Annotated in this window: 104 protein-coding genes and 3 pseudogenes (1 of these 107 cut by a window edge); 51 read left to right on the plus strand and 56 right to left on the minus strand. The window is 71.1% G+C overall.

The window, feature by feature from the left end; translation table 11 throughout:
* Positions 1-868, minus strand: the 5' end (the start) of a protein-coding gene (locus FHX80_RS18685) for a YfhO family protein (protein ID WP_145765215.1). It extends 1,649 nt beyond the left edge of the window; 868 of the gene's 2,517 nt are visible here — the first part of the coding sequence; its start codon is at positions 866-868; its stop codon lies beyond the left edge, outside the window.
* A gap of 300 nt (positions 869-1,168) precedes the next feature.
* Between FHX80_RS18685 and FHX80_RS18690 the strand changes: the two genes are divergently transcribed.
* A complete protein-coding gene (locus tag FHX80_RS18690; RefSeq protein WP_145765216.1) occupies positions 1,169-2,713 on the plus strand; it encodes a helix-turn-helix transcriptional regulator in 1,545 nt (514 codons plus the stop codon).
* Positions 2,710-5,058 carry a glycosyltransferase gene (locus tag FHX80_RS18695; RefSeq protein WP_145765217.1) on the plus strand — a complete coding sequence of 783 codons (2,349 nt, stop codon included), beginning with the start codon at positions 2,710-2,712 and terminating at the stop codon, positions 5,056-5,058. Before FHX80_RS18690 ends, FHX80_RS18695 begins: the two co-directional genes overlap by 4 nt.
* 75 nt (positions 5,059-5,133) lie before the next feature.
* On the opposite strand, the gene FHX80_RS18700 is transcribed toward FHX80_RS18695, so the two are convergent.
* Positions 5,134-6,507 (minus strand): polysialyltransferase family glycosyltransferase, encoded by a 1,374-nt coding sequence (locus FHX80_RS18700; RefSeq protein WP_145765218.1) that lies wholly within the window; start codon positions 6,505-6,507, stop codon positions 5,134-5,136.
* The gene (locus FHX80_RS18705) at positions 6,504-7,484 is read right to left on the minus strand and encodes a glycosyltransferase family 2 protein (RefSeq protein WP_145765219.1); all 981 of its coding nucleotides are present in this window, start codon (positions 7,482-7,484) and stop codon (positions 6,504-6,506) included. The genes FHX80_RS18700 and FHX80_RS18705 overlap by 4 nt, the downstream gene beginning before the upstream one ends.
* A gap of 220 nt (positions 7,485-7,704) precedes the next feature.
* Between FHX80_RS18705 and FHX80_RS18710 the strand changes: the two genes are divergently transcribed.
* The 4 genes from FHX80_RS18710 to FHX80_RS18725 are packed head-to-tail and all read left to right on the plus strand — an operon-like array spanning position 7,705 to position 12,380.
* Positions 7,705-9,093: a DUF6716 putative glycosyltransferase gene (locus FHX80_RS18710; RefSeq protein ID WP_167523571.1), complete on the plus strand. Its 1,389-nt coding sequence runs from the start codon at positions 7,705-7,707 to the stop codon at positions 9,091-9,093.
* A gap of 32 nt (positions 9,094-9,125) precedes the next feature.
* Complete coding sequence (locus tag FHX80_RS18715) at positions 9,126-10,364, plus strand: acylneuraminate cytidylyltransferase (RefSeq protein WP_145767375.1); 1,239 nt, start codon at positions 9,126-9,128, stop codon at positions 10,362-10,364.
* Positions 10,365-10,374: 10 nt separating this feature from the next.
* Complete coding sequence (locus tag FHX80_RS18720) at positions 10,375-11,310, plus strand: N-acetylneuraminate synthase family protein (protein ID WP_145765220.1); 936 nt, start codon at positions 10,375-10,377, stop codon at positions 11,308-11,310.
* Positions 11,311-11,321: 11 nt separating this feature from the next.
* Entirely contained in the window at positions 11,322-12,380 is a 1,059-nt protein-coding gene (locus FHX80_RS18725) for a polysialyltransferase family glycosyltransferase (RefSeq protein WP_145765221.1), read from the plus strand.
* A gap of 269 nt (positions 12,381-12,649) precedes the next feature.
* Here the strand turns inward: FHX80_RS18725 and FHX80_RS36795 are convergent.
* Positions 12,650-12,724: pseudogene (locus FHX80_RS36795) on the minus strand (M48 family metalloprotease); the annotation flags it as partial.
* A gap of 195 nt (positions 12,725-12,919) precedes the next feature.
* Between FHX80_RS36795 and FHX80_RS18735 the strand changes: the two are divergent.
* The 8 genes from FHX80_RS18735 to FHX80_RS18770 all read left to right on the plus strand — a co-directional run bounded on the left by FHX80_RS18735 (position 12,920) and on the right by FHX80_RS18770 (position 22,511).
* Complete coding sequence (locus FHX80_RS18735) at positions 12,920-13,528, plus strand: hypothetical protein (protein ID WP_145765222.1); 609 nt, start codon at positions 12,920-12,922, stop codon at positions 13,526-13,528.
* Positions 13,529-14,021: 493 nt separating this feature from the next.
* Positions 14,022-15,260, plus strand: a complete 1,239-nt coding sequence (locus FHX80_RS18740) for an amidohydrolase (protein WP_244318326.1) — start codon at positions 14,022-14,024, stop codon at positions 15,258-15,260.
* A 138-nt stretch (positions 15,261-15,398) separates the two neighbouring features.
* Positions 15,399-16,442: a BMP family lipoprotein gene (locus tag FHX80_RS18745; protein WP_145765223.1), complete on the plus strand. Its 1,044-nt coding sequence runs from the start codon at positions 15,399-15,401 to the stop codon at positions 16,440-16,442.
* Between the two features lie 258 nt (positions 16,443-16,700).
* Positions 16,701-18,287 carry an ABC transporter ATP-binding protein gene (locus tag FHX80_RS18750; RefSeq protein ID WP_145765224.1) on the plus strand — a complete coding sequence of 529 codons (1,587 nt, stop codon included), beginning with the start codon at positions 16,701-16,703 and terminating at the stop codon, positions 18,285-18,287.
* Positions 18,284-19,399 (plus strand): ABC transporter permease, encoded by a 1,116-nt coding sequence (locus tag FHX80_RS18755; protein WP_145765225.1) that lies wholly within the window; start codon positions 18,284-18,286, stop codon positions 19,397-19,399. Before FHX80_RS18750 ends, FHX80_RS18755 begins: the two co-directional genes overlap by 4 nt.
* Entirely contained in the window at positions 19,396-20,685 is a 1,290-nt protein-coding gene (locus tag FHX80_RS18760) for an ABC transporter permease (RefSeq protein ID WP_145765226.1), read from the plus strand. The genes FHX80_RS18755 and FHX80_RS18760 overlap by 4 nt, the downstream gene beginning before the upstream one ends.
* On the plus strand, positions 20,682-21,104 hold the full coding sequence (locus FHX80_RS18765) for a cytidine deaminase (RefSeq protein WP_145765227.1): 423 nt from the start codon (positions 20,682-20,684) through the stop codon (positions 21,102-21,104). The genes FHX80_RS18760 and FHX80_RS18765 overlap by 4 nt, the downstream gene beginning before the upstream one ends.
* 129 nt (positions 21,105-21,233) lie before the next feature.
* A complete protein-coding gene (locus FHX80_RS18770; RefSeq protein WP_145765228.1) occupies positions 21,234-22,511 on the plus strand; it encodes a thymidine phosphorylase in 1,278 nt (425 codons plus the stop codon).
* Between the two features lie 91 nt (positions 22,512-22,602).
* Here FHX80_RS18770 and FHX80_RS18775 read toward each other — a convergent pair whose 3' ends face one another.
* Positions 22,603-25,902: a S8 family peptidase gene (locus FHX80_RS18775; RefSeq protein ID WP_425281691.1), complete on the minus strand. Its 3,300-nt coding sequence runs from the start codon at positions 25,900-25,902 to the stop codon at positions 22,603-22,605.
* A gap of 403 nt (positions 25,903-26,305) precedes the next feature.
* On the opposite strand from FHX80_RS18775, the gene FHX80_RS36620 reads away from it, so the two are divergent.
* Positions 26,306-26,758, plus strand: coding sequence for an STAS domain-containing protein (locus tag FHX80_RS36620; protein ID WP_326592002.1), 453 nt, complete (start codon positions 26,306-26,308; stop codon positions 26,756-26,758).
* Here the strand turns inward: FHX80_RS36620 and FHX80_RS18785 are convergent.
* From FHX80_RS18785 to FHX80_RS18800, 4 genes are all read right to left on the minus strand, one after another.
* Entirely contained in the window at positions 26,730-27,029 is a 300-nt protein-coding gene (locus FHX80_RS18785) for a hypothetical protein (protein ID WP_145765229.1), read from the minus strand. The genes FHX80_RS36620 and FHX80_RS18785 overlap by 29 nt on opposite strands.
* Positions 27,030-27,072: 43 nt before the next feature.
* The gene (locus FHX80_RS18790; protein ID WP_145765230.1) at positions 27,073-28,065 is read right to left on the minus strand and encodes a sigma-70 family RNA polymerase sigma factor; all 993 of its coding nucleotides are present in this window, start codon (positions 28,063-28,065) and stop codon (positions 27,073-27,075) included.
* A 99-nt stretch (positions 28,066-28,164) separates the two neighbouring features.
* Positions 28,165-28,881, minus strand: coding sequence for a L,D-transpeptidase family protein (locus FHX80_RS18795; RefSeq protein ID WP_145765231.1), 717 nt, complete (start codon positions 28,879-28,881; stop codon positions 28,165-28,167).
* Positions 28,882-28,965: 84 nt separating this feature from the next.
* A complete protein-coding gene (locus tag FHX80_RS18800) occupies positions 28,966-30,276 on the minus strand; it encodes an MFS transporter (RefSeq protein ID WP_145765232.1) in 1,311 nt (436 codons plus the stop codon).
* A 63-nt stretch (positions 30,277-30,339) separates the two neighbouring features.
* Between FHX80_RS18800 and FHX80_RS18805 the strand changes: the two genes are divergently transcribed.
* Positions 30,340-31,293 carry a LysR family transcriptional regulator gene (locus FHX80_RS18805; protein WP_145765233.1) on the plus strand — a complete coding sequence of 318 codons (954 nt, stop codon included), beginning with the start codon at positions 30,340-30,342 and terminating at the stop codon, positions 31,291-31,293.
* A 16-nt stretch (positions 31,294-31,309) separates the two neighbouring features.
* Here FHX80_RS18805 and FHX80_RS18810 read toward each other — a convergent pair whose 3' ends face one another.
* Entirely contained in the window at positions 31,310-31,501 is a 192-nt protein-coding gene (locus tag FHX80_RS18810) for a DUF397 domain-containing protein (protein ID WP_145765234.1), read from the minus strand.
* Positions 31,498-32,346: a helix-turn-helix domain-containing protein gene (locus FHX80_RS18815; RefSeq protein WP_145765235.1), complete on the minus strand. Its 849-nt coding sequence runs from the start codon at positions 32,344-32,346 to the stop codon at positions 31,498-31,500. Before FHX80_RS18815 ends, FHX80_RS18810 begins: the two co-directional genes overlap by 4 nt.
* A gap of 183 nt (positions 32,347-32,529) precedes the next feature.
* On the opposite strand from FHX80_RS18815, the gene FHX80_RS18820 reads away from it, so the two are divergent.
* Positions 32,530-32,952 (plus strand): ATP-binding protein, encoded by a 423-nt coding sequence (locus tag FHX80_RS18820; protein WP_145765236.1) that lies wholly within the window; start codon positions 32,530-32,532, stop codon positions 32,950-32,952.
* Positions 32,953-33,078: 126 nt separating this feature from the next.
* On the opposite strand, the gene FHX80_RS18825 is transcribed toward FHX80_RS18820, so the two are convergent.
* From FHX80_RS18825 to FHX80_RS18835, 3 genes are all read right to left on the minus strand, one after another.
* Positions 33,079-34,737 carry a hypothetical protein gene (locus FHX80_RS18825; protein WP_145765237.1) on the minus strand — a complete coding sequence of 553 codons (1,659 nt, stop codon included), beginning with the start codon at positions 34,735-34,737 and terminating at the stop codon, positions 33,079-33,081.
* A 148-nt stretch (positions 34,738-34,885) separates the two neighbouring features.
* Positions 34,886-35,353 (minus strand): NUDIX hydrolase, encoded by a 468-nt coding sequence (locus FHX80_RS18830; RefSeq protein ID WP_145765238.1) that lies wholly within the window; start codon positions 35,351-35,353, stop codon positions 34,886-34,888.
* 40 nt (positions 35,354-35,393) lie between these two features.
* Positions 35,394-36,071, minus strand: coding sequence for an alpha/beta hydrolase (locus FHX80_RS18835; RefSeq protein ID WP_145765239.1), 678 nt, complete (start codon positions 36,069-36,071; stop codon positions 35,394-35,396).
* A 187-nt stretch (positions 36,072-36,258) separates the two neighbouring features.
* On the opposite strand from FHX80_RS18835, the gene FHX80_RS18840 reads away from it, so the two are divergent.
* Positions 36,259-37,413, plus strand: coding sequence for an adenosine deaminase (locus FHX80_RS18840; protein WP_145765240.1), 1,155 nt, complete (start codon positions 36,259-36,261; stop codon positions 37,411-37,413).
* A 135-nt stretch (positions 37,414-37,548) separates the two neighbouring features.
* The gene (locus tag FHX80_RS18845) at positions 37,549-37,863 is read left to right on the plus strand and encodes a hypothetical protein (protein WP_145765241.1); all 315 of its coding nucleotides are present in this window, start codon (positions 37,549-37,551) and stop codon (positions 37,861-37,863) included.
* 77 nt (positions 37,864-37,940) lie between these two features.
* Here the strand turns inward: FHX80_RS18845 and FHX80_RS18850 are convergent, their stop codons facing one another.
* The 5 genes from FHX80_RS18850 to afsQ1 all read right to left on the minus strand — a co-directional run bounded on the left by FHX80_RS18850 (position 37,941) and on the right by afsQ1 (position 41,901).
* The gene (locus FHX80_RS18850) at positions 37,941-38,147 is read right to left on the minus strand and encodes a PspC domain-containing protein (protein WP_145765242.1); all 207 of its coding nucleotides are present in this window, start codon (positions 38,145-38,147) and stop codon (positions 37,941-37,943) included.
* Between the two features lie 93 nt (positions 38,148-38,240).
* Entirely contained in the window at positions 38,241-38,789 is a 549-nt protein-coding gene (locus tag FHX80_RS18855; protein WP_145765243.1) for a VanZ family protein, read from the minus strand.
* A 285-nt stretch (positions 38,790-39,074) separates the two neighbouring features.
* Entirely contained in the window at positions 39,075-39,689 is a 615-nt protein-coding gene (locus FHX80_RS18860; protein ID WP_425281704.1) for a hypothetical protein, read from the minus strand.
* Entirely contained in the window at positions 39,689-41,227 is a 1,539-nt protein-coding gene (locus FHX80_RS18865) for a sensor histidine kinase (protein WP_145765245.1), read from the minus strand. The genes FHX80_RS18860 and FHX80_RS18865 overlap by 1 nt, the downstream gene beginning before the upstream one ends.
* Complete coding sequence (gene afsQ1, locus FHX80_RS18870; RefSeq protein ID WP_026249390.1) at positions 41,224-41,901, minus strand: two-component system response regulator AfsQ1; 678 nt, start codon at positions 41,899-41,901, stop codon at positions 41,224-41,226. Before afsQ1 ends, FHX80_RS18865 begins: the two co-directional genes overlap by 4 nt.
* Positions 41,902-42,093: 192 nt before the next feature.
* On the opposite strand from afsQ1, the gene FHX80_RS18875 reads away from it, so the two are divergent.
* Complete coding sequence (locus FHX80_RS18875; RefSeq protein ID WP_145765247.1) at positions 42,094-42,855, plus strand: SigE family RNA polymerase sigma factor; 762 nt, start codon at positions 42,094-42,096, stop codon at positions 42,853-42,855.
* A 407-nt stretch (positions 42,856-43,262) separates the two neighbouring features.
* Here the strand turns inward: FHX80_RS18875 and FHX80_RS18880 are convergent, their stop codons facing one another.
* Complete coding sequence (locus FHX80_RS18880; RefSeq protein WP_145765248.1) at positions 43,263-43,970, minus strand: uridine kinase family protein; 708 nt, start codon at positions 43,968-43,970, stop codon at positions 43,263-43,265.
* Positions 43,971-44,045: 75 nt separating this feature from the next.
* Here FHX80_RS18880 and FHX80_RS18885 point away from each other — a divergent pair, with 75 nt between their 5' ends.
* Positions 44,046-44,462: a hypothetical protein gene (locus tag FHX80_RS18885; protein WP_145765249.1), complete on the plus strand. Its 417-nt coding sequence runs from the start codon at positions 44,046-44,048 to the stop codon at positions 44,460-44,462.
* Positions 44,463-44,521: 59 nt separating this feature from the next.
* Here FHX80_RS18885 and FHX80_RS18890 read toward each other — a convergent pair whose 3' ends face one another.
* From FHX80_RS18890 to deoC, 3 genes are read right to left on the minus strand one after another with little or no spacing between them, the layout of a single operon-like run.
* Positions 44,522-45,469: an aldehyde dehydrogenase family protein gene (locus tag FHX80_RS18890; RefSeq protein WP_145765250.1), complete on the minus strand. Its 948-nt coding sequence runs from the start codon at positions 45,467-45,469 to the stop codon at positions 44,522-44,524.
* A complete protein-coding gene (locus FHX80_RS18895; protein ID WP_145765251.1) occupies positions 45,462-46,898 on the minus strand; it encodes an aldehyde dehydrogenase family protein in 1,437 nt (478 codons plus the stop codon). Before FHX80_RS18895 ends, FHX80_RS18890 begins: the two co-directional genes overlap by 8 nt.
* 5 nt (positions 46,899-46,903) lie before the next feature.
* Positions 46,904-47,851, minus strand: a complete 948-nt coding sequence (deoC, locus tag FHX80_RS18900) for a deoxyribose-phosphate aldolase (protein ID WP_145767378.1) — start codon at positions 47,849-47,851, stop codon at positions 46,904-46,906.
* A gap of 146 nt (positions 47,852-47,997) precedes the next feature.
* Between deoC and FHX80_RS18905 the strand changes: the two genes are divergently transcribed.
* On the plus strand, positions 47,998-48,636 hold the full coding sequence (locus FHX80_RS18905; RefSeq protein ID WP_145765252.1) for a PH domain-containing protein: 639 nt from the start codon (positions 47,998-48,000) through the stop codon (positions 48,634-48,636).
* Between the two features lie 259 nt (positions 48,637-48,895).
* On the opposite strand, the gene FHX80_RS18910 is transcribed toward FHX80_RS18905, so the two are convergent.
* Positions 48,896-49,879, minus strand: coding sequence for a helix-turn-helix domain-containing protein (locus FHX80_RS18910; protein WP_145765253.1), 984 nt, complete (start codon positions 49,877-49,879; stop codon positions 48,896-48,898).
* Between the two features lie 215 nt (positions 49,880-50,094).
* Here FHX80_RS18910 and FHX80_RS18915 point away from each other — a divergent pair, with 215 nt between their 5' ends.
* Positions 50,095-51,504, plus strand: a complete 1,410-nt coding sequence (locus tag FHX80_RS18915) for an aminopeptidase P family protein (protein WP_145765254.1) — start codon at positions 50,095-50,097, stop codon at positions 51,502-51,504.
* Positions 51,505-51,581: 77 nt separating this feature from the next.
* Here FHX80_RS18915 and FHX80_RS18920 read toward each other — a convergent pair whose 3' ends face one another.
* From FHX80_RS18920 to FHX80_RS18930, 3 genes are all read right to left on the minus strand, one after another.
* Positions 51,582-53,222: a phospho-sugar mutase gene (locus FHX80_RS18920; RefSeq protein WP_145765255.1), complete on the minus strand. Its 1,641-nt coding sequence runs from the start codon at positions 53,220-53,222 to the stop codon at positions 51,582-51,584.
* Between the two features lie 71 nt (positions 53,223-53,293).
* Complete coding sequence (locus FHX80_RS18925; RefSeq protein WP_145765256.1) at positions 53,294-54,118, minus strand: purine-nucleoside phosphorylase; 825 nt, start codon at positions 54,116-54,118, stop codon at positions 53,294-53,296.
* 146 nt (positions 54,119-54,264) lie between these two features.
* On the minus strand, positions 54,265-54,702 hold the full coding sequence (locus FHX80_RS18930; RefSeq protein ID WP_145765257.1) for a gamma-glutamylcyclotransferase family protein: 438 nt from the start codon (positions 54,700-54,702) through the stop codon (positions 54,265-54,267).
* 319 nt (positions 54,703-55,021) lie between these two features.
* On the opposite strand from FHX80_RS18930, the gene FHX80_RS18935 reads away from it, so the two are divergent.
* Both FHX80_RS18935 and FHX80_RS18940 read left to right on the plus strand, forming a co-directional pair.
* Positions 55,022-56,461: an NAD(P)H-quinone dehydrogenase gene (locus FHX80_RS18935; protein WP_145765258.1), complete on the plus strand. Its 1,440-nt coding sequence runs from the start codon at positions 55,022-55,024 to the stop codon at positions 56,459-56,461.
* A 187-nt stretch (positions 56,462-56,648) separates the two neighbouring features.
* Positions 56,649-57,611 carry a DeoR/GlpR family DNA-binding transcription regulator gene (locus FHX80_RS18940; RefSeq protein ID WP_145765259.1) on the plus strand — a complete coding sequence of 321 codons (963 nt, stop codon included), beginning with the start codon at positions 56,649-56,651 and terminating at the stop codon, positions 57,609-57,611.
* A 48-nt stretch (positions 57,612-57,659) separates the two neighbouring features.
* Here FHX80_RS18940 and FHX80_RS18945 read toward each other — a convergent pair whose 3' ends face one another.
* Together FHX80_RS18945 and FHX80_RS18950 are read right to left on the minus strand one after the other, a co-directional pair.
* Positions 57,660-58,247: a TetR/AcrR family transcriptional regulator gene (locus FHX80_RS18945; RefSeq protein WP_145767379.1), complete on the minus strand. Its 588-nt coding sequence runs from the start codon at positions 58,245-58,247 to the stop codon at positions 57,660-57,662.
* A 154-nt stretch (positions 58,248-58,401) separates the two neighbouring features.
* The gene (locus FHX80_RS18950) at positions 58,402-60,156 is read right to left on the minus strand and encodes an ATP-binding protein (protein ID WP_145765260.1); all 1,755 of its coding nucleotides are present in this window, start codon (positions 60,154-60,156) and stop codon (positions 58,402-58,404) included.
* A 396-nt stretch (positions 60,157-60,552) separates the two neighbouring features.
* On the opposite strand from FHX80_RS18950, the gene FHX80_RS18955 reads away from it, so the two are divergent.
* On the plus strand, positions 60,553-61,002 hold the full coding sequence (locus FHX80_RS18955; protein ID WP_145765261.1) for a hypothetical protein: 450 nt from the start codon (positions 60,553-60,555) through the stop codon (positions 61,000-61,002).
* Between the two features lie 93 nt (positions 61,003-61,095).
* On the opposite strand, the gene FHX80_RS18960 is transcribed toward FHX80_RS18955, so the two are convergent.
* From FHX80_RS18960 to FHX80_RS18970, 4 genes are all read right to left on the minus strand, one after another.
* Positions 61,096-61,713 carry a Maf family protein gene (locus FHX80_RS18960; RefSeq protein ID WP_145765262.1) on the minus strand — a complete coding sequence of 206 codons (618 nt, stop codon included), beginning with the start codon at positions 61,711-61,713 and terminating at the stop codon, positions 61,096-61,098.
* A gap of 47 nt (positions 61,714-61,760) precedes the next feature.
* The gene (gene mmpB / locus FHX80_RS36405) at positions 61,761-61,889 is read right to left on the minus strand and encodes a morphogenic membrane protein MmpB (RefSeq protein WP_280118751.1); all 129 of its coding nucleotides are present in this window, start codon (positions 61,887-61,889) and stop codon (positions 61,761-61,763) included.
* Positions 61,890-62,040: 151 nt separating this feature from the next.
* A complete protein-coding gene (locus FHX80_RS18965) occupies positions 62,041-62,247 on the minus strand; it encodes an acyl-CoA carboxylase subunit epsilon (protein WP_145765263.1) in 207 nt (68 codons plus the stop codon).
* Between the two features lie 14 nt (positions 62,248-62,261).
* Complete coding sequence (locus tag FHX80_RS18970) at positions 62,262-63,845, minus strand: acyl-CoA carboxylase subunit beta (protein WP_145765264.1); 1,584 nt, start codon at positions 63,843-63,845, stop codon at positions 62,262-62,264.
* Between the two features lie 133 nt (positions 63,846-63,978).
* On the opposite strand from FHX80_RS18970, the gene FHX80_RS18975 reads away from it, so the two are divergent.
* The 5 genes from FHX80_RS18975 (at position 63,979) to hutH (ending at position 70,086) form a co-directional block, all read left to right on the plus strand.
* On the plus strand, positions 63,979-64,842 hold the full coding sequence (locus FHX80_RS18975; RefSeq protein WP_145765265.1) for a biotin--[acetyl-CoA-carboxylase] ligase: 864 nt from the start codon (positions 63,979-63,981) through the stop codon (positions 64,840-64,842).
* Positions 64,843-65,045: 203 nt separating this feature from the next.
* Positions 65,046-66,230 carry an adenylate/guanylate cyclase domain-containing protein gene (locus FHX80_RS18980; protein WP_145765266.1) on the plus strand — a complete coding sequence of 395 codons (1,185 nt, stop codon included), beginning with the start codon at positions 65,046-65,048 and terminating at the stop codon, positions 66,228-66,230.
* 86 nt (positions 66,231-66,316) lie between these two features.
* The gene (locus FHX80_RS18985; RefSeq protein ID WP_145765267.1) at positions 66,317-67,129 is read left to right on the plus strand and encodes an enoyl-CoA hydratase/isomerase family protein; all 813 of its coding nucleotides are present in this window, start codon (positions 66,317-66,319) and stop codon (positions 67,127-67,129) included.
* Between the two features lie 95 nt (positions 67,130-67,224).
* Entirely contained in the window at positions 67,225-68,412 is a 1,188-nt protein-coding gene (locus FHX80_RS18990; RefSeq protein ID WP_145765268.1) for a GGDEF domain-containing protein, read from the plus strand.
* 123 nt (positions 68,413-68,535) lie between these two features.
* Positions 68,536-70,086, plus strand: coding sequence for a histidine ammonia-lyase (gene hutH / locus FHX80_RS18995; RefSeq protein WP_145765269.1), 1,551 nt, complete (start codon positions 68,536-68,538; stop codon positions 70,084-70,086).
* 141 nt (positions 70,087-70,227) lie between these two features.
* Here hutH and FHX80_RS19000 read toward each other — a convergent pair whose 3' ends face one another.
* The gene (locus FHX80_RS19000) at positions 70,228-70,524 is read right to left on the minus strand and encodes a hypothetical protein (protein ID WP_145765270.1); all 297 of its coding nucleotides are present in this window, start codon (positions 70,522-70,524) and stop codon (positions 70,228-70,230) included.
* Between the two features lie 107 nt (positions 70,525-70,631).
* Between FHX80_RS19000 and FHX80_RS19005 the strand changes: the two genes are divergently transcribed.
* The 4 genes from FHX80_RS19005 to FHX80_RS19020 all read left to right on the plus strand — a co-directional run bounded on the left by FHX80_RS19005 (position 70,632) and on the right by FHX80_RS19020 (position 75,034).
* Entirely contained in the window at positions 70,632-71,045 is a 414-nt protein-coding gene (locus FHX80_RS19005; protein WP_244318328.1) for a hypothetical protein, read from the plus strand.
* A gap of 284 nt (positions 71,046-71,329) precedes the next feature.
* Positions 71,330-72,598, plus strand: a complete 1,269-nt coding sequence (locus tag FHX80_RS19010) for a L,D-transpeptidase (protein WP_145765272.1) — start codon at positions 71,330-71,332, stop codon at positions 72,596-72,598.
* Between the two features lie 176 nt (positions 72,599-72,774).
* The gene (locus FHX80_RS19015) at positions 72,775-74,235 is read left to right on the plus strand and encodes an ABC transporter permease (RefSeq protein WP_145765273.1); all 1,461 of its coding nucleotides are present in this window, start codon (positions 72,775-72,777) and stop codon (positions 74,233-74,235) included.
* Positions 74,236-74,350: 115 nt separating this feature from the next.
* Entirely contained in the window at positions 74,351-75,034 is a 684-nt protein-coding gene (locus FHX80_RS19020) for an ABC transporter ATP-binding protein (protein WP_145765274.1), read from the plus strand.
* A gap of 248 nt (positions 75,035-75,282) precedes the next feature.
* On the opposite strand, the gene FHX80_RS19025 is transcribed toward FHX80_RS19020, so the two are convergent.
* Positions 75,283-75,756 (minus strand): RDD family protein, encoded by a 474-nt coding sequence (locus FHX80_RS19025; protein WP_145765275.1) that lies wholly within the window; start codon positions 75,754-75,756, stop codon positions 75,283-75,285.
* A 316-nt stretch (positions 75,757-76,072) separates the two neighbouring features.
* On the opposite strand from FHX80_RS19025, the gene FHX80_RS19030 reads away from it, so the two are divergent.
* Positions 76,073-76,426: a DUF1330 domain-containing protein gene (locus FHX80_RS19030; RefSeq protein WP_145765276.1), complete on the plus strand. Its 354-nt coding sequence runs from the start codon at positions 76,073-76,075 to the stop codon at positions 76,424-76,426.
* Positions 76,427-76,862: 436 nt separating this feature from the next.
* The gene (gene gdhA / locus FHX80_RS19035) at positions 76,863-78,239 is read left to right on the plus strand and encodes an NADP-specific glutamate dehydrogenase (RefSeq protein ID WP_145765277.1); all 1,377 of its coding nucleotides are present in this window, start codon (positions 76,863-76,865) and stop codon (positions 78,237-78,239) included.
* A gap of 115 nt (positions 78,240-78,354) precedes the next feature.
* Here the strand turns inward: gdhA and FHX80_RS19040 are convergent, their stop codons facing one another.
* The 4 genes from FHX80_RS19040 to FHX80_RS19050 form a co-directional block, all read right to left on the minus strand.
* Positions 78,355-78,717 (minus strand): YrdB family protein, encoded by a 363-nt coding sequence (locus FHX80_RS19040; RefSeq protein WP_145767380.1) that lies wholly within the window; start codon positions 78,715-78,717, stop codon positions 78,355-78,357.
* Between the two features lie 71 nt (positions 78,718-78,788).
* Positions 78,789-79,454, minus strand: coding sequence for a peptide-methionine (S)-S-oxide reductase MsrA (gene msrA / locus FHX80_RS19045; RefSeq protein ID WP_145765278.1), 666 nt, complete (start codon positions 79,452-79,454; stop codon positions 78,789-78,791).
* A gap of 73 nt (positions 79,455-79,527) precedes the next feature.
* Entirely contained in the window at positions 79,528-79,650 is a 123-nt protein-coding gene (locus FHX80_RS36410; protein ID WP_280118752.1) for a hypothetical protein, read from the minus strand.
* Between the two features lie 103 nt (positions 79,651-79,753).
* Positions 79,754-80,857 (minus strand): hypothetical protein, encoded by a 1,104-nt coding sequence (locus tag FHX80_RS19050; RefSeq protein ID WP_145765279.1) that lies wholly within the window; start codon positions 80,855-80,857, stop codon positions 79,754-79,756.
* Positions 80,858-80,925: 68 nt separating this feature from the next.
* Here FHX80_RS19050 and FHX80_RS19055 point away from each other — a divergent pair, with 68 nt between their 5' ends.
* Positions 80,926-82,071: a cystathionine gamma-synthase gene (locus tag FHX80_RS19055; RefSeq protein ID WP_145765280.1), complete on the plus strand. Its 1,146-nt coding sequence runs from the start codon at positions 80,926-80,928 to the stop codon at positions 82,069-82,071.
* A 164-nt stretch (positions 82,072-82,235) separates the two neighbouring features.
* Here FHX80_RS19055 and FHX80_RS19060 read toward each other — a convergent pair whose 3' ends face one another.
* The 4 genes from FHX80_RS19060 to FHX80_RS19075 form a co-directional block, all read right to left on the minus strand.
* Entirely contained in the window at positions 82,236-82,427 is a 192-nt protein-coding gene (locus FHX80_RS19060) for a DUF1059 domain-containing protein (RefSeq protein WP_145765281.1), read from the minus strand.
* A 79-nt stretch (positions 82,428-82,506) separates the two neighbouring features.
* Positions 82,507-82,758 carry a hypothetical protein gene (locus tag FHX80_RS19065; protein WP_145765282.1) on the minus strand — a complete coding sequence of 84 codons (252 nt, stop codon included), beginning with the start codon at positions 82,756-82,758 and terminating at the stop codon, positions 82,507-82,509.
* Complete coding sequence (locus tag FHX80_RS19070; RefSeq protein WP_145765283.1) at positions 82,755-83,249, minus strand: sigma factor-like helix-turn-helix DNA-binding protein; 495 nt, start codon at positions 83,247-83,249, stop codon at positions 82,755-82,757. The genes FHX80_RS19065 and FHX80_RS19070 overlap by 4 nt, the downstream gene beginning before the upstream one ends.
* A 69-nt stretch (positions 83,250-83,318) precedes the next feature.
* The gene (locus FHX80_RS19075; RefSeq protein ID WP_145765284.1) at positions 83,319-83,849 is read right to left on the minus strand and encodes a MarR family winged helix-turn-helix transcriptional regulator; all 531 of its coding nucleotides are present in this window, start codon (positions 83,847-83,849) and stop codon (positions 83,319-83,321) included.
* Positions 83,850-84,005: 156 nt separating this feature from the next.
* Between FHX80_RS19075 and ilvA the strand changes: the two genes are divergently transcribed.
* From ilvA to FHX80_RS19090, 3 genes are all read left to right on the plus strand, one after another.
* Complete coding sequence (gene ilvA, locus FHX80_RS19080) at positions 84,006-85,235, plus strand: threonine ammonia-lyase (protein WP_145765285.1); 1,230 nt, start codon at positions 84,006-84,008, stop codon at positions 85,233-85,235.
* A 274-nt stretch (positions 85,236-85,509) separates the two neighbouring features.
* Positions 85,510-86,520 carry an ATP-binding cassette domain-containing protein gene (locus tag FHX80_RS19085; RefSeq protein ID WP_145765286.1) on the plus strand — a complete coding sequence of 337 codons (1,011 nt, stop codon included), beginning with the start codon at positions 85,510-85,512 and terminating at the stop codon, positions 86,518-86,520.
* Positions 86,517-87,374, plus strand: a complete 858-nt coding sequence (locus FHX80_RS19090) for an ABC transporter permease (protein ID WP_145765287.1) — start codon at positions 86,517-86,519, stop codon at positions 87,372-87,374. Before FHX80_RS19085 ends, FHX80_RS19090 begins: the two co-directional genes overlap by 4 nt.
* A 60-nt stretch (positions 87,375-87,434) precedes the next feature.
* Here FHX80_RS19090 and greA read toward each other — a convergent pair whose 3' ends face one another.
* Both greA and FHX80_RS19100 read right to left on the minus strand, forming a co-directional pair.
* The gene (greA, locus tag FHX80_RS19095; RefSeq protein WP_145765288.1) at positions 87,435-87,932 is read right to left on the minus strand and encodes a transcription elongation factor GreA; all 498 of its coding nucleotides are present in this window, start codon (positions 87,930-87,932) and stop codon (positions 87,435-87,437) included.
* Positions 87,933-88,115: 183 nt separating this feature from the next.
* Positions 88,116-88,532: a DUF4307 domain-containing protein gene (locus tag FHX80_RS19100; RefSeq protein WP_145765289.1), complete on the minus strand. Its 417-nt coding sequence runs from the start codon at positions 88,530-88,532 to the stop codon at positions 88,116-88,118.
* Positions 88,533-88,681: 149 nt separating this feature from the next.
* On the opposite strand from FHX80_RS19100, the gene mca reads away from it, so the two are divergent.
* Both mca and FHX80_RS19110 read left to right on the plus strand, forming a co-directional pair.
* A complete protein-coding gene (gene mca / locus FHX80_RS19105; RefSeq protein WP_145765290.1) occupies positions 88,682-89,563 on the plus strand; it encodes a mycothiol conjugate amidase Mca in 882 nt (293 codons plus the stop codon).
* Between the two features lies 1 nt (position 89,564).
* Entirely contained in the window at positions 89,565-89,834 is a 270-nt protein-coding gene (locus tag FHX80_RS19110; RefSeq protein WP_145765291.1) for a hypothetical protein, read from the plus strand.
* 229 nt (positions 89,835-90,063) lie between these two features.
* Here the strand turns inward: FHX80_RS19110 and FHX80_RS19115 are convergent, their stop codons facing one another.
* Positions 90,064-93,312 carry a tetratricopeptide repeat protein gene (locus tag FHX80_RS19115; RefSeq protein WP_208764685.1) on the minus strand — a complete coding sequence of 1,083 codons (3,249 nt, stop codon included), beginning with the start codon at positions 93,310-93,312 and terminating at the stop codon, positions 90,064-90,066.
* A 307-nt stretch (positions 93,313-93,619) separates the two neighbouring features.
* Positions 93,620-93,844: pseudogene (locus FHX80_RS19120) on the minus strand (Uma2 family endonuclease); the annotation flags it as partial.
* A gap of 153 nt (positions 93,845-93,997) precedes the next feature.
* On the opposite strand from FHX80_RS19120, the gene FHX80_RS19125 reads away from it, so the two are divergent.
* The gene (locus tag FHX80_RS19125; protein WP_145765293.1) at positions 93,998-96,043 is read left to right on the plus strand and encodes a thioredoxin domain-containing protein; all 2,046 of its coding nucleotides are present in this window, start codon (positions 93,998-94,000) and stop codon (positions 96,041-96,043) included.
* 6 nt (positions 96,044-96,049) lie between these two features.
* Here FHX80_RS19125 and FHX80_RS19130 read toward each other — a convergent pair whose 3' ends face one another.
* The gene (locus FHX80_RS19130; protein WP_145765294.1) at positions 96,050-96,682 is read right to left on the minus strand and encodes a TetR/AcrR family transcriptional regulator; all 633 of its coding nucleotides are present in this window, start codon (positions 96,680-96,682) and stop codon (positions 96,050-96,052) included.
* Between the two features lie 86 nt (positions 96,683-96,768).
* Positions 96,769-97,464: a PAQR family membrane homeostasis protein TrhA gene (gene trhA, locus FHX80_RS19135; RefSeq protein WP_145765295.1), complete on the minus strand. Its 696-nt coding sequence runs from the start codon at positions 97,462-97,464 to the stop codon at positions 96,769-96,771.
* Between the two features lie 213 nt (positions 97,465-97,677).
* On the opposite strand from trhA, the gene FHX80_RS19140 reads away from it, so the two are divergent.
* Complete coding sequence (locus tag FHX80_RS19140; protein ID WP_145765296.1) at positions 97,678-99,504, plus strand: phosphoenolpyruvate carboxykinase (GTP); 1,827 nt, start codon at positions 97,678-97,680, stop codon at positions 99,502-99,504.
* Between the two features lie 85 nt (positions 99,505-99,589).
* On the opposite strand, the gene FHX80_RS19145 is transcribed toward FHX80_RS19140, so the two are convergent.
* Together FHX80_RS19145 and FHX80_RS19150 are read right to left on the minus strand one after the other, a co-directional pair.
* Entirely contained in the window at positions 99,590-100,009 is a 420-nt protein-coding gene (locus tag FHX80_RS19145) for an SCO4983 family protein (RefSeq protein ID WP_145765297.1), read from the minus strand.
* Between the two features lie 101 nt (positions 100,010-100,110).
* Entirely contained in the window at positions 100,111-101,322 is a 1,212-nt protein-coding gene (locus FHX80_RS19150; protein ID WP_145765298.1) for a pyridoxal phosphate-dependent aminotransferase, read from the minus strand.
* Positions 101,323-101,675: 353 nt separating this feature from the next.
* Here FHX80_RS19150 and FHX80_RS19155 point away from each other — a divergent pair, with 353 nt between their 5' ends.
* Complete coding sequence (locus FHX80_RS19155) at positions 101,676-102,569, plus strand: S1 family peptidase (protein ID WP_145765299.1); 894 nt, start codon at positions 101,676-101,678, stop codon at positions 102,567-102,569.
* A 73-nt stretch (positions 102,570-102,642) separates the two neighbouring features.
* Here the strand turns inward: FHX80_RS19155 and FHX80_RS19160 are convergent, their stop codons facing one another.
* Entirely contained in the window at positions 102,643-103,500 is an 858-nt protein-coding gene (locus FHX80_RS19160; RefSeq protein WP_167523574.1) for a DUF1206 domain-containing protein, read from the minus strand.
* A 120-nt stretch (positions 103,501-103,620) separates the two neighbouring features.
* On the opposite strand from FHX80_RS19160, the gene FHX80_RS35790 reads away from it, so the two are divergent.
* On the plus strand, positions 103,621-103,788 hold the full coding sequence (locus FHX80_RS35790; protein WP_145765301.1) for a hydrophobic protein: 168 nt from the start codon (positions 103,621-103,623) through the stop codon (positions 103,786-103,788).
* A 222-nt stretch (positions 103,789-104,010) separates the two neighbouring features.
* On the opposite strand, the pseudogene FHX80_RS36625 reads toward FHX80_RS35790, so the two are convergent.
* From FHX80_RS36625 to FHX80_RS19180, 3 genes and pseudogenes are all read right to left on the minus strand, one after another.
* Positions 104,011-104,334 (minus strand): annotated as a pseudogene (locus tag FHX80_RS36625) (TetR/AcrR family transcriptional regulator C-terminal domain-containing protein); the annotation flags it as partial.
* On the minus strand, positions 104,331-105,950 hold the full coding sequence (locus FHX80_RS19175) for an N-acyl-D-amino-acid deacylase family protein (RefSeq protein WP_145765302.1): 1,620 nt from the start codon (positions 105,948-105,950) through the stop codon (positions 104,331-104,333). The pseudogene FHX80_RS36625 and the gene FHX80_RS19175, both read right to left, overlap by 4 nt.
* A 90-nt stretch (positions 105,951-106,040) precedes the next feature.
* Positions 106,041-107,339, minus strand: coding sequence for an alanine racemase (locus FHX80_RS19180; protein WP_145765303.1), 1,299 nt, complete (start codon positions 107,337-107,339; stop codon positions 106,041-106,043).
* Positions 107,340-107,569: 230 nt separating this feature from the next.
* On the opposite strand from FHX80_RS19180, the gene FHX80_RS19185 reads away from it, so the two are divergent.
* The 4 genes from FHX80_RS19185 to FHX80_RS19200 all read left to right on the plus strand — a co-directional run bounded on the left by FHX80_RS19185 (position 107,570) and on the right by FHX80_RS19200 (position 111,420).
* Positions 107,570-108,655: a sugar kinase gene (locus FHX80_RS19185; protein ID WP_145765304.1), complete on the plus strand. Its 1,086-nt coding sequence runs from the start codon at positions 107,570-107,572 to the stop codon at positions 108,653-108,655.
* Positions 108,652-109,410 (plus strand): IclR family transcriptional regulator, encoded by a 759-nt coding sequence (locus FHX80_RS19190; RefSeq protein ID WP_145765305.1) that lies wholly within the window; start codon positions 108,652-108,654, stop codon positions 109,408-109,410. Before FHX80_RS19185 ends, FHX80_RS19190 begins: the two co-directional genes overlap by 4 nt.
* 6 nt (positions 109,411-109,416) lie before the next feature.
* Positions 109,417-109,827 carry a RidA family protein gene (locus tag FHX80_RS19195; protein WP_145765306.1) on the plus strand — a complete coding sequence of 137 codons (411 nt, stop codon included), beginning with the start codon at positions 109,417-109,419 and terminating at the stop codon, positions 109,825-109,827.
* Between the two features lie 117 nt (positions 109,828-109,944).
* Complete coding sequence (locus FHX80_RS19200) at positions 109,945-111,420, plus strand: GntP family permease (RefSeq protein WP_145765307.1); 1,476 nt, start codon at positions 109,945-109,947, stop codon at positions 111,418-111,420.
* Positions 111,421-111,688: 268 nt separating this feature from the next.
* On the opposite strand, the gene FHX80_RS19205 is transcribed toward FHX80_RS19200, so the two are convergent.
* Positions 111,689-113,422, minus strand: a complete 1,734-nt coding sequence (locus tag FHX80_RS19205; RefSeq protein WP_326591929.1) for a chitinase — start codon at positions 113,420-113,422, stop codon at positions 111,689-111,691.
* Between the last annotated feature and the right edge of the window lie 250 nt (positions 113,423-113,672).

Below are 113,672 nucleotides of genomic sequence, written 5' to 3' on the forward strand. Positions count from 1 at the left end.
CGTACGTGGCGGGCAGCAGCCGGGCCGCGACATCCGGCCAGGCCGCCGGGGCGAACTCCCGGGTCCAGCCCGGATAGGCGTGCCGGGTGCCGAGGAAGACCGGCAGCAGGACCGGCGCGGCAATCCCGATGCCGAGCAGCACCGTCCGCACCGCGCGCACCAGACCCCGGACCCGTTCCCGCGAAGTCCCGTCCTCCAGCAGCAGCCGCACCACCAGCACCAGCGCCGCGCCGAGCGTGGCCATGTACGCGGTGTAGAAGTTGGAGACCCAGGCGAGCGTCACGAGAAGCGTTCCCAGTACCGGCCGCCGCGCGGTCCGCGCCCACTCGCCGGCCAGGCACAGCAGCGGGAAGGCGATCAGCCCGTCCAGCCACATCGGGTTGTACACGGCCTCGGCGACCGACCAGCCGCACAGCGCGTACGAGGCGCCGAGCACGGCCGCGAGCCACTCCCGGCCGCGGCCCCGGCGCAACGCGGTGAGCAGCCAGGTCATCGCCGCGGCCGCCGCCCCCGTCTTCACCAGGGTGACGACGTAGACGGCCAGGTCGATCCGGTCCCTCGGGAACACCCCGACGAGCAGGGCGAACGGGCTGCTCAGATACGTACCGAGGTCGGGCAGGAAGCTGGTGCCGAAGCCGGACCGCCAGTTCAGCAGCAGCCCGCCGTCCGCCCGCCCGTGCAGCAGATCCCACAGCCGGGCGTGGAACGGTACGAACTGATTGCCCAGGTCGTTCACGCTGCGGGTGCGCGGGCCGAACGGGTAGCCGCGGGCCATCGCGTCCCCGGCGCAGACGGTGACGACGGTGAGCACGGCGGCCAGGGCGGCGCCCCGGCCGCGCGGCGATCGGAGAAACGGCGGAGTCCTCATGGTGCGTCGAATATGTCACCGAACATCGTGAAATCCCTTGCGGGAAAGGGCGGTTCACCTGATGGTCCGCCGCCCTTCACACGGCCGTCCCCGCCGGGTCACCCGGTCCGCACGCCGACCCGGCGCACCCCGCACCCGCCGGGAACGGGTGGGAGTCAGCAGTTGTCCGTGCCGACAGGGGGAGTTCATCCCGCGGCCGTTCAGGTTTCCTAGCGTGCCACGGAACCCGGAACGGTTGACGAACATCCGCACCCCTCGATACGCCCCTTCCCCCACGGGCATCAGACGCTTTGGAGCGCCATGACGAAAGCCCGCACCCGCTGGCCACGGCAGCGTGACGCACAGGACCCGGTCCCGTCCGACGACGGCACGTCCCCTCCCGCCGCCGTCCGTCCGACGGACCTGGAGACCTGCCTGCGCGCCTGCGCCGCCCACAGCGGGAAGCTGGTCGCCGGACTCGACCGGCGGCGCACGGCGCTCGCCGAGGCCCTGCGAAACCTGCTGGCCACCCACGCCACCATGGAGCAGACATCCGCCGCGGCCTCCCCGGTCCCCCTGCTGCGGCGCACCTCCAAAGGTGGCCCCGGCTCCGCCCTGGTCCTTGGCGACCAACTGCTCGACCCGCTGCTCGCGGTCGGCAACAAGGCGCTGGACTGCGGTTACGAGGACGAGCTGAAGCTCGCGGTCCTCGTCACGGACACCGTGCTGACCCAGCGCCGACGCTCCCGGGCCGCCTGGCGGCTGCGGGCCCGTGTCCTGGAGGCGATCGGCGCGGAGGCCGACGCCGTCGAGGCGTACGAGCGCTACCTCGCCCTCACCGACGACGACGGCTTCGGGATCGCGGCGAAGACGGCCGGGCTGCGGGCCGGGGCGGAGCGCCAGGACGAGCTGCTGCGGATCCTGGAGCGGGACTGCCCCGAGGCCGCGGGCTTCGCCGAAGGACCGGTCACCGACACCTGGGCCGAGGGCCTGGCACTGCACGCGCGCGGCGACCGGAACCGGGCGCGGTCCCGGCTGATCGGCGCACTGCTGGCCCAGGACCGCTCCGGCGCGCCGGTGCCGGAGATCCAGGAGGCCCTGGCCCACTACCTCGGCCTCGCGCTGGAGGCCGACGGCGCGCCGGGCAGCGGCGGCACCCCGGCGGGCAACGGCGACCCCGCCCGCCTCACCGAGCTGATCGAGCTCTACGCCGGGCAGCGCCGGATGCGGATGCGCGGCCCGGTGGCCGACCCCACCTTCGGCGGCGTCGAATGGACCACGCTCGGCGAGTTCCGCAACCACATCGCGGGCAAGTCGATCTGCCTGATAGCCAACTCGCAGCGGGTCGGCGCCGGTTCGATGGGCGCCGAGATCGACGCGTACGACCTGGTCGTCCGCTTCAACTCGTTCCGGATCGACCCGGCGGCCACCGGCAGCCGTACCGACATCCACGCCACCATCCACAAGCACGGCTTCAACTGGGACCGGAAGGTCCACACCCGGCTGGTGTTCGGCGGGATCTCCGGCGACTGGAAGCACTCGCTGCGCACCCGGCTGGTGCCGGGCGCCCAGCAGTATCTCGGCGACGAGTCGCTGCGCTGGCCGCTGCGCGACATCGGCAAGGTCGGCACGGACGCCTGGCCGGCCATCCCCACCAGCGGCTTCAACATGCTCTGGCTGCTGGACCACCTGGACGTCAGCCCCCAACTCGACCTGATCGGCTTCGACTTCTACGAGAGCGGCGCCTACCGGCTGCCCGCCGCGATGAAGATGCCCATCACCTCCGTGCACGAGTACACCAGCGAAAAGGCGTGGGTCATGGAACGCGCCCAGAGCGTCACCGATACGAGGATCCGACTGCGATGACGACGACGCACCCCGCCGGCACCCCCGCTCCGACAGCCTCTCCCGCGCCCGCCAACGCGCTCACCGGCAAGCGCCGGGTCGCCTTCGCGAGCTTCGTGGACGAGAACTACCTGCCCGGCTTCCTCGCCCTGCTGCGCAGCCTCGCCCTGTCCAACCCGGCCCTCTGCGAGGACTTCATCGTCCTGCACGACGGGCTGCGCCCCGCGTCCGTCGCCCGGATCCGGGAACTGCACCCGCGTATCGACTTCCGCCGGGTCGACGCCGCGCACTACGACACGTACGCCAAGGGCGACCAGGACAACTACCTGGTGCGCAAGGCCTACTTCATCCTGGACGTCTTCCGGATACGCGACTACGACACCGTGATCACCCTGGACACCGACATGGTGGTACTCGGCGATCTGGACGAACTGCTCGGGCTGCGCGAGGGACTTGCCGCCGTTCCGCAGTTCTTCTACGGGCAGCACAAGCTCAACAGCGGGCTGCTGGTCATCCAGCGCGAGTATCTGAGCGACGCGTTCTGCGCGCGGATCGACGAGGTCGGCCGCAACGGCGCATACGAGCTGGACAAGCACGACCAGGGCATTCTGAACGCCGTCCTCGACGGCGACTTCGTGCAGCTCGACTCCCGCTACAACTTCGTCAAGCGGCGGCTCTCCGGCGACCTCCCGGTGCCCGACAACACCGCGATCCTGCACTTCACCGGCCGGCACAAGCCCTGGCAGGGCGGCGAGGCCGGGTACGGGCTCGCCGAGGACCGCTGGCGCGAGTCCGAGCTGTCCGACGCCGAGTTCCACGCCTCGTACCTGGCCCTGCCCGGCGCCAAGCACCACGACCTGCTGGTACACTACGGCACCCCGCACGTCCGCCGCACCGCCGACCCCGACAGCGCCCGCCGGGTCGCCGCCGCACACATCGGCGCCGGCGAGTACCAGGAGGCGGCCGAGCTGCTCGGCTCGGTCCGGATCCCCGTCGACGAGGCCTGGCCGCACGAGGTGCTCGGCCACGCGCTGATGAGCGTCTCCCGCTACGAGGAGGCCCGCGCCCAACTGCTGCTGGCCACCGCGGCGCCCAACCGGGCCGCCACCGCCTTCTCGCGCCTCGCCCAGATCGCCTGGATCCACGGCGACGACTCCGGCGCGGCGCGGTACGCACTCGAAGGGCTCGGTGTCGACCCGACGCACCGGGCGAACCGGCTGATGTACAAGCGCACCAGGGACGCGGAGGCCCCCGCCCAGGGACCGCCCGCCGACCAGCTCGCACACGTCGCGTTCTACATGGACCGGCAGGGCAACGCCGGGGACAAGCTGCTCCCGGAGAGCGTCCGGCTGGCCTTCGGCCGCGACACCGGCCCGGCTCGCTGGCACTCCGTCCACGCCCACCGGCTGTTCGACGAGGCCGCGCTGGAACGGGTCAACGCCCGCCGCGCACTGGTCATCGGCGGCGGCGGCCTCTTCATCCCGGACACCGCCCCGAACGGCAACAGCGGCTGGCAGTGGAACGTCCCCGACGAACTGCTGGAGCGGATCGACGTACCCGTCATGGTGTACGCGGTCGGCTTCAACGCCTTCGACGGCCAGGCCTACGGCCACGGCCGGGAGCGGTTCCTCTCCTCACTGCGCAAGCTGGTCGAGCGCGCCGCGTTCTTCGGGCTGCGCAACCACGGCTCCATCGAGAAGGTCCGCGAGCTGCTGCCGTCCTCGCTGCACGACAAGGTCCGCTTCCAGCCCTGCCCGACGACCGTCACCCGGCAGCTGGTGGACGGCTGGACCGACCCCGCGCGGCGCGACGACACCGTGCTGATCAACGCCGCGTACGACCGATCGGGGCTCCGCTTCGGCCACGACTACGGGCACTTCCTCGCCGAGATGGCCACCGCGGTGAAGGGGCTCGGCACCCGGGCCGAGGTGAAGTGCGTGGCCCACTCGCTGGACGACGAGCGGATCGCCTTCGACCTGCGGCGCGAACACGGCATCGCGCTGCCGGTGATCCCGATGTACGACTTCGGCAACGACGAGATCCGGGACACCTACGCCCGGACCAGGCTGGTCATCGGGATGCGCGGGCACGCGGGCATGATCCCGTTCGGCTGCGGCACCCCGGTCATCAGCCTGATCTCGCACCCGAAGATGGCGTACTTCCTGTCCGACATCGAGCGGCCCGACTGGGGCATCTCCGTCCACGACCGGCACCTCGGGGCACGGCTCGTGGAGCGGGCGGCCGGGATGCTGGACGACCACGCCGCGGCGGTCGCCGATGTGCACGGGCGCCAGCGGGAACTGTGGAAGGTCACCGAGGCGAACGCCGCGGACCTCCGGCTGATCCAGGCGGGCGTACGCGTCTGACGGCACGACGGGAGGGGGCGGGACGCCGACCGGCGCCCCGCCCCCTCCCGCGCTGTCACCACCCGCCGGACCGGCTCACCGCCGCACGGCCCGCCGCAACGCCTTCGCCCGCCGCGCCACCCGGCGCACCGCGGCACTTCGCGGCAGGAACGCGAACTGCTCGGGCACCCCGCCCGGCAGGCCGAGCGAGGTCAGCCGCCTGCGCTTGAAGTAGCGCCACGTCGAGGCCGTGAGACGGGCGGCGAGATACCGCTCCGCCACCGGGCGCAGCGCCGGACAGATCTTCGGCTGCATGGCGAAGCCGACCGCGGCGACCAGGTCGTTCAAGTCGGCCGGTGCTTCCGGGGGAGCCGCAGGGACCGCGTCCCCGTCCTCCAGGTCCGGCACCAGTACGTCCACCAGCGTGACCGGAATCCGGTTGCTGTTCTCGAACGGGGTCAGCCGGTCCAGCAGCGTCCGCGTACCGACCCGCGCCACCGGCAGCCCGTAGAACGCGGACGCCGTGAGCAGCGCCGTCGAGAAGCAGCCGACGACCAGCGCGGGCCGCATCCGCCGGTACAGCACCTCGGCGAGGACCGGGGCGGTGAGCACCCCCGCGTCCAGCACGGTCAGCTCCGCGCCGAGCCTCTGCGCCTCCGCCTCCATCGCCCGGGACCACTGCGCCGGGGCCGTCGGGTGCGGCTTGAACACCAGGCGGGTGTGGCCGAGCCGGACCGCCCCGCGCATCATCCGCAGATGCAGCCGCTCCTCCTCCGCCGCGCTGATCAGGCCGAGCGCGGAGAGGTACTGGCCCAGCAGCAGCGCCGGCGCCTCGACGGACGGCACCCCCGCCACGACGTCGGGCGCGTCGCCCAGCTCACCGAGCACCTTGAGGAAGGCCTCCGTCGGTACGATCCGCGGCGCCACGCCGAACTCCGTGAGCAGCAGGGGCCGCAGCCCCGGCACCAGGTCGAGATGGAGCAGCCGCCGCACCCGGGTGCCGACGAGCGGGTCGATCTTGTTCCTGGTCGGGCCGTAGCTCATCAGCCCGTCCGCGTACACGTCGATCGGTACGCCGGTGAAGATCTGGGCGACCGCCATGGCCGGGTTGACCTGGATCGACTCCACGGCGATCTCGATGTCGTCGTCGCCGAGCCCCCAGGCGAGCCGCAGATGCCGTTCCCACAGCGGTACGTCGTCCGGGCGCGGGGACCAGCCGGCCGGGTGGTGCGGGGCGATCGTCGCGTTCCACGACACGACGTCGTCGAACCGGCCGCGCAGCGCGTCGAACCCCGGCATCGCGTCGACGGCGGACGTCGTCTCCGGGATCGCCGCGTTGTTCGAGACGAGCAGGATGCGGCGGCCGGCGTCCGCGAAGAGACCCGAGTCCAGGGCGGCGGCGAGCGTGGCCGTGCCGTACAGGGTGGAGGCGAAGAAGATCTGTGTCGTACCGGCCCGGTCGCTGCTCACGCGGCCGCCACCGCCTTCGCGGCGGACCGTCGGCGCAGCCGGCGCAGCAGGGCCGCGCGCTTGACGTCCATCGAGTCGAGGGCGTCGTCCAGCACATCCTGCGGCATGCGCCCGAGAGCGTCGGCACTCATCGTTTTCAGGGCACGCGCCACCGAGGGTTCGAACCTTTCCATCGAACCCATGTGATGGGAGATGATCGCGCAATAGTTGCGAACCGCTTTCGGCAGGAGTTCCCGCGCATCGCGGTCCGCCGCTGTTTCCCGTATGACCTGGTCGAACGAGCGAATGAAATCGAGCTGGCGCATATCACCGATCTGGGTGAGCGACGAGGCGACGCCACGTCGGTAGAAAATTCCGAGAAGTCCCAGCACCGCGAAGGAATCCGCCTCGCGGTGCAGCCGCCAGATCCACGGCCGGTCCTCGGCGGTGCGCAGCCCGTCCGTGAAGTGCAGCAGCCCGCGGTCCAGCAGCCGGCGGTGGTAGAGGCCCGCCCAGGCGTACGCGTAGTCGACCGAGGTGCTGCGCCCGGCGGGCAGGATCGCGTCCCGCGGTGCCATCACCTCGCCCCTGCGGCCGTGCGGGACGCGCTGGACCGTACGGGTCCTGCCGTCGGCCTGGACATGGTCGGTACGGACGAAGTCACAGCCCAACGCCTCGGTACGGGCCAGCAGTTCGGCGTAGAAACCGGGGGCGAGCCAGTCGTCGCCGTCCAGGAAGGCGAGGTACTCGCCGCGGGCCGCGTCCAGACCGGTGTTCCGGGCGGTGGCCAGTCCGCCGTTCTGTTCGTGCCTGCGGACGACCACCCCCGGAATCTCGTCCTGAGCGCGGCGCAGCATGTCCGCGGTCCCGTCGGTCGAGCAGTCGTCGACGAGGATGAACTCGAAGTCCTCGCGGGCGTTCGCCCGCAGGCTTCTCAGGGTGTCGGGGGCGTATGTCTGCACGTTGTAGAACGGCACGATGACGGAGAGCTTGACCACCCGCAGCACGCTAGTTCCGGGCCGGGCATTCGCCCTTGCGGCCGTACGGACACGGGGTGAACGGCGCCCGTCGAAATGATGAACCGGTAAACCCCCTGAGGTGCTTTCCCGCTCCTTTCAAGCAGCCTGGCGGCAGGTTGGGCAATCGTCGGCGGGCTGTTAACCCTTTGTTGCTGTCACGTTGGGCTGCTCACCCCCGAGCCTTCCTACCTTCTTGGACGTGCCCACTCGTAACCGCAATTCGGCCTCTCCGGCAGAGCTGGAATCCACGGACGCGCCGCCCCCGGCGCTCCGGGTGGCCGTGCTCGCCGACTCCGACACCCGATGGAAGTGGGGTGCGCTCACCGCGCGCCGGCTGACCTCGGGCGAAGACCGTGCGGGCGCGCCCCGGGCGGAGATCAGCGGACTGCTGCTGCGCGGCCGGGCGACCCCGACACCGCGCCAGCTCGCCGAGGTCGGCGACGTCGGCATCGCCGCCGACCGGGTGCGCGAGGTGACGGCCGTCGAGTTCCTGCACACCGTGCGGGACGAGGGCTACGACCTGGTGGTCCTCGCCCTGGTCGGCGGCGCCGTCCAGGCGATGCTGCACGGCCTCGCCGCACTCCGGCTGCCCGCCAGGCCCGTCGTCGTCACCGGCTATGTCGGCGTCGTCTACGAGAAGCTCGCGGACGGGCTGCTGCTGCGGCACGGCGCCGACGTCGTACTCGCCAACTCCCGCCAGGACGCGACCCGTTTCCGCGCGGTGTACGAGGGAGTGGGCGCCGACGCCTCGGCCGTGACGGAGGCCGCCCTGCCGTTCCTCGGCGGCGCCCCGCACCGCCCCGAACCGGGCCGCGACACCGTCGTCTTCGCCGCCCAGCCCTCCGTACCGGCCTCCCGAGCCGACCGTACGTATCTGCTGCGCAGACTCGTCGAGCACGCCAGGCTGCACCCGGGGCGCGAGGTCCTGCTGAAGCTGCGCTCCAAGCCCGGCGAGCACACCACGCACATCGAGGAACTCCCCTACCAGCGGCTGGCCGAGAGGCTGCCCGGCGGACTCCCGCCCAACTTCCGCCTGGTGTACGGGCACATGGGCGAGCTGCTGGACCGAACCGACCTGCTGGTCACCGTGTCCTCGACCGCCGCCCTGGAATCCCTGCACCGGCGCATCCCCACCGCGGTCCTCACCGACCTGGGAGTGCGCGAGGCCCTCGGCAACCACCACTTCATCGGCTCCGGACTGCTCACCTCCTGGGACCACCTCGACGGCGGCGCCCACCCGCGGCCGGACGAACGCTGGCTGGCCGGCCAGGGCGTCGCGGCCGACGGCGGCTACGACACTGCCTACGACACCGCGCGGGCCCGGGTCACCGCCCTGCTGGCCGCCCCCCGGCTGCCCGACCTGGCGCCCTACTACACCCCCGCCACCGCGCCCGGCTACCTCCCCGGCATCCTCGCCCGCCACCACCTGGCCCCCGACGGTCACCCGCTGCCGGGTGCCGCCGCGACCGGGGACACCGGCCGGGTCAGGGGAGCGGTGCGCGAGGCGGTCCGGGACGCGGCGCGGGGCGCGTACCGCCAGGGCGTCCAGCGGGTCGCCCCGGTCATCCGACGGATGGGCGAGCTGTGAACACCACCACCAAGACACCCCTGGGAGCAGCGATGACACCGCCCGCCGCACAGCCCACCGTGCTCGCCGTGATCCCCGCCCGCGGCGGATCCAAGGGCGTACCGGCCAAGAACCTCGCCCAGGTCGGCGGCATACCCCTGGTCGTCCGCGCGGTCCGCGCCTGCCTGGCATCGGCCGAGGTGACGGACGTCGTCGTGACGACCGACGCCCCGGCCGTCGCGGAGGCGGCCCGCGCCGCCGGCGAAGCGCTCGGCGAGGAGGCCCGGGTGCACTGCGTGCAGCGCCCCGAAGCCATCGCGGGGGACACCGCGACCAGCGAGGCCGCCGTGCTGCACGCGATGGACACCTACGAGGCGGCGCACGGCCGCACCGTCGACGTCGTCCTCCTCGTCCAGTGCACCAGCCCCTTCGTCGCCCGCGAGGACATCGACGGCGTCGCCGCGGCGGTCGCCCGGGACGGCGCCGACACGGCCGTCACCGTCGCCCCGTTCCACGGCTTCCTGTGGCGCGACGGCAGCGAGGTCGAGGACCACAACTACGGCGTCAACCACGACAAGTCGGTCCGCCCCCGCCGCCAGGACCGCCCCGAGGACCTGCTGGAGACGGGCGCCGCCTACGCGATGGACGCGGCGGGCTTCCGCACCCACCGGCACCGCTTCTTCGGCCACACCGCACTGGTGCGCACCGACCCGGCCCGGGTCCTGGAGATCGACGACCCGCACGACCTGGCCCGCGCCCGCGCACTGGCCCCGCTGCTGGATCCGGCGCCGCTGCCCACCCGCGAGGACATCGACGCGGTCGTCCTGGACTTCGACGGCACCCAGACCGACGACCGGGTCCTCATCGACGCCGACGGCCGCGAGACCGTCGCCGTGCACCGCGGCGACGGACTCGGCATCGCCGCGCTGCGCAAGGCGGGCCTGCCCCTCCTGATCCTGTCCACGGAACAGAACCCGGTCGTCGCCGCCCGCGCCCACAAGCTCCGCGTCCCCGTCCTGCACGGCATCGACCGCAAGGACCTCGCGCTCAAGCAGTGGTGCGACGAACAGTCCATCGCCCCCGAACGGGTCCTCTACGTCGGCAACGACGTCAACGACCTCCCCTGCTTCGCACTCGCCGGCTGGCCCGTCGCCGTCGCGAGCGCCCACGACTCGGTACGCGCCGCGGCGCGCGCCGTGACGACCACCCCCGGCGGCTTCGGCGCCATCCGCGAGATCGCGGCCTGGCTGCTGGGCCCCACCCTCACCACCAGCACCCCCCTCCCCAAGTAAGGAACGCACCATGAACACCTCCCGACTGCGCACCCTCGGCACCCGCACCGCGGGCCCCGGCCACCCCGTCTACGTCACGGGTGAGATCGGCATCAACCACAACGGCGACCTCGACAACGCCATCGCGCTGATCGACGCGGCCGCCGAGGCCGGCTGCGACGCCGTCAAGTTCCAGAAGCGCACCCCGGAGATCTGCACCCCGCGCGACCAGTGGGACATCGAGCGAGACACCCCCTGGGGCCGGATGACGTACATCGACTACCGCCACCGGGTGGAGTTCGGCGAGACCGAGTACCGGGCCATCTCCGACCACTGCGCCGAGCGCGGCATCGACTGGTTCGCCTCCCCGTGGGACACCGAGGCCGTCGCCTTCCTGGAGAAGTTCGACGTCCCCGCCCACAAGGTGGCTTCCGCCTCCCTCACCGACGACGAGCTGCTGCGCTCGCTGCGCGCCACCGGCCGCACGGTGATCCTCTCCACCGGCATGTCGACCCCGCGCCAGATCCGCCACGCGGTCGAGGTGCTCGGCTCGGACAACATCCTTCTCTGCCACGCCACTTCGACGTACCCGGCGAAGGCCGAGGAGCTGAACCTCCGGGTCATCAACACCCTTCAGCAGGAGTACCCCAACGTCCCGATCGGCTACAGCGGCCACGAGACGGGCCTGCAGACCACCCTCGCCGCCGTCGCCCTCGGCGCCGCCTTCGTCGAGCGCCACATCACCCTCGACCGCGCCATGTGGGGCTCCGACCAGGCCGCGTCCGTCGAGCCGCAGGGCCTCACCCGCCTCGTCCGCGACATCCGCACCATCGAGGCGTCCCTCGGCGACGGCGTCAAGAAGGTGTACGAGTCGGAGCTCGGCCCGATGAAGAAGCTCCGCCGGGTCCCGGGCGTCGTGGCAGCGAGCGGCGAGGCGGCCCAGGCCGCCGAGCCGGTCGCGGTCTGACGGGCAGACCGGTGAACCTCGCCTTCGTCGAGAGCCCGGTCCAGCTCCTGAACGTCCTGGAGTGGGCCTGCACAGAGGGAGGCGGCGGCCGCGTCCTCGCGGACGTCACCGTCGTCGTCCTCCCTCCGGTCGACCCGATGTCGCGCGGTCAGCTGCGCCGGATGGCGGAGCTGGCCCGCGACGAGGGCGTCACCGTGCGCTGGCAGGAGGCGCGCGGCGACTCGGGCACCCCCCTGAAGTCGCTGCGCGCCCTGACCCGGCTCGTCCGCAACGCCGACCACATCGTCATCGGGGACCCGTTCTCCCGCTATGTACAGCTGCTGCTCTCCCTGGTCCGTCCCCGCCGTCTCACCGTGGTGGACGACGGCACCGCCACCATGGAGTTCGTCGCCCAGCTGACCCGCGGCGAACGCCTCACCCGCTGGCACCGCCGCGGCGGATCGAGCCCCCGCGACCTGGCCCTGGCCCCGGTCACCGCCATCGCCCGCCGCCGCTTCACCCCGTCCGCGGCGCGCGAGGTCGAACTCTTCACCGCGATGCCGGTGATCCCGCCGCCCGGCATCACGCTCATCCCCAACACCTTCTCCTGGACCCGCGCCCGCTTCGGCCCGCCGCTGCTCACCAAGGGCGCGGACCTGGTCGGCACCTCCCTGGTGGAGACGGGCGTGGTCGACCGCGCCCCGTATCTGGAGGCGGTCGCCGAGCTGGCCCGCACCCACGGCGCCACCCGCTACTTCGCCCACCGCCGCGAATCCACCGAGAAACTCCACGCCCTGGAGGCCGCCACCGGCCTGGAGATCGTCCGCCCCGACCTCCCTCTGGAAGTCATCGCCCGCCGCGGCCCGATCGGCCGCACCGTCCTGAGCTTCCCCTCCACGGTGGTCCACACCCTGCCGTTGGCCCTGGTCGGCACCGACGTGAAGGTCGCGGTCTGCGACATCGCCCCGGAGTGGCTCCGCGAAACGGCGTCCCCGAGGGCGCAGGGCTTCCTCGCCGGCGTCACGGAGACGGCCCGGGACGTCCAGCGGCTGGCGCCCTGGCGGGCGACGGCCGTGACCAGGGAGGCGTGAGGAGGAGGAACGTCGCAGGGTGCCGGGCGGGTGACGCGAACGAGCCGTACATGACTACTCGCCGTACGGGACCACTCGCCGTTCATGGCTACCCGCCGTTCATGATGTGGCGCGCCAGCCGGTCCCGTGACCCCGAGAGTTCCGCCCGCAGCGCGGCGCTGCGGGCGCTGTCGACCGTGACCGTCGCCGGAAGTGCTGCGCCGGCCAGCAGCCGGGCCCGGCGCAGGTGGATCGGCCCTCGAGCGGAGCGCGTTTCCGAGGACCACGCCCTGGCGGGTGTCGCCGTTGGCGTAGTGGCCGAGTTCATGGCCCAGCAGCGCGATCCGCTGATCGGTGGTGAGCATCTCCCACAGGCCGAGACCGACGGCCGAGGGGCGTACAGGGAGTTCGGCCGGGATGAGGCGGGCAGGGCCTACCCGCCTCTCTCCGTCCGGTCGTCGGCCCCGAGCCCACCCCTAGGGTGCTGTGGCGTCCGTGCCAGGGTCGGCCGAGGGGCATCCCCGATAGCCGCCGGAGTACCCCGAGTCGATCATCGAAGCATGCAGACAACGGAACTGGCGAACAGTCAGAACGGCTTCACGGCAAGGGCGTTCCTCGTGGCCCCGGCCCTGATGGCCGGCTACGGGGTGGTGCGGCTGATCGGGCGGGCGATGGGTGACTACGGGCCCGGGGTGTGGTGGTCGGTTGCTCACCTGCTGTTCCTGGCCGGTGTGCTCGCGTTCGTTCCGGTGTTCCTGGGGCTGCGGTTGCCGGCCGGGGTGCGTGGCGGCCGACGGGCCGGTGTCCGGTTGGCCGCCGGAATCGGACTGCTGGGCACGGCCGCGGTGGCGGTCCAGGCGGTGATCGACCTGGTGGTCGGGTTCGTCGCGGCGGACAAGCAGGCCATGAGCGACATGTTCGACAAGGTGCAGGACGTGCCCGGCGTGATGCCGGTGGTCTACACGGTGGTGCCGATGCTCTTCTGGCTCGGGCTGCTGGCGCTCGTCACGCTGCTCGCGTTCTTCCGCCGGGGCGAGGTCCCCGGCTGGTCCCCGCTGCTGGTGCTGGCCGGGGTCGTCATGATGGCCGTGAACCTGGACCTGCTGACCGCGGGAGCCCTGTGCATAGGGCTGGCGCTCTTCCCGATGCGCCGGGGGCTGGTGGGCTGACGGGGCCGCTGGGGAACGGTGACGGATTCGGTGTGGTCGAGGAACGTCCATGGCGGAACGTGCGCGCAGGGCTTTCGCAGCCTCGTAGCCCCCGCAGCCCTCGCAGCCCCGAACGGGGCTTTGGCCGAGGTCTCAACCGCGTTCGCGGAAGGCCGCCCTGCGCAAGGGTGACGTGACCAGCCCGGCGAGGGAGCCGGTGGACGTGCTGTCCGCCGAGCGCCGCAGCGCCGCCAAGGCGCTGGCCCGCGAACAGCGGGCCTCCGCATAACCACTGATCCGGGAACGGACCGGGCGGCCGGTTCCCCGTGCACCGCACGGGGAACCGGCCGCCCGCGGGGCACATGGTCCGCACCCGGTCACGCCGGGACGGCGAAGAAGTTTACCCATCATTCATCCATATCACTCGGCTTCGCATCATCGTTTATTCGTCTATGTGGCTGAACTTTTCTTGTTTCATGGTCAGTTGGATGGTGAAGGGCCGTACCCTTCACCCGTGAACCACTTGACGTCCCGCGTTTGTGAAGCCCCGCCGCTCACGGAAGAGGCCCTGCCCGGCACGCTGCCCGAAGCCCTGCGCGCCGAGCTGATCGCCTTCCGGCGCGATCTGCACATGCACCCCGAGCTGGGCAATCAGGAGTTCCGCACCACCGCGGCCATCAAGGCCCGGCTGGAGCTGGCGGGCCTCGAGCCCCGGGTGCTCGCCTCCGGGACCGGTCTCATGTGCGACGTGGGGACGCGGGACGGGGCGACGCGGCCCATGCTGGCGCTGCGCGCCGACATCGACGCGCTGCCGATCCCGGACACCAAGGCGGGCGTCCCGTACCGCTCCACCGTGCCCGACCGGGCGCACGCCTGCGGGCACGACATCCACACCGCCATCGTGCTCGGCGCCGGCCTCGTGCTCGCCGGGCTCGACCGGCAGGGGCTGCTGCCCAACCCCGTGCGGCTGATCTTCCAGCCGGCCGAGGAGGTGCTGCCCGGCGGAGCGCCCGACGCGATCGAGTCCGGGGTGCTGGAGGGCGTCGGCCGGATCATCGGGGTGCACTGCGACCCGAAGGTCGACGTGGGGCGGATCGGGCTGCGGGTCGGGGCGATCACCTCCGCCTGCGACCGGCTGGAGCTGTCCCTGGACGGGCCCGGCGGCCACACCGCCCGCCCGCATCTGACCACCGACCTGGTCACCGCCGCCGCCAAGGTGGCCACCGAGGTCCCCGCGCTGCTGGCCCGCCGGGTCGACGCGCGGGCCGGGCTCGCGGTGACCTGGGGGCGGCTGGAGACCGGGCACGCCTGCAACGTCATCCCGCAGCACGCCGAGCTGTCCGGCACGGTTCGCTGCCTGGATCTGGCGGCCTGGCGGGACGCCCCGGATCTGGTGCACGCCGCGATCGACGAGGTGGCCGGAATGCACCGGGCCAAGACGGTGATCAACTACATCCGGGGCGTCCCGCCCGTCGTCAATGACGCCGCCACGATCGAGCTGCTCACCCACGCCATGTCCGCCCGCCGCGGTTCGTACGCCATCGAGGACACCGAGCAGAGCCTGGGCGGGGAGGACTTCTCCTGGTACCTGGAGCACGTGCCGGGCGCGATGGCCAGGCTCGGGGTGCGTACGCCCGGAGACGCGCGTGGCCTGGACCTGCACCGGGGTAACTTCGACGCGGACGAGGAGGCCATCACCGTTGGTGTGGAGCTGTTCAGCGCCTCTGCGTTGCTCGACGGTAATCATCTGTAACCGGACAGGTCGCCCTTCGTTCGCGACGATCCGATAACGGCTTCCGTACAGGGCTTTATCTGACATCTACGCGCGTTACGATCGCGGCGAAACCAGCGCCGGAAGAGGCGCTTCGGTCAGGTTTGAAGGAGCCTTCCCTTGCGCCGCGTATCCAAGATCACCGCCGCGTGTGCCATTACCGCGGCGCTCGCGCTCACCGGCACTGCCTGTGGCAGTTCGTCGGACGAGACCAGCACCGGTTCCGACAATGGCCAGATGAAGATCGGCATGGCCTACGACGTGGGCGGCCGTGGCGACAACTCGTTCAACGACTCCGCTGCCCGCGGCCTGGACAAGGCCAAGGCCGAGTTCGACGCCAAGACGAAGGAGCTCACCGCCAAGAACGGTGAGTCCAAGGCCGACCGCGAGCAGCGGCTGCAGTCGCTCGCCGAGGGTGGCTACAACCCGGTCATCGCCGTCGGCTTCGCGTACAAGGACGCGGTCGACAAGATCGCTCCCCAGTTCCCGAAGGTCAGCTTCGGTCTGGTCGACTCGGTGGCCGACGCGAAGAACGTCGACTCGATCGTCTTCACCGAGGAGCAGGGCTCCTACCTCGCCGGTGTCGCGGCGGCGCTGAAGTCCAAGGACGGTCAGGTCGGCTTCATCGGCGGCGTGGACCTTCCGCTGATCAAGAAGTTCGCCGCCGGCTTCCAGCAGGGCGTCCTCGACACGAACCCCAAGGCCAAGGTGCAGATCCAGTACCTGTCCACCGGTTCGGACCTGTCCGGCTTCGGCAGCCCCGACAAGGGCAAGGCCGCCGCCAAGGGCATGCTCGACAAGGGCGTCGACGTCGTCTTCGCCGCCGCGGGCGGCTCGGGTGCCGGTTCGATCGAGGCCGTCGCGGGTCAGAAGGGCGCCTGGTCCATCGGCGTCGACTCCGACCAGGCCATGGACCCGGCACTGGCGAAGTACAAGGACACGATCCTGACCTCGGTCGTCAAGAACGTCGACACCGGTGTCTTCGACCTCGTCAAGTCCGTCAAGGACGGCAAGCCGCTGACCGGCACGCAGACGTACTCCCTGGCCAAGGGCGGCGTCAGCCTGACCACCACGGGTGACCACCTCACGGACATCCAGGCCCAGCTGGACGCCGCGAAGAAGAAGATCGTCGACGGCACCATCAAGGTCAAGTCCACGACCTGATCAGGCCTGTCGATCGGGGCCCGGGTGAGCGGCTTCGGCTGCTCACCCGGGCCCCGATTCATGTACCCCCGCGACGGGGGTCACCGGCCCCGGTACGTCACCTGTGAACAGGTGGCCAACGATTCGGCGACGCTACGCGCGTAGCGCCCGCTCGGGCGCGGTACCTTTTTCCGCCCCCGCAATCGGCACCCCACCGCCTCCGCCCTCCGCTCCTGTCAAGGAGAGTGCGCCATCAACGCGTCCAGCAGTCCTCATGCCGTGGAGCTCCGCGGCATCACCAAGCGGTTCCCCGGGGTCGTGGCCAACCACGACATCGACATCACCGTGCGCCGCGGCACCGTCCACGCTCTCGTCGGTGAGAACGGCGCCGGCAAGTCCACTCTGATGAAGATCCTGTACGGCATGCAGAAGCCGGACGAGGGCACCATCGCGGTGGACGGCGAACAGGTCACGTTCTCCAACCCGGGCGATGCCATCGACCGCGGCATCGGCATGGTGCACCAGCACTTCATGCTCGCCGACTACCTCACCGTCCTGGAGAACGTCGTACTCGGCTCCGAGAAGCTGTACGGCATCGGCGACCGGGCCCGCGCGAAGATCAGGGAGATCTCCGACTCCTACGGTCTCGGCGTCCGGCCCGACGTCATGGTCGAGGACCTCGGTGTCGCCGACCGCCAGCGCGTGGAGATCCTCAAGGTCCTCTACCGCGGCGCCCGCACGCTGATCCTCGACGAGCCCACCGCCGTCCTCGTACCGCAGGAGGTCGAGGCACTCTTCGACAACCTGCGCGAGCTCAAGGCCGAGGGCCTGACCGTCATCTTCATCTCGCACAAGCTGGGTGAGGTGCTGTCGGTCGCCGACGAGATCACCGTCATCCGGCGCGGCACGACCGTGGGCACCGCCGACCCGAAGCACACCACGACCAAGCAGCTCGCCGAGCTGATGGTCGGCAGTGAGCTGCCATCGCCGGAGACCCGCGAGTCGACCGTCACCGACACGCCGATGCTGACCGTCGACGGGCTGCGGCTGACCGCCACCGACCCGGACGGGGTGGTGCGTGCCGTGCTCGACGGCATCACCTTCACCATCCACAAGGGCGAGGTGCTCGGCATCGCGGGTGTCGAGGGCAACGGCCAGTCCGAACTGGTCGACGCCATCATGGGCATGCGCTCCCTCGACGCGGGCTCCCTCTCGCTGGACGGCACGGACATCTCCCGCACGCCGACGCGCAAGCGCCGCGAGGACGGGATGGCCGTCATCCCCGAGGACCGGCACCGGCACGGACTGCTGCTGGAGGCCCCGCTCTGGGAGAACCGGATCCTCGGCCACGTCACCGAGCGCCCCAACAGCAAGGGCGCCTTCCTCGACCTCAGGGCGGCCCGCGCCGACACCGAGCGGATCGTGCGCGAGTACGACGTGCGCACCCCCGGCATCGAGGTCACCGCGGCCTCGCTCTCCGGCGGCAACCAGCAGAAGCTGATCGTCGGCCGCGAGATGAGCCACTCGCCCAAGCTCCTGATCGCCGCGCACCCGACCCGGGGCGTGGACGTCGGCGCACAGGCGCAGATCTGGGACCAGATCCGCGAGGCGCGCCGCGACGGACTCGCGGTGCTGCTGATCTCCGCCGACCTGGACGAGCTGATCGGGCTCTCCGACACCCTGCGCGTCATGTACCGCGGCGGACTGGTCGCGGACGCCGACCCCGCGACCGTCACCCCCGAGGAGCTCGGCTCGGCGATGACGGGCGCGGCCGGCGGCCACCTCGAAGCGCCTGAGGGTGACGGCGGATCCGCCGCCCCCACCACGGACGACACCGACCCCCAGGACGGGGGAGAGGACCGATGAAGAAGATCGACAAGGAGCGGCTGCTCCTGGGGATCGCGGCCCCCGTACTCGCGATCGTGGTCGCCTTCCTGGTGACGGCACTCGTGCTCGCCGCCACCGGCAAGGAGCCGTTCAGCGCCTTCGGCATCATGTTCGACTACGGGGTGAAGTCGGACAGCCAGGTCTACATCCTGAACAAGGCGACGACGTACTACCTCGCGGGTCTCGCGGTGGCCGTCGGCTTCCGGATGAACCTCTTCAACATCGGCGTCGACGGCCAGTACCGCCTCGCCGCCTTCTTCGCCGCCGCGGTCGGCGGCGCGCTGACCCTGCCCGGCGCCCTCCAGATCCCGCTGATCATCCTCACCGCGATGATCGTCGGCGCGATGTGGGCCGGCATCGCCGGTGTCCTCAAGGTCACCCGGGGCGTCAGCGAGGTCGTCTCGACGATCATGCTGAACGCCATCGCCACCGCGATCATCGGCTACCTGCTCCAGCAGAACCGCCTCGGTCACCTCGACGAGGCCGGCACCAAGATCTCCACCAAGCCGCTCCCGGAGTCCTCGCACTTCTTCGAGTTCCCGACCACCCCGACGCCCATCTGGGGCTTCATCGTGGTCGCGGTCGTCGCGGGCGTCGCCTACTGGTTCACGCTCTCGCGCACCCGGTTCGGCTTCGACCTGCGCACCGTCGGCCAGTCCGGCACCGCCGCCGAGGCCAGCGGCGTGAACGTCAAGCGGATGGTCGTCACCTCGATGCTCATCTCGGGCGCCGTGGCAGGCCTGATCGGCATGCCCACGCTGCTCAACGACAGCTTCGAGTACAGCGGCGACTTCCCGGTCGGCATCGGCTTCACCGGTATCGCCATCGCCCTCCTCGGCCGCAACCACCCCATCGGCATCGCGCTCGGCGCGCTGCTCTGGGGCTTCCTGGAGCGCGGCACCGGAAAGCTGGAGTTCGAGGGGTACGACAAGGAGATCGTCGGCGTGATCCAGGGCGTCATCGTCCTGTGCGTCGTCATCGCCTACGAAGTCGTCCGCCGCTACGGACTCAAGCGCCAGCAGAGCAAGGTCGGCGCGGAACTCGCCGCACAGGCCGCCCGTAACTCCGACCAGCAGGAGGTGTCGGCGTGACCGTCACGGCGACTTCCACCCCGCCCCCCGCGGCCCCCAAGGTCTCCGGCGGCAAGAGCGGCCGCACCCGCCTCTCCTTCCCCGTCGTCCTCCTGATCATCGCGGGCGTGCTGCTCGCGCTGTCCGCCGTGCGCGCCATCACCGGCGCGCAGGACGTCACCTCGGCCGGACAGATCAGCGCCGCCCTCGCGATGGCCGTGCCGATCGGCCTCGCCGGTCTCGGCGGCCTCTGGGCGGAGCGGGCCGGCGTGGTCAACATCGGCCTCGAAGGCATGATGATCCTGGGCACCTTCTTCGGCGCCTGGGCCGGCTGGCAGACCAACCCCTGGCTCGGCGTGCTCGCCGGTGTCGTCGGCGGCATGCTCGGCGGGCTGCTGCACGCGGTGGCGACCGTCACCTTCGGCGTCGACCACATCATCTCCGGCATCGCCATCAACATCCTGGCGCTCGGCTTCACCACCTACTTCGCCAAGCTCTGGTTCAACACCGGCGAGGCCGCGGCCAAGGGCGGCTCGCCCAAGCAGTCCCCACCGGCCGACGACATCACCTCGGTGACGATCCCGGGCCTCTCCGACTGGCTGCACTCCATCGAGAAACACCACTGGTTCTTCGTCTCCGACCTGGCCGGAGTCCTCGGCGGCCTGGTCACCAACGTGTCGCTGCTGACGATCGTGGCCGCGCTCCTCTTCGTCGTGACGTTCTTCGTCCTGTGGAAGACCGCGTTCGGCCTGCGGCTGCGCTCCTGCGGCGAGAACCCGGTGGCCGCCGAGTCGCTCGGCGTCAACGTCTACACGTACAAGTACATCGCGGTGATCATCTCCGGCGGCATGGCCGGGCTGGGCGGCGCCTTCCTCTCCCTGGTCACCTCGCACATCTACAACGAGGGACAGACCGGCGGGCGCGGATACATCGGTCTCGCCGCGATGATCTTCGGCAACTGGCGGCCCGGCGGACTCGCCATGGGCGCGGGCCTGTTCGGCTTCGCCGACGCGCTCCAGCTGCGCAACGGCGGCGAGTCCGTCCACGCGCTGCTCCTGCTGCTCGTGGTCGTGCTGGCCGGGATCGCGGCCTGGAAGCTCTACCGCAAGAGCTTCGTACAGGGCGTCATCAGCGCGGTCATCGCCGCCGCCGTCCTGGTCTGGTACCTCGCCACGGACACCGTGCCCACCGAGTTCGTGAGCGCGACCCCGTACATCGTCACGCTGCTCGTCCTCTCGCTCTCCGCACAGCGGCTGCGGATGCCGAAGGCGGACGGCATGCGCTACCGCAAGGGACAGGGCAAGTGACGCCCACCGCCGGAGCGGGCGCCACCGCCGTGGCGGGGGCCGACTGGGACGCCCTGCGGGCCGCCGCCCGGGACGCCATGTCCCGGGCGTACGCGCCCTACTCGGGCTACCCGGTCGGCGTCGCCGCACGCGTCGACGACGGCCGCACGATCGTCGGCTGCAACGTCGAGAACGCCTCGTACGGCATCGGGCTGTGCGCCGAGTGCGGACTGGTCTCCCAGCTGCACGCCACCGGTGGCGGCCGGCTGACCCACTTCACCTGCGTGGACGGGGCGGGCGAGATCCTGGTGCCGTGCGGCAGGTGCAGACAGCTGCTGTACGAGTTCGGCGGGCCGGAGCTCGTCCTGGAGACCCCGGACGGATTCCGTACCCTCGACGAGATGCTCCCGCAGGCGTTCGGACCGTCGCACCTCGGTTAGCGACGCGGCGACGCGCTGCCCCACCGCCGGACGGGCGGACATCCTGCCCGTCCGGCGGTTCTCTTATCCTCTATGCGCGTAGAGTCAACGGGACTCATGCGTACGTACCGGCCGGAAGGACTCCAGGACATGGACGCCATCTCCGTCATCCGCACCAAGCGGGACCGAGGCGAGCTGACCCCCGAGCAGATCGACTGGGTCATCGACGCGTACACCCGCGGTGAGGTCGCCGACGAGCAGATGTCCGCGCTGGCCATGGCGATCCTCCTGAACGGCATGAACCGTACGGAGATCGCCCGCTGGACCGCCGCCATGATCGCCTCCGGCGAGCGGATGAACTTCTCCGCGCTCTCCCGCCCCACCACCGACAAGCACTCCACCGGCGGCGTCGGCGACAAGATCACCCTGCCGCTCGCCCCGTTGGTCGCCGCCTGCGGCGCCGCCGTGCCGCAGCTCAGCGGACGCGGCCTCGGCCACACCGGCGGCACCCTCGACAAGCTGGAGTCCATTCCCGGCTGGCGCGCCCACATCACCAATGCCGAGATGCTCGACGTCCTCGACACCACCGGCGCGGTCATCTGCGCGGCGGGCGACGGACTCGCCCCCGCCGACAAGAAGCTGTACGCGCTCCGCGATGTCACCGGCACCGTCGAGGCCATCCCGCTGATCGCCAGCTCGATCATGTCCAAGAAGATCGCCGAGGGCACCGGCGCACTCGTCCTGGACGTCAAGGTCGGCTCCGGCGCCTTCATGAAGACCATCGAGGACGCCCGCGAACTGGCCTCCACCATGGTCGCCCTGGGCACCGACAGCGGAGTGCGCACGGTCGCGCTGCTCACCGACATGTCCACCCCGCTCGGCCTGACCGCGGGCAACGCCCTGGAGGTCCGCGAGTCGGTCGAGGTGCTGGCCGGCGGCGGTCCGAAGGACGTCATCGACCTCACCCTGGCCCTCGCCCGCGAAATGCTGGACGCGGCCGGACTCAAGGACGCCGACCCGGAGAAGGCCCTCGCGGACGGCTCCGCGATGGACGTCTGGCGCCGGATGATCTCCGCCCAGGGCGGCGACCCGGACGCCACGCTCCCGGTCGCCCGCGAACAGCACGTCGTGACGGCCCCGTCGTCCGGCGTACTGACCCGCCTGGACGCGTACGGCGTCGGTGTCGCCGCCTGGCGCCTCGGCGCGGGCCGCGCCCGCAAGGAGGACCCGGTGCAGGCGGGCGCGGGCGTCGAGCTGCACGCCAAGCCCGGCGACACGGTGACCGCCGGACAGCCGCTGCTGACGCTGCACACGGACACCCCGGAGAAGTTCGAGTACGCGCTGGGGGCGCTGCCCGACGCGTACGACATCGCCCCGTCCGGCACGCTGTTCACCGCCACCCCGGTGGTACGCGAGCGCATCGCGTAACCGCGGAGCCGACGCGAACGGCCCGCCGGGACGGTGAGACACCGTCCCGGCGGGCCGCTTTCACGCGGTCAGGCTGTGTACCGCTGATCGGCTACTTGCCGAAGTAGGCGTTGTAGATCGCCACCGAGGACGTGTTGCCCTTCTTGTCGGTGACCGTGGCCTTGAAGGACACCGACTTCTTCTTGGCCGGGTTCTTCATGGCGATCCTGCCCTTCTTGACCGCCGTCTTCTTCCAGGTCTTCCCGCCGTCGTAACTGACCGACACCGTGAGCGACTTGAGGTTCTTCCCGGCTGCCGCACCCTGCACCGTCACCGGCACGGACACGGCCTTGCCCGCCTTGGCCGTGCTGTCCGACGCCACCTCGGGAGTGAAGCGGACCATGGAGACCGGCAGCTGGGCGTAGTCCGAGATCGTCCGGCCGGAGCGGAAGGTCCAGCTCGCGTCGATCCGGGTGGAGACCGAGGCGACGTCGGCACCGCGCCGCACCGACGTGGTCAGCCGGTAGTCGGCGGCGGCGGACGGCACGACGAAGGGCGTCTCGCCCGACAGCGGGTCGGTGTTCCTGGCGAACTCCTTGCCGTTGCGGTAGAGCACGGTCTTCACCGAGCTGTACACGGAGTCGCCGGCGTTCCGGTGGCCGTCGGCGACCAGCGGCAGCGCCCCCGTGAGCTCGTTGCCGTTGCGGAAGACCCCGAACCTGGCGTTGACGTACGGCCCGAACACGGCGGTGTTCACGGTCTTCACGTACGTCCCGCCCGCCTTGAGGGCCTGTGGGGCACCGAGGGAGTACCAGGCGTCGGTCTGCGGGAAGCCTTCGTCGTCGAGCGCGCCGTTCTGGCTGAAGTCGAAGCTCCACTTCACCTTGTCCGCGGTGGAGACGTAGGCCGTGGTGGTCGACGGGAGCTTCTGGGTGGTCAGGGCCGCCCAGCCGCTGAACGAGTCGGGCAGCTCGCCCCACGCGCCGATGTCACCGGTCTTGCCCTTGACGGACGAACCGGCGCGGATCGTGACCTTGGCGAGCTGGCCGCTGCTGAACGCGCGGCGGTAGCCGGTCGCCGCCTGGCTCACCGGGCCGCCGACCGTGATGTCGTACCGGGTCGCCGCGCCCTTGGTCCAACTGCCGGTCCAGTGCTGCGAGAGCTGGATGCCGGTCGTCTTCGGGCCGAGGTGCGCGGTGCGCAGCGGCTTGAACGAGTCGAGCAGCAAGCCGTAGGAGTAGACGCCGTCCTCGGTCTCGAACTGGAGGTCGGGCAAGGCGAGCACTGACTTCGCACCGGTCGCCGGAACGGTGATGTCAACCGGCTTGGCCAGGCGCGCGTCGAAGGTCACCGTGGTGTTCTTGGTGACCTTCAGATGGGGCTGGGTGATCCAGTCGACGCCCTTGTTGTCGTTGTTCGGGGCGACGTACACGGCCGAGTTCAGCACGTACCCGCCCTTGGGGACGCGGAGCTTGGCCGTGCCGTTGACCACCTCGGGGGACTCCCGCACATCGGTCCCGCCGCCGGTGATGCCGTAGACGTCCCCGGTGGTGTACCGGGCCGGCTTGCCGTCACGCCCGATGGTCTTGAGCGTGAGGTCGTACGACTCGCGCTCGCGATTGACCGCGGCGGCGGTGCGGACGGTCTGACCGCCGCCCGTCGCGACGACGTACGCGGAGTAGTTGCCGTCGGCCGTGCCGCCGAGCCTGGTGTTCACGGTCAGCGGCACCTCGGCGGTGCCGCCCGCCGGTACGGTCACCCGGTCGGCGCCGAGGGTGAAGAACCCGGCCGGGGCCGGCTTACCCGCCGGGCCGGTGGCCTGGACGGCGAGCGAGAGCGTGACATCGGTCGTACCGAGGTTGCGGTACGACACCTTCCTGGCGACCGGCACGTCATCGGTGTGCGGCCACTGCTGGACGCCGTAGCTCAGCGACACCGGGTCGGCGACGACGGACTGAGTGATCGCCCGGTCGACGGCGATCCGGCCCGAGCCCTGCTCGAAGGGGGTGTACTTCCCCGGCTTCGTGGAGGCCGTGAGCGCACCCTTGAGTTCGGTGTACTTCCACTGCGGGTGCTGCTGCTTGAGCAGCGCCGCGGCGCCCGCGACGTGCGGCGTCGCCATCGACGTACCGGAGATCGTCAGATAGCCCGGCGGGTTCTGGCCGACCTCCCTGTCGATGACGGAGCCGGGGGAGGCGGCCGCCGTGATGTCCACGCCGGGAGCGGTGACATCGGGCTTGATCGCGTTGTCACCGACCCGGGGACCCCGGCTGGAGAAGTCCGCCAGCACGTTCTTGCCGTCGACGGCCCCGACGGTCAGCGCGGCGTCCGCGCTGCCGGGGGAGCCGACCGTGCCCGCCATGTCGCCCTCGTTGCCCGACGCGATGGCGAAGAGTACGCCGCTGTCGGCGGAGAGTTTGTTGACCGCGGCCTCCAGGGGATCGATCCCCGGGGTGTCCGAGCCGCCGAGGCTCAGGTTGATGACATCGGCGCCCTGCGCGACCGCCCACTCCATACCGGCCAGGATTCCGGAGTCGTCGCCGAAACCGTCGTCGTCGAGGACCTTGCCCTCGAGGAGCTTGGCGCCCGGGGCCACGCCCTTGAACCTGCCGCCCGACTTCGCGCCCGTACCGGCCGCGATCGAGGAGACGTGGGTGCCGTGGCCGAAGTGGTCCTTCAGGTCGGGTGTGCCGGAGAAGTTCTTCGACGCGAGGATCTGGCCCTTGAGGTCCGGGTGGGTGGCGTCCGCACCGGTGTCCAGGACGGCGATCCGGACGCCCTTGCCGGTGTAGCCCGCCTTCCAGGCGGTCGGCGCGCCGATCTGCGGGACGCTCTTGTCGAGGCTCGCCCGGCGTACGCCGTCCAGCCACACTCTGTCGATGCCGGCGGCGGTGGTCCGCTGGGCGCTGCCCGACGGCTTGCTGGTGAGCGCCTGCCAGATGGAGCGGGCGTCCTCCCGCGGGGTGGCCACGGACTGGGCGTTGAGCGACTTCAGCACGGGCCCGACCCTGGTGGCGCCCGCGTCGCGGACCTCCGCCCTCGCGGCCGCGGCCTCGGCGCCCCGGTAGGAGACGATCAGTTTCAGGCCCGACTTCTGCGCCCTGCGGTTCTCTGCCCGGTTCAGCTCCGTGACGTCGAACAGCCGACGGTCCAGCCTTCCGGAACCGATGAGCCGGTGTGCGTCGGCCGGGACGAGCAGGGTGTGCCCGTTTCGTATCTGCCGCTGCACGGGTATGTGTTCGCGCCCCGCCGCGGGACGGAAGCCCACGACCCGGCCCTTGGCGTCCACCGTGACGCGGTCACCGGTGATGAGCGTGAGCTGATGCCGGGCGCCGGACGTGCCGTCAGCCGACCGCGACGGGCCGTTGCCACCGGCCATGGCCGGGGTGGTCAGCCCGGCCGCGAGCGCCACGGCCGCGGCCGTGGCGACGGCTGAAACACACGCTCTTGTGACGTGTCTGCGCAACTCTCCCCCTGGAGAATCAGGCGGCCCTGCGAGAGGGCCACTGGGCAGTCGGCTCCGGTGCGCGCACCTGAGCCGGCTGTTTCACCCGTATAGAGGGGAGATCTGACCGAATTGGTTCACAGCAAGCACACAGATGTACGGAGTTGGCGAAACTCCGTCGTTGGTCGGTCGGCCTCTGCGGGACGGGAAACGGCAGTGATGACGGTGATCGGGGAGGCCCATGGGCAGATAGGGGCACCAGGACGCCCTCTGGGAAGCCGGAGAAGAGCCTTCGGAAGTTTGGTGAAAAGCGGGGAGCGGCGCGGCGATGAGTTTCGGCCGCGGGACCGGTCTCCCTGATGTGGATGCCATGACCCCGATCGTTCTCACCGTCTCCGGACGCGTCACGCGGGCCGGTGTGCCCGGGCTCTGCGCCGAGTTGGAGGCGCTGCTGTCCACCGCGGATACGGAGGTGACCGTGGTGGAGTGCGACGTGGGCGGGATCGTGCGACCGGACCTCGCCGCCGTGGAGGCGCTCGCCCGGCTGTCGCTGGTCGCCCGCCGGTCGGGCGGCAGACGGCTGCGGCTGCGCGGGACGCCTCCCGAACTCCGGCTGCTGCTGGACCTGGTGGGGCTGGACGAGGTGGTCGGCCTCGCGGAGCAGGAGGGGGTGCGCGGGGCGCGGGGTCCCGGAGTGAGCGGGCGGCCCGAGCCGCTCCGGCACCGACCACCACCCGGCCCGATCCGCTCCGGCACCGACCACCACCCGGTCCGGCCGGAAGACCCCGGGCCCCTCAGTCCGCCTCGCGCCAGCTGTCCCTGATGACCACCTTCGAGCACTGGACGGCGGACAACTGGGCCCCGTCGCGCATCATCTCCGAGGGCATGACGCTCGGAAACGGCGACGGGGAGGGCGGCGCGTACCGCTGGGAGGCGGACCCGGACCGGGCCTCGTCGCAGAGACCGGCGTACCCGGTCTCCGGCTGCGGTCCCGGCTCCGCGGCCCGTGGCACGACGCGGCCGGGGCCGGACGTGGCCGTCGGCTCACCGAGCCACTGGGTGGCCCCCAGCCGCCGGCCACGACCACGACCCACGCCGCGACCAGCCCGTACGACGCGCCCCGGCCCTGCCGTCGGCTCACGCCGCATCCGCCTCCAGATGATCGGCCAGCCCGAACAGCGGGAACCAGCGCTCGGTGTCCAGGAAGCAGTGCATCCCGGTGATCGCACCGTCCGAGATGTCGATGACCTGCACCGCCCACGGCACGAAACCGGGTCCGTCCGGATTCGGCTTGTAGTGCGCGAACGCCGGGGTGCCGTTCGCCGACGTCGCGATCAGCCGGGAGCCCGCACAGGACGCACCGATGGAGAGCATGAAGCCGGCGATGTCGTCGTGCCCCTGGAGCCAGAGGTCGAACGGCGGCATCGTCATGATGGCGTCCTCGTGGAGCAGCGCCGTCAGCGCCTTCATGTCGTACCCCTCGAACGCCGCCACGTAGCGTTCCAGGAGTTTGCTCTGCTCCTCGTCGAGCGGATCGGCGGTGTCGGCGGCCGTGCCCTGGTGGTCGTTGAGCGTCGCCCGCGCCCGCTGGAGGGCGCTGTTGACCGACGCGACCGAGGTTTCGAGCAGTTCGGCGACCTCGCTCGCCTTCCACGCGAGCACCTCGCGCAGGATCAGCACGGCCCGCTGCTTGGGCGGCAGGTGCTGCAGCGCGGCGACGAACGCGAGCCGCACCGACTCGCGCGCCACCGCTGCCTCGGCGGGGTCCGCGACCGACGGCAGGATCCGGCCGTCGGGCATCGGCTCCAGCCAGGTGTTCTCCGGCAGCGGGTTGAGCGCGGCCTGCGCGAGCGGTGTCGGGCCGGACAGATCGACGGGCCTGGCCCGCTTGTTGCCCGCGTTCAGCATGTCGAGGCAGACGTTCGTCGCGATCCGGTACAGCCAGGACCGCAGCGAGGAACGGCCCTCGAACTTGTCGAAGTTGCGCCAGGCACGCACCAGCGTGTCCTGGACCGCGTCCTCCGCCTCGAAGGCCGAGCCGAGCATCCGGTAGCAGTAGCCGGTCAACTCGACCCGGTATCCCTCCAGACGGCTGTCGATATCGGCCGTCGTCGCCGTCAGATCACTCATCGCTTCGCTCCACCCTGTTGCGCTGTGACACCGATCGCTCCAGCGCTTCGGAAACTACCTCAGGCCACTGACAACGGCGGTGGAAAGAGCGGAAAGCGGTCACGTTCCGGGCTTGCGCCCGTACACAAAGACATCGTCGCCGTTCTTCAGCAGGTTCCAGTACGCCTTCGCGTCGGCGGTGCGCATGTTGACGCAGCCGTGCGACCCCGGCGGGTTCCACATCTTCAGGCCCACCGAGTGGAACGCCTGCCCGCCGTCGAAGAACTGGGAGTACGGCATCGATACGTGGTAGATCGACGACACGTGGTTGATGTGACGCCAGTAGATCTTCTTCGACCCGGTGCGGGTCTCGTACCCGTTCCGTCCGGTCCGCACCGGCACGGGACCGAACTTCAGCTTGCTGCCGTCCTGGATCCAGCTCAGCTGCCGGGTCAGGTCCACGCACGCGATGCGCCCCCTGTCGGTGGGGCACTTCTTCGCCTTGTTGGGGTTCTTGCCGGCGGCCTTCTGGGCGGTGAGGGTCGTCATGGTGCGCCAGGTGACCGGCCCCGCGTACCCGATCGTCGGGGTGACACCGTAGGTGCTCTGGAACGACCGGATCGCCTTGCAGTCGGCGGCCGACTGCTTGCCGTCCACCGGCCGGTGGAGATACTTCTCGACCTGCTTCTGGTTCGGTCCGGTGGATGTCGTGCAGGACGCCGCCTGCGCGGATCCGCCGGTGCCGAGCACGAGTGCCGGTACCGCGGTCAGCCCCGCGACGGACAACGCGAGTCCGCGCCGCATCCGCACACCCAGGACGTTCCCCGTGACTCTCATAATGCCAACTCCCCTTCGCGCGCAACTTGGTGGTTCCACCTGCTAGACGCGCGTCGGGGAGTTGATGGTTGTGCGCCGTATGTCTCAGTTCTGTACGGACAGCACCACTGAGGACCGGCGCCGCTCGACGTGTGCCGCCCTCGACCCGTACAGCGTGACCGCGACGACGCCCAGGACCGCGAGCAGTCCCAGGGCGACCGTGCCCGCCCAGCCGCCGGTGTGGAAGGCGACCGCGCCGAGCGTGCCGCCCGCGCTGGAGCCGAGGTAGTACGCCGACTGGTAGAGCGCCGACGCCTGGGCCCGGCCCTTGGTCGCCGTACGGCTGACGGAGGAGGAGGCCACCGCGTGCCCGGCGAAGAAGCCCGCGGTGATCAGGACCAGCCCGAGGAGCACCGCCGCCAGCTGGTCGGCGAGCGAGAGCAGCAGACCGGCGGCCGTGGTGGAGACGGCGAGGTAGAGCGCGCCCCGGCGCCCCAGCCGGGCGACCAGCCGCCCCGCCGCGGCGGAGGAGACCGTACCGACCAGGTAGACGAGGAAGATCGAGCCGACGATCCCCTGCGGGAGGTTGAACGGCGCCTCGACGAGCCGGTAGCCGATCACCGTGTAGACCGCGCCGAACACCGTCATGAACAGCGCGCCGATCGCGTACAGCCGGCGCAGCAGCGGGTCCGCGAGGTGTCCGCCGACGGTCTTCGCCAGCGCCTTCGGGTTCAGCGAACCCGGGGCGAAGTGCCGGGCCCTGGGGATCATGAGGTGGAAGACGACCGCGCAGACCACGGCCAGCACGCCGACCGCGCCGAGCGCGGCCCGCCAGCCCCAGGCCTGGGCGACCCAGCCGGTGAGGATACGGCCGCTCATCCCGCCGATGCTGTTGCCGGCCACGAACAGCCCGATCGCCGCGACCAGCGCCTTGGGCCGTACCTCCTCCGCGAGATACGCCATCGCGGAGGCGGGCAGCCCGGCGAGTGCGGCGCCCTGCACGGCACGCAGCGCGATCAGCCAGCCCAGCGACGGCGCGAACGGCACGAACAGCCCGACCACGACCGCGACCGTCAGCGAGGCGGTCATCATCTGCCGCCGCCCGAACCGCTCGGACAGCGCGCTCATCGGCAGCACGAAGAGCGCCAGCGCACCCGTCGCCGCCGAGACCGTCCAGCTCGCCTGCCCGGCCGTGGCGCCGAAGGAGGCGGAGACGGCGGGCAGCAGCGCCTGGGTGGAGTAGAGGAGTGCGAAGGTCGCGACACCGGCGGCGAAGAGCGCGAAACTCATCCGGCGATAGCCGGGGCGGCCGGGTTCGAGCCGGTCCGCGGTGGCGGCCGGAGCGAGGGCGACAGGGGACGACGGGGTCGAGGCGGCCACGATGAGGGTGGACGCCCCGGTACTGGCGGGAGGCATGCAACGAAGGTAGGCCGCGCACCTTTCATGCGTCCAATGCACAAACACGCGATAATCAATCCCATGGCGCATCAGCACAGCTCACAGCCTCGGCTGTCACCAAGCGGTTACGAAGAAGACATCCGCGCCGTCCTCGCCCCGCGGCTCGCCTACTTCGAGGCGGTCGCCCGCCACGAACACGTGACCCGCGCCGCGCACGAGCTGGGCGTGCCGCAGTCGACGCTCTCGCGGGCGATGGTGAGGCTGGAACAGGACCTGGGCGTCGCCCTGTTCGCCCGCAAGGGCCGTACCGTCTCCCTCACCCCGGCCGGACGCACCTTCCTCGGCTCGGCCGAGCGCGCACTCGCCGAGGTGGAGAAGGCCGCCGACTCGGTACGGGCGGACGCCGACCCCACCGCGGGCAAGGTCGCCTTCGGCTTCCTCCACACCATGGGCTCGGAGACCGTCCCCGCCCTGATCAGAGCCTTCCGCACCGACCACCCCCGGGTCCGCTTCCAACTCGTCCAGAACTACGGCGAGGCCATGATCGAACGCCTGCGCGCGGGCGGCCTCGACCTCTGCCTCACCTCGCCCGTCCCGGACGCCCCGGACCTGGTCGCCCGGCGCCTGGACGAACAGCGGCTGCGCCTGGTCGTCCCCGACGACCACCGCCTGGCCGGCCGCCGCCGCATCCGCCTGGCGGAGGCCGCCGACGAAACCTTCGTCACCCTGGAACCCGGCTACGGCCTGCGCCGCATCACGGACGACCTCTGCGCGGAGGCGGGTTTCGTCCCCCGTGTCGCCTTCGAGGGCGAGGAGGCCGAGACCCTGCGCGGTCTGGTCGCGGCCGGGCTGGGCGTCGCCCTGCTGCCCCCTCCGGCGGTGGCCCGCCCCGGAGTCGTGGAACTGACGGTGACGGCACCGCGGGCGGTCCGCGAGATCGGCGTGGCCTGGCTGGACGGCCACCCGGACACCCCGCCGGTGGCGGCGTTCAAGAAGTTCCTGCTGTCGCGGCGGGGGCACCTGCTGCCGGAGTGAGCGGCGCCGGCGGCTGTCAGGACTGTGCGGTGGACGACGCGTAGGAGGTGAAGTGCGACCAGGCGGTGGTGGAGACGGTGAACGGGGGGCGGGCGGTGTCCTTGGAGTCGCGGACGTGGACGGCGTCGGTGTGGAGGGCGACCTCGATGCAGTTGTCGCCGCCACTGCCGCTGTAACTGCTTTTGAACCAGGCCAGTTCGGTGCTCATAGCGCTCCTCGCATCTGCTTCAGCAGGCCCACAGTGGCCTCGTGGCTCAGCGCCTGTGAGCGCATCTTGCCATAGCGCTGGAGCATGGCACTGACCAATCTCGGGTCAGTGAGCAGGGTGCTGCTGTCATGGCCCTCGACGTAGCCGAACCAGGAGTTGCACGGAGTCTCCGCCAGGTACAACTGCCCGTCGACGCCCGAGTGGTCCGGCTGTTTGAGCGGCATGACGAGGATCTCCACGTTCCGCCGACCGCCCTGCACCAACAGATTGTCGATGAGCGCGGCAGTGACGTCCGCACCTCCTAACTGACGCTCAAGGACGGCCTGTTCGATGATGAACGAGAATGAGGTGTTGGGGCGTTCGGCCAGGAGTTCCTGTCGCATCAGGCGCGCGGCTACCTGCTGCTCGAACTGCTCCTCGGCGAGCGGGGGAAGCCTCCGGTCGAAGACGGCTCGGATGTACCCCTCGGTCTGGAGCAGCCCCGGAATGCCCCGGCACTCGTACGCGAACAGCGTGATCGCTTCCTCCTCGATCCCCGCCCACTGCAGGAACCACGACGCCAGACCGGCCCTGCGCCGAAGGCTCCGCGCCGCAGCGGCGAGGACCTTGCCCGCGACAGGCCCGAGGGCGTCCGCCGCCCGCTCGGGGAGGTCCTCGGGCGGGAACCGCCTGCCCTGCTCGATCTTGGCGATGTAGGCCGCCGAGTACCGCACGCGGGGTGCGAACTCCTCCTGGGTGAGGCGGGCCGCTTCGCGCAGGGCCTTCATGACCGCCCCGAATGTCTTCAGGCTGTCGGAGAGCTCGGGTTCGCCCGGGGACGTGGTGCTGTCGTGGTTCGCCGTCATCGCCGCCCCGTCTTTCGCGCATGGATCAACGCAGCCAGAATCACGGAGGGTTACCCGTCCGGTCCAGTGAACCCACCCATACAAGTGAAGGTGTATGGGTGTTTTTCCTACTGACAGGGGTGACCGAGGCGGAAACCTGAGCGCATGACAGCTCTGCAAGCACAACCGCCCGTAACTGTACGTGTGTTCGCCCAGAGGTGCTCGGCCACCCGCCACGGTGCGACCCTGGCGCGACGCCTGGCCGTGTGGAAGCTCGACACCTGGGGGATCCCGTACGACACCCGCCTCTCCGACACGGTGGCGCTCCTGGTCGCGGAGCTGGCGGCCAACGCGGTCCTGCACGGGCGGGTGCCGGGCCGCGATTTCGAGCTGCGGCTCATGTACCCGTACGAGCAGACCGGGGTCGTACGGATCGAGGTGTCGGACAACCACGAGACCCGCCCGAACCCATTGGCGGCGCGGCAACCCGACCCGGACGCGGATGGAGGCCGGGGCCTCCTCATCGTGGAGTCCATCGCCGCCCGCTGGGGCGTGAGCGATCGGATGGGGCCGGGCAAAACGGTGTGGGCGGAGGCGGAGGCGGGCGGGGTACGGGGCGGGCTGTGAGGCGGTGGGTGCGCAGAGCGGTTTGCTGGTCCGTGACCTCTGCGCCGGGCCGGTCGGGGGCCCGCTCGGCCGGGCTCTCCGTGCGGCCGCAGCGGCGCCCCACCCGACCGCCGGCCGACGCCCCCATTAGCGGCTGAAGGTCACCTCCTTCGAGTCCTTGTCGCGCTCGAAGGTGCCGGCGAAGCCCCAGTTCTTCCAGCCGCCGTCACCGTTGTTGATGATGGTTCCGTTCTTGATGGAGAAGATGTCGACGCCGTTCACCACCGCGAGGTGTTCGAGGCCGGACACCCCGGTGAAGGAGAGGTCGTTGAAGTTCTTCACCGCGATGATGTTCGTGTCGGGGAAGGCGCGGCTGTACTCGTCGATCAGTGACTGGTTCAGTTCGGCGGCGTCGCCCGGCTTCTTGCCGGAGTAGTCGGTACCGGGATACGTCCCCTCCGTGTACTTCGGCGCGCCGTCGTTGAAGTTGACCGACTCCGTGCCGGTGGAGGTGGAATCGGCGTCCAGGTCGGCGGGTTCGGGCTGCTTGAACGTGGCTTCCGAGCCGTCGCGGGTGGCGTCGCCGTAGTACGCCCAGTTGGTGTACCCGCCGTCGCCGTCGTTGCTGAACTTGCCCTTGTCGAAGACGTACACGTCGAACACGGCCCGGCCCGAGGCGATGTCGTCGCCGGTCTCCTCGGCGTGGTATTCGGGGGAGTTCAGCCGGTACCGGCTCTCGTTGATGAACGAGTCCGGCTTCTCGACCCAGTGCGACGACTGCTCCGAGTGCATCGCGACCACGTTGTAGTCGGGGTAGCAGCGTCGCATGTCGTTCACGAGCATCCGGACAGCCTGCGCCGAACCCTCGTTGTCCAGCGGGGAGTACGTGTTGTAGTACCGGCTCCGGTCCGGCGGCTCCTGGCCCTCGATCTGGCAGCCCTCGTCGCCGGGCTTCCAGTCCTTCTTCCGCTTGGGGCGGGGGGGCTCGTCGAACGTGACCGTGCGCTTGTCGTCACTGACGTCGAAGTAGCCCTTGAACGCGCGGTTCTTCCAGCCGAGGTCGGCGTTGTCGGCCCAGGTGAACTTGCCGGTCTTGAACGCGTAGACGCGGTACGTCGTGCCGCTGATCTCCACGGTCGAGATCATCGCCGCGCCGTCCATCTGCTGGAGATTGCCCTCATGCGGCTGCGCGATGACGATGTTGTAGTCGGGGAGGCAGTAGGAGAGGTCGTCGAGCGCCTGCTTGACCCGCTTCTCCTTGTTCTTCTCGTTGTTGACCTTGTCGATGATGAAGTTGACGAGGTACGAGTACCCCCAGGCCGCCGCCGTGCTGACGGGGCCGTTGCCCGGAACCGAGACCGACGACTTCGATGACCGCTCGCGCGGCTCGAAGCACAGGCTGGGGAGCGCGTTCCCCTTGTTGCCGTCGGTCTTGCCGCCCGACTCGTCGTCGGGCTTGCCGCCCGGTACGCCGCCGGGCTCGCCGGATTCGTCGCCGGGAGCGGAGGCAGGCTGGATGTCTTCGCTGGAATCGGCGCCGCCGGAGCTCCCGCCGGAGTCCCCGCCGCCGGAGTCCCCACCGCTATCGGTGACAGCGTTGTCATCAGCGCATTCGCCGCCGCCGCCCGTCGTTGCCGCGATGCGGCAGATCTGCACGTGCGCGGAGCTGGTGATGTCGCCGCCGATGGTGGTGGCGACGATCGCGCCGACCACGGCGACGACGACCCCCAGCAGGGCCAGGTACTCGATCGCTGTCTGCCCCGTACTCGTGCGTACGCCTCGGCGTATCCGCTCGCTGTGCTTCACGCGTCACCTCGTCGTGGTTCGCCCCCGAGCTGCCGGGGGGCAGGACGCCCACCGGGGCTCGAACCGTAACGACGACACGGGGGCCCAAGGACAGTGTCCAAAGGCCCATACCAGGGCCCAAATCGAAGGCTGGGCCCCCGCGGGTGCCTCAGTGCTGGACCAGCCCGCCCACCGGGACGGGGGCGACGTGGCCGCTCGCCGGGGCGGTCTGTTCGAGGTCGAGGCCGATGTCGACGAGCGATGACCGGCGCAGGGAAGCGACCTCGGGGACCGGCGTCCAGACGGACTCGACGATCTCTCCGTTCGGCTCGGGACGCAGCCGGCCGCCGGTGATACGGACCCGGTAGAAGACGCCGACGTTCTGGTGCTCGATCCCCCTGCGCGCCTCGGCCGCGGGGACCACCCTCGAGTCCACCCCCAGCAGCCGTTCGACCACCGCGCCGCAGCCGGTCTCCTCGGCGACCTCCCGGATCACCGCGTCGAACGGATCCTCCCCGTGCTCGACCCCGCCACCGGGAAGGGTCCAGTTGCTCTCGCCGTTCGCCGATACGTGACGGGCGAGCAGCACCCGTCCGTCCTCGACGCACACGGCGTACGCCGCCAGTCGGAAACTCATCCCCCGCGGACCTCCTGCCGGACCCCGTCCAACATCCCCCTCACTGTCCCAGCGACTTCCCGAACCCCGCCGCCAGTGGCATCCGCAACCCCAGCGGCGGCGGGGCCGCCAGGGCATCGGCGACCGGGCGGGCGTAGGCGTGGGCGAAGAGGGAGCCGCGGATGAAGTCCGCTGCCAGGGCGGTGACTTCGGCGTGATGCTGACGCAGGGCGTGGCCGTCCGAGTGGACCTCGAAGCGGCATGTGTCGCGGTTGGACTTCTTCGCGCGCTCCGCGAGGCGCAGGGAGAGTTCGGGGTCGGCGTGGGCGTCGTTCGTGCCGTGCACCAACAGGACCTGACGGCCGACCAGGTGCTTCACCGGCTCCGGCTCGGCGTCCGGGTCCGCCGGCAGCCAGGGTGCCAGGGCGAGGACCGCGCCGACCGCCGGGTGGCCGCCCGCGCGCAGCGCCGCGCGGCCGCCCATGCCGTGACCGGCCAGGCAGACGGGGACGTCGCCGTAGCGGCGCACCACCTCGTCCACCGCCCACTCCGCGTCCGCCGCGAGCTGCGCGTCCGTGGTGTTCCAGCCGCGGCAGCGGTAGTGGACGACGTGCGCGGTGAGGCCGTCGTCCCGGCCCGCGCGGGCCAGGGTGCGGGCCAGCGGGATCTGGAGGGCGTACGAGAGGGGGGAGGGGCGGCGGTACGAATAGGGCTCGCCGTCCGGGAGCAGCAGAACCACGCCGCTGACCGCGGTTGGTGCTCCGGCCGTTCTGACGGCCCGTCCCAGCCTCGCAGCAGGCAGGGGTAGTGCGCGCTGTGCCATGACGTAACAGTCTCAGAAGGACAGGTGTACGCCACCTGTATTCACGGTCACTGTTACGTATCGTCGAGCGGCGCTCTACGCGCGTAGGCGCTAGAGTGCGTGGATGATGAGCCCGACCCCCAATGTGCCCGGCCAGGATCAGATCCGGCGTGCCCCCAAGGTCCTTCTCCACGACCACCTCGACGGCGGACTGCGCCCCGGGACGATCGTCGACCTCGCCGCCGCGAACGGATACGACGGACTCCCGGAGAGCGAGCCGGACAAGCTCGGCGTCTGGTTCCGGGAGGCCGCCGACTCCGGGTCGCTGGAGCGGTATCTGGAGACGTTCGCCCACACCTGCGCCGTCATGCAGACCCGTGACGCGCTGGTCCGGGTCGCCGCCGAGTGCGCCGAGGACCTGGCCGCCGACGGTGTCGTGTACGCCGAGGTCCGGTACGCCCCCGAGCAGCACCTGGAAGCCGGGCTCTCCCTGGAACAGGTCGTCGAGGCGGTCAACGAGGGCTTCCGGGAGGGCGAGCGCCGGGCCCGCCGGGACGGCCACCGGATCCGGGTGGGCGCCCTGCTCACCGCGATGCGGCACGCCGCCCGCTCGCTGGAGATCGCCGAACTCGCCAACCGGTACCGGGAGCAGGGCGTCGTCGGCTTCGACATCGCCGGCGCCGAGGCGGGCTTCCCGCCCACCCGGCACCTCGACGCCTTCGAGTACCTCAAGCGCGAGAACAACCACTTCACCATCCACGCGGGCGAGGCCTTCGGCCTGCCGTCGATCTGGCAGGCCATCCAGTGGTGCGGCGCCGACCGGCTCGGTCACGGCGTCCGCATCATCGACGACATCGAGGTCGCCGAGGACGGCAGTGTGAAGCTGGGGCGCCTCGCCTCCTACGTGCGCGACAAGCGCATCCCGTTGGAGCTCTGCCCGACCTCCAACCTGCAGACCGGCGCCGCCGCCTCGTACGCCGAGCACCCCATCGGGCTGCTGCGCAGGCTGCACTTCCGCGCCACCGTGAACACGGACAACCGGTTGATGAGCGGTACGAGCATGAGCCGGGAATTCGAGAAACTGACCGAGACATTCGGATACACGCTCGACGACATGCAGTGGTTCACAGTCAATGCGATGAAATCAGCATTCATTCCTTTCGATGAACGTCTGGCGATGATCAGTGACGTCATCAAGCCCGGCTATGCCGAGCTGAAGTCCGAATGGCTCTTCGAGCAGACCGCTGCGACCAGCGTTTCCACCTCCGTCGCGGGCTGATCGGCCACTCCTCGACAAACGGCCGGGAAGGCGAATCCCGGCCGTTTTCGTGTTTTCTCGATGTTTGCGGGACGGGCATCGGGCTGGCTAGGTTGCAGAGCCGCTCACATCCCCTTCCCCAAGGATGAAATTCACATGAAGCAGTCTGCTGTCAGGACTTTCGGCGTCGCCGTTGTCGGTGCCGCTTTCGCCGCTGCCGCCGCCGGTACCGCTTCGGCCTCCGCACTGCCGATCGACACCGCGACCAGCGCCCTGCCCGTCGCCGGCGCACTGGCGAACGCCACCTCGACCCTGCCGGTCCAGGACACCGCCACGAAGCTTCTCGGCACCGGCCAGACGAAGGCCGTGAACGACGTCACCGCCCCCGCCAAGGGTCTCCTCGGCGGTCTGCCCACCGGCGGCCTGAAGACCGGCGGTCTGTCGGCCAACGGTCTGCCGCTCGGCCGCTGACACCCTCACGACGCACGCCCGTGGGCGGGCGCCCGGCCGGGTGCCCGCCCACAGGTGCGGGAGACGTGCGTACGGGACTACCAGGTGGTGGAGGCGGACGACTGCCGCTCCTGGGGGAGCAGCAGCCACAGTCCCAGGTAGAGCAGGAACTGGGGGCCCGGCAGCAGGCACGAGACGAGGAAGATGACGCGCATGGTTCCCGCGGAGGTGCCGAAGCGCCGTGCCAGCGCTGCGCACACTCCGCCGATCATGCGTCCGTCACGGGGGCGGGCAAGTGCGGCCATGGTGGGCTCCTTCGCGAACCGTTACCGGTGGAGCAGTCCGTTGTGCTCCCGATGTATCCATGGTGTCTCGCCGAACACGGGCGAAGCATCGCTCTACGGGGCGATGCCGACCCTGGAAATCGTCGGGGTCGCCCCCTGAGGGACGCCATGGCCGGCCCGGGGAAGCATCCGGATCCGCTGCTGCTTGCGGCGGCGCAGCCGCGCCCGGCACGCCGGTACGAACAGCACATGGGCGAGCGCGACGCCGATCGTGTTCAGGATCAGCGAGTCGACATCGACGACCTGGCCGGGCACCCCGGTCTGGCCCAGCTCGATGGCCAGCGAGATCAGTGCCCCGGCCGCGACGGTACGGGCGAGCGAGGCCCACGGCGAGACGAAGAGGCGGCCCCCGGCCATCGGCAGCAGCACACCCAGTGGCGCCAGCAGCAGAAGCTCGCCGCCGATCCGGCGGGTGGCGGCGGCGGGGCCCAGAGTCAGGTCCGCCTTGATGCCGGCGAACGGCGAGAGGTTGGCGGCGGTCATCCACGGCACGTCCAGCGGGCGAAGAGTCAGCCACCCGACGAGCAGCAGATGCGCGAGGAGGAGCGACACTCCGGCCGCGCGGAAACGGATGACGGCTTGGCCGCCCGAACCTTGACGCACGCTCCCCAAGACGCGGGTAGCGGCAGGATCGGTTCCGCTCCTGCGGGGGAGACCTGGCTCACCGTGCGGCAGGGCGGAGCAACGCGCTCACGACATTCGGACCGCTCGGGACAGCCGCGCCGCTCACGGCAGCCGGACCGTTCAGGACAGCCGCGCCGCTCACGGTAGCCGGACCGTTCAGGACAGCCGCGCCGCTCGGGACAGCCGCGCCGTTCAGGACAGCCGGACCGCTCGGGACAGCCGGACCGTTCAGGACAGCCGAGCCATTCACGACAGCCGCGCCGCTCATGACAGCCGGACCGCGCCCAGGGTCGGTGCGGCCTTCGGGCGGGCCTTCGTCTCCGCCGTGCACAGGTAGCCGCGCGGCGCGTAGTCCCCGGGGCCGCCGAGCAGCACCGGGCCGTTCTGGACGAGCTCCTCGCTCTCCGTGTACGTACAGACGATCTGGGCCAGCGCCTCGGGCTGCAGGTCCTCCGGCTGCCGGCTGAGCCGCAGCGCGCCCTTCGGGTCGCCCGCGCGGGGACCGGTGACCCGCAGCTCCGACGGGACGTCCGTGGAGAACCCCGCCCGCTGCTCGGGGCCCGTGGGCTTCCTCCGCAGCTCGTCCAGGAGAGCGACGGCGACCCCGAGCCGGTCGGGCTTCGTCCCCTGGAGCTGGAGTGTGCGGTCGACCGTGACCAGCTGCGCGGCGCAGACCAGATAGACCTCCACGGGGATGACCTGCCGGGGCTGGGCGGTGCCGTCCTGCGCGGTCATCGCGCACGGCACCCGGGACGGTGCGGGCCCCGCGTCGACCGGCACCGAGGTCGTCCTGATCCCGCACCCCGCGGCCAGTACCGCACACAGCACGGCCCCGGCCACTGCCGCGGCGGGGCGGCGGCCCCGGTGTTCGCTGCGCATCACGTCGCGTCGTCCTCCTCGTCCGGGATCTCCGCGTCGTGACCCTCGGTGGCGCGGCTCAGCGCCTCGGCGTCGCGCGGCAGGCGCAGTACGAACACGGCACCGTCGCCGTCCGGCGAGTTAGTGGCGGTGATGTCACCACCGTGGATGTGGGCGTTCTCCAAGGCGATCGACAGACCGAGACCGCTGCCCTCGGACCGCGGCCGGGAGGCGCTGGCCTTGTAGAAGCGGTCGAAGACATGGGGCAGTACGTCCTCGGGGATGCCGGGGCCGTGGTCGCGGACCTTGATGACCAGCTCGTCGCCCTCGGTCCGTACCGTGACCCGTACCGGCGAACCGCCGTGCTTCAGCGCGTTGCCGATCAGGTTCGCCAGGATCACGTCGAGCCGGCGCGGATCGAGGCGGACCATCATGCCGCGCTCGGCGTCCAGGTCCACCGCGTCCAGCCAGGCGCGGACGTCTATGCAGGCCGTCACCTGGTCGGCGACATCGACGGTGTCCAGGACGAGACGGGCCGTGCCCGCGTCGAAGCGGGTGACCTCCATCAGGTTCTCCACCAGGTCGTTGAGCCGACGGGTCTCGCTGACCACCAGGTGCACGGCGGGCGCGATCATCGGGTCGAGGTTGTCGGCCTCGTCCTCCAGCACCTCGGCGACCGCGGTGATCGCGGTGAGCGGGGTGCGCAGCTCGTGCGACATGTCGGCGACGAAGCGGCGGCTGGCCTCCTCGCGCGCGGTCATGTCCGCGACCTTCTTCTCCAGGGAGCTCGCCGTTCTGTTGAACGTCCTTGAGAGATCGGCCAGTTCATCGGTCCCGGACACCACCAGCCGGGTGTCGAGCTTGCCCTCGCCGAGCTTGCGCGCGGCATCGCCCAGCCGCTGCACCGGACGCAGCACGGTGGTCGCCGCGGCCTGGGCGAGCAGGGCGGAACCGACCAGGGCGAGCGCGGTGGCGATCCCCAACGACCAGGCGAGGGAGTTCAGATCCTGCCGCTCCTGGTCCAGGGACTTGAGCATGTAACCGGTCGGACCGCCGCCGATGATCTTCGTGCCGCCGACGAGGTACGGCTTGCCGCGGATCGAGGTCCGCTGCCAGAACAGGTGGTACTGGTACTTGTTGCCGGCCTTCACCGGCTGCTTCTTGTTGACCTGCTTCTGCAGCGACAGCGGGACGTTGGTCCGGGTGAAGCTGTCCAGGTCGGAGTTGCCGACGATCGGCTTCCCGGGGCCGCGCTCGTCGATCAGCATCACGCTGTAACCGGGACTGCTGCTCGCCATCTGCACGGCGGCGTCCTGCAGGTCGTCCTTGGTGGGGCGGGCCGGCAGGGAGGCCGCCCGGTTCTGCATCTCCTGCCGGAAGTCCCCGAGCGCCGAGTCCTGAGTACGGGTCAGCACCGCCTCGCGGTTCAGCCAGTACGCGATCCCGGACGCGGACACCGCGGCGGTCAGCGCCACCAGTGCGAAGACGACGACGAGCCGCAACCGCAGGCTGGTCCAGCGGAGCCCGGCGAGCAGGCTCCGCCGCACAGCCGTGCTCACTGCGGCGAGTCCAGCCGGTATCCCACGCCCCGCACGGTACGGATCAGGGTCGGCGAGGACGGCACGTCCTCCACCTTCGCGCGCAGCCGCTGGACGCAGGCGTCCACCAGCCGGGAGTCACCGAGGTAGTCGTGCTCCCAGACCAGCCGCAGCAACTGCTGCCGGGACAGGGCCTGGCCGGGCCGGCGGCTCAGTTCGAGCAGGAGACGCAGCTCGGTCGGCGTGAGCTGCAGGTCCTCCCCGTCCTTGGTGACGGTCATCGCGGACCGGTCGATCACCACGTTCCCGAACGTCGCGGAGTCCGTGGACTCGCGCTCGCCCCGGCGCAGCACCGCGCGGATCCGGGCGTCGAGCACCCGGCCCTGAACGGGTTTCACCACATAGTCGTCGGCACCGGACTCCAGTCCGACCACGACGTCGATGTCGTCGCTGCGCGCGGTCAGCAGGATGATCGGCAGCTGGTCGGTGCGCCGGATGCGCCGGCACACCTCGAATCCATCGATCCCGGGCAGCATCACATCCAGCACGACCAGGTCGGGTCGCTGCTCTCGCAGCAGGTTGAGGCCGTCCTCTCCCGTCGCCGCGGTGGCCACTCGGTGGCCCTGGCGTGACAGCGAGAGTTCGAGGGCCGTGCGGATGGCGTCGTCGTCCTCGATCAGCAACAGGAAAGGCACGCTGGTCATTCTGACCCATGGGGGAGCCCTAGTTCGACAGTTGGTCCCCTCTTATGCATCCGGCGCACCCGGATCGCACCCGCGCCGGGCCCTGTGACAGGCCTGTGACAGTTGGGGGACAGTGCCATGAAACTGCCCCGGCAAGCTTGTTGAAACAAGGAACGAACGGACTCCACCGACGGGGGGCGCGAGATGAACGCAACTCACAGCATCACCGCAAGCGCAGTTGTCACGCGTCTCCACGACGTCGGGCGGAACACCGAGAAGTCCGGCTCCGCAATGAACGGGCGGGCGTGCGAACGCGTCGCCAGGCGTCAGCACCCGTCGTACATGACGGTGGTCGACGCACCTGCCGCACAGGGCGGGAACAACGGGGGAAGCACGTACGGGGAGGCCACGGGGGAGCGGCAGACCCCGGCGCGGGACGAGGACGCCGAAGCGGTGTTCACGGCCTACGTCCGGGAACGCCGTGCCTCCCTGTACGCCACCGCCTACCACCTGACCGGCGACCGGTTCGAGGCCGAGGACCTGCTGCAGAGCGCCCTCTTCTCGACGTACCGGGCATGGGACCGGATCAGCGACAAGGCGGCGGTCGGCGGCTATCTGCGCCGCACCATGACCAATCTGCACATCAGCGCCTGGCGCAGGCGCAAGCTGAACGAGTACCCGACCGAGGAGCTGCCGGAGACGGCGGGCGACACGGACGCGATGCGTGGTACGGAGCTGCGTGCCGTGCTCTGGCAGGCGCTGGCGCGGCTGCCGGAGCTCCAGCGCACGATGCTGGTCCTGCGCTACTACGAGGGCCGCACGGACCCGGAGATCGCGTCCATCCTCGACATCAGTGTCGGCACGGTGAAGTCCAGCATCTGGCGGTCGCTCCGCCGGCTGCGCGAGGACGAGGTCCTCAGCTTCGGCCGTGACGAGGAAGAGTCCTTCGGCGAGCTGGTGGCCTGAGGCAACGGGGGAAACGGGGCCGCTGCTTCGGGGGAGGCGGCGGTTTTCGGGGGAGAACGGGGCCGCCGCTTCGGGGGAAGCGGCGGTTTTCGGGGGGAACGGGGCTGCCGCTTCGGGGGAGGCGGCGGTTTTCGGGGGGGAACGGGGCTGCCGCTTCGGGGGAGGCGGCGGTTTTCGGGGGAGAACGGGGCTGCCGCTTCGGGGGAGGCGGCGGTTTTCGGGGGAATACGCTGCGGGGCCGGATGGGCCGGGGGGTCCTGTCCGGCCCCGTCGGCGTACGCGAAGGGGCCGTTCATGACGAGCGGCCCCTTCGCGTGTGACCGGTACGGAGCCGCACATCATCGCGTCGTCGGCCCCGAGGCCGTCCGGCGGGACCGTGCGGACGGGACCGTGCGGATACGGCCTGCCTACGGCGCCACGCCGCGCGCCGCCCGGGCCCGGCAGTGTCCCGCCGCGGCCGCGGCGAACCGCCCCAGCGCCTCCTCCTTGCCGCAGGGGTACGCCCCCAGTTCGGCCTGACGCGCCACGATCCGCCGCTCGGCCCGCATCAGCCGCCACCCCCGACGCAGCAGGAACGGCACCGACTTGCGGCCCTCCCGCAGGTCCCGCAGCAGCCGTCGGCGAAACGTCGTCGTCGGGCGGCCGCGCAGGCACAGGGCGTCCGCGAGCACCCCCAGCGACCGGCACCGCTCGACTATGTCGGCGGCGAAGATGCCCTCGGCCACGAACAGCGGGGTGCGCTCGATGTGGAGGACCTCGTGCCCGGTACGGGAGCTCGTGGAGATGTCGTACAGCGGCACGTCGGTGCGGCCGGTGCGGCACAGCGCGGTGATCGCGGCGACCGCGGTGTCGGCGTCCCAGGACCGTACGGAGTCCCAGTCGATGTCCGTGCTGCCGGGGACGAGCGGCAGCGTGGGGTCGTCGCCCTCCTTGTAGAAGTCGTCCAGCCGCAGCACCGGAAGGCCGGTACGGGCGGCCAGGGAGGACTTGCCGGAGCCGGAGGGGCCCGTCAACAGGACGACACGGGTCGAAAACACTTGGGAACTCACAGGACATGAGTGTGAGGCATTGACCCGCACAGGGGACCCCCCGGAGGTCTCGTTGGTATCGAGCATCACACCTCAACTACGCTGTGCACTCAAACGATTACTCGATTGATGGTTCGATCGGCCCGATCAGGTGGGAAATCCATGGCACGTCACGCACTTTCCAAGTCCCGGCGCCGCGCTCTGCTGCGGGCAGGCCTGACCGTCACCGCGGTGGGAGCCGCGCTCGGTGCGGGGGGTGCGGCGGCCCAGGCGGCGCCGCTGCCCCTCGTGCAGGCGACGGGCACCGACAGCAGTCTCGGCGAGGCCTTCGACGCGGCCGGTGGCGGGGTGGCCGGGGCACTCGGCCACTCGCTGAACAGCGGGATCGCCCCGGTGACGCATCTGCGGCTCGACCCGCTGGCCGGCACCGGCACGGACCCGCTGGACAACGCGGTGGGTACCCAGATCGCCGACTTCAAGCCGGTCTCCACGGCCGCCGTCACCGACCCGGTGACCAGTGGCGGCGCGCTGAAGGACCTGCCCGTGGTGGGGCAGGTCACGGGGCTGCTGCACAGCTGACACGGACGTGGCCCGCGCCGCCGGGAACACCGGGGGCGCGGGCCACGCTCACGCGCCCGTCAGTACGAGGAGCCCGACACGCCCAGCGCGCCCGTCGGGTGCCAGACCGTCTTGGTCTCCAGGAACGCGGTGAGCCGGTGCGTGCCCGGATCGGCCGACCAGTCGGTGCCGTCCACAGCCTGTGGACGATCCGCGCCCTTCGCCTCCTTCTCGGCGTGGTCGCGGGAGACGAGCGGGCGGAACACCCGCTTCAGGTTGTCGGCCGCCGCGATCTCCAGCTCCTTCGCCAGTGCCGCGTCGGCGCCCGTGAGGTCGATGCCGTTCACGTCCTGGTGGGAGGCGAGCGGCGCGGCGATCTCCGCGGTCCTCCCGGAGAGGATGTTGACCACGCCCCCCGGCAGGTCCGAGGTGGCCAGCACCTCGCCCAGCGACAGGGCGGGCAGCGGGGCGTCGGCCGAGGCGATGACGACCGCGGTGTTGCCCGTGGCGATCACCGGGGCGACCACCGAGACCAGACCCAGGAACGACGACTCCTGCGGGGCCAGAACCGTGACCACACCGGTCGGCTCGGGGGTGGAGAGGTTGAGGAAGGGGCCCGCGACCGGGTTCACCGCGCCCACGATCTGGCCGATCTTGTCGGTCCAGCCCGCGTACCAGACCCAGCGGTCGACCGCCGCGTCCACGACGGCGGCGGCCTTGGACTTCGACAGGCCCTCGGCCTCCGCCACCTCCCGTACGAACTGCTCCCGGCGGCCCTCCAGCATCTCCGCGACGCGGTAGAGGACCTGGCCGCGGTTGTACGCGGTCGCGCCCGACCAGCCGCCGAACGCCTTGCGGGCGGCCACGACCGCGTCGCGGGCGTCCTTGCGGGACGACTGCGGCGCGTTGGCCAGCCACTTGCCCTTGGAGTCGGTCACCTCGTACACCCGGCCGCTCTCGGAGCGGGGGAACTTGCCCCCGACGTACAGCTTGTAGGTCTTGAAGACACTCAGTCGTCCGTCAGACATCGAGGTAGGCCTCCAGACCGTGACGGCCGCCTTCGCGGCCGAAGCCCGACTCCTTGTATCCGCCGAACGGCGAGGTCGGGTCGAACTTGTTGAACGTGTTGGCCCAGACGACGCCCGCCCGGAGCTTGTTCGCCACCGCGAGGATGCGGGAGCCCTTCTCCGTCCAGATGCCGGCCGAGAGGCCGTACTGGCTGTTGTTGGCCTTGGCGACCGCCTCGTCCGGCGTACGGAACGACAGGACCGACAGCACCGGGCCGAAGATCTCGTCGCGGGCGACGGTGTGCGCCTGGGTGACGTTGGTGAACAGCGTCGGTGCGAACCAGTAGCCCGAGGAGGGGAGTTCGCAGGGCGCCGACCAGCGCTCGGCGCCCTCGGCCTCGCCGGTCTCGACGAGCGCGGTGATCCGGGACAGTTGCTCCGCGGAGTTGATCGCGCCGATGTCGGTGTTCTTGTCCAGCGGGTCGCCGAGGCGCAGCGTGGTCAGCCGGCGCTTGAGGGCGTCCAGCACCTCGTCCTGGACCGACTCCTGCACCAGGAGCCGCGAGCCCGCGCAGCAGACCTGGCCCTGGTTGAAGAAGATGCCGGTGACGATGCCCTCGACGGCCTGGTCGATCGGGGCGTCGTCGAAGACGATGTTGGCGCCCTTGCCGCCCAGTTCGAGCGTGGCCTTCTTGCCGGTGCCCGCGATGCTCCGGGCGATGGCCTTGCCGACGGCGGTCGAGCCGGTGAAGGCGACCTTGTTGACGTCCTCGTGCTCGACGAGGGCCTGGCCCGCGTCCCCGTAGCCCGTGAGGATGTTGACGACACCCTTGGGCAGACCGGCCTGGCGGCAGATGTCCGCGAAGAAGAGCGCGGAGAGCGGCGTCGTCTCGGCGGGCTTCAGCACCACCGTGTTGCCGGTGGCGAGCGCCGGGGCGATCTTCCACGCGAGCATCAGCAGCGGGAAGTTCCACGGAATGACCTGGCCGGCCACGCCGAGCGGACGCGGGTTCGCGCCGTAGCCGGCGTGGTCGAGCTTGTCGGCCCAGCCCGCGTAGTAGAAGAAGTGCGCGGCGACCAGCGGAAGGTCCGCGTCGCGGGTCTCCTTGATCGGCTTGCCGTTGTCCAGGGTCTCCAGGACGGCGAGCTCGCGGGAGCGCTCCTGGATGATCCGGGCGATGCGGAACAGGTACTTGGCGCGCTCGGAGCCGGGCAGCGCCGACCACTTCTCGAACGCCCTGCGGGCCGCCCGCACGGCCCGGTCCACGTCCTCGGCGCCGGCGCGGGCGACCTCGGAGAGGACCTCCTCGCTGCTCGGCGAGACCGTCTTGAAGACCTTGCCGTCGGCGGCGTCGGTGAACTCGCCGTCGATGAACAGCCCGTACGAGGGCGCGATGTCGACGACCGAACGCGACTCGGGGGCGGGTGCGTACTCGAATGCAGATGCCATGGGGATCAGTCCACCGTCACGTAATCGGGGCCGGAGTAACGGCCGGTGCTGAGCTTCTGGCGCTGCATCAGCAGGTCGTTCAGCAGGCTGGAGGCGCCGAAGCGGAACCAGTGGTTGTCCAGCCAGTCCTCGCCCGCCGTCTCGTTCACCAGGACCAGGAACTTGATGGCGTCCTTGGAGGTGCGGATGCCGCCGGCCGGCTTCACACCGATCTGGACGCCGGTCTGCGCACGGAAGTCGCGGACCGCCTCCAGCATCAGCAGGGTGTTCGCGGGCGTGGCGTTGACCCCGACCTTGCCGGTCGACGTCTTGATGAAGTCCGCGCCCGCCAGCATCCCGAGCCAGGAGGCCCGCCGGATGTTGTCGTACGTGGACAGCTCGCCGGTCTCGAAGATCACCTTCAGCCGTGCCCGGCCGCACTCGGCCTTCACGGCGAGGATCTCCTCGTACACCTTCAGATAGCGGCCGGAGAGGAAGGCGCCCCGGTCGATCACCATGTCGATCTCGTCGGCCCCGGCGGCCACGGCGTCGCGGACGTCCGCGAGCTTCACGCCGAGCGCGGCACGGCCGGCCGGGAAGGCCGTCGCGACGGACGCCACCTTCACGCCGGAGCCGGCCAGGGCGTCGACCGCGATCGCCGCCATGTCGGGATAGACACAGACCGCGGCGGTGCGCGGGGCCGTGCGGTCGGTGGGATCGGGATGGACGGCCTTGGCGGCGAGCGCCCGGACCTTGCCCGGGGTATCCGCGCCTTCCAGCGTCGTCAGGTCGATCATCGAAATGGCGAGGTCGATGGCGTGGGCCTTGGCCGTCGTCTTGATCGAACGGGTTCCGAGCGAGGCGGCGCGCGCTTCGAGGCCGACGGCGTCGACGCCGGGCAGCCCGTGCAGGAAGCGGCGCAGCGCACTGTCGGACGCCGTCGCGTCGGCGAATGCTGTTGCAGTGGTGGGCATGGTCACCAGATGAGCATATCTACGCGCGTAGCGGCCTGTACAGGGGGCCCGGCCGTTCGCACTTCGCACGGCCCCGAGCCGCCGGGCGCGCGGCCATCGGGAAGCCGCCCCCGCACCCCTTGCGCACGTCAGGCAGAATCGGGCTCATGACGAGCCCCACGCCCTCCTCCGAGCCCACCTACGCCGACCGGACGTTCCGGTCGCCCGCCGGGCTGGTCGGGGGCGCCCTGCTGCTCCTGCTCATCCTGTGGATCGGTGTGGACGCCGCGATCCGGGGCGAGGGCCGGGTGCCGTGGATGGCACTGGCCGGGCTGCTGACCGCGGTCCCGCTGGTGATCGCCTTCACCGTGCGCCCCGTGGTGTCCGCCAACGACCGGCGCATCCGGATCCGTAACCCGTTCCGCACGATCACGCTGCCGTGGACCGACGTCGCCGACGTGCGGGCGAGCTACTCCAGCGAGCTGTTCACGCAGGACGGCACGAAGTACCAGCTCTGGGCGGTGCCGGTATCGCTGCGGCAGCGCAAGAAGGCCGCCCGCCGGCAGTCCCGCCAGTCGATGGACGACCCGTACGGCAGGACGTCGGTGACCGCCGACGTACGCGCCACCAAGGCGCTGACCGCGGGCGCCGACCAGGCCATGGTGGACCTGCGGGAGATGGCCGAACGGGCGGGCGACACGCCTGTCGCGGGCGACGCCGTCGCCTCGGTGCGCTGGGCGTACGAGGTGATCGCGCCGGCCGTGGTGGGCGCGGTGCTGCTGGTGGTGCTGGGGGCGACGGGCTGAGAGCCTGTCGGGTGACCTCTGACCGGGCCGCACGCCCTGGCACGCACGCTTCCCGCGTTGCCGAAACGCCCTGGTGGCTCCGCTACGAGGGCCTTCGGGCGCCTTGGAACCGCACGCACCGGACCGCGTCCGCTTTCCGATCGAAGGTCACCCGACAGGATCTGAGGGCGGCCCGCGGGGCCACGACCTGGGCCCGCGACCGGCTGATCTGAGGGCCCGCGGGGCCACGACCTGGGCCCGCGACCGGCGGCGTCGCCGCTCACAGCCATCCGCTGCGCTGTGCCTGCAAGGCCATCTGGAAGCGGTTCGCCGCGCCCAGCCGGGCCATCAGGATCTGCAGGCGGCGAAACAGTGTGCGGCGGCTGATTCCCAGCTCGCGCGCGATGGCCTCGTCGCTCGCACCGCCCGCCAGGAGCCACAGCAGACGGCGGTCGGCGGGTGGCAGACCGCCCGGACGGGTGGTCCGGCCGTGGAGCGGCAGGGCGTTCTGCCAGGACTGCTCGAACAGTGCCATCAGGGCGGACAGCAGTCCGCACGGCTGCACGACCAGCATGCTGTTGTGCACGTCGGCCTCTTTGATCGACAACGACACGAGCGCGTACGCGTCGTCGATGATCACGAGCTTGACCGGCACGGACGACAGCACCCGGGCCTGCTCGCCGGCCCTGACGCACGGTTCGACGACGTCCTTCAGATGGCCCGGGTACTCCAGCGACGCCCGTGAGTACACGACACGCTGCGTCACACCGCGGGCGAGCGTGGCCAGTGAGTCCTCCGTGGCGCCGGGCAGCGGGAAGTACGGCGGTGACTCGAACTGCCGGATCTGATCGCGGGCGCTCGCCCAGGCGTGCCGGATCCTGGGGCCGACGTCGTCGCCGGTGACGACCTCGACGAGATGGTCGTTGTACGCGGCGAGCCGCTGACGCCGGAACGACTCGAACGCGCCCCCGACGGCGATGCGCGACTCCTCGACCTCGCTCGCCCGGTGCCTGGCGAGGATCTCCAGACCCGCGGCCGGCGGCACCGGGGCCACCACGTCCTCGCCCTCCCCGGCGGCGCTGGCCAGACCCGCGTCGACCAGCGCGTCGTACGCCGCGACGAGCTCCGCCCCCTCCACACCGGCCGCCGCGCCGATCGCGCTCAGCGGTGCGGGGGCACGATCGAGCAGCGCCAGATAGACCTGGCCCGCCGCGTGATCGAGCCCCAGGAGCCGAAGGGCCTCGCCGAGTTTCGCGTTCGTCATGCCCTTATTATCCGTCGGCCCCCGTCCCGGCCGTGGCCGATTCGTGCCAGTGGCACTCCTTGGCACCAGGCGCGCGCGGTGCGGGGTACCGTCCGGCTGCCGCCGCCGACCGGCGGCAGCGAGGGCATCCGGTCAGCACCCGGGAGCGGCGCCGGTCCGAACGGCCTCCGCCGCCCCTCGCCGCCGAGGAACCCACCCAGAAGAAGGTGTACGACGTGGCGAAAGGCCGAAAGAACGGTCTCTACTCAGGGATCTCCGAGGAACTGTCCGCGCTGATGCGGACGGGCTGGGCGGACACCGAGCGGCACGACCTCGAACTCGACGAGCAGGCCCCGTACGCGGCCGACCGCCGCGCCGCGCTCTCCGCGCGCTTCCCGGGCGAACGCCTCGTGATTCCCTCGGGCAACATCAAGGTCCGCTCGAACGACGACGGCTACCCGTTTCGGCCGTACACGGGCTACGTGCACATGACCGGCGACCGGGCCCGCGACGGCGCCCTCGTCCTCGAACCCCGTGCGGACGGCGGCCACGACGCCTACTGCTTCCAGCTGCCGCGCGACAGCCGGGACAACGACGAGTTCTGGACCGGCCCCACGGCGGAACTGTGGATGGGCCGGCGCCGCTCGCTCGCCGAGTCGGAGCGCGTGCTCGGTCTGCCCTGCCGCGACGTCCGCACGGCGGTCGCCGACCTGGCCGCCTCCGACGCGCCGACCCGGATCGTCCGCGGCATCGACCCGTCGCTGGAGGGCGCCGTCACCACCGAGGAGGAGCGCGACGACGAACTCGAAGAGGCGCTCAGCGACCTCCGCCTCGTCAAGGACGACTGGGAGATCGCCGAGCTCCGCAAGGCCGTCGACTCCACCGTGCGCGGATTCACCGACGTGGTCGGCGAACTCTCCCTCGCGGTCGCCTCGTCCGAGCGGTGGATCGAGGGCACGTTCTTCCGCCGCGCCCGACTCGAGGGCAACGCCCTCGGCTACGGCTCGATCTGCGCCGCGGGCGAGCACGCCACGATCATGCACTGGACGGACAACGACGGCCCGGTGCGCCCCGGCGACCTGCTCCTGCTCGACGCCGGCGTGGAGACCCACACCCTCTACACCGCCGACGTCACGCGCACGCTCCCGATCAACGGCACCTTCACGCCCGTGCAGCGCAAGGTCTACGACGCGGTGTACGAGGCCCAGGAGGCGGGCATGGCCGCCGTGAAGCCGGGCGCCGCCTACCGCGACTTCCACGATGCGTCCCAGCGCCACCTCGCGACCCGGCTGGTCGAGTGGGGCTTCATCGAGGGCCCGGCCGACCGCGCGTTCGCACTCGGCCTCCAGCGCCGCTTCACCATGGCGGGCACCGGGCACATGCTCGGTCTGGACGTCCACGACTGCGCGCAGGCCCGGAACGAGGAGTACGTTGGCGGCGTGCTGGAGCCGGGCATGGTGCTCACCGTCGAGCCCGGTCTGTACTTCCAGCCGGACGACCTCACCGTGCCCGAGGAGTGGCGAGGCATCGGCGTCCGGATCGAGGACGACCTGGTCGTCACCGAGGACGGCCACGAGAACCTCTCGGACGGCCTGCCGCGGTCGGCGGACGACGTCGAGGCGTGGATGGCCCGGTTCGCGGGCTGAGCGGGTAGGAGTGAGCACGTAGAAGGAGGGGCCCCGGCAGCGGGGCCCCTCCTTCTACGTGTGTACCGGGAGTGCTGTCAGATCCCGGCCGCGGCCGCCAGATCCCGCTTGATCCCGGCGAGCAGCTCCGCACCCCTCGCGCGGGCCGCGGGCAGCTCCTCCGCCGAGGCGACCGGCACCACGACCTCCAGGTAGCACTTGAGCTTCGGCTCGGTGCCGCTCGGGCGGACGATCACCCGGGCACCCTCCAGGTGGTAGCGGAGCCCGTCCGTGGGCGGCAGTTGCGCGGTGCCGTGCGACAGGTCCTCGGCCGCGGTGACGGCGAGGCCGGCGAGCGCGGTCGGCGGCTGCTCGCGCAGGCGGCGCATGGCGTCCGCGATGACGGACAGGTCCTCGACCCGGACCGACAACTGGTCGGTTGCGTGCAGCCCGTGCTCGACCGCGAGGTCGTCCAGCAGGTCGGGCAGCGTACGGCCCCGCTCCTTGAGCACGGAGGCGAGTTCGGCGACGAGGAGGGCGGCCGTGATGCCGTCCTTGTCGCGGACGCCGTCCGGGTCGACGCAGTAGCCGAGCGCCTCCTCGTAGCCGTACCGCAGACCGTCCACCCGGGCGATCCACTTGAAGCCGGTCAGCGTCTCCTCGTAGCCCAGTCCCGCCTTCTCGGCGATCCGGCCGAGGAGCGAGGACGACACGATCGACTCGGCGAGTACGCCGGTGACACCCCGACGGACGAGGTGCGCGGCGAGCAGCGCGCCGACCTCGTCGCCGCGCAGCATCCGCCAGCCGCCGTCGGCGTCCGGGTCCGGGACGGCGACGGCGCAGCGGTCGGCGTCCGGGTCGTTGGCGATGATGATGTCGGGGTCCGAGCGGCGTGCGGTGGCGAAGGCGAGATCCATCGCGCCGGGCTCCTCCGGGTTGGGGAAGGCCACGGTGGGGAACGCGGGGTCCGGCTCGGCCTGCTCGGCGACGAGGACCGGGGCGGGGAAACCGGCCCGGTCGAAGGCCGCGGTGAGCACGGACGTGCCGACGCCGTGCATCGCTGTGTAGACGACACGGGCGGTACGCGGCGATCCGGCGTCGAGCACGGTGTCCGTACGCTCCAGATAGGCGTCCAGCACCTCGTCGCCGAGGGTCTCCCAGCCGCTGTCGGGGCGGGGAACGGTGTCCAGCGGGCCGACCGCGGCGATCGCGGCGGCGATCTCACCGTCCGCCGGGGGGACGATCTGCGAGCCGTCGCCGAGGTAGACCTTGTAGCCGTTGTCGCGCGGCGGGTTGTGGCTCGCGGTCACCTCGACGCCCGCGACGGCGCCCAGATGCCGTATGGCGTACGCGAGTACGGGGGTGGGGAGCGGGCGGGGGAGCACCGCCGCCCGCAGACCGGCGCCGGTCATCACGGCCGCGGTGTCGCGGGCGAAGTCGGCGGACTTGTAGCGGGCGTCGTAGCCGACGACGACGAGGCCGCCGGCGTGCCCCTGGTCCTTCAGGTACGCGGCGAGCCCGGCGGCGGCGCGGATGACGACGGCGCGGTTCATCCGCATCGGCCCGGCGCCCAGCTCACCGCGCAGCCCCGCGGTACCGAACTGGAGGGTGCCGGCGAAGCGGCCGGCGAGCTCGTCGAGGTCCTCGGTCTCGATGAGCTTGGCCAGCTCGTCGCGGGTGTCGGGGTCCGGGTCCTCGGCGAGCCAGCTCCTGGCCCGGGCGATGAGGTCCTGCTGCACGGTGGTCCGCCTTTCCGGGGTGAAGCTGTCGTGTGTGGTGGGGCTCCGCCCCGGAAACGGGTGGGCCCGGGTCAGATGCGGTCGAGCAGACGGGCCAGCAGCGAGCCCATCCGGGTCGCCGAGTCGCGTCCGGCCTGAAGCACCTCTTCGTGGTTGAGCGGCTCGCCGCTCAGCCCCGCCGCCAGATTCGTCACCAGCGAGATGCCCAGCACCTCCGCCCCCGCCTCGCGGGCCGCGATCGCCTCCAGCACGGTGGACATGCCGACCAGGTCGCCGCCCATCGTGCGGACCATGTTGATCTCGGCCGGCGTCTCGTAGTGCGGGCCGGGGAACTGCACGTACACGCCCTCTTCGAGGGTCTCGTCGACCTCCTTGCACAGCGCCCGCAGCCGCGGCGAGTACAGGTCGGTGAGGTCGACGAAGTTGGCGCCGATGATCGGCGACGCCGCCGTGAGGTTGATGTGGTCGCTGATCAGGACCGGCTGCCCGGGGCGCATGCCGTCGCGCAGCCCGCCGCAGCCGTTCGTCAGCACAACCGTCCTGCAGCCCGCTGCGACCGCGGTACGCACCCCGTGCGCCACGGCGGCGACGCCGAGGCCCTCGTAGAAGTGCGTACGGCCGAGGAAGACCAGGGCGCGCTTCTCGCCTATCCGGTACGAGCGGATCGTGCCGCCGTGGCCCTGGACGGCGGGGGCCGGGAATCCCGGCAGGTCGGTCACCGGGAACTCGGCCTCCGGAGTGCCGAGCGCATCGCCCGCGGGTGCCCAGCCGGAGCCCATCACGAGTGCGACGTCGTGGGTCTCGGCACCGGTGAGCTCGCGCAGGCGGGCGGCGGCGTCGGTGGCGGCGGCGCGCGGGTCGCCCTGGATGTGGTCCGGAATAACTGATGCGTTCACGCGGATGAGCGTAACCGCTGATTCCCTACGCGCGTAGATGGCCCCGTACAGAGTCCTGGGGCATCCGTTCGTGCTTTCCCACAGCGTTCCGGCGGCGATCCCGCGGCGATCCTGAGGAAAGGGCAGCTCAGAGGGGCTGTCCGGGCTCAGCAGGGGCGCTTGCGGAGCTCCATCGCGTAGTCGTGCGGTGCGCCCGCGGAATCGGCGGCATCCGCGATCTCGCCGAGGTAGCGGGCAGACGGCAGGCCGCCCTCGTAACCGTTCAGCACATACATCCAGGCCGGCTCCTCGCCGTCCAGGGTGTGCACCCGGACGCGCATCCGCCGGTAGATGTCGAGGCCGACACCCTCCCACCGGTCCATGGAGTCCTCGTCCATCGGCGCCAGGTCGTACAGGGCGACGAAGACCTGGGAGCGCGGCGCCTCCACGACCGTGGCCAGCGCGCCTTCCCAGCCCATCTGCTCACCGCCGAACGTCAGCCGCCAGTCGTTCAGCCAGCCGGTGCCGCGCAGCGGCGAGTGCGGTGCGCGGCGCGTCATCAGCCGCGCGTCGAGGTTGCCGGCGTATGCGGCGTAGAGCGACATGGGGTCGAGGGTACGGGAGGTGGCCCCGGGGAGGTCGATTCCTGTGAGGAAGACCCCCGACCGGGGGTCCGGCCGAGGGTCCGGCCGGGGTACCGGGCGGGAGTCCGACCGGGGCCCCGCACGGGGCCGCGCGGGGCTCCGGCGCCAGGATTCGCGGGCCCCGCCCGGAAGGCCCGGTGCACGTATGGAGGGCCCCGGGGCGAAGCACCTTGGCGCGTGCGGGACAATGAAGTACGTACTGCATTCCCCCGGGGCGACCCCCCGGACCCCGGCCGGGACAGCAGACGGCCGTGGGACGAGAAACGCGAGGCGGACTTTCGTGACCCGGATCGTGATCATCGGCGGCGGACCCGGCGGGTACGAGGCGGCATTGGTGGGCGCCCAGCTCGGCGCGGAGGTGACCGTCGTCGACTGCGACGGCCTCGGCGGCGCGTCCGTGCTCACCGACTGCGTGCCCTCGAAGACCCTGATCGCGACGGCAGAGGTGATGACCACCTTCGACTCCTCGTATGAAGAGCTGGGCATCATCGTCGCGGACGACACGCCGCACATGGAACAGGCGGCGCGCGTGGTCGGCGTCGACCTGGGCAAGGTCAACCGACGGGTGAAGCGCCTGGCGCTCGCCCAGTCCCACGACATCACCGCCTCCGTCACCCGTGCGGGTGCGCGGGTGATGCGCGGACGCGGCCGTCTGGAGGGACTCCAGGCCGCCGACGGTTCCCGCCAGGTCGTGGTGACCGCTGCCGACGGCACGGAGGAGACGCTCCTGGCCGACGCCGTGCTGATCGCGACCGGCGGCCACCCCCGGGAGATCCCGGACGCGCTCCCCGACGGTGAGCGGATCCTGAACTGGACCCAGGTCTACGACCTCGACGAGCTCCCCGATGAGCTCATCGTGGTCGGCTCGGGTGTCACGGGTGCGGAGTTCGCCGGCGCCTACCAGGCCCTCGGCTCCCGCGTCACCCTCGTCTCGTCCCGGGACCGGGTGCTGCCGGGCGAGGACCCGGACGCGGCCGCCGTCCTGGAGGACGTCTTCCGGCGCCGCGGCATGAACGTGATGGCCCGCTCCCGCGCCCAGTCCGCCAAGCGCGTCGGAGACCGCGTCGAGGTCACCCTCGCCGACGGCCGGGTCATCTCCGGCTCGCACTGCCTGATGGCGGTCGGCGCGATCCCGAACAGCGCGGGCATGGGCCTGGAGGAGGCCGGGGTCCGGCTCAAGGACTCGGGCCACATCTGGACCGACAAGGTCTCCCGCACCAGCGCCCCGGGTGTCTACGCGGCCGGTGACGTCACCGGGATCTTCGCGCTGGCCTCGGTCGCCGCGATGCAGGGCCGGATCGCGATGTACCACTTCCTCGGCGACGCGGTGACGCCGCTGAACCTGAAGACGGTCTCCTCGAACGTCTTCACCGACCCGGAGATCGCCACGGTCGGCTACAGCCAGTCCGACGTCGACAGTGGCAAGATCGACGCCCGCGTCGTCAAGCTGCCGCTGCTGCGCAACCCGCGCGCCAAGATGCAGGGCATCCGGGACGGTTTCGTCAAGATACTGTGCCGGCCCGGCACCGGCATCGTGGTCGGCGGCTGTGTCGTCGCACCGCGGGCGAGCGAGCTGATCCACCCCATCTCGATCGCGGTCGACAACAATCTGACGGTGGAACAGATCGCAAACGCCTTCACTGTGTATCCGTCCCTGTCGGGATCGATCGCGGAAGTGGCCCGTCAGTTGCACACCCGTAAGCAGGCGGGCGAGGCGTAGAACGTCTCCGGGAGCCCCGCATTCCCCGGTAACTCCCGGCAACTCGGGCGGGCCGACGGCCGTCCGCGATCAGTAGGGAACAACAACGGGGCCGCCTATACCACTTGGCGGCCCCTTGTATGTACAACTTCTGTTATTCGGCGCAAACTGCTGAAAACTCTCGGGCAGTCACGTTACTGTCAGTTTCGTGTTCGCTGCAGAACGTCGTCAGTTGATCCTCGAAATGGTGCGTGCCAACGGGGCGGTATCGCTCCGTGAGCTCGCCCGCGTCGTCCAGACCTCCGAAGTGACCGTACGGCGGGACGTGCGGGCACTGGAGGCAGAAGGACTCCTCGACCGCCGGCACGGCGGTGCGGTCTTGCCGGGCGGTTTTACGCGGGAGTCCGGCTTTCCGCAGAAATCCCATCTCGCCACCGCGGAGAAGACGGCCATCGCCGATCTGGCCGCCGGTCTCGTCGAAGAGGGCGAGGCCATCGTGGTCGGCGCCGGTACGACCACGCAGGAGCTGGCCCGCCGGCTCGCGAGGGTCCCCGGTCTGACCGTGGTCACCAATTCGCTGCTGGTCGCCCAGGCGTTGGCCCATGCCAACCGGGTGGAAGTGGTGATGACCGGGGGCACCCTGCGCGGTTCCAACTACGCCCTGGTGGGCAGTGGGGCCGAGCAGTCCCTCCAGGGGCTGCGGGTCTCGCGCGCCTTCCTGTCCGGGAGCGGGCTCACCGCCGAACGCGGCCTCTCCACGTCCAACATGCTCTCCGCGAGCGTGGACCGGGCGCTGGTGCAGGCGGCGGGTGAGGTGGTGGTCCTGGCGGACCACACCAAGCTCGGCACCGACACCATGTTCCAGACCGTGCCGACGGACCTCATCACCCGTCTGGTGACGGACGAACCGGCCGCGCACGACGACCGTGCCGCGGCGGAGCTGCAGGCCCTGGCGGACCAAGGCGTGCAGATCGCGGTGGCCGGCGCCGGAGGTGCCCCGGCTCCGGCCGGCTCCGCGCCGCCCGGCCGGACCAACCGCCGCGACATGCCCCTGCCGGGGCAGCGGCGGACGCACAGCGGCGGGCCGCAGCAGTTGCGCGGTACGGCGCCGGTGCTGGCGGAGCAGGGGCAGGGGGACCGGGCACGGGTGGCGGACCTGCGCCGCCGGTGATGATCCGGCCTCGCCGGCGTTCGAGGCGCGGAGCCCCGGGGGCGGGCGTCAGCCCGTCGCCCGCAACCCCTGCAACGTCAGCGTCAGCAGCCGCCCCGCCAGTTCCGGATCGCCCGGCGACTGCTCCGCGGCCAGCGCGATCGCGTTCGTGAGCTGCATCAGGTCGTCGATGGACACATCGGCCCGCACCGCCCCGCCCGCCTGCGCACGGGCCAGCAGCACCGAACCCGCCTCGCGCAGCGGCACATTGCACCGGGACAGCGCCGAAGTCTCGTCCCGGCACGTCGACATGAGCGCCTGGGCCAGCCCCCGGTACTCACCCGCATGAGTGATGATCGCGCCCAGCCACTCCACCAGCCCGTCGCACGGCCGCTCCGTCCCGGCCAGTTCGCGGGAGCGGGCGATCAGGTCGGCCACCGCCTCCTGGAAGACGGCGCTCATCAGCGCGTGCCGGGTCGGGAAGTGCCGGTACAGCGTGCCGATCCCCACCCCCGCACATCGCGCGACATCCTCCAGGGACGCCGTCGTGCCGTGTTCCGCGAAGGCGGTACGGGCCTCGGTCAGCAGCCGGTCGTAATTGCGGCGCGCGTCGGCACGCATGGGCCGGGCCGGTGTCCCCGCCGTGCTCGTCGCCATCACGCAGTCCTCCCTGAATCCGCCGCAGGTGTCCAGGATGCCATCGCCCGTCCGGCGCAGTACGCCGGAGGCGGTGTCACGGCGCCCCATGACCGGCGCCCCCGTCACGTCGTACGACATGACAGGGGCGCCGGCGGAACGGGTGGAGCGGGGGTCAGTCCTTGATCTCGCAGATGACGGCACCGGACGAGACCGAGCTGCCGACCTCGGCGGCGAGGCCCTTGACCGTGCCGGCGCGGTGCGCGTTGAGCGGCTGCTCCATCTTCATGGCCTCGAGGACGACGATCAGATCGCCCTCCTTGACCTCCTGGCCCTCCTCCACCGCGATCTTCACGATCGTGCCCTGCATCGGGGAGGCGAGGGTGTCGCCGGAGGCCGCCGAGCCGGACTTCTTCGCCGCGCGGCGCTTGGGCCTGGCGCCCGCGGCGAGTCCGGTACGGGCCAGGCTCATACCGAGCGACGAGGGCAGCGAGACCTCGAGGCGCTTGCCGCCGACCTCGACGACCACGGTCTCGCGGCCGGACTCCTCGTCCGCCTCCGCGGCGGCCGGGGTGGCGAACGCCGGGATCTCGTTGACGAACTCCGTCTCGATCCAGCGGGTGTGGATCCGGAACGGGTCGGAGGTGAACGCCGGGTCGGCGACGACCGCGCGGTGGAACGGGATGGCGGTGGCCATGCCCTCCACGTTGAACTCGGCCAGCGCACGGGCCGCGCGCTGGAGCGCCTGCTCACGCGTCGCACCGGTCACGATCAGCTTCGCCAGCAGCGAGTCCCAGGCGGGGCCGATGACCGAGCCGGACTCGACGCCCGCGTCGAGGCGGACACCGGGACCGCTCGGCGGGGCGAACACGGTGACGGTGCCGGGGGCGGGCAGGAAGCCCCGGCCCGGGTCCTCGCCGTTGATCCGGAACTCGAAGGAGTGACCGCGCACGGCCGGGTCGCCGTAGCCCAGCTCCTCGCCGTCGGCGATGCGGAACATCTCGCGCACGAGGTCGAGACCGGTGACCTCCTCGGTGACCGGGTGCTCGACCTGGAGGCGGGTGTTGACCTCCAGGAAGGAGATCGTGCCGTCCGTGCCGACGAGGAACTCGACCGTGCCGGCGCCGACGTAGCCGGCCTCCTTCAGGATCGCCTTCGACGCCGCGTACAGCTCGGCGTTCTGCGCCTCGGACAGGAACGGCGCGGGGGCCTCCTCGACCAGCTTCTGGTGCCGGCGCTGGAGCGAGCAGTCACGGGTGGAGACGACGACCACGTTGCCGTGGGAGTCGGCCAGGCACTGGGTCTCCACGTGCCGCGGCTTGTCGAGGTAGCGCTCCACGAAGCACTCCCCGCGCCCGAACGCGGCGACGGCCTCACGGACCGCGGAGTCGTACAGCTCCGGGATCTCCTCCAGCGTGCGGGCGACCTTCAGCCCGCGCCCGCCACCACCGAAGGCGGCCTTGATCGCGACCGGCAGCCCGTGCTGCTCGGCGAAGGCGACGACCTCGGCGGAACCCCCGACCGGGTCCGGGGTACCGGCGACCAGCGGCGCACCGGCGCGCTGGGCGATGTGACGGGCGGCGACCTTGTCACCGAGGTCCCGGATCGCCTGCGGCGGCGGACCGATCCACGTCAGACCGGCGTCCAGCACGGCCTGGGCGAACTCGGCGTTCTCCGAGAGGAATCCGTAACCGGGGTGGATCGCGTCCGCCCCGGAGTCCTTGGCAGCCTGGAGCACCTTGGCCATGTCCAGGTAACTGGCGGCCGGGGTGTCACCGCCCAGAGCGAATGCCTCGTCGGCCGCACGCACATGCAGAGCGTCGCGGTCCGGGTCTGCGTAGACGGCCACGCTCCCGATTCCCGCGTCCCGGCAAGCTCGGGCAACACGGACAGCAATTTCGCCACGGTTGGCGATGAGCACCTTGCGCACGATGGCTCCCTCCTTGAAACAAGCTGAGTTTAGGGACTACCGACACGGTCCTACGACCCGTCCCCAATGGTGAGCTTGCCCACACGGAGTGTGATTCGAGGCTTGCTCGAGTCGCGAAATCCCTTGTGGCACCACGGTACGCCGGGAACCATGACCGAACAGTAGCCACGAGGTGTGGTCCAGGTCTCTATCGATACGGGCAGCGAGGCCCGGTGTTTCTTTGTCTGATTCCTACTAACGGCTGCGCGATTCTTTGCCCGACGAACGGCAGCGGGTGCGGCAGGCCCGTCACGGGGCGGGTCGGGGCGCGAAGGTTGCCCAACCTCTTGTACGAAGGTTTACCGCTGAGTAGGGTCCGCGCTATCGCACGTACTGCAGGTAACAGGGGGTGAGCGCGTGACGCGCAGGCCGGTGGCTTTCACGGCCGCGATCGTGCTGTTCGCGGAGGCCGTGGGCATCGTGATCATCAACGGCGTCATGGCGACGTTCGTCAAGAACCAGGACATGTCCCTGGCGGGGATGGATCCCGGCGTCATGGCCAACGGCACCTGGGCGATGGGCGGAGTCTCCGGGCTGCTCCTGCTGCTGTGCGGTGTGCTGCTCCTGCTGACCGGCATCCGTGACCGGGCCCCGGGCCGGATCGCCCGGACCGTCCTCATCTGCTGCGCCGTCGTCCACGGGGTGCTGGGCGCGTTGACGGTGGGGCTGATCGGCTGGAACGCGTTCGCGTTCATGATGGTGGTGCTCGGCCTGATCGTGCTGACGCTGGTGATGTACGGCGCCGACCACGAGGAGCCGGCCGCCGGTGCCGCTGACGAGAAGCCGACGGCCCCGGCCCCGGCCTGACCGGAAGACCCGGCCCGACCGGACGGCGCAACTCCGACCGGATGACCCAGCCCAGGCCTGACCGGACGGCGCGCGCCTGACCGGCCGGTTCGCTCAGACCCACAGGTCGGTGACCGGAATCCCCAGCTCGCCCAGCAGCCGCCGCAGCAGCGGCAGCGAGAGCCCGATGACATTGCCCGGGTCGCCGTCGATGGAGTCCACGAACGGCGCCGAGCGCCCGTCGAGGGTGAACGCGCCCGCCACGTGGAGCGGTTCGCCGGAGGCCACGTAGGCGGCGATCTCGGCGTCCGTCGGCTCACCGAAGCGGACCGTCGTGGACGCGGTCTCGGAGACTGTCCGCCCGGTCGCGGTGTCGGTCAGGCTGTGACCCGTCCGCAGTACTCCGGACCGCCCCCGCATGGACTTCCAGCGGGCCGTGGCCTCCTCGGCGTCGGCCGGCTTGCCGAGCGCCTCGCCGTCGAGTTCGAGCACCGAGTCGCACCCGATGACCAGGGCCCCCGCGACCTCCGGAAGCGCGGCCACGACGGCGGCCTTGGCCTCGGCGAGCACCAGTGCCAGCGCGGCCGGTGTCGGGGCGCTCAGCGCGTCCTCGTCCACCCCGCTGACGATCACCTCGGGCCCGAAGCCGGCCTGCCGGAGCAGACCGAGGCGGGCGGGGGAGGCGGAGGCGAGCACGAGACGGCGGGGAACGAGATCAGTCATGCGCGCCATCGTACAAATCAGCCGGTGCGGGCGGCCCGGCCCCGGGGCCGGGCCCGTCAGCGCGTGCCGAGCACGAACATGGCGACCACCATGGCCAGCGCGAGCACCAGGCCCACGCGCCGCATCATGTCCTGGGCGTCGCGCAGTTCTTTCGGCGGCTTGTTCTCCGGGTCCGACCACAGCATGGTTCCGATCCTGCTGCGAGGACCGCGCCCGCGCCTGAGTACGGGTACTCAGCCGCCCCGCGCCAACGGACCAGATCCGTCCGGTACGCGCCGGAGGCCCGGAACCCCGCGAGCGACGCGAGGGGTCCGGGCCTCCGGTGACGGTCCGCGACTACCCGGGCCAGTACGTGCGCGCCCAGGCGCGCGGCCCCGGCAGATGACGGCCGCGCCGGGCGACCCGGCCCGGGTCGGACCACTGTCCGGGCAGCTCCGGTGCGCCGGACGACACGGCGGACACCGCCGCGGCACGTGCCTGGACGACCGCGAGCGCGGCTGCCAGCTCCTCCGGGGTCGGGTTGCCCCGTACGACCTTGATCATGGCCAGAGCCCTTTCTAGAGAGGGATGTTGCCGTGCTTCTTCGGGGGCAGGGACTCCCGCTTGGTCCGCAGCTGCCGCAGCCCCTTGACCACATGGCCCCGGGTCTCGGACGGCATGATCACCGCGTCCACGTAGCCGCGCTCGGCCGCCACGTACGGGTTGAGCAGCGCGTCCTCGTAGTCCGCGATCAGTTCAGCGCGGGTCGCGTCCTGATCCTCCGCGGCGGCGATCGTGCGGCGGTGCAGGATGTTGACGGCGCCCTGTGCGCCCATGACGGCGATCTGGGCGGTCGGCCAGGCGACGTTGATGTCGGCGCCCAGGTGCTTGGAGCCCATGACGTCGTACGCGCCGCCGAACGCCTTGCGGGTGATCACCGTGATCAGCGGGACCGTGGCCTCCGCGTACGCGTAGATCAGCTTGGCGCCGCGGCGGATGATGCCGCCGTACTCCTGGTCGACGCCGGGCAGGAACCCGGGCACGTCCACGAAGGTCAGCACGGGCACGTTGAAGGCGTCGCAGGTGCGGACGAACCGCGCGGCCTTCTCGCTCGCGTTGATGTCCAGGCAGCCGGCGAACTGCATCGGCTGGTTGGCGACGATGCCGACCGGATAGCCCTCGACCCGGCCGAAGCCGGTGAGGATGTTCGGCGCGAACAGGGCCTGGGTCTCCAGGAACTCGCCGTCGTCCAGCACATGCTCGATCGCGGTGTGCATGTCGTACGGCTGGTTCGCCGAGTCGGGGATGAGCGTGTCCAGCTCGCGGTCCTCGTCGGTGGTTCCCGGATCCGCCGTCTCCGGGAAGGCCGGGGCCTCGGAGAGGTTGTTCGAGGGGAGGTACGAGAGCAGCGACTTGACGTACTCGATGGCGTCCTTCTCGTCGCCCGCCATGTGGTGCGCCACCCCGGAGGTGGTGTTGTGGGTGCGGGCGCCGCCGAGCTCCTCGAAGCCGACGTCCTCGCCGGTGACCGTCTTGATGACGTCGGGCCCGGTGATGAACATGTGCGAGGTCTGGTCGACCATGACCGTGAAGTCGGTGATCGCGGGGGAGTAGACCGCGCCGCCCGCGCACGGTCCGACGATCAGCGAGATCTGCGGGACGACACCCGACGCGTGCACGTTGCGCCGGAAGATCTCAGCGAAGAGCCCCAGCGCCGCCACGCCTTCCTGGATGCGGGCGCCGCCTCCGTCGTTGATGCCGATGACCGGGCAGCCGGTCTTCAGCGCGAAGTCCATCACCTTGACGATCTTCTCACCGTAGACCTCGCCGAGCGAGCCGCCGAAGATGGTGAAGTCCTGCGAGTACACGCAGACGGGGCGGCCGTCGACCGTGCCGTAACCGGTGACGACACCGTCCCCGTACGGGCGGTTCTTCTCGATCCCGAAGTTCGTCGAACGGTGCCGGGCGAATTCGTCGAGCTCCACGAAGGAGCCCTCGTCGAGCAGCAGCTCCACGCGTTCGCGCGCCGTCAGCTTGCCCTTCGCGTGCTGCTTTTCCACCGCGCGCGCGGAACCCGCGTGGGTCGCCTCTTCGGTACGGCGCTGCAGGTCCGCGAGCTTGCCCGCGGTGGTGTGGATGTCGATCTCTTCCGGCTCGGACATCGGGTTGCGGCTCCCTGCCTGGTCACGGGGACGACTGTGCTGCTGATCAGCGGATGAACAGCTACTGCCCCGTAGCGTATCGGCGCGGATACGGTTCGGCAGTGCGTCGTTTGACACACCTAGGGTGGCTTGCATGACACCTTCGGATGCGTCTCACAGCCGTTGGTCGGACCTGGACCGGCCGCCCCTGAACGTTCCCGCGCTGCGGCGCGGTCTGCTCCGGCCGGGCGGGCTGTGGAGCTCCCTCGACGTCGTGGACACCACCGGGTCCACCAACTCCGACCTCGCGCGGCGCGCGGCCGGCCTCACCGAGGGTGCCGTCCTGGTCGCCGAGGAGCAGACCGCCGGACGGGGGCGCCTCGACCGGACCTGGTCCGCCCCGGCCCGCTCGGGCCTGTTCCTCTCCGTCTACCTGACCCCCGGCGCCGTACCGGCACAGCGGTGGGGCTGGCTGCCGCTGCTCACCGGTGTCGCGGTGGCGGCCGGCCTGGAGCGGTCGGCGGGCGTCGACACGGCACTGAAGTGGCCCAACGACCTGCTGGTCACGGTCGGCGGCGAGGAGCGCAAGACGGGCGGCATCCTGGCCGAACGGGCCGGGGACGGCGTCGTCATCGGCATCGGCCTCAACGTCTCCCTGCGCGCGGACGAGCTGCCCGCCCCCACGGCCGCCTCGCTCGCCCTGGCCGGGGCGGTCTCCACGGACCGCGAGACGCTGCTCAGGGGCGTGCTGCGGTCGCTGGAGCACTGGTACGGGGCGTGGCGCGCGGCGGACGGCGACGCGGCCGTGAGCGGCCTGCGGGAGGCGTACGCGGCGAACTGCGCGACGCTCGGGCGGACGGTACGGGCCCAGCTGCCGGGCGACCGCACGCTCACCGGGGAGGCGGTGGCCATCGACGGGGACGGGCGGCTGGTCCTGTCGACCGGCGACGGCCTCCAGGAGCCGGTGTCGGCGGGCGACATCGTGCATCTGAGGGGGGTCGGGGGCGGTCTGACCTGAGCGGCGCGCCCGGCGCGGGGCGCGCCGACGGCCGGAGGCGTCCGGCCGCCGGACCGCCCTCGGACACCCGACCGGATATTTCCCGGCCCGCCCGGCATCCGGTTGACCTGAGGACGTGAGGTAGGGCACACCTGCCGTATCGTTGAGGCGATCCACCGACAGATCGGCAGGGCAGTGCGCAGGGAACGGGCAGGAGGCGGCTGGTGACCGTCGACGACACGAACTCCGGAGCGGGCGCGGAGCCCCCGTCGGACCCATCGGTGCACGCGACACCGCATCACGAAGTCGACCACACGGCCGAGCCGACCGACGACCCCCTCGCGATCAGGCTGGAAGCGCTGATCCTGGGCGCCGACCGGCGCTACACCCCGTTCCAGGCCGCCCGGACCGCGGGCGTCTCCATGGACCTGGCGTCCCGGTTCTGGCGGGCCATGGGCTTCGCCGACATCGGTCAGGCCAAGGCGCTGACCGAGGCGGACGTGCTGGCGCTGCGGCGGCTGTCCGGTCTGGTCGAGGCCGGGCTGCTCAGCGAGCCGATGGCGATCCAGGTGGCCCGGTCGACCGGGCAGACCACCGCCCGGCTGGCGGAGTGGCAGATCGACTCGTTCCTGGAGGGGCTGACCGAGCCGCCCGAGCCCGGAATGACCCGTACCGAGGTCACGTACCCCCTGATCGAACTGCTCCTGCCGGAGCTGGAGGAGTTCCTGGTCTACGTGTGGCGGCGCCAGCTCGCCGCCGCCACCGGCCGGGTCGTACAGGCCGCGGACGACGACGAGATGGTCGACCGGCGGCTCGCCGTCGGCTTCGCCGACCTCGTCGGGTTCACCCGGCTCACCCGCCGCCTGGAGGAGGAGGAGCTCGGCGAGCTCGTCGAGTCCTTCGAGACCACCTGCGCCGACCTGGTCGCCGCGCACGGCGGCCGGCTCATCAAGACCCTCGGCGACGAGGTGCTCTTCGCCGCCGACGACGCGGGCACCGCTGCCGAGATCGCGCTGCGCCTCGTCGAGGCGATGGCCCTGGACGAGACGATGCCGGCGCTGCGCGTCGGTATCGCGTTCGGCACGGTCACCACCCGGATGGGCGATGTGTTCGGCACCACGGTGAACCTCGCCAGCCGGCTCACCTCGATAGCGCCGAAGGACGCCGTCCTGGTGGACGGGGCGTTCGCCGAGGAGCTGATCCGTACCGGCGACGCGCCCGCGTCCGAGGCCCGGGCCGCCGAGGAGGCCGCGGCCGCCGCCGAGCTGGCCGAGAAGGCGGGCGCGGGCGGCGCGGAGCCGAGGCCCGTGCCCAGGTACCGCTACGGGCTCCAGCCGATGTGGCAGCGCCCGGTGCGTGGCCTCGGCATCGTCGAGCCGTGGCTGCTGGCCCGCCGCGGCACCTCCTGAGAAGCTCCGCCCCGCCCCTGACCGGCTTCCCCGGGAGCGCTCTAGGATCCCTCCGGTAACGCTCGTTAACCGACAGGGGTGCAGTCATGACCGTCACGTCCGAGCAGCGGTTCGGGGAGTTCGTCGCCGTACGGGGCCACGAGGGCCTGGAACACGTCGCCGAGCTGGTCCTCGACCGGCCGCGGGCCATGAACGCGGTGTCCACGGACATGGCCCGCTCGATCGCCGCCGCCTGCGCCGCGCTGGCCGCCGACCCGGACGTACGGGTCACCGTCCTCACCTCCAGCCATGAACGGGCCTTCTGCGTGGGGGCGGACCTCAAGGAGCGGAACTCCTTCACCGATGCCGATCTGGTGCGCCAGCGGCCCACCGCACGCGCCGCCTACACCGGTGTGCTCGAACTGCCCATGCCGACGATCGCCGCCGTGCACGGCTTCGCGCTCGGCGGCGGATTCGAGCTGGCCCTGTCGTGCGATCTGATCGTCGCCGACCGGACCGCCCTGGTGGGCCTGCCCGAGGTCTCGGTCGGGGTCATCCCGGGCGGCGGCGGCACCCAGCTGCTGCCGCGCCGGGTCGGGGCGGCGCGCGCCGCGGAGCTGATCTTCACCGCGCGCCGGGTGGAGGCTGCCGAGGCCCGGGAGCTGGGGCTGGTCGACGAGCTGGTGGCGGAGGGCGAGGACCGGTCCGAGGCGCTGGCGCTCGCCGGCCGGATCGCGGGCAACTCCCCGGTGGGGCTGCGGGCGGCCAAGCGGGCGCTGCGGCTGGGGCACGGGCTCGATCTGCGGGCCGGCCTGGAGGTGGAGGACTCGGCGTGGCGGTCGGTGGCCTTCTCCGGCGACCGGGCGGAGGGTGTGGCCGCGTTCAACGAGAAGCGGAAGCCGAACTGGCCCGGGGAGTGACGCGGGGCGGCATCGGGTGACCGTGTGACAGCGCAACGAGGATGGCCAAAGCAGCAAAATGATCAAAGCACCACAAATCAACATAGGCTGTAGCGATGGGTGGTGATGATGCGCGGCTGCGGGCCGTGGTTTCGCTTGCGCAGGCGATGGCGGCGGCGCACACCCCGCGGGGGTGCTGGCGAGCGGCCGCGCTGGGGGCGTGCGAGGCGTTGGGCGGCAGCTTTGCCGCGCTGTCGGTCTGGGAGCGCGGGCGCGGGCGGCTGCGGGTCCTGGTGAACGCGGGCGAGCGGGCCGAGGGGGAGGAGGAGTTCCCCGACGAGGAGACGTACCCGGTGCATCAGTTCCCGGAGATCACCGAGTTCCTCCATGAGCGGTGGGCCGGGGGCGGTGAGCCGGACGCCTGGGTGGAGACCGCCGAGGGCCCGCTGGAGCCGGAGCCCGCGGGCGACGGGCGGGGGGCCGGGGCGGCGGGTGCGCACGGTTACGGGCGCGGCTACTGCCATCAGCGGGTGGCGTCCCTGCGCCGGCGCGGGCGCGGCTGCTGTGTGGTCGCGCCGATCGTGCTGCACGGGCGGGCCTGGGGTGAGCTCTATGTGGCGCGTCCGGCGGGGGAGCCGGTGTTCGGGCGCCGGGACGCGGACTTCGCGACCGTGCTGGCCGCCGTCGTGGCTGCCGGGATCTCCCAGACGGAGCGCCTGGAGGAGGTGCGCAAGCTCGCCTTCACCGACCCGCTGACCGGCCTCGCCAACCGCCGGGCCGTCGACATGCGGCTGGACGAGGCGGTGGAGCGGCACCGGGTGGACGGTTCGGTGGTCAGCCTGGTCGTCTGCGATCTGAACGGGCTGAAGTGGGTCAACGACACCCATGGCCACGCGGTCGGCGACCGTCTGCTGGAACGTTTCGGCTCGGTGCTGTCCCGGTGTGGCGCGATGCTGCCCGGTGCGCTGTCGGCCCGGCTCGGCGGGGACGAGTTCTGTCTGCTGGCCTTGGGTCCGGGGGCGGACGAGGTGGTCGAGGTGGCCACCGAGCTCTGCGGGCGGGCGGCCGAGCTGGAGTTCGGCAACGGGGTCGCGTGCGGGATCGCCTCCACCGGCGACCCGATCGGCCCGGTGGTCTCCGCGCGGCGGCTGTTCCGGCTCGCGGACGCCGCCCAGTATCGGGCGAAGGCGGCCCGGTCACTGAAACCCGTGGTGGCGGGGCGCGACGGCGAGGTGCTCCGGCTGGCAGACTCCCCGCCCAAACCCGCCCACGACCGTCGCCGGCTGCGCGGAAACCGTCCCTGAGCCGTGCGGTGACCTTCTCTGGGCCGCGCGGTGACCTTCCCTGAGCCGCGCCGTCCGATCGGTAAGGGGTCAACCGGGCGACCACTAGTGACATGAAGAGATTCAATCCGTACGCTTCTGAATATGGATATGCATACAGTCGTGGTGGGGACGTCCGGTACCACTGCTCAGGACGTCATCGCCGTGGCCCGCGGCAACGCCCGTGTCGAGCTCTCCGCGGCCGCGGTGGACGCTCTCGCCGCGGCCCGTGAGGTCATCGACGCGCTCGCCGCCAAGCCCGAGCCGGTCTACGGCGTCTCCACCGGCTTCGGGGCACTGGCCAGCCGCCACATCAGCCCGGAGCTCCGCGCGCAGCTCCAGCGCAACATCGTCCGTTCGCACGCCGCCGGCATGGGCCCGCGGGTCGAGCGCGAGGTCGTCAGGGCGCTGATGTTCCTCCGGCTGAAGACGGTCGCCTCCGGCCACACCGGCGTGCGGCCCGAGATCGCGCAGACCATGGCCGACGTCCTGAACGCCGGGATCACTCCCGTTGTCCACGAGTACGGCTCGCTCGGCTGCTCGGGCGACCTGGCCCCGCTCTCGCACTGCGCGCTGACCCTGATGGGCGAGGGCGACGCGGAGGGCCCCGACGGCACCGTGCGCCCCGCCGGTGAGCTCCTCGCCGCCCACGGCATCACCCCGGTCGAGCTGCGCGAGAAGGAGGGCCTCGCCCTCCTCAACGGCACCGACGGCATGCTCGGCATGCTCGTGATGGCCATCGCCGACCTCCAGAACCTCTACACCTCGGCGGACATCACCGCGGCCCTCTCGCTGGAGGCCCTGCTCGGCACGGACAAGGTCCTCGCCCCCGAGCTGCACGCCATCCGCCCGCACCCCGGCCAGGGCGTCAGCGCCGACAACATGCTGCGGGTGCTCGCCGGATCGGGGCTCACCGGTCACCATCAGGACGACGCCCCGCGCGTCCAGGACGCCTACTCCGTGCGGTGCGCACCGCAGGTCAACGGCGCGGGCCGCGACACCCTCGCCCACGCCCGGCTCGTCGCCGACCGCGAACTGGCCGCCGCCGTGGACAACCCGGTGGTGCTGTCCGACGGCAGGGTCGAGTCCAACGGGAACTTCCACGGCGCCCCGGTCGCGTACGTCCTGGACTTCCTGGCGATCGCCGCGGCCGACCTCGGCTCGATCACCGAGCGCCGGACCGACCGGCTGCTGGACAAGAACCGTTCGCACGGGCTGCCGCCGTTCCTCGCGGACGACGCGGGTGTCGACTCCGGCCTGATGATCGCCCAGTACACCCAGGCCGCCCTGGTCAGCGAGATGAAGCGGCTCGCCGTCCCGGCGTCGGCGGACTCGATCCCGTCCTCCGCGATGCAGGAGGACCACGTCTCCATGGGCTGGTCGGCCGCGCGCAAGCTCCGTACCGCCGTCGAGAACCTCGCCCGGATCGTCGCCGTCGAGCTGTACGCGGCGACCCGCGCGATCGAACTGCGTGCCGCGCAGGGGCTGACCCCGGCGCCCGCCTCACTGGCGGCCGTCGAGGCGCTGCGCGCGGCGGGCGTGGAGGGCCCGGGCCCGGACCGCTTCCTGTCGCCCGACCTGGCCGCCGCGGACGCCTTCGTGCGCGCGGGCGCGCTGGTCGCGGCGGTGGAACCGGTGACGGGCCGACTCGCCTGACCAGGGCCCTGGTTCGGCGACGTACGCGCGCGATGACGTAGGCGCTCAGACGCTCAGTGGCGTACGCGTTCGGTGAGGGTGTGCGAGTTCAGTGACGTACGGGGAAGCGGTCACCGGGCGGACCCGGTGACCGCTTCCTCGTCACGGTCGGTGCGTCGGCAGCGGGCCGGTGCGGTGGGCGGAGTGGACGACGAAGCCCGCACCGATGCCCAGGAACGCCATGCCCCCGATCAGGTACGGGGTCGTGTCGATCCCGGTCCCGGTGTCGGCGAGCGTCGCGCCGTCCGTGCCGGTTCCGGTGAGGGCGGAAGTCCGCCCCGGTGTGCCCTGGGTGGTGCCCGTGTTACCGGTCGCGTTGGCCGTTGGGACGAACCAGAGGGCGCACAGCAGCGTTCCCGCAGCGGTGGCGGTCAGGAGCGGGCGGCGGGTGATGGCCACAGAATCTATCCCCCTTGTGACAGCCGTGAGTTAGGCCTGGGACCGATGCTAGTGAAAGCAGCGGGTCGCAGGAAAGCCGCAGCGGCCGGGAGCTTACGCTCCGGCACATGAGCACTTCTGAGACATCACGTTATGTTCGACTTCGCGTGGAAATGGTGTTGGAGATCACGGACGCCGAGGCCCTGAGCGGGACCGCTCTGGAGAGCCTCGCGGCCGAGTACGGGGAGCCAGGCGGCGATTCCGCCGAGGAGCGCACGCATGCCGAGAACGCGGTCAGGGAAGACGGTGCGGAGGCCCTCGCCTCGCTGATCGACCCGTTCGACCTGGTGAGCGAGGTGCCCGGGGTCGAGCTGACCCAGGCCTCCTGGACCAGCGAGAGCATCGCCTACGACCCGCAGGACCCGGACGGATGGGACCTCGACGACGGCGATGACGAGGACGACGGCGACGAGCACGGTGCCGGCGTCCCGCACAATGGGGAGGAGAACGACGACGACGGCAGTGCGGAGCGGCGGGCGTAACAGGTGGAGGATCACCGGCCCCGGCCCGCTCGCAGCGGGCCGGGGCCGGTGTGCGTGACAGCCGGCGGACCGGGTCGTGCAACAGCCGCACAACCGGGTCGGACACCGACGGCACCCATGTGGTGGACCACGGGAACCACCGCTGTTTCCACCGCGTCGATGAGTGGTGTTCCCCACATCTCCCGCAGATGTGGAACTGGCAGCCCTTTCAGAGGGTTCTTGGAGCATTGACGGGGTATCGCCGGTCGACGGCCGGGCTCGGGGTTTTGGGGATTTCGGCAACGATGGAGAAGCGTGTGATGACGGACAGCAAGCGGCGCAAGGGTCTTATGGCCGCGTCCGCACTGCTCGGCGGCGTGCTGGTGCTTTCGGCCTGCAGCGACGGCGGCGACAAGGGCGGTTCCAGCCCCGACAGCTCGAAGACGTCACAGGCTGCCGAGGTCGACAAAGCGGCGGCCGAGGAAACCTCGGAAGCCCAGATAGCGATCGCGCCGAAGAACGGTGCGACCAACGCGAGCATCAACAACGACGCGAAGGTCTCCGTCGCCAAGGGCAAGCTGACGGACGTCACGATGACCACGACGGCCGGTGCCGCGGTCAAGGGCACCCTCGCGGCCGACGGCACCAGTTGGACGCCGGACGCCCAGCTGGAGCGCTCGACCACGTACAAGATCAGCGCCACGGCGAAGGACTCGAAGGGCCGCGAGGCGCACGAGAACAGCTCCTTCACCACCGTGTCGCCTGCCAACAGCTTCATCGGGAACTTCACCCCCGAGGACGGCTCCACCGTCGGCGTCGGCATGCCCGTCTCGATCAACTTCAACAAGGCGATCACGGACAAGAAGGCAGTCCAGGACGGCATCACGGTCACGTCCAGCAGCGGCCAGCAGGTCGTCGGCCACTGGTTCAACGCGCAGCGTCTGGACCTGCGCCCCGAGAACTACTGGCAGGGCGGCTCCACCGTCACGCTGAAGCTGGCGCTGGACGGCGTCGAGGGCGCGGACGGCGTCTTCGGTGTGCAGCAGAAGACGGTCACCTTCAAGGTCGGCCGCAACCAGGTCTCGACCGTGGACGCCAAGACGCACATGATGACCGTCACCCAGAACGGGAAGACGATCAAGACCATCCCGATCTCCGCCGGTTCCTCGGACAACCCGACGTACAACGGCCAGATGGTGATCTCCGAGAAGTTCAAGGAGACCCGGATGGACGGTGCGACGGTCGGCTTCACCGACGACGACGGCAAGGGCGAGTACGACATCAAGGACGTGCCGCACGCCATGCGGCTGTCCACGTCGGGCACCTTCATCCACGGCAACTACTGGGGTGCCAAGTCGATCTTCGGCAGCGCCAACACCAGCCACGGCTGTGTCGGTCTCTCCGACACGAAGGGTGCGGGTGACGCCGGTCAGCCCGGCGCCTGGTTCTACAACAACTCCATCGTCGGTGACGTGGTCATCATCAAGAACTCCCCGGACAAGACCATCCAGCCCGACAACGGACTCAACGGCTGGAACATGAGCTGGGCCCAGTGGCAGGCCCCCGCGGCCTGACCCGACGTCCTCCTCGCCCCGGCAGGACCTCGATCGGCCCCAAGTCCCTTACCGCAGGCGGCGGCACCGGATCCGCACGGATCCCGGTGCCGCCGCCTGCGGCGTTCCCGGGCGTTCTCATCCGGATCTCATGGTGGCCTTAACCCACCATCACAACCGGTTCATAACCTCGCGCCATGTTCTTCACCTACCTCCGGCGCGAGCTGCGCCGCCGCAGAAAGGCGGCGCTCGTCGTCGCCTCGGGCCTCGGCCTCGGCATCGCGCTGGTCATCATCGTCAGCTCGGTCTCCTCGGGCATGAGCAAGGCCCAGGACAAGGTCCTGGAATCGCTGTACGGCCTCGGCACCGACATGACCGTCACCAAGGCCGCCGCGGCTCCGGGCTCCGGCACGGAGCGGCCCAGGTTCGAGTTCGACGCCAAGGACAGCGGTGACGACTCGACCCAGAGCACGGACCGGGTCATGGTCCAGGGCTTCCAGACACTGGCCGCCACCACCGTCGCCGAGGTGGACCAGCAGGACGGCGTCGCCGACGCCGTCGGCGGACTGAGCGTGACCGTGATGAAGGTGGACGGCCAGTTCAAGCGCGGTGAGTTCAAGCAGCAGGGCGGCACGGCCGAGAGCGGCCGCGGCGGCCCCGGAGGCAGCGGCGTGCCGCAGGGCGAGGTCAAGGGCGGCGGCGCCTCCTTCGACGTCAACTCCTACACGGTCTACGGCACCGACGTCACCAAGCAGGACCTGGGCCCGCTGACCTCGTCGAAGATCACCGCGGGACGGACGTTCAGGACCACCGAGACCAACGGCAAGGTGGCCGTCGTCGACGCCGCGTACGCCAAGGAGAAGAAGCTCACCGTCGGCAAGACGGTGACCGTCCACGGCACCGAGTTCACGATCGTCGGCGTCTCGACGGCCGACAGCGGCGACGCCGCCGCCAACCTCTACATCCCGCTCCAGCGGGCGCAGACCCTCGCCGACGCGAAGAACAAGGTCACCACGGTCTATGTGAAGGCCGCGGACTCGCAGCAGATCGACAGCGTCAAGTCCACGATCCAGAAGAACATCCCGGGCACCACCGTCACCACCTCCGCCGACCTCGCCGACACCGTCTCCGGCTCCCTGTCCACCGCGTCCGACCTGGCCTCCAGCGTCGGCAAGTGGCTCTCCGTCGCCGTGCTGATCGCCGCCTTCCTGGTGGCCGGCCTGCTCACCTCGTCCGCGGTCAGCCGCCGGGTCCGGGAGTTCGGCACCCTCAAGGCGCTCGGCTGGAAGAGCGGCCGGGTCACCCGCCAGGTCGTCGGCGAGGCCCTCGTCAACGGACTGATGGGCGGCGTCCTCGGCATCGCGGTCGGGCTCGGCGGCGCGTACGTCGTCACCGCGATCAGCCCCACCCTCACCGCTCAACTCGGCTCCTCGGGCGGTCCGTCGGGCGGCGGAATGCGCGGCGGCATGATGGGCGGCGGCCCCGGCAGGCAGAGCGCCTCCAAGGCCCTCGACATCGCGCTGACCGCGCCCGTCTCCCTCTCGATCATCCTGATCGCCGTCGGCCTGGCCGTGGCGGGCGGGCTGATCGCGGGCGCCTTCGGTGGCTGGCGCGCATCCCGGCTGCGCCCCGCGGACGCCCTGCGCCGCGTCGAGTAACCCGTTGCGGGACACCCGGCGCCCGGGTGCCCCGGCCCCCGTCCCCCTCCGTGATCCCGGGATCCGCTCACCCCTTCACCGGTCCTCGCGATCACCGTCCAGCAGGAGTTGACCCATGTACACGCTTCAAGGCGTCACCAAGCGCTACACGCGCGGCAAGTCCACCGTTCACGCACTCGCCGGCGTCGATCTGACCATCGAGGACGGCGGCCGGCTCGTCATCCAGGGCCCCACCGGCGGCGGCAAGTCCACCCTGCTCCAGATGCTCGGCGGCCTGGACCGCCCCACGGCCGGCAGCGTCGAACTCGACGGGGTCGACCTCGCGAAGCTCAGCGAGGCCAAGCTCACCAAGGTGCGCGCGAAGAACATCGGGTTCGTCTTCCAGAGCTTCAACCTCATCCCGACGCTCACCGCCCAGGAGAACGTCGAGACGGCCCTCGTACCCCTCGGCGGCAAGGCGTCCGAGCGGCGCAGACGGGCGGCCGAGGCGCTCGACTCGGTCGGTCTCGGCGAGCGGCTCGGGCATCTCCCCGGCGAGATGTCCGGCGGCCAGCAGCAGCGGGTGGCGATAGCCAGGGCGCTGGTCAAGCAGCCCAAGGTGCTGCTCGCCGACGAACCGACCGGCAACCTCGACGAGTCCATGCGCGACGAGATCATGGAGGTGCTGGAGACCATGTGGAAGGAGCACGGGCTCACCTTCGTCATGGTCACCCACGACAGCGCGATCGCCCGCAGGGCCCCGCGGCTGGCGACCATCCGCAAGGGCAAGGTCACCATCACGGAGAACGCGGCGGCCTGAACGGGTCGCGCACGTATCGCCGCCACCGTCGCTGGTACCTCTACCGCTACCGTTCCGCCACTGTCGCCGCTACCGCCGTCCGCGGGCCCGCACCAGGGTTCGCGGGCGGCGTCGCGGGTTCCCCCGCCGCCCGGCCCGCTCACGCCCGCGCCCCGGTCGAGGCCGCGCCCCGGTCGAGGCCGCGCCCCGGTCGAGGTCAGGCCCCGGTCGAGGTCAGGCCCCGGTTCGAGGGCCGCTCAGGCCGTGGCTCAGGCCGCTCGTCCGGCGGCGGCCCGGCGGTTCGCCACGAGATCGGTACGGCGGACCTGGCGCACCCCGACCGGGTCGGTGTACGGGCCGGCGTAGGGATCGCCCTCCTCGCAGCCCCGCGGAACAGGACCGGGGCCGTCGTCGGTACGGGCGAGGCGGGCGCGCAGCCCGTACCAGGGCTGGAGCGGCAGCCAGCACAGGCCGTGCAGCCAGCGCCGCACCAGCTGTCCCGGCCCCGGGCGTCCGCCGTCCGGCAGGCTCACCACCCGTATGCCCATGATCAGCTTGCCGGCGCCCCCGCCGACGAGCGCGGTGAGCACCACCTGGTTGAGGAAGGAGAGGGCGAGCACCGGCCCGAGCAGCAGCGCGACGCCCTTCGGGAAGGGCGTCGCCTCCACGTGCGGCCGGGCCAGCAACCCGGCGGCGACCAGGCAGAGATAGCAGTCGAGCCCCACGGCGAGATAGCGGCGCATCTCCCCGGCCCGCGGCGGTGTGCGCTGCCCGGACCGCCCTGTCCGGCCGGGTAGGTGCGGGGGTCTCGGCTGCCCGTGTCGGGGCAACGGATTTCCGGCCAACGGCGTTGACCCGTAAGGCCCGTGAGGATTCCGGACGCTACGGTTCCCCACGTTCCCCCGTGATGTCTTCATGAGCGCATCATGTCGGAATCACCTGTCACCGCGGGCCTGGTCCGCGCGGTGTGTCCCGCCTTACCTCCGGGGTAATCGACGCCCCTCGCGGCCCCCGGCAGCATGGGGTGCACCAGCGGACGGAAGAACCGGAGGACGTGACATGACCGCGTACGCGATCGCCCACCTGCAGCCCGAGGGCCCGCCCAACGAGGAGGTGATCGAGTACATCGAGCGCATCCAGTCGACGATGGACCCGCACGGGGGCCGGTTCCTGGTGCACAACACCCCGGTCGAGGTCATGGAGGGCGGCTGGCCCGGCGCCGTCGTCGTCCTGGAGTTCCCCACGATCGAGGCCGCCCGCACCTGGTTCGCCTCGCCCGCCTACCAGGAGCTGGCACCGCTGCGGACCCGGAACATGGCGGGCGACGTGGTGCTCGTGGACGGCGTCGCCCGCGACTACGACGCCGCGGCGACCGCCGCGGCCATACGTGCCGAGGCGCTCCGGTCCGGCTGAGTCGCATCGCCCCGAGCCTCCTGCCGGGAGCCCTCGTCCTGTCATCGGCCGAGGGCTGGGGCTGCCGCGCCGCCCGCGCGAGCCCCGAGGGCCGCGCATCCGGCCTCACACCGGCAGTCGACGCACTGTGAGGTTCACCACTTCGAGGGGTGTCCGGGCATACGACCCAACCCGGTCGTTCTGCCCGGAACCGTTCTGGGGCAAGGCTTCCAGGGTCGGCCGGTCCGCTATTCGGCCGGATTCACCATGTGGATGCCGTGGAGGTTTCACCGGTCCCACTGGGACACTCGGTAGGCCACAACGGTCCTGTACGTCGCAGTCGTGAGCGCGGTACTCGCGCTATCCGGGCGACGCCCTCAATGGGGAGGGGGGACCAGGCGCCCCCCGGGACGGGGGCGTCTTCGCGATGAGCCGACCCATGGAAGGTCTTGATCAGATGCAGGCCACCTCTGACTCCGCAATCCCGCACGCCGCCGAGAACCGTGTCATCGAGCCGCTCTACGCGGAGATCCTCCGCCGCAACCAGGGCGAGAAGGAATTCCACCAGGCGGTGCGGGAAGTTCTCGAAACGCTCGGCCCGGTGCTGGCCCAGCGGCCGGAGTTCGTGGACGCCCGGATCATCGAGCGCATATGCGAGCCGGAGCGCCAGCTCATCTTCCGGGTGCCGTGGTCGGACGACTCGGGCGACATCCACGTCAACCGCGGCTTCCGGGTCGAGTTCTCCAGCTCGCTCGGCCCGTACAAGGGCGGACTGCGCTTCCACCCCTCGGTCAACCTCGGCATCGTGAAGTTCCTCGGCTTCGAGCAGATCTTCAAGAACGCCCTCACCGGCATGCCCATCGGCGGCGGCAAGGGCGGCTCGGACTTCGACCCGAAGGGCCGCTCGGACGCCGAGATCATGCGGTTCTGCCAGTCGTTCATGACCGAGCTCCACCGCCACCTGGGCGAGTACACCGACGTCCCCGCCGGTGACATAGGCGTGGGCGGCCGCGAGATCGGCTACCTCTTCGGCCAGTACAAGCGGATCACCAACCGCTTCGAGTCCGGTGTCCTCACCGGAAAGGGCCTCGGCTGGGGCGGCGCCCTGGTACGTACGGAGGCGACCGGCTACGGCTGCGTCATGTTCACCGCCGAGATGCTCCGCAGCCGGGGCGAGTCCCTCGATGGCCAGCGCATCGCCGTCTCGGGCTCGGGCAACGTCGCGATCTACGCGATCGAGAAGGCCCAGCAGCTCGGCGCCACGGTCATCACCTGCTCCGACTCCGACGGCTACGTCGTGGACGAGAAGGGCATCGACCTCGCCCTGCTCAAGGAGATCAAGGAGGCCGGCCGCGGCCGCGTCTCCGAGTACGCGGAACGCCGCGACGGGGCCGTGTTCGTGCCCGGCGCCGGTGTCTGGGACGTCCCCTGCGACGTGGCCCTGCCCTGTGCCACGCAGAACGAACTCCACGAGGCCGACGCGCTGACCCTCGTACGCAACGGTGTGAAGGCGGTCGCCGAGGGCGCCAACATGCCCACCACCCCCGAGGCCGTCCGCGTCCTCCAGGAGGCCGGTGTGGCCTTCGCCCCCGGCAAGGCGGCCAACGCGGGCGGCGTCGCCACCAGCGCCCTGGAGATGCAGCAGAACGCCTCGCGCGACTCCTGGACGTTCGCCCACACCGAGCAGCGGCTCGCGGAGATCATGCGCCACATCCACGACTCCTGCTACACCACGGCGGAGCGCTACGGCTGCCCCGGCAACTACGTGGTCGGCGCCAACATCGCCGGCTTCGAGCTGGTCGCCGACGCGATGCTGGCCCAGGGCCTGATCTGATCGGCTTCCCGGCGTACTGACGCGGGCCCGGGACGCGGATGCGTTCCGGGCCCGCGGTCCGCACCCACCCGGCCGAGGTCATTGACCGGGTGGGTGGGTGCGGACCGTTCGGCACCTACTCTCGGGGCGCCGGCCCGCGCCGGAAGGTCTCCGCCAGGGCGGTGTTCGCCACCACCACGACGGCCATGACCACCGCCGCCACCGGGTGCCCCACCTGGTAAAGCCCGAACGCGCCGCCGCCGAGCACCACAGCCTTCACCACGAGCACGCCCGCGAGCGGCAGCCGGATCCGGGCGCGAGGCGCGGCGAACGTGCCCCACAGAACGATGGCGACCGCCGGCATCCCGATTCCCAGCAACAGGTGGACGGCCGGACCGTCACCGGTACTGAAGCCCCACCAGCACAGGAAGACCAGCGCCGCCAACTCCACCGCGAACGCCAGGACTTCGTTCGCGGCCCACCAGGGGCGCCCGGCCATCGACGGGATCGCCCCCTCATCCGCGTGCTGTTCGTCCTGCGCCGCGGCTCCGTCGGATTCCCCGGATGAGGTCACCCGTCGGCCGGTGCCACACCGATCGGGCAGGAGACGCCCGTGCCGCCGATGCCGCAGTAGCCCGCCGGGTTCTTGTCGAGGTACTGCTGGTGAGCTGCTTCCGCGGGCCAGAAGGTGACGCCGTCGGCGGGCAGGATCTCCGTGGTGATCTCGCCGTGGCCGGAGCCGGTGAGGACCTTCTGGTAGGCCTCGCGGGACGCCTGCACGGCTGCGGCCTGCTCGGGGGAGTGGGTGTAGATCGCCGAGCGGTACTGCGTACCCACGTCGTTGCCCTGGCGGAAGCCCTGGGTGGGGTCGTGGGACTCCCAGAAGAGCTTCAGCAGCTCGGGATACGTCACGATGCTGGGGTCGTACACGACGCGGACGGCTTCCGTGTGGCCGGTCAGGCCGGAGCAGACCTCCTCGTACGCGGGGTTCTCCGTGTAGCCGCCCTGGTAGCCGACGAGCGTCGTCCAGACGCCGTCCGTCTGCCAGAACTTGCGCTCGGCGCCCCAGAAACACCCCATCGCGAAGTCCGCGACCTCCAGACCCTCCGGGTACGGGCCCAGCAGGGCGTTGCCCAGGACCGTGTGGCGGGACGGAACGGTGAACTCCGGGACGGGTCGGCCGCGCAGGGCCTCCTGCGGAGTGGGGAGCTGCGGTGTACGGCGGTGCAGGAACATGCGGGGGCTCCTCATGGGTCGGCGTGCTGTCCATTCAACGCACCGGGACCGCCGTGGATTCCGCCGCCCCGGTTCAGCGGCGGGGCGTGCCGTTGTCGGACTCGGCGTCCTCGACGTAGGCGGCGGTCCGCTTGCGGGCCTTGAACCAGAAGTAGAGGCCGAGGCCGATCAGGATCAGGGGTATCAGTCGTGCCATGAGGAGTGCCGGTCCCATCGGTCGGTCGGTCCGTGCGTCGGTCGTTGTGGCACCCACAGTCGCACACCGGGGCCGGCGGGAGCAGGCCCCGGAGCAGGGTCCGCTATCGCGGCAGCGTCGCCGGGCTGCCGCCGTTCGCCTCGTAACCGGCGACCGCCAGGGCCCGGTAGACGGTGTACTCGGCCGCCGGGTCGGAGCTCTCCGTCCACGGCAGCGCGCCCACGTGCCCGTCGATGTGGACGAGCTGGTTCATCGCCTCCGACCAGCGCTCCATCCGGACCAGGAACAGCACCAGCAGATGGCGGACGTGGGCGAGCATCGGGTCGTCGGGGCGGGCCGAGTGCACCGCGAACAGGGCGCCCTCGACCGCCTTCGTCACCGCCTGGCTCCGGTAGAAGCCCCGCACCAGATTGACCTCGGGCAGGTGCTCGTACAGCGCGAAGAGCGGCAGCGCGGCCAGCAGCGACCCCTGCGGGGCGCGGGTGGCGGCCGCGGTGGCGAAGCGGTCGGCCTCCTCGCGGGAGCCGTGCCACTTCTCGCACCAGAAGTGCAGCGCCGCGATGTGCGCGCCCATGTGCGCGGGCGCCCGGTCGATGATCTTCGCCCAGAGCTGGTCGAACTCCTCGTGGGAGTAGCCGAGCCCGCGGGCCGCCGCCAGCTCCACCAGGTACGGCACGGGGTCGCCCGGTGCCAGCAGGGCCGCCTCGCCGACGACCGTACGGGCCTCCTCCAGGATGATCCGGAAGTCGTCCGTACCGGCGGTGGACGAACGCCAGGCCTGCTGGACCAGGAACTCGGCGTGCACGGCCGCGCCGCCGGCGTCCTTCGGGGACTCCGCCCGCCACTTGCGCAGCCAGCTCCCGCCGACGCCCGGCCGCTGCGCCAGCTCCAGCGAGGCGGCACCGGCGAACGCCTGCACCCGCTGCCACCGCACCTCGCCCTCCTTCGGCGTCCCGGACAGCAGCTGCGAGGCGGCCCGCCACTCCTGGGTGCCCTGGACGACATCGAGTACGTCCAGGAGGTCCTGGTCGGGGCCCGGCATCCGGATGTCCAGCTCCTCCTGGCGCGCGAAGCCGTAGGTGTCCGGGTCGGCGGCGTCGGGGGAACCGGGCGCCACCTGGCGGATACCGCCGCGACGCCGCAGCGCGAAGGGGCCGACCACCGCGGCGAGCATGCACAGCGCGAGCAGGAACCAGAGAATCTCCATGCCTCCATTGTCCCCGGACGGCCCCGGTGCTCCGTGAGGGCCCTCGTGACGAACTACGCTCTGGCCCCATGAGCGACCAGCACAGCTTCGAAACTCTCGCGATCCACGCGGGAAACACCGCCGACCCCCTCACCGGCGCTGTTGTTCCGCCCATTTATCAGGTTTCCACGTACAAGCAGGACGGCGTGGGCGGGCTGCGCGGCGGCTACGAGTACAGCCGCAGCGCCAACCCGACGCGCACCGCACTGGAGGAGAACCTGGCGGCCCTGGAGGGCGGCCGCCGCGGGCTCGCCTTCGCTTCCGGCCTGGCCGCCGAGGACTGCCTGCTCCGCACGCTGCTGACGCCCGGCGACCACGTGGTCATCCCGAACGACGCCTACGGCGGCACGTTCCGGCTGTTCGCGAAGGTCGCCTCGCGCTGGGGCGTGGAGTTCTCGGTCGCCGACACCTCGGACGTGGCGGCGGTCCGGGCCGCGGTCACCCCGCGCACCAAGGCGATCTGGGTGGAGACGCCCTCCAACCCGCTGCTCGGCATCACCGACATCGCGGCGATCGCCGGTGTCGCCCGTGCGGCGGGTGCGCGGCTGGTCGTCGACAACACCTTCGCCAGCCCCTACCTCCAGCAGCCCCTCGCCCTCGGCGCCGATGTGGTGGTGCACTCCACCACCAAGTACATGGGCGGTCACTCGGACGTCGTCGGCGGTGCGCTGATCGTCAACGACCCCGAGCTCTCGGACGAGCTGGCGTACCACCAGAACGCGATGGGTGCGGTGGCCGGGCCCTTCGACGCCTGGCTGGTGCTGCGCGGCATCAAGACCCTCGCCGTCCGGATGGACCGGCATTGCGAGAACGCCACCAAGGTCGTCGACCTGCTGACCCGGCACCCCAAGGTCACGCAGGTCCTCTACCCGGGGCTCCCCGAGCACCGGGGGCACGAGGTCGCGGCCAAGCAGATGAAGGCGTTCGGCGGCATGGTGTCCTTCCGGGTCGCGGGCGGCGAGGAGGCGGCGGTCGGGGTCTGCAACCGGGCCAAGCTCTTCACGCTCGGTGAGTCGCTCGGCGGCGTCGAGTCGCTGCTGGAGCACCCGGGCCGGATGACGCACGCCTCGGCGGCCGGATCGCCGCTGGAGGTCCCCGGCGACCTGGTCAGGCTCTCCGTCGGCATCGAGAACGGTGACGACCTGCTGGCCGACTTGACGCAGGCGCTCGGTTAAGGCCGTTCGTCCGGATCAGGCCGGATCCCGACACGAGGCCCAGATCCTGTTGCCGTAGTGCCGTAGTGCCGTAGTGCCGTAGCGCCGTAGCGCCGTAGCGCCGTTTTACCCGGTCGCCGGGCGGTGCGTGGGAGACCACGCCCGGCCCGGCGACCGTGCCGTTCTCAGACGGTGGCCTTCTCGTCGTCCAGCGATGCCCTGATCTGCTCCCGCAGTTCGGGACTGTCGGTGTGCTCATGGACGGAGACCGCGTGCTCGGCTGCGGCCCGGACCACTTCCTCCTCCTCGCCCGAGATGCTCAGCGAGCAGTTCATCGCGCTCGGATACTTGCGGCAGTCGACGGTCTTCCTGGTCATGGCAGCCTCCTCGGCACGTTTCACCTGGCGCATGACACTCCCTTCCAGGGTAGATCCGCCCGGACCGCACCACCTGTGCTTACCAGCCGTCCAGCGGCGGGGTCGTCTCGGCCGGAGACGACTGCCAGGGCTGGACCGAAACCGCCCACACCGTGAACGCCGCCAGCGCGGCGATCAGCACCAGCAGCCCCAGCACGCGCAGGGCCCGCCGCCGGCGCAGCAGCCGGCCGCCCCGCTCCGCCGCCCGCTCCGCCAGGTCGGCGGGCACCTGTGGATGCGGCCCCTCCAGCATCCGCCGGACCTCGTCCTCCCTGCGGCCCGTACCGCTCATGGCGCGGCCCCCAGCGGGCGGGCCGGCCGTCGCCGGGCGGTGGGCTCACGGGTGCCGCGCATCGTGGCCACCGAGCGGTTGAGGGTCGCGCGGATCCGTTCCGCGGGCAGTCCGAGCAGCGCCGCGGTCTGCTCCTCGGCGACACCTTCGTACAGCCGCAGTACCAGCACGAGCCGTTCCTGCGGGGTCAGCCGGTCCAACAGCCCACCGAGCGGCCGGTGATGGCGCCAGGCCTCCCGCGCGAACCGGGTGGCCAGATCCTGCCGGGTGCGGTTGTACGGATCCTCGCCGTGCAGCCGGTCCCAGTCCGCGTACGTACGGGCCAGAGCGGACGTCAGCAGCCGCTGTGCGCGCTCGTTGGTGCCCGGCGGCCGGACGGGTTCGGCGGTGAGCAGTGTGGCGGTGTGCAGCAGGCGGCCGGCCGCGCCCGCGACGAAGGTCTCGAACTCCCGGGCGCGGCGCCGCTGTCGACCCGCCTCGCGCTCTCGCACCCTGCTATCCGAGCGCGCCGCGGGCCCCGGGTCAAGGCCTGAGGCCCGCCCTGATCCGCCGGACAGGCGCTATCCGGGGGTCGGCGGCTGGTGCGAGCTCTGCCGTGCGGCCAGCGCCGCGTTGAAACGGGTGAGCAGCGCGCAGAACGTGTCCCGCTCCGCTTCGTCCCAGTCGCCCGTCACCTGAGACATCAACTCGCGCCGCGAGGCCCGGACCTCGTTCAGCCGGGCCTGCCCCCGCGGGGACAGCTGGAGCACGACGGCCCGGCCGTCCTCCGGGTGCGAGGTCCGCTTGACCAGGCCGGTGTCCACGAGCGGTGCGACCTGCCGGGTCACGGTCGAGGAGTCGATCCCCATCCCGGAGGCAAGCGCCTTGACGCCCATGGGGCCCTCCCGGTCCAGCCGGTTGAGCAGCAGATACGCGGCCCGGTCCATGGAATTGCGCACCTGGCCGACGCCGCCGAGGCGGGTTTGCTCGGCACGTCGGGCGAAGACCGCCACCTGGTGCTGCAGAGCGTCCAGCAGGTGGTCGGGAGCCGGATTCTCCGGGGTGGCGCCCCCGGAGGGAGACGCGGCAGTCGTCATGTCCTGAGGGGGCATGGCCGGGGGCTCTCTTCGTGCGGTGTCGGATGGGTGGGGGACAGAGTACGCGGCCCCGGGGCAACGCGTACCAGTGCTGCACAAACCTGCGGACATCGGCGCAGGACGGCCTCGCCCACGGCGGCCCCGACCCCTTTCAGCTGCAAGACTTGCGGTATGAACTTCCCGCCGCCCACCCCGTTTCCCCCGCTGATCCTCGATGACATCAAGGGGGCGCAGAAGATGCTCTCCGGCGTGTCCAGGGTCACCGCGATGGAGGGCAGCCGCCATCTGAGCGACCGCGTGGGCGCACCCGTCCAGTTCAAGTGCGAGAACCTGCAGCGGACCGGTTCGTTCAAACTGCGGGGCGCCTACGTACGGATCGCCGGACTGTCCCCGGTGGAACGGGCGGCCGGTGTGGTGGCCGCGAGCGCCGGAAACCATGCGCAGGGTGTAGCGCTCGCGTCTGCACTGCTCGGCGTACGGTCGACGGTCTTCATGCCCGTCGGGGCGCCGCTGCCGAAGGTGGCCGCGACCCGTGAGTACGGGGCGCGGGTGCGGCTGCACGGCCATGTCGTCGACGAGACGATGGCCGCGGCGCAGGAGTACGCGCACGAGACCGGTGCGGTCTTCATCCACCCCTTCGACCACCCGGACATCATCGCCGGGCAGGGCACGGTGGGCCTGGAGATCCTGGAGCAGTGCCCCGAGGTGCGCACCGTCGTCGTCGGGATCGGCGGCGGGGGGCTCGCCGCGGGGATCGCGGTGGCGGTGAAGGCGATCCGGCCCGATGTGCGGATCGTCGGCGTGCAGGCGGCGGGCGCGGCCGCCTACCCGCCCTCGCTGGCGGCCGGCCACCCGGTGTCGATCGGCTCGCTCCAGACGATGGCGGACGGCATCAAGGTGGGGCGGCCGGGCGACGTGCCGTTCGCCCTGATCCGGGATCTCGTCGACGAGGTCCGTACGGTCTCCGAGGACGAGCTGTCCAGCGCACTGCTGCTCTGCCTGGAGCGGGCGAAGATGGTCGTGGAGCCGGCCGGGGCGAGCCCGGTGGCCGCCCTGCTGAGCGACCCGAAGTCGTTCCGCGGGCCGGTGGTGGCGGTGCTCTCCGGCGGCAATGTGGACCCGCTGCTGATGCAGCGCATCCTGACCCACGGCATGTCGGCGGCGGGCCGCTATCTGAGCCTGCGGCTGCGGCTGACGGACCGCCCCGGCGCGCTGGCCACGATGCTGGCGGTGCTCTCGGTGGCCGATGCGAACGTCCTGGACGTGAGCCATGTGCGTACCGACCCCCGGCTCGGCCTCACCGAGGCCGAGGTGGAGCTGCACCTGGAGACGAAGGGCCCGGAGCACTGCGAGGAGGTCGCCGAGGCGCTGCGCGGGGCGGGCTACCTGGTGATGAACTGACCCACACGGTCTGACCCACACGGTCCGACCCGCGCGGCGCGGTCCACGCGCCGCGGCCCACTCGGCCCGGCCAACCCGGCCAGTCACCTCGGCCGTCCCGTTCCGCCGGCCCGCGCGTCGCACCCACCTTGTGTATCGCGATGTATCGCGTTATCGTGCCAGCGCCCGGCTCGGGGTCGACCGCGTATGCGTGTCGTGCGTTTCTCGGGCGAGGCAAGACGGGCAGGTCCAGGATCTGTGAGGAAGCAATCCAACCGCACTGGGGGAACCGCATATGCCAGGCGCCATCCACGCCGAAGGTCTGGTGAAGACCTTCGGCGACGTACGAGCACTCGGCGGTGTCGATCTCGACGTGCCGGCAGGCACCGTCCTCGGACTTCTCGGCCCCAACGGTGCCGGCAAGACGACCGCTGTGCGCGTCCTGACGACGCTGCTCATGCCCGACAGCGGCAGCGCCTTCGTCGCGGGCATCGACGTACTGAAGAAGCCCAACGAGGTGCGGCGCTCGATCGGGCTCTCCGGCCAGTTCGCCGCCGTCGACGAATACCTGACCGGCCGCGAGAACCTGCAGATGGTCGGCCAGCTCTACCAGATGAGCCGGCGCGACGCGAAGGCCCGGGCGGGGGAGCTGCTGGAGCGCTTCCACCTCGCCGACGCCGCCGACCGTCCCGCCAAGACGTACTCCGGTGGCATGCGCCGCCGTCTCGACCTGGCGGCGGCGCTCGTCGTCTCCCCGCCGGTCATGTTCATGGACGAGCCGACCACCGGCCTCGACCCGCGCAACCGGCAGCAGCTCTGGGAGGTCATCGAGGAGCTCGTCGCCGGCGGTACGACGCTGCTGCTGACCACGCAGTACCTGGAGGAGGCCGACCGTCTCGCGCACGACATCTGTGTGATCGATCACGGTCTCGTCATCGCCCGCGGCACCTCCGACCAGCTCAAGGCCCGCACCGGCGGCGAGCGCGTCGAGGTCGTCGTCCACCAGCCCGACCAGATCGAACCGGCCCGCACCGCCCTCGGCCACCTGGGCAAGGGCGAGGTCGCGGTCGTCCCGCACATGCGCAAACTGACCGTCCCCGTCGACGGTGGAGCCAAGCTCCTCGCCGAGATCATCCGCGAGCTCGACACCCGCGGAGTGGAGATCGACGACATCGGGCTGCGCCGCCCCACCCTGGACGACGTGTTCATCTCCCTCACCGGCCACGCCGCCGAACAGCAGAAGAACGACGACGAGAACGGGACGGCCGCGCAGCCCGCCGCGGCCCGGACGGAGGCAGAGAAGTGAGCGTTCTCACCGAGACGGCCGCGGCTCCCGTCGCGCGCTCCGGCGGCGGCATCGGCCAGTCCGTACGCGACTCGCTGGTCATCGCCCGGCGGAACCTGATCCGGATGACCCGGATCCCCGAGATGGTCATCTTCGGGCTGATCCAGCCCATCATGTTCGTGGTGCTGTTCACCTACGTCTTCGGCGGCTCCATCAAGGTCGGCGGCACCATCTCGCCCCAGGCCTACCGCGAGTTCCTGATGGCCGGCATCTTCGCCCAGACCGTCACCTTCGCCACCGCGGGCGCCGGTGCGGGCATCGCCGACGACATGCACAAGGGGCTGATCGACCGCTTCAGGTCACTGCCCATGTCCCGGGGGGCCGTCCTGACCGGGCGCACCCTCGCCGACCTCGTGCAGACCGCCCTCACGCTCGTCGTACTCGCGGGCGTCGCGCTCATCGTCGGCTGGCGGGTCCACGAGAACATCGCCAAGGTGCTGTTCGGCTTCGTGCTGCTGCTCCTGCTCGGTTACGCGTTCTCCTGGATCGGCGCCCTGATCGGCCTCACGGTCCGCACGCCGGAGGCGGCGACGTCCGGCGGGCTGATCTGGCTCTTCCCGCTGACGTTCATCTCGAACGCCTTCGTCGACGCCAACCAGATGCCGACGTTCCTGCGCCACATCGCCGAGTGGAATCCGTTCAGCGCCACCGTGCAGGCCTGCCGGGTGCTCTTCGGCAACCTGCCGGAGGGCTTCGTGACCCCGGATGCCTGGCCCATGCAGCACCCGATCATCGCCTCGATCCTGTGGTCCGTGCTGATCCTGGTGGTCTTCCGGACCCTGGCGGTGCGCAAGTACCGCTCGGCCGCGGTCTGACCCACATGCGAAAGGAGCCTCCCGCTCATCCGGCGGGAGGCTCCTTTCGCTGTGTGCGGATCAGCCGGTGTACGGCTTCGCCGAAAGGATCTTCACCGTCGCGGTCTTGCCGTTCGGCAGCTCGTACTCCGCGGTCTCACCCATCTTCTTGCCGTTCACGCCCACGCCGAGCGGGGACTGCGGGGAGTACGTCTCGATGTTCGCGCTCGCGTACTCACGGGAGGCCAGGAGGAAGGTCGTCGTGTCGTCGTCATCGCCGTCGAAGGCGATCGTCACGACCATGCCGGGCTCGACCACGCCGTCGTCGGCCGGCGGCTCGCCGACCTTCGCGTGCTCCAGGAGCTGGGTCAGCTGGCGCACCCGGAGCTCCATCTTGCCCTGCTCCTCCTTGGCCGCGTGGTACCCGCCGTTCTCGCGCAGGTCCCCCTCCTCACGGGCCGCCGCGATCTTTACGGCGATCTCCGTGCGCGCGGGACCAGACAGGTGCTCCAGCTCGGCCTTGAGCTGGTTGTACGCCTCCTGCGTGAGCCAGGTGACGTTTTCGCTGGTCTGGGTCACAGGGTGCTCCTCGTCGGTACTGGGAATACAAAGCATCGCCCTACCCCGAAGCATGCGCTTCCACGGGTGGGCGAAACCACGAGCCTAACAATTCCCCAGGAAAAGGGGGAGAAGGTAAACGACTGCGCCTATCGAACCGCAGGTCAGCGCCGCCAAAGGTCGTTCAGGACCTGCGTGCGGCGGTCAACGCGACGCCCCGTCGTCGTCCGTGCAGCCCAGCAGTTCGACGCTGGTCGCCCTGGACGTCGTACGCAGCGAGAGGACGCGGTCGATCCGGTCGGTGTCGTCGTCGAAACGGAAGTCCTTGCGGGCGACGTCGGTGCCGTCCTCGCGCTGCGAGCGGATCGTGCAGTAGCCCTTGGCGTCCCGGTCCTTGCGGACCTCCAGGTGCACCTCGACCCGGTCGTCCGAGACGACCTTGAACTTGATCACCTCGGCACTGACGCCCTTGCCCGCGACGTAGTCGTAACCGATCCAGCCGATCACGCCGAGCAGGGCGACACCGAGCACCGAGCCGATGATCTTGAGTTTGCGGTCCGCGCGCTGGTCCGCGGAGCGGCCGTAGCGGTTCTCGGAGGGCGCTTCGCGCACCGCAGCCATGATCGTTCCTCCCGTACCGGGGATCGAGGAATTTTCCGTCCCCCGGTTCGGTCACTATAGAAGCCTCCACCCGCGACCCGACCGCCACCCCACACCGACGTCCCTGCGGGACGGCACACCGATGGCGACCAATCACTGAGGATCGAGTCTTGACTGAGCAGCTTCGACTGATGGCCGTGCACGCCCACCCCGACGACGAGTCGAGCAAGGGCGCGGCCACCATGGCCAAGTACGTGTCCGAGGGGGTGGACGTGCTGGTCGTGACCTGCACGGGCGGAGAGCGCGGCTCCATCCTCAATCCGAAACTCCAGGGCGACGCGTACATCGAGGAGAACATCCACGAGGTGCGCAAGAAGGAGATGGACGAGGCCCGGGAGATCCTGGGCGTCAAGCAGGAGTGGCTCGGCTTCGTCGACTCCGGGCTGCCCGAGGGCGACCCGCTGCCGCCGCTGCCCGAGGGCTGCTTCGCGCTGGAGGACGAGGAGACGGCGGCGGGGCGACTCGTCGCGAAGATCCGCGCGTTCCGGCCGCAGGTCATCACCACGTACGACGAGAACGGGGGCTACCCGCACCCCGACCACATCATGACCCACACGGTCTCGATGATCGCCTTCGAGGGCGCGGCGGACGCAGAGCGCTTCCCCGAGGCGGAGTTCGGTCCGGTCTGGGCGCCGCAGAAGCTCTACTACAACCAGGGCTTCAACAAGCCGCGCACGGTCGCCCTGCACGAGGCGCTGCTGGCCCGCGGCCTGGAGTCCCCGTACGCGGACTGGCTGGAGCGCTGGAAGGAGTTCGAGCGCGCCGAACGCACGCTGACCACGCATGTTCCGTGCGCGGACTTCTTCGAGATCCGCGACAAGGCGCTGATCGCGCACGCGACGCAGATCGATCCGGACGGCGGCTGGTTCCGGGTCCCGATGGACATCCAGCAGGAGGTCTGGCCGACCGAGGAGTACGAGCTGGCGAAGTCCCTCGTCGATACCTCCCTCCCCGAGAGCGACCTCTTCGCGGGCATCCGCGACAATGCCTGATATGTACGCGACTCAGGCACTGACGCACCTCGTCCCGCTCGCCGAGGAACTGGACAAGAACAAGGTGACCCCCGGGGTCCTCGGCTTCATCGTCTTCGCCGCACTCGCCGTCGGCGTGTGGCTGCTGATGAAGTCGATGAACCGGCACATGGGGAGGGTGGACTTCGAAGAGGCGCCGGAGACGCCGGAGGCGTCCGGCGATGCGGAGGGTGTGGGGGCCGGGGCCGGGGCCGGGGCCTCGGGGTCCGCGGGGTCCGCGAAGCGGATGTAGTGGGGGGCGGGGCGGCACCGGGGTCCGGTGACCGCTCCGCCCTCGAACGCCGGGCGGGCTCGGGGTGTCCTCAAGCGCCGGACGGGCTTGAAAGATGCCCTCAAGCGCCGGGCGGGCTTGATGTCGCCGGGCCGGTTGGGTTGGCCGGTCGGCGTGGGTGGCTGGCGTTTGAGGGATGCTCTCAAACGTCGTGCAGGCCCGGGTTGGCCGTGCAGGCCCGGTTTTTGGGTCATGGCCTTGTGGGGATTCGCACGCCCATGATTTCCCGGGCGTGGCGGGTCGGGGTCAGGCCCAGGCGCCAGGCCTGCCAGCCGTCCTCCAGGTCCACTCCGCGGTTCAGGACCACCCGGAACGCCTCCGCGCAGTCCTCCAGCCTGCCGTCCCGCGTCGGGTGGCCGGCCGCGATCAGGTCGGCGAGCTCCTGCTGGGCCACCACCGTGCCCACCTCGATGCCGCCCGGTGACGCGTACGGCAGCAGCGTGCAGCGCAGGAAGCGGGCCCAGTCCGCGCCCCGCGCGTCGCCGTACGAGTCGAACAGCTCGGCCGCCTCGCCGCACAGCTCCAGCGCCTGCGGCGCACGATGGTTGCCCGCGTCGATCAGGGCCAGCTCCAGACACGTCCAGGCCTCCCCGTGCGCGACCCCGATGCGCCGGAAGTCGGCGCGGGCGTCCGCCAGGAGCTGACGGGCGAAACCGGAGTTGCGCAGGTTGCCCGTCTGCGCGGCCCGCTGGTCGCGGGTGACCCGGCCCGAGTGGTGCCGGGCACATGCCAGCCCGTACACGTCCCGCATCCGGGAGAACATCGTGCGGGACCGCTCCAGCTGCCGTACCGCCTGATCGGTGTCGCCGGCCTCCTCCAGGGCCTGGCCCAGGTAGTAGAGCGTCCACGCCTCGCCCCGCGCGTCCTCGTTGTCGCGGTGCCGGGACAACGCCGCGTTCAGCTGCTCGACCGCGGGGGCCGGATCGCCGTCCAGCAGCCGGGCGCGGGCCAGCTGGGTCAGCGCCCAGGCCTCGCCGCGCTCGTCACGGGTGCGCCCGTACAGATCGAGGGCGGTACGCAGCGCGAGCTCGGCCCGCTCCACATCGCCCAGCCGCAGCAGCACCTGACCCAGCTGGAACTGCGTCCAGGCCTCCCCGTGCAGCGACTCGCCCTCGCGGTGCAGGACCAGTGCCGTGTCCAGGAGCGTCAGCGCCTCGGCCGGGTGGGCCCGGTCGCGCTCCACCGCGGCCAGCGCGTGCATCGACCAGGCCCGGTCCGCGGCCTGGGCGTCGGAGGTCTGGAGCTCGAGCGCCTCCCGCAGCCGCGCCGCCGCCTCCGTCAGATTGCCCTGGTGGTGCAGGGTGATGCCGAGCGAACAGAGCGCCAGCGCCGTACCCGAGTCGTTCTGCGCCTCGCGGTACAGGCCGACGACGGAGGAAAGCGTGCTGCGTGCCTTGTCCAGCTCGCCCAGCTGGCGGGCCGCGATCCCGGTACGCCACTGCACCGACCGCTCCAGCAGCCCCTGGTCGACCGCCTGCGTCAGCTCGCTGATCTCGCCCAGCCGGTAGAGGTCGCCGCGCAGCAGGCAGTAGTCGCACAGCGCACCCAGCAGATCGAGGACCGCGCCCTGGTCGACGCCCTCGGCGTGCCGCAGCGCGGACGTGATGAAACTCGACTCCTCGTCCAGCCAGCGCAGCGCCGCGTCCAGGGAGGTGAACCCGTGCGAGCCGAACTGCCCGGCCCGGGTGGACATCTTGCCGTCCACCATCCGGATCACCGCACCGGCCAGCTCCGCGTAGTTCACGATCAGCCGCTCCTGCGCGGCGGTCCGCCCGGCCGGTTCCTCCTCGTCGAGCAGCCGGGCCAGGGCGAAGCCCCGGACGAGGTCGTGCAGCCGGTAGCGCGAACCCCGCACGTGGTCCAGCAGCCCGGCCCCGGACAGGGTGGTCAGCAGCCGCTGGGCCTCCTGCTCGTCGGCCGACAGCAGCGCGGCGGCCGCCGCGGCGCCCAGACTGGCCCGCCCGGCCAGCGCGAGCCGGCGCAGCAGCCGACGCGCCTGCTCGGGCTGGTCGGTGTAGCGCAGCCACAGGGCCCGCTCGACCGGGGGCACCGGGCCGTACGCGGCGAGATCGGCGGCCAGCGCGCTCGGGGTACGCGCCCCGAGCGAGGAGCCCGCGATCCGCAACGCCAGCGGCAGTCCGCCGCACAGTTCGGTGATCGCCTCGCTCGACGGGTAGTCGTACGGTCCCGGGTCCTCCTCCTGGGACGCCTCGCGCAGCAGCTCGTCCGCGCCCGCCGGGTCCAGCGCCCCGACCTCCAGCTGATGCACCCACGCCGGGAGGGAGTCGGGCAGATCGAGCGGCTCGCGGGCGGTGACCAGGACGAGGCTGTCGGAACGCTCCGGGATCAGTGTGCGGACCTGCTCCACGTCACTGGCGTCGTCGAGGACGATCGTCACCGGCGTCCCGGTCAGATGCTGGTGGTACAACTCGCTGAGCCGGCGCACCTGTTGCTCGGCGGACGATCCCGCCGACCGGCCGGCGGAGCCGCCGTCCCGGAAGAGCAACTGCTCCCGGGGAGCGCCCAGCCGGTTCAGCAGATGGAGCAGCGCGTCACGGGTCGGCAGCGGCGGCTCGCCGTCCGCGCCGCCGCGCAGGTCCACCACGCACGCGCCCCGGAACTGGTCCTTCAGATCGTGGGCCGCCCGCACGGCCAGTGTGGTGCGCCCGGCGCCCGGCGGGCCGTGCAGCACGACCACGGTCGGCTTCGTCTCCGTCGACGCGCGGGCCGCGTGCACCCACTGGCCGATCCGGGCCAGCTCGGCCCGGCGGCCGGCGAACCGGCCGTCGGGCGACGGGAGATGGCCGAACGACTGCTCAAGGAGCGAGCGCATGCGCGCCGCCGCGCTGCGGTCCCCGCCGCGCAGGGCCGTCCGGGACTGAGCGGTGGCGGCCTTCTTCGCCGGGGTGCGGGACGAGGCGGTCAGCATCCGCTGCTGGTCGAGGAACGGGCGGATGCCCCGTACCTCCAGTGCCGTCAGCCACTGGAGCCGCAACTGCTCGGTCCCGCCCGGCTGTCCGAGGGCGCCCGCCCGACGGGAGGCGGCCGGCCAGTGCGAAGCGGTGACCTTGGCGACGGTGGCGGTGGCGCCCGCGACCGCGACGACGGCGCCCGCGCCCAGCGCCAGGCCCGTCACCGTGCCGAGTGCCAGGTCCGCGCCGAAGGCGGCGGTCGCGGCAACTCCCGTGACCAGGAGCGGTGTTCCGAGCGTCGCCCGGTTGAGCCGGTGCGCCAGCGGCGTCTGCCCGGCCGCCTCGGTGTCGAGCGCCTGGACGTATACGGCGTACTCCTCGGCCGCACCCGCCGCCATCGTGTCCAGTGCGCCCCGCGCACGCGTCATCAGCGCGCCGGAGTCCGTCCGCCCGCCGGTGCGCCGCGCCTCCTCCTCCACGGCCCGTACCAACAGCCTCTCGGCGTCAGCCTGGTGGCTGTCCCGCATCCGCATAGGTCCCCCTCGGTTCCCGCCCGTCGGCCCGCCCCGGCGCCCGGCCGCATGGAGTACCAGTCTCCTGCCTGGGGCCGGTGCGCGACAGGGCGTCCGCGAGACTGCGCCGACTGCCGTACGGAGGAAACGGAGGAATCGGAGCACCGGATCCCGACGGAGCGTGGCAACGGCGAACCGCGCGTCTCGTCGTGCCCGTGACCGATCCCCCTGGGCCGGTGCCGGCCGTTGGCGACGCTGCCTGCGCGGACGTGGGCCGTCAGCCGGCGCCCGGGTCCACAGTGACGGGGAAGGGCGCGGCGGGGGGAACGTCCTGCGGGCGGACATCGAAGTCCCTGTCGGCGTTCCGGTCCGGGCCCGCGGCGGCGTCCAGGGCGTCGGCCAGGATTCGGGCCGACCGGTTGCGCCGTTTGGATGCGCTCGGGCTCACGACGGCCGTCCCGTCCGCGATCTCCAGGCCGGCACACTGCTCCTCGGACTGCTCCTCGGACCAGGAGTCGTACCGCTGCGCGTGGATCCGGGTGCGCATCTACACGGGCGCCACCATCTGGGCGGTCACGGTGTGTCTCCTGCGAGGAACCTCGACGGTTCCAGCGCTGCCTCGGCTCGGGCCACTGACCTGTATGCCGCGCTGCCCGATTCGGGAAGTGTGCGGCCGCCTCCTCGTGAGAGGCTGGGTCGCATGAACCGGCTGGCTGGCGTGACCTCGCCGTATTTGCTTCAGCATGCTGAGAATCCCGTCGACTGGTGGCCCTGGACGCCGGAGGCGTTCGAGGAAGCAAGACGGCGCGATGTCCCCGTTCTGCTGTCGGTCGGCTACTCGGCGTGCCACTGGTGCCACGTGATGGCGCACGAGTCGTTCGAGGACGACGAGGTCGCGGCGTACCTGAACGAGCACTTCGTGCCGGTCAAGGTCGACCGCGAGGAGCGCCCCGACGTCGACGCCGTCTACATGGAGGCCGTGCAGGCGGCGACCGGTCAGGGCGGCTGGCCGATGACCGTCTTCCTCACCGCCGACGCCGAACCCTTCTACTTCGGAACGTACTTCCCGCCGGAGTCCCGCCACGGCCTGCCGTCCTTCCGGCAGGTGCTCGAAGGCGTCGTCGCGGCCTGGACCGACCGGCGCGACGAGGTCGGCGAGGTCGCCGGGCGCATCGTCCACGATCTGTCACAGCGCTCGCTCGCGCACGGCGGGGAGGGCCTTCCGGCCGAGTCGGAGCTGGCGCAGGCGCTGCTCGGACTGACCCGCGAGTACGACGAGAAGCACCGCGGCTTCGGCGGCGCCCCCAAGTTCCCGCCGTCGATGACGATCGAGTTCCTGCTGCGCCACCACGCCCGTACCGGCGCGGACGGTGCGCTCCAGATGGCGGCCGACACCTGCGAGGCGATGGCCAGGGGCGGGATGTACGACCAGCTCGGCGGCGGCTTCGCCCGCTACTCGGTGGACCGGGAGTGGGTCGTACCGCACTTCGAGAAGATGCTCTACGACAACGCGCTGCTCTGCCGGGTGTACGCCCATCTGTGGCGTTCGACCGGGTCGGAACTGGCCCGCCGGGTGGCTCTGGAGACCGCCGACTTCATGGTCCGGGAGCTGCGCACGGCCGAGGGCGGCTTCGCCTCCGCGCTCGACGCGGACAGCGCGGACGCCGACGGCAGGCACGTCGAGGGCGCGTACTACGTGTGGACGCCGGCGCAGCTGCGCGAGGTGCTGGGCGAGGACGACGCCGCGTTCGCGGCGGAGCACTTCGGGGTGACCGAGGAGGGCACCTTCGAGGAGGGTTCCTCGGTGCTTCAGCTCCCGCCGAAGGGCCCGCACCAACTGCCCCGGACGGGTCAGGCCGTGTACGAGGCGCGGGCCGCCGATGTGCGGGCCCGGCTGCTCGCCGCCCGGGAGCTGCGCGAGCGGCCGGGACGGGACGACAAGGTGGTCGCCGCGTGGAACGGGCTGGCCGTCGCGGCGCTCGCCGAGACGGGCGCGTACTTCGACCGCCCCGACCTGATCGCGCGCGCCACCGAGGCCGCGGACCTGCTGGTGCGGGTCCACATGGGCCCGGTGGCCCGGCTGGCCCGTACCTCGAGGGACGGCCGCGCCGGGGCGCACGCCGGGGTGCTGGAGGACTACGGCGATGTGGCGGAGGGTTTCCTCGCCCTGGCCGCGGTCACCGGCGAGGGGGTCTGGCTGGAGTTCGCGGGCTTCCTGATGGACATCGTGCTCCAGCACTTCACCGGCGAGGGCGGTCAGTTGTACGACACCGCTGACGACGCCGAGAAGTTGATCCGCCGCCCCCAGGACCCCACCGACAGCGCCACCCCGGCGGGCTGGACGGCGGCGGCCGGTGCGCTGCTCTCGTACGCCGCGCACACCGGATCGGAGCCTCACCGCGCCGCCGCGGAGGGGGCGCTGGGCGTGGTGAAGGCGCTGGGCCCGAAGGCGCCGCGGTTCATCGGCTGGGGGCTCGCGGTGGCCGAGGCGCTGCTCGACGGCCCGCGCGAGGTGGCCGTCGCCGGACCGGTAGGCGGCGAGCTGCACCGTACGGCGCTGCTGGGCCGGGCGCCGGGCGCGGTGGTCGCGGCGGGGGAGGCGGGCGGATCGGAGTTCCCGCTGCTGGCGGACCGTCCGACGGTGGACGGCGCGCCGACCGCGTACGTGTGCAGGCGCTTCGTCTGCGACGCGCCGACCACGGACCGCGAGGAGCTGGCGCGCGCCCTCGGGGGCGCCGGGTCCTGACCCGCGTCACAGCCGCAGGCCGCCCTCCAGGGTGTCCAGGGCGTCCTCGGCCATCGCGACGAGGTCGCCCTTCCGGTCGTGCTCGCCCCAGTACAGCACCACTTCGCGCAGCGCACCCAGCACCGCCGCGACGTGGACCCGGCTCCGCAGGTCGTCCGCGCCGCGGCCGCTGCGGTCGGCGAGTACCCGGGCGAGCTGCTGCGCGGTGTCCGACAGGTTCTGCGCCATCCGCGCCCGGACGGCGGGTACCTCCACCATCAGCCGGATGCGCCGGCGCACCTCCTCGTCGTCCGCGGTGAGGAACGTCGTCAGCGCCTCGACCACCATGAACCGCAGCGAGACCAGCGGCGGCTCATCGGCCGGCCGGCTGCGGATCAGGGCTTCCACGAACGCGTCGTACTCATCGGTGAGGACGATGTCCTCCTTGGTCGCGAAGTACCGGAACACCGTGCTCGGCGACACCTCGGCCGCCTCCGCGATCTGCTCGATGCTCGTCGCGTCGTACCCCTGCTCGGCGATCAGGCGGCAGGCCGCCCGCCGGATCGCGGCCCGGGTCTTGAGCTTCTTGCGCTCGCGCAGCCCCATCGGGGGCTCCGCGCCGGGGGCGCTGGAGGACGGGATACGGGGGGTGGCGGCCATGGCCGCCATTGTCAGGCATCGAAGGGCGACGAAATGGCCACGGCGGGGAAGCCGTGGCCATGAGGCGGAGGAAGGGTCGGCGGGGCTCAGCTCTGGTTGTACGCCACCAGGGAGATGCCGACGTAGTGCACGACGAACGCCGCCAGGGTCAGCGAGTGGAAGACCTCGTGGAATCCGAACCAGCGCGGTGACGGGTTCGGCCGCTTGATGCCGTAGATCACGCCGCCGGCGCTGTAGAGCAGTCCGCCGACGACGACCAGGACGAGCACCGCGATCCCGCCGGTCCGCATGAAGTCCGGCAGGAAGAAGACCGCGGCCCAGCCCATCGCGATGTAGCACGGCGTGTAGAGCCAGCGCGGGGCGCCGACCCAGAACACCCGGAAGGCGATGCCCGCGACCGCCGCACCCCAGACCGCCCACAGGAGCGGGGTCCCGGTGGAGCGGGGCAGGAGCAGCAGGGTCAGCGGGGTGTAGGTGCCCGCGATGATCAGGAAGATGTTGGCGTGGTCGAGCCTGCGCAGTACGGCCTCGCCGCGCGGCCCCCAGGTGCCGCGGTGGTAGACGGCGCTCACGCCGAACAGCAGGCACGCGGTCAGGATGTAGATCCCGCAGGCGATCCGGGCGCGGGTGGTGTCCGTGAGCGCGATGAGCACGATGCCCGCGATGAGGACCGCGGGGAACATCCCGGCGTGCAGCCAGCCGCGCATCCGGGGCTTCAGCGGGACGGTGTCGGTCTCGGCTGGTTCCAGCCCGGCAGGTTCGGGCGCGGCGGCAGCAGTCATTCCCGCATCGTACCTACGCCACCGTAGGTTGCGGATATGAGTGGCGATGCTCACGTGGGCGGCCCTCTGGACATATGGGCGGAACGGTCGGATGATCAAATGAGTGCGGTCGGCACCGGATGAGCGCCAGGGGTAATTCGAAAGGGTAGAAGCATCCGGGTCGCAGCCCCCACGGGGCACCTATCAGATAGACACCCTCATCAAGGAGCGATCGTGGCGCGCGACATCGCGGCTCCCCTCACTGTTCCCAGCAACCACCAGGAGCTCGTCTCCTGGGTGGACGAGATCGCAGCCCTCACCGAACCGGACCGAGTGGTCTGGTGCGACGGCTCCGAGGCCGAGTACGAGCGCCTGTGCGGGGAGCTCGTGGCCAAGGGGACGTTCACCAAACTCGACGAGATCAAGCGTCCGAACTCGTACTACGCCGCCTCCGACCCGAGCGATGTCGCGCGTGTCGAGACCCGCACGTTCATCTGCTCCGAGAAGGAGGAGGACGCCGGTCCGACCAACCACTGGAAGGCCCCCGCCGAGATGCGGGACATCTTCGTGGGCGAGAAGGGCGTCTTCCGCGGCTCCATGCGTGGCCGCACCATGTACGTCGTGCCCTTCTGCATGGGCCCCGTCGGCTCGCCTCTCTCCGCGATCGGCGTCGAGATCACCGACTCCGCGTACGTCGCCGTGTCGATGCGCACCATGACGCGCATGGGACAGCCGGTCCTCGACGAGCTCGGCACCGACGGGTTCTTCGTCAAGGCCGTCCACACGCTCGGCGCACCCCTGGAGGAGGGCCAGGAGGACGTTCCGTGGCCCTGCAACTCCACCAAGTACATCTCGCACTTCCCCGAGGACCGTGAGATCTGGTCCTACGGCTCCGGCTACGGCGGCAACGCCCTGCTCGGCAAGAAGTGCTACGCGCTGCGCATCGCGTCCGTGATGGCGCGCGACGAGGGCTGGCTCGCCGAGCACATGCTGATCCTCAAGCTGACGCCGCCGCGCGGGGAGTCCAAGTACATCGCGGCGGCCTTCCCTAGCGCCTGCGGCAAGACGAACCTCGCCATGCTGGAGCCCACGATCTCCGGCTGGACCGTCGAGACCGTCGGCGACGACATCGCCTGGATGCGGTTCGGCGAGGACGGCCGGCTCTACGCGATCAACCCCGAGGCCGGTTTCTTCGGCGTCGCGCCCGGCACCGGCGAGCACACCAACGCCAACGCCATGAAGACCATGTGGGGCAACTCCGTCTTCACCAACGTCGCGCTCACCGACGACGGCGACGTCTGGTGGGAGGGCATGACGGAGGAGCTGCCCAAGCACCTCACGGACTGGAAGGGCAACGACTGGACCCCCGAGTCCGGCACGCCCGCCGCCCACCCCAACGCCCGCTTCACCGTCCCGGCCGGCCAGTGCCCGATCATCGCGCCCGAGTGGGAGGACCCGAAGGGCGTGCCGATCTCGGCCATCCTCTTCGGCGGCCGCCGCGCCTCGGCCGTACCGCTGGTCACCGAGTCCTTCAACTGGCAGCACGGTGTCTTCCTCGGGGCCAACGTCGCCTCCGAGAAGACGGCCGCCGCCGAGGGCAAGGTCGGCGAGCTGCGCCGCGACCCGTTCGCCATGCTGCCGTTCTGCGGCTACAACATGGGCGACTACATGAAGCACTGGATCAAGGTCGGCGCGGACAAGCCGGACCAGTCGAAGCTTCCGAAGATCTACTACGTGAACTGGTTCCGCAAGAACGACGCGGGCAAGTTCGTCTGGCCCGGGTTCGGTGAGAACAGCCGCGTCCTGAAGTGGATCGTGGAGCGCCTGGAGGGCAAGGCCGAGGGCGTCGAGACCCCGATCGGCATCCTGCCGGCGAAGGGCTCGCTCGACACCGAGGGCCTGGACCTCTCCGAGTCGGACCTGGACTTCCTGCTCAAGGTCGACAAGGAGGTCTGGCGCGAGGAGGCGGCGCTGGTCCCCGAGCACCTCAACACCTTCGGCGACCACACGCCGAAGGAGCTGTGGGACGAGTACCGCGCACTGGTCCAGCGCCTGGGCTGAGCGCTGTAGCGGCTCGCCCCCGCGGGGGCCCGCTCCTCGGGTGGCACCCGGTCCACGCGCCTCGACGGCCCGTGGACCGGGGCCGTCAGAGGGCGCCGACCAGCCGCGACGGGGCTGAGGAGTCGGCGGCGGAGGCAGCGGCCGGGGCCGCCGCGGCGTGGGCGTCCATGCGCTCGGCCGCGAGAATGGCGACGGCCGTGTCGGCGCGGGACGCCGCCACCACCAGCGCGCGGCCCGCGAGGGCGTGGGCGCGGCGGTGCAGGGTGGGTGCGGGGGCTTCGGTCGGACCGGCGTGCCGGGCGGGCGGCTCACCGCGCAGCCGTGCGACCTGTTCGGCGATGCGGTCGCCCGCCTCGCCGAGTCCCAGTTCGTCGGTGACCGCGAGCAACGCGGCCAGATGTCCGGCGAGCTGGATGTCCAGTTCTTCCTCGCGGGTGTGGCGCGGGAAGTCGTCGGCGTGGTCGGCCGGTGTGTGGACCGATTTGGTGCGGATCGGTTCGTACATGGATGGCCTCCTGGTGATGCTGTGGATCCATCCTAGCTTGGATTCAGTCTAAAGTTGTCTAGATTCGCGGCCGGGTGGCGGGAACCGTCGCCGGGACCGGGTCATACCTGGCTGTACCCGTCCAGGAAGCGGGCGATCCGGCCGATCGCGTCCGTCAGATCCTCGGTCGAGGGCAGTGTCACGACCCGGAAGTGGTCGGGCTCGGGCCAGTTGAACCCCGTACCCTGCACCACCATGATCTTCTCGGCCCGCAGCAGGTCGAGGACCATCTGCCGGTCGTCCTTGATCTTGTAGACCTTGGGGTCGAGCCGCGGGAAGAGGTACAGCGCCCCCTTCGGCTTCACGCACGTCACGCCCGGGATCTGCGTCAGCAGGTCGTACGCCACGTCCCGCTGCTCCAGGATGCGGCCGCCCGGCAGCACCAGGTCGTTGATCGACTGCCGTCCGCCGAGCGCACTGGCCACGGCGTGCTGTGACGGCATGTTGGCGCACAGCCGCATGTTGGCCAGGATCGTCAGCCCCTCGATGTACGAGGAGGCGTGCGCCTTCGGCCCGCAGACGGCCATCCAGCCGGAGCGGTATCCGGCCACCCGGTAGTTCTTGGAGAGCCCGTTGAAGGTGAGCACCATCAGGTCGGGCGCGATGGTTGCGGTCGGGGTGTGGGTCGCCCCGTCGTACAGGATCCGGTCGTAGATCTCGTCGGAGCAGACGACCAGGTTGTGGCGCCGGGCGATCTCCGTCAGCCGGCGCAGCATCTCGTCGTCGTAGACCGCACCCGTCGGATTGTTCGGGTTGATGATCACGATGGCCTTGGTGCGGTCGGTGATCTTCCGCTCGATGTCGGCGAGGTCCGGCATCCAGTCGGACTGCTCGTCGCAGCGGTAGTGCACGGCCGTGCCGCCGGCCAGGGAGACCGAAGCGGTCCACAGCGGGTAGTCCGGCGCCGGTACGAGCACCTCGTCCCCGTCGTCGAGCAGTGCCTGCATCGACATCTGGATCAGTTCGGAGACCCCGTTGCCCAGGTAGACGTCCTCGACGCCGAGGTCGATCCCCTTCGTCTGGTAATGCTGCATCACCGCCCGCCGCGCGGACAGCAGCCCCTTCGCGTCGCCGTAGCCGTGCGCCCCGGAGAGGTTGCGCAGGATGTCCTCAAGGATCTCGGGCGGGCACTCGAAACCGAACGCGGCAGGGTTGCCGGTGTTCAGTTTGAGGATGCGATGGCCCGCTGCTTCCAGCCGCATCGCCTCTTCGAGCACGGGGCCCCGGATTTCGTAACAGACGTTGGCGAGCTTCGTGGACTGGATGACCTGCATGGCTGCGAGCTTACGACTGTGTTTCGAGGGCTGCCCGGCCTTTCGCCGCAAGTTGACCCACCCGGGTCGTCCGGCCCGCCGGGTCCGGCTTCCATCGCCATGTTCCCCCGCCCGCCGACCGTGGAACCCGGGGCGCGGACGGGGGCCGGGCTTGGAATGGGTTGGAACGGCGGCGTGACGGACCGGGACGGGTGAGATGCGCCACGGCGCGGGCGGGCGATGGGCCGGCCGGGTCTTGATTCCGCCTCTTGTGCGACTCCCCTCAATACGCGACCATGCGCATGTCAAAACCGGAAGAACTCCGGTCGCAGAGGCCTCACCCGCTCTGCGCAGGTCACTAGAGGGGACCCCACATGAGAAAGCCTCTCGTCGGTGCGCTCTTTGCCGTGCTGCTCCTCGGAGCCGGCATCGCACCCGCGACCGCGGCCACAAGCCACGGCGCGGCAGCACCCAGCACGGTCAAGGCGGCGGCGCCGTCGAGCCACACGGCGGTCAGGGCGGAGGTCAGATCCAAGGCGATCGGCTTCGCCGGGACCGTGGCGCTCAGCAACTGTTCGGGATCCGTCGTCCGTACGCCCGGCTCCCAGCCGAACGATCCCGCGCTCGTGCTCTCCAACGGGCACTGCATGGAGTCCGGCTTCCCCGGGCCCGGTGTAGTCGTTCGCGACCAGCCGTCCACCCGCAGCTTCACCCTGCTGAACTCCGCCGGCAGCGGCGTCGGCACGCTGCGGGCGAGCAAGATCGCGTACGGGACGATGACGGACACCGACATATCGGTGTACCAGCTCACCTCCACGTACGCCCAGATCCAGAGCAGCTACGGGATCAAGGCGCTGGAACTCAACACCGCGCACCCGGTGCAGGGCACCGCGATCACGGTGGTGTCCGGGTACTGGAAGCGCACCTACAGCTGCAACGTCGACGGGTTCGTCTACCGCCTCAAGGAGGGGAGTTGGACCTGGAAGGACTCGGTCCGCTACACCTCCGCCTGCCAGACCATCGGCGGGACGTCCGGCTCGCCGGTGATCGACAACGCGACCGGCAAGGTCGTCGCCGTCAACAACACCGGTAACGAGGACGGGCAGAGGTGCACGGATAACAACCCGTGCGAGGTCGATGCGAGCGGTAAGGTGACGGTCCGCCAGGGCATCAACTACGCGCAGGAGACCTACGGCATCGTGCCGTGCATCGTCGCCGGCAACAAGTTCGACCTGAACGCCGCGGGGTGCACGCTGCCCAAGCCGTAAGGGCCCGGAGTGCGGTCGGGCGGGGCGGGAGAACACTCCCGCCCCGCCCCGTCTCGTTCCGGCCGCCCGGGCCTCAGATCCGGCGCCACCGGGCGTTCGCCCAGGAGAAGACGCCGAAGGCCGCCAGCCCCACCGCGATCAGGGCCAGCAGCCATGGGCCGGCCGGGGTCGCGCTGAAGGACCGCAGCGTGTCGTCCATGCCCTTCGCCGCACCGGACCGGGCCGTCACCGCGGCGGCCACGGCGAAACTGCCCGCCACCGCGAAGACCAGCCCCCGGGAGACCCCGCCGAAGACGCCGACGATGTCCACGGCACGTCGTTCGGCGCGTGACATCTCGCCCATGCGCAGATGCTTGTGGAACTTACGGAGTGCGGCCCGGCCGGCGATCCACAGGCCCACGCAGGCGACGGCGACGCCGCCCACCCCCACCAGCCAGCGGCCGCCCGGCATGTCGAGCACCTTCGCCGTGACGTCCCTCGACTGCGCGTCGCTGGAACCGCTGCCGCTGCCCCGGTCGCCCGCCGCGAACATCAGGACCGAGTAGGACACGAAGCCGTAGAAGACGGCGCGCCCGGCCGAGGCCAGTCGCTTGGTCGCCTTGCGTCCGTCGGGGCCCGCGGCCCCGAACGCCGCCTCGGACAGTCGCCACAGGGCCATGCCCGCCAGCGCCGCACCGAGGACCCACAACAGGACGGATCCGAAGGGCTTCTGGGCTATCTCGGTGAGCGCCCCGCCCCGGTCCGCGGTCTTTCCGCCGCCGTCACCGCCGCCGGTGTCGTCGAACGCCATGCGCAGCGCCAGGACGCCGACCAGGAAATAGATCACCCCACGGGCCATGAATCCCGCACGGCCGCCCGCCTCGACCGCTGAGCCATTTCCCGCGCGTCTCGCCTTTCCGCGTCCTTTTCGGGCTGTCGCAGAAATATTCATGCGCCCCGGGTGCCCCGGAGAACGGACGGGAAACTGTTCTGCCCGAGTTCGACGGGCACTCATACGTCCAGGTGTGGACCGGCGGATCCGGGGCACTCGAATTTCTGGAGGTTGATAACAATGGTTCCCCTGCTATTGGTCCTGCTGATCGTCCTGGTGCTCTTCGGTGCCGGATTCGCGCTCAATCTGCTCTGGTGGATAGCGGCCATCGTGCTCGTGGTGTGGCTGCTCGGCTTTCTCCTGCGTCAGGGTTCGGGCGCCGGCCGCGGCCGCTGGTACCGCTGGTGAGCCGAGGGGCCAGGGACTGTTCACGCCCCGGCCCCGCCGGACCGCCGCCCCGACACCGTCCAGCAGTACGCCCAGCTCCGCGGTGAACGTCTCCCGCGCCTCCCGTTCCGGATACGGCATCGAGTCGTCCCCGGACGGTTCCGGGGGCGCCGGCTCCCGCTCCATCCGGCTCAACTCCGGGGAGCGGTCCGCGACATCCGGGACCAGCTCGACGAGTGCCGCCGAGCGGGCGTACCACCACTCCTCGTCCGGCCGCCCCGACGCCGCATCGCGCGCGTCGGCGACGGTCTGCGCGGCGCCCCGCACGAAGTGGAACAGCGTCCCGACCAGGCGCCGCAGCACCCCGGCGTCAAGCCCCGTGCCGTAGAGGCAGCGCACGAGCGTGTCCGGGCCCGCGTACTCGTGCGGGCCGAGCACCGGACGGGCCTGGGAGACCTGGAGCACCCAGGGGTGGCGCAGGTAGAACGCGATCGTGTCCCGCGCCCACCGAGGACCTGGCGTGGGCGCGGGAGCGAGCGGCCGAGGCCTGAGCGGCACGGCCGTCACGGGCGGTGCGTGGAGCGCACCGCCCGGCCGGCCAGGGTCTGGGTCCGCTTTCCGTCCTCGATGACGAAGCGGCCGTCGATCAGCACGTGCGGGATGCCGAACGGCAGGGTGCGCGGCTCGTCGAACGTCGAGCCCGCGGCCACCGTCGACGGGTCGAACAGGACCAGGTCGGCGCGGTAGCCCTCGCGCACCTGACCGCGGTCGGCCAGCCGCAGCCGGGCCGCCGGGCGCGAGGTGAGGTGGGCGACGCATTCCTCCAGGCTGAGGATGCCCAACTCCCTTGTGTACCGGCCGAGATACTGCGGGAAGGTGCCGTACGCGCGCGGATGCGGCTTGTCGCCCTGGAGGATGCCGTCGCTGCCACCGGTGTGGACGCGGTGGCGCATGATCTGCCGGACGTTCTCCTCGTGGCCCACGTGCTGAAGGATCGTCGTGCCGAGCCGGTCGTCCAGGAGCAGCCGCCGCGCGGTCACCCAGGGCTCCTCGCCGCGCAGCCGCGCCGACTCGGCCACCGTACGGCCGACATGGCCGGCGAGGCCGGGCGCGCTCACTCCGGAGATCTCGATGCTGTCCCACTCGATCGGCACACCGTGGCAGCCGTCCGAGCCCACGACCTCCAGGTCGTGGCGGATCCTCGCGGACGTCGCGTCGTCGGCGAGACGCGACAGGATCGACTCCGGGCCGCCCTCGCTCGCCCAGCTCGGCAGCATGGCGACCAGCGTCGTGCAGCCGGGGGTGTACGGGTAGGTGTCGAGGGAGATGTCGGAGCCCGAGTCGAGGGCGTCGTCGAGGAGGGCGAGCAGCTCCGGCGCCCTTCCCTCGTTCACGCCGAAGTTCATGGTGGCGTGGGCGAGATGCAGGGCGCAGCCCGCGCTGCGGGTGAGCCGCACCATCTCCTCGTACGCCTCCAGCGCGCCCGCTCCGTAGGAGCGGTGGTGCGGGCAGTAGTAGCCGCCGTGTTCGGCCACCACCCGGCAGAGTTCGGAGAGTTCGGCGTCGTCCGCGTACATGCCCGGGGTGTAGGTGAGTCCGGAGGACATGCCGACGGCGCCCTCGGCCATGGACTGTGCGACGAGTTGCTTCATCCGGGTCAGTTCGGCGTCGGTGGCGGGCCGGTCGTCCCAGCCGACCGCGTACATCCGGACGGTGCCCTGCGGGATGAGATAGGCGGCGTTGACGGCGATGCCCTGGCCGCCGAAGTTGCGGTCGAGCCGGTCCAGGTACTCGCCGACGGTGCGCCAGTCGAAGTCGATGTCGCTCCCGTCGCCGTTCCAGCCGGTGATGGAGCGGCGGACCTCGGCGAGGGTGCGGTCGTCGACCGGGGCGTAGGACAGTCCGTCCTGGCCGAGGACTTCGAGGGTGACGCCCTGCGCGGCCTTCGCGCTGTGGTCGGGGTCGCGGAGCAGGGCGAGGTCGCTGTGGGCGTGCATGTCGACGAAGCCGGGGGAGAGGGCGAGACCGTCGGCGTCGAGGGTGCGGGCGGCGCCGGGGCGGGGGCCCGGGGTGTCCTCCCGGTGGATCTCCGCGATGCGGCCGTCGCGGACGGCGACATCGGCGCGGTAGGAGGGGGCGGCGGTGCCGTCGATGACGCGGGCGTCGCGGATGACGAGGTCCATGGGAATGCCTTTCAGTGGGGGGCCGGGGGTGCTGCCCCCGGCCCCCCGCGCCGACAGGCGCTCAGCCGCCGGAGGGGTTGCGCTCCGGGATCAGAAGAACGTGCGGATGTAGTCGGTGACCGTGCCGTCCGCCTGCACCAGCGGAATCAGCTGCCACTTGTCGAAGCTGGTGCACGGGTGCGAGAGACCCATTCCCACCCAGTCCCCGACCTCCAGCTCGGCCCCCTCCGCCGTCTCGACCCACGCGTGCTGGTCCGACAGCTTGGTGACCTCGACCCCCGAGGCCGCCCGCACGGAGCCGTCCCGCCCCGACCGCACGACCTGCGCCTCCGGCAGATCGAGGTCGTACGCCGCGTCCCGCTTGCCCGCGTTGAGGAACGCCTGCTCGGCGGTCGGGCGTGACACGACCTGCGCCCAGAGCCGGAAGGCGGGCTGCAGGGCGCCCTCCTCGGGGACCCGGTTGAAGGGCGTCAGATGACGGTAGTGGCCGTCGTCGTGCGAGACGTACGCCCCCGAGCGGAGCAACTTGCAGACGGGGCGCGACAGTTCCGGAATCTCCGCGAACACGTCCGCCACCGCGTCGAACCACGCGCTGCCGCCCGCGCTGATCATGATCGGCTCACCGGCGTCCAGCGCGGCGAACCGCCCCTGCGCGTCGAAGGCCGCGGCCAGCGCGACGAGCCGGCGCAGCCAGTCCCTTACCCGCTCGCCCGACGCCTCCGGCACCTCGCCCTCGTAACCGGCCACGCCCACCAGACGCAGACTCCCGGCCGCGGCCACCGCTTCGGCGACCGCGGCGCAGTCGGCCTCGGTACGGGCACCCGTGCGGGCGCCCTCGCCCGCGCCGAGCTCCACGACGACATCGACCGGGCGGGAGGCGCGGGCCGCGCGCAGGGCCTCGTCCATCAGCTCGACACCGCGCACCGAGTCGACGTAACAGACGAACCGGAAGTCGGGGTCGGCGTCCAGCTCGCCCGCGAGCCAGCGCAGCGCGGCGGCGTCGACGAGCTCGTTGGCGAGGAAGATCCGCTGGATCCCGTACGCCCGGTACACCCGAGCCTGGTGCGGCACCGCGGCGGTGATGCCCCACGCGCCGTGCTCCAGCTGGCGGGCGAACAGCTGCGGGGACATCGACGTCTTGCCGTGCGGGGCGAACACCAGACCGTGGCGCTGCGCGTACGTCTCCAGCAGGGCGAGGTTGTGCTCGACGGACTCGGCCGACAGGGCGAGCACCGGAGTGGTGAACCCGCCGGTGAAGAGGTTGCGCCGCTCCGCGGCCAGCGCGCCGACGGTCAGCCCCTCCGCGTCGGGCGGGAGCGCCTTGAACCGGTGGTCGACCCGCTCATCGGCGAGTCCGGCCGGTCCGGCCACGGGACGGTCGGCAGCCATGGGGTGCCTCCTCGATCGAAGTAGGTCGTCGTAGGACCGTTCCGGCAACGGGTGCCGGGCGGTCCGAGTCGTCCGCGGCCGCCGTGAGGGGGCCGAGGTCTTCTGTACAGTAATGCGTTGCAACATATGCAACACCCATTGCGTATATCGCTCAAGGCTGTCTAACATCCGAGCCGACGCCCGGTCAATGGTGAGAACCGGCGCCGCCCGCAGACCAAGAGGAGCCCCGAGTGTCCGGAACCCCGGCCAGGACCGCCGCCGACGCCGCGACCAGTGATGTCGTGTGCCTCGGCGAGTCCATGGTGACGTTCCTGCCCTCGCAGCCCGGACGCCTCGCCGACGTACCGTCCTTCGTCCGGGGAATCGGGGGCGCCGAGTCCAACGTGGCCTGCGCGCTCGCCGCGGCCGGACACCGGGCGGCCTGGGTGAGCCGGGTCGGGGCGGACGGCTTCGGTGACCACCTCGTCGCCGCGATCTCCGCCTACGGGGTCGACACCTCCGCGGTGCGACGCGATCCCACCCGGCCCACCGGCATCTACTTCCGCACGGCGACCGACCGCGCGGCCGACGTCCACGAGGTGGCGTACTACCGGGCCGGATCCGCGGCCTCCGCGATGTCGCCCGCGAACGTCCCGTACGAGGCCCTGCTCGCCGGCCGGGTCCTGCACCTGTCGGGCATCACGGCCGCGCTCTCCGCCGACTGCCTCGCGCTGCTGCGCGAGCTGACGGCCCCGCGGCCCGGCCGCCCGCTCGTCTCCTTCGACGTCAACCACCGGCCCGGACTGTGGCGGGACGGCGACGCTTCCCCCGACGTCCTGCTGGACCTGGCCCGCGGCGCGGACCTCGTATTCGTCGGGGAGGACGAGGCGGAGGAGGCGTGGGGGATCTCGGGGGCCGAGGCGATCCGCGCGGCACTGCCCGAACCGGCGGTGCTCGTCGTGAAGCGCGGCGCCGAGGGCGCGACCGTCTTCTCGGCGCCCCGCCGCGGAACCGGCCCCGCACACCCGGGCGGGACCGGAACCGACACCGTCACCACCGTCCCGGCGCTGCGCGTCGACGTCGTCGCGCCCGTCGGCGCCGGTGACGCCTTCGCCGCCGGGTTCCTCTCCGCCACCCTGCGCGGACTGCCCGTCCGCGACCGCGCCCGGCACGGCCACCTGATGGCCGCCGCCGCCCTCACCGTCCCCGGCGACCTCACCGACCCGCCCGCCCGCGACCGGGCCGACCACCTCGCGGCCCTCGACGACGTCGCCTGGGGGAGACTGCGTCTCGGCCCCGGATGGACGGGGGACGACACGGAGGTACGCAGTACATGAGCCAGACCGTCGACCGGGCACTGAGCATCCTGCCGCTGCTCGCCCAAGGACCTGCAGACCTCGGGCAGGTGGCCGAGCGGCTCGGCGTCCACAAATCCACCGCGCTGCGCCTGCTCCGTACGCTCCACGAGCACGGACTCGTCTACCGCCAGCAGGACCAGCGCTACCGCCTCGGCGCACGGCTCTTCGCGCTCGCCCAGGAGGCCGTCGAGAACCTCGACGTCCGGGAGATCGCGCACCCGCACCTCGCCGAACTCAACGAGAACTGCGGACACACCGTCCATCTCGCGGTGTACGAGGCGAGCGAGGTCCTCTACATCGACAAGGTCGAGAGCCGCTACCCGGTACGGATGTACTCCCGGATCGGCAAGCCCGTCGCGATCACCGTCGCCGCCGTGGCCAAGCTGCTGCTCGCCGACCTGCCCGAGCCGGAACGGCGCGCCGTCGCCGAGAAGCTCGACTACCCCATGTACACGTTCCGTTCGACCCCCGGCGCCGGCGCGTTCCTCAAGGAACTCGCCGCCGTACGCGAACAGGGCTGGGCCACCGACCTCGGCGGCCACGAGGAGTCCATCAACTGCGTCGGCGCCCCCATTCGCGGCGCCGACGGGCGCGTCGTCGCCGCCATGTCGGTCTCCGCACCGAACGTGGTCGTCACGGCGGAGGAACTCCTCACCCTGCTCCCGCTGGTCCGGCGCACCGCCGACACCATCAGCCGGGAGTACTCCGGCACCACCCGACCCAAGAAAGTCTGATCTCCGATGACCGAGAAGACCGCACTCACCCCGAGCACCCACACCGCCCCGCCCGCGAAGTTCTCGCACGGAGTGAAGAAGGGGAACATCCTCCAGGTCGCCGGCCAGGTCGGCTTCCTGCCCGCGGTGGAGGGCCAGGCACCGACCCCGGCCGGTCCCACCCTGCGCGAGCAGACCCTCCAGACCTTCGCCAACGTCAAGGCGATCCTGGAGGAGGGCGGCGCGAGCTGGGACGACGTGATGATGATGCGCGTCTACCTCACGGACGTCGACCACTTCGCCGAGATGAACGAGATCTACAACACCTACTTCGGCGAGCAGAACCTCAAGGCCGCCCCCGCCGCCCGTACGACGGTCTACGTCGGCCTGCCCAAGGGTCTGCTCATCGAGATCGACGCCCTCGCGGTCCTCGGCTGAGAATCCCCCCGCCACACCCGCTCCACCGCACCGCCACGCAGTACGGCACGGCGCCCCGCTCCACCGGGGCGCCGTGCCGCGCCCCCCCGAAGCCCATGGCCGACAACGGAGTTACCCATGCTGCTCGCCGCAAGCCCCCCACCGGTCGAGACACCACCCCACACCGGAGGGCTCCTCCTCCTGATAGACGGCACGGCCGGTCTGCTGACCGTCGCCGTGCTCGGGATCGCTCTCCTCCTCTTCCTGATCATCAAGGCCAGGCTGCAGCCGTTCGTCGCGCTGCTCGCCGTGTCCATAGCCGTCGGCCTGGGCGCCGGACTCTCCGTCACCGAACTCTTCGGCACGGTGCAGAAGTCCGCCGCCGTCTCCGTCATCGAATCGGGCATGGGCGGCATCCTCGGCCATGTCGCGATCATCATCGGCCTCGGTACGATGCTCGGCGCGATCCTCGAGGTCTCCGGCGGAGCAGAGGTGCTGAGCGCCCGACTGCTGAACCTCTTCGGTGAGAAGCGCGCCCCGCTCGCCATGGGCCTGACCGGTCTGATCTTCGGTATCCCGGTCTTCTTCGACGTCGGCATCTTCGTCCTCGCACCGATCGTGTACGCCGCCGCCAAGCGCTCCGGCAAATCGATCCTGCTGTACGCGATGCCGCTGCTGGCGGGTCTGTCCATGACCCACGCGTTCCTGCCGCCGCACCCCGGCCCGGTCGCCGCCGCCGGCCTCTTCCAGGTCTCCCTCGGCTGGGTCATCCTGATGGGCGCCGTCGTCGGCATCCCGTCCGTACTGGCCGCCTGGGGGTACGCCGCCTGGATCGGGAAGCGGATCTTCGTCGAGGTCCCGCAGGACATGGTCGAGGCCGCCGCGGAGGCGAAGGCCGCGGTCGTCGCCGAGCAGCGCGCCGCCGGAGTCACCCCGCACGAGGACCCCGTCGGGCTCGGCACCGTACTCACGATCATCGGCACCCCGCTGGTGCTGATCCTCGCCGCGACGTTCTCCTCCATCGCGCTGGGCCCCTCGACGCTGCGCTCGGTCGTCGAGTTCTTCGGCAACCCGTTCGTCGCCCTGACCATCGCGCTGCTGCTCGCGTACTACCTGCTCGGCATCCGGCGCGGCTGGTCCCGCAAGTCCCTGGAGTCGGTGTCGACCTCCTCCCTCAAGCCGGTCGGCAACATCCTGCTGGTCGTCGGCGCGGGCGGGATCTTCGGTGCCGTGCTCAAGAGCAGCGGCATCGCGAACGCGCTCGCGGACACCTTCAACGACGTCGGCCTGCCGGTCATCCTGCTGGCCTGGCTGATCTCGGCGGTGCTGCGCATCGCCCAGGGTTCCGCGACGGTCGCCATCGTCACCACCGCGGGCATCGTCGTCCCGCTGGTCGAGGGCCAGGGCATGTCGCAGCCGCATCTCGCGCTGATCATCATGGCGATCTCGGCCGGTTCGATCATCGCCTCGCACGTCAACGACGGCGGCTTCTGGATGGTGTCGAAGTACTTCGGCATCTCGGAGCGCGACACCCTGAAGTCCTGGACGGTGCTGGAGACGGTCCTGTCGGTGGCGGGCTTCGTGGTGGCGGCGCTGCTCAGCCTGGTGATCTAGACCGGCCTGCGGTTGGGGTGGGTGAAGGAACGGGCCTTGCCGGGAGGGCGCCGACCGGCGTTGTGATCCTTTCGCCCGGTTCGGGCCAGAGGTCCGACCATGTTCCCCGGCTTGGGTCTTCGGGCCCAAGCCAGGTCAGCGGGCCGCCACTGGCCTCGTACCCGTGCCCTTAGGACGAGGCCGTCAGGCGGCCGGCAGGCGGGCATGCAGCAGCGCCGCCGGGAGAGCGGCGGCGCTGCTGGTCATGGATGTGCCGGACCGCGGACGGTTACGGCAGGCCGTGGACGTGCGGGCCGACCGCGTTCGACCAGGCGTTGCCCGACTTGGCGTCCCAGTTGGTCGACCAGGTCATCGCGCCGCGGACACCCGGGTAGGTCTTCGAGGGCTTGAAGGTGCCGCAGTTCGTGCCGGCGGCCAGGCAGTCCAGGGCCGCGTTCACGACCGAGGGGGACACGTAGCCGCCGCCCGCGCCACTGGGGGAGGCGGGGACGCCGAGGCCGACCTGCGACGGGGCGAGGCCGCCTTCCAGCTGGATGCAGGCCAGCGCGGTGAGGAAGTCCACCGAGCCCTGCGAGTAGACCTTGCCGTCGCAGCCGAGCATCGCACCGCTGTTGTAGTACTGCATGTTGACGACGGTCAGGATGTCCTTGATGCCGAGCGCCGTCTTGAAGTACTCACCCGCGGTGGACTGCATGTCGATGGTCTGCGGCGCCATCGTGATGACGAGACCGGAGCCCGCCTTCTGCGACAGCGAGCGCAGCGCCTTCGTCATGTACGTGGAGTTGAGGCCGTTCTCCAGGTCGATGTCGACACCGTTGAAGCCGTACTCCTGGATGAGCGAGTAGAGGGAGTTGGCGAAGTTGGTCGCGGACGCGTCGCTGTTGACCGAGACCGAGCCCTTCTCGCCGCCGACCGAGATGATGACGTTCTTCCCGGCCGCCTGCTTCGCCTTGATGTCGGCCTTGAACTGGGCGACGGTGTAGCCGCCGAGGCCCGCCGTGTCCAGGTTGAAGGTGACGGCGCCGGGCGTGGCCGTGGCGTCGGCGAAGGAGACCGCGATGATGTCGTAGTTCGCGGGTACGTCGCTGATCTTCTGCACGGTCGCGCCGTTGTTGAAGTTCTGCCAGTAGCCGGTGACCGCGTGCTTGGGCACCGAGGTGGACGGGATGCCCGGGTCGGTGCCGCCGCCGGCGGCCGTACGGCCGCTGACGCTCGCGGACTTGACGGACTCACCGGCCGCGTTGGTGGCGGTCACCGTGAACTGGTACGCGGTGTTGGCCGCGAGCCCGGTGACGGTGGCCGAGTTGGAGGTGGCGGTGGCGGCCTTCGCGCCGTCCTTGTAGACGGTGTAGCCGGTCGCGCCGGACACCGCGTTCCAGGACAGGGACACGGAGGACGAGGTGGTCGTGCCGACCGCGAGACCGGCCGGGGCGGCGGGGATCGACGGGCCGGGGTCGGTGCCGCCGCCGCCGTCGGGGCCGCTGACCGAGACGTCGTCGACGAAGTAGGACGCCTGGCCGTACCAGCCGTGGGTGTACACGGTGACCGAGGTGGTGTTCGCCCCGGTCTTGAAGCTGGTCGACAGCTGGGACCAGCTGGTGGAGCCGGGGGTCCAGGTGGACACGTCGGTGGTTCCGGTGCCGCTGACGCCCAGGTAGGCGTACCCGCCCTGGACCCAGGAGCTGAGCGCGTAGGTCGAGTTGGGCTTCACGGCCACGGTCTGCGTGCACTTGGCGTTGTCCTGGCCGGCCGGGGTGGCCTTGAGCGCCGAGGCGCCACCGTGCACGGGGGAGGAGACGGTGGTCCCGGAGCCGGCGGAACAGGTCCAGTTGGCGAGGCCGGACTCGAAGCCCGCGTTCTTGGCGACGTTGACGTCGGCGGCCTCCGCGCTGCTGACGAGACCGGTGACGGTCATGGCGCCCGCGGCGACGACCGCGATGGCGGCGCCCAGTCCCTGGCGGGTGCGGCGTCTTCTGCGGCTGGTGACGGGGGAACGTTCCACTTGCTGCCTCCGTGGGGGAGTCGGGGATGGCGGGGGAGCGACACGGGGATGTCGGGGGTGTGGAATCGAGGAACGGTGGCCACCGCTGGCCGATAAACTGGTCCAGACCAATCAAGTTGTCAAGACCTCTGGCAGCGACGGGTACATGGGGCGCCGCCCCGGGGCGCGCGAGCGGCCCTCGCGCCGGGGTCAACGGGGCTCGCGAAGAGCCCGCCTGACGGGTGAACGGCCCGCGCGCCGTCCACGTGTC

It is taken from the genome of Streptomyces brevispora, from assembly GCF_007829885.1.
Taxonomy (GTDB): domain Bacteria; phylum Actinomycetota; class Actinomycetes; order Streptomycetales; family Streptomycetaceae; genus Streptomyces; species Streptomyces brevispora.

Bases quoted from the DNA above. Each gene is read 5' to 3' on its own strand.
- FHX80_RS18690 (WP_145765216.1), top strand. From the start codon at position 1,169: ATGACGAAAGCCCGCACCCGCTGGCCACGGCAGCGTGACGCACAGGAC.
- FHX80_RS18695 (WP_145765217.1), top strand. From the start codon at position 2,710: ATGACGACGACGCACCCCGCCGGCACCCCCGCTCCGACAGCCTCTCCC.
- FHX80_RS18715 (WP_145767375.1), top strand. From the start codon at position 9,126: ATGACACCGCCCGCCGCACAGCCCACCGTGCTCGCCGTGATCCCCGCC.
- FHX80_RS18720 (WP_145765220.1), top strand. From the start codon at position 10,375: ATGAACACCTCCCGACTGCGCACCCTCGGCACCCGCACCGCGGGCCCC.
- FHX80_RS18735 (WP_145765222.1), top strand. From the start codon at position 12,920: ATGCAGACAACGGAACTGGCGAACAGTCAGAACGGCTTCACGGCAAGG.
- FHX80_RS18755 (WP_145765225.1), top strand. From the start codon at position 18,284: ATGAAGAAGATCGACAAGGAGCGGCTGCTCCTGGGGATCGCGGCCCCC.
- FHX80_RS18770 (WP_145765228.1), top strand. From the start codon at position 21,234: ATGGACGCCATCTCCGTCATCCGCACCAAGCGGGACCGAGGCGAGCTG.
- FHX80_RS36620 (WP_326592002.1), top strand. From the start codon at position 26,306: ATGACCCCGATCGTTCTCACCGTCTCCGGACGCGTCACGCGGGCCGGT.
- FHX80_RS18790 (WP_145765230.1), bottom strand. From the start codon at position 28,065: ATGAGTGATCTGACGGCGACGACGGCCGATATCGACAGCCGTCTGGAG.
- FHX80_RS18795 (WP_145765231.1), bottom strand. From the start codon at position 28,881: ATGAGAGTCACGGGGAACGTCCTGGGTGTGCGGATGCGGCGCGGACTC.
- FHX80_RS18800 (WP_145765232.1), bottom strand. From the start codon at position 30,276: ATGCCTCCCGCCAGTACCGGGGCGTCCACCCTCATCGTGGCCGCCTCG.
- FHX80_RS18805 (WP_145765233.1), top strand. From the start codon at position 30,340: ATGGCGCATCAGCACAGCTCACAGCCTCGGCTGTCACCAAGCGGTTAC.
- FHX80_RS18810 (WP_145765234.1), bottom strand. From the start codon at position 31,501: ATGAGCACCGAACTGGCCTGGTTCAAAAGCAGTTACAGCGGCAGTGGC.
- FHX80_RS18815 (WP_145765235.1), bottom strand. From the start codon at position 32,346: ATGACGGCGAACCACGACAGCACCACGTCCCCGGGCGAACCCGAGCTC.
- FHX80_RS18830 (WP_145765238.1), bottom strand. From the start codon at position 35,353: ATGAGTTTCCGACTGGCGGCGTACGCCGTGTGCGTCGAGGACGGACGG.
- FHX80_RS18840 (WP_145765240.1), top strand. From the start codon at position 36,259: ATGATGAGCCCGACCCCCAATGTGCCCGGCCAGGATCAGATCCGGCGT.
- FHX80_RS18845 (WP_145765241.1), top strand. From the start codon at position 37,549: ATGAAGCAGTCTGCTGTCAGGACTTTCGGCGTCGCCGTTGTCGGTGCC.
- FHX80_RS18850 (WP_145765242.1), bottom strand. From the start codon at position 38,147: ATGGCCGCACTTGCCCGCCCCCGTGACGGACGCATGATCGGCGGAGTG.
- FHX80_RS18860 (WP_425281704.1), bottom strand. From the start codon at position 39,689: ATGCGCAGCGAACACCGGGGCCGCCGCCCCGCCGCGGCAGTGGCCGGG.
- FHX80_RS18875 (WP_145765247.1), top strand. From the start codon at position 42,094: ATGAACGCAACTCACAGCATCACCGCAAGCGCAGTTGTCACGCGTCTC.
- FHX80_RS18880 (WP_145765248.1), bottom strand. From the start codon at position 43,970: ATGCTCGATACCAACGAGACCTCCGGGGGGTCCCCTGTGCGGGTCAAT.
- FHX80_RS18885 (WP_145765249.1), top strand. From the start codon at position 44,046: ATGGCACGTCACGCACTTTCCAAGTCCCGGCGCCGCGCTCTGCTGCGG.
- FHX80_RS18890 (WP_145765250.1), bottom strand. From the start codon at position 45,469: ATGTCTGACGGACGACTGAGTGTCTTCAAGACCTACAAGCTGTACGTC.
- FHX80_RS18895 (WP_145765251.1), bottom strand. From the start codon at position 46,898: ATGGCATCTGCATTCGAGTACGCACCCGCCCCCGAGTCGCGTTCGGTC.
- deoC (WP_145767378.1), bottom strand. From the start codon at position 47,851: ATGCCCACCACTGCAACAGCATTCGCCGACGCGACGGCGTCCGACAGT.
- FHX80_RS18905 (WP_145765252.1), top strand. From the start codon at position 47,998: ATGACGAGCCCCACGCCCTCCTCCGAGCCCACCTACGCCGACCGGACG.
- FHX80_RS18910 (WP_145765253.1), bottom strand. From the start codon at position 49,879: ATGACGAACGCGAAACTCGGCGAGGCCCTTCGGCTCCTGGGGCTCGAT.
- FHX80_RS18930 (WP_145765257.1), bottom strand. From the start codon at position 54,702: ATGTCGCTCTACGCCGCATACGCCGGCAACCTCGACGCGCGGCTGATG.
- FHX80_RS18945 (WP_145767379.1), bottom strand. From the start codon at position 58,247: ATGGCGACGAGCACGGCGGGGACACCGGCCCGGCCCATGCGTGCCGAC.
- FHX80_RS18960 (WP_145765262.1), bottom strand. From the start codon at position 61,713: ATGGCGCGCATGACTGATCTCGTTCCCCGCCGTCTCGTGCTCGCCTCC.
- mmpB (WP_280118751.1), bottom strand. From the start codon at position 61,889: ATGCTGTGGTCGGACCCGGAGAACAAGCCGCCGAAAGAACTGCGCGAC.
- FHX80_RS18965 (WP_145765263.1), bottom strand. From the start codon at position 62,247: ATGATCAAGGTCGTACGGGGCAACCCGACCCCGGAGGAGCTGGCAGCC.
- FHX80_RS18970 (WP_145765264.1), bottom strand. From the start codon at position 63,845: ATGTCCGAGCCGGAAGAGATCGACATCCACACCACCGCGGGCAAGCTC.
- FHX80_RS18975 (WP_145765265.1), top strand. From the start codon at position 63,979: ATGACACCTTCGGATGCGTCTCACAGCCGTTGGTCGGACCTGGACCGG.
- FHX80_RS18985 (WP_145765267.1), top strand. From the start codon at position 66,317: ATGACCGTCACGTCCGAGCAGCGGTTCGGGGAGTTCGTCGCCGTACGG.
- FHX80_RS18990 (WP_145765268.1), top strand. From the start codon at position 67,225: ATGGGTGGTGATGATGCGCGGCTGCGGGCCGTGGTTTCGCTTGCGCAG.
- hutH (WP_145765269.1), top strand. From the start codon at position 68,536: ATGGATATGCATACAGTCGTGGTGGGGACGTCCGGTACCACTGCTCAG.
- FHX80_RS19005 (WP_244318328.1), top strand. From the start codon at position 70,632: ATGAGCACTTCTGAGACATCACGTTATGTTCGACTTCGCGTGGAAATG.
- FHX80_RS19010 (WP_145765272.1), top strand. From the start codon at position 71,330: ATGGAGAAGCGTGTGATGACGGACAGCAAGCGGCGCAAGGGTCTTATG.
- FHX80_RS19015 (WP_145765273.1), top strand. From the start codon at position 72,775: ATGTTCTTCACCTACCTCCGGCGCGAGCTGCGCCGCCGCAGAAAGGCG.
- FHX80_RS19020 (WP_145765274.1), top strand. From the start codon at position 74,351: ATGTACACGCTTCAAGGCGTCACCAAGCGCTACACGCGCGGCAAGTCC.
- FHX80_RS19025 (WP_145765275.1), bottom strand. From the start codon at position 75,756: ATGCGCCGCTATCTCGCCGTGGGGCTCGACTGCTATCTCTGCCTGGTC.
- FHX80_RS19030 (WP_145765276.1), top strand. From the start codon at position 76,073: ATGACCGCGTACGCGATCGCCCACCTGCAGCCCGAGGGCCCGCCCAAC.
- gdhA (WP_145765277.1), top strand. From the start codon at position 76,863: ATGCAGGCCACCTCTGACTCCGCAATCCCGCACGCCGCCGAGAACCGT.
- FHX80_RS19040 (WP_145767380.1), bottom strand. From the start codon at position 78,717: ATGGCCGGGCGCCCCTGGTGGGCCGCGAACGAAGTCCTGGCGTTCGCG.
- msrA (WP_145765278.1), bottom strand. From the start codon at position 79,454: ATGTTCCTGCACCGCCGTACACCGCAGCTCCCCACTCCGCAGGAGGCC.
- FHX80_RS36410 (WP_280118752.1), bottom strand. From the start codon at position 79,650: ATGGCACGACTGATACCCCTGATCCTGATCGGCCTCGGCCTCTACTTC.
- FHX80_RS19050 (WP_145765279.1), bottom strand. From the start codon at position 80,857: ATGGAGATTCTCTGGTTCCTGCTCGCGCTGTGCATGCTCGCCGCGGTG.
- FHX80_RS19055 (WP_145765280.1), top strand. From the start codon at position 80,926: ATGAGCGACCAGCACAGCTTCGAAACTCTCGCGATCCACGCGGGAAAC.
- FHX80_RS19060 (WP_145765281.1), bottom strand. From the start codon at position 82,427: ATGACCAGGAAGACCGTCGACTGCCGCAAGTATCCGAGCGCGATGAAC.
- FHX80_RS19065 (WP_145765282.1), bottom strand. From the start codon at position 82,758: ATGAGCGGTACGGGCCGCAGGGAGGACGAGGTCCGGCGGATGCTGGAG.
- FHX80_RS19075 (WP_145765284.1), bottom strand. From the start codon at position 83,849: ATGCCCCCTCAGGACATGACGACTGCCGCGTCTCCCTCCGGGGGCGCC.
- ilvA (WP_145765285.1), top strand. From the start codon at position 84,006: ATGAACTTCCCGCCGCCCACCCCGTTTCCCCCGCTGATCCTCGATGAC.
- FHX80_RS19085 (WP_145765286.1), top strand. From the start codon at position 85,510: ATGCCAGGCGCCATCCACGCCGAAGGTCTGGTGAAGACCTTCGGCGAC.
- FHX80_RS19100 (WP_145765289.1), bottom strand. From the start codon at position 88,532: ATGGCTGCGGTGCGCGAAGCGCCCTCCGAGAACCGCTACGGCCGCTCC.
- FHX80_RS19110 (WP_145765291.1), top strand. From the start codon at position 89,565: ATGTACGCGACTCAGGCACTGACGCACCTCGTCCCGCTCGCCGAGGAA.
- FHX80_RS19115 (WP_208764685.1), bottom strand. From the start codon at position 93,312: ATGCGGGACAGCCACCAGGCTGACGCCGAGAGGCTGTTGGTACGGGCC.
- FHX80_RS19125 (WP_145765293.1), top strand. From the start codon at position 93,998: ATGAACCGGCTGGCTGGCGTGACCTCGCCGTATTTGCTTCAGCATGCT.
- FHX80_RS19130 (WP_145765294.1), bottom strand. From the start codon at position 96,682: ATGGCCGCCACCCCCCGTATCCCGTCCTCCAGCGCCCCCGGCGCGGAG.
- trhA (WP_145765295.1), bottom strand. From the start codon at position 97,464: ATGACTGCTGCCGCCGCGCCCGAACCTGCCGGGCTGGAACCAGCCGAG.
- FHX80_RS19145 (WP_145765297.1), bottom strand. From the start codon at position 100,009: ATGTACGAACCGATCCGCACCAAATCGGTCCACACACCGGCCGACCAC.
- FHX80_RS19150 (WP_145765298.1), bottom strand. From the start codon at position 101,322: ATGCAGGTCATCCAGTCCACGAAGCTCGCCAACGTCTGTTACGAAATC.
- FHX80_RS19155 (WP_145765299.1), top strand. From the start codon at position 101,676: ATGAGAAAGCCTCTCGTCGGTGCGCTCTTTGCCGTGCTGCTCCTCGGA.
- FHX80_RS19160 (WP_167523574.1), bottom strand. From the start codon at position 103,500: ATGAATATTTCTGCGACAGCCCGAAAAGGACGCGGAAAGGCGAGACGC.
- FHX80_RS35790 (WP_145765301.1), top strand. From the start codon at position 103,621: ATGGTTCCCCTGCTATTGGTCCTGCTGATCGTCCTGGTGCTCTTCGGT.
- FHX80_RS19175 (WP_145765302.1), bottom strand. From the start codon at position 105,950: ATGGACCTCGTCATCCGCGACGCCCGCGTCATCGACGGCACCGCCGCC.
- FHX80_RS19180 (WP_145765303.1), bottom strand. From the start codon at position 107,339: ATGGCTGCCGACCGTCCCGTGGCCGGACCGGCCGGACTCGCCGATGAG.
- FHX80_RS19190 (WP_145765305.1), top strand. From the start codon at position 108,652: ATGAGCCAGACCGTCGACCGGGCACTGAGCATCCTGCCGCTGCTCGCC.
- FHX80_RS19195 (WP_145765306.1), top strand. From the start codon at position 109,417: ATGACCGAGAAGACCGCACTCACCCCGAGCACCCACACCGCCCCGCCC.
- FHX80_RS19200 (WP_145765307.1), top strand. From the start codon at position 109,945: ATGCTGCTCGCCGCAAGCCCCCCACCGGTCGAGACACCACCCCACACC.